At 68.9% G+C, this 115,343-nt stretch carries 91 protein-coding genes, 3 pseudogenes and 1 CRISPR repeat array; of the genes and pseudogenes, 50 read left to right on the forward strand and 44 right to left on the reverse strand.

The features are described from left to right. On the reverse strand, positions 1-446 hold a 446-nt coding region (locus ACZ7MG_RS00005), incomplete at its 3' end, for an aldehyde dehydrogenase family protein (RefSeq protein WP_471946098.1). Then, positions 443-1,750, reverse strand: coding sequence for an MFS transporter (locus ACZ7MG_RS00010; RefSeq protein WP_471387068.1), 1,308 nt, complete (start codon positions 1,748-1,750; stop codon positions 443-445). The genes ACZ7MG_RS00005 and ACZ7MG_RS00010, both read right to left, overlap by 4 nt. A 143-nt stretch (positions 1,751-1,893) precedes the next feature. Between ACZ7MG_RS00010 and ACZ7MG_RS00015 the strand changes: the two genes are divergently transcribed. After that, on the forward strand, positions 1,894-3,117 hold the full coding sequence (locus ACZ7MG_RS00015; RefSeq protein WP_471387071.1) for a PucR family transcriptional regulator: 1,224 nt from the start codon (positions 1,894-1,896) through the stop codon (positions 3,115-3,117). On the opposite strand, the gene ACZ7MG_RS00020 is transcribed toward ACZ7MG_RS00015, so the two are convergent. Continuing rightward, the gene (locus ACZ7MG_RS00020) at positions 3,107-4,978 is read right to left on the reverse strand and encodes an alkyl/aryl-sulfatase (RefSeq protein ID WP_471387399.1); all 1,872 of its coding nucleotides are present in this window, start codon (positions 4,976-4,978) and stop codon (positions 3,107-3,109) included. The two genes, ACZ7MG_RS00015 and ACZ7MG_RS00020, sit on opposite strands and share 11 nt — an antisense overlap. Before the next feature lie 59 nt (positions 4,979-5,037). On the opposite strand from ACZ7MG_RS00020, the gene ACZ7MG_RS00025 reads away from it, so the two are divergent. Further along, the gene (locus ACZ7MG_RS00025) at positions 5,038-5,205 is read left to right on the forward strand and encodes a hypothetical protein (protein ID WP_471387073.1); all 168 of its coding nucleotides are present in this window, start codon (positions 5,038-5,040) and stop codon (positions 5,203-5,205) included. Between the two features lie 114 nt (positions 5,206-5,319). Here ACZ7MG_RS00025 and ACZ7MG_RS00030 read toward each other — a convergent pair whose 3' ends face one another. The 3 genes from ACZ7MG_RS00030 to shiA all read right to left on the reverse strand — a co-directional run bounded on the left by ACZ7MG_RS00030 (position 5,320) and on the right by shiA (position 9,632). After that, the gene (locus tag ACZ7MG_RS00030) at positions 5,320-7,134 is read right to left on the reverse strand and encodes a bifunctional sugar phosphate isomerase/epimerase/4-hydroxyphenylpyruvate dioxygenase family protein (protein ID WP_471387076.1); all 1,815 of its coding nucleotides are present in this window, start codon (positions 7,132-7,134) and stop codon (positions 5,320-5,322) included. Beyond that, the gene (locus ACZ7MG_RS00035) at positions 7,127-8,107 is read right to left on the reverse strand and encodes a zinc-dependent alcohol dehydrogenase (RefSeq protein ID WP_471387079.1); all 981 of its coding nucleotides are present in this window, start codon (positions 8,105-8,107) and stop codon (positions 7,127-7,129) included. Before ACZ7MG_RS00035 ends, ACZ7MG_RS00030 begins: the two co-directional genes overlap by 8 nt. A gap of 154 nt (positions 8,108-8,261) precedes the next feature. Continuing rightward, positions 8,262-9,632: a shikimate transporter gene (shiA, locus tag ACZ7MG_RS00040; RefSeq protein ID WP_471387082.1), complete on the reverse strand. Its 1,371-nt coding sequence runs from the start codon at positions 9,630-9,632 to the stop codon at positions 8,262-8,264. 388 nt (positions 9,633-10,020) lie between these two features. On the opposite strand from shiA, the gene ACZ7MG_RS00045 reads away from it, so the two are divergent. From ACZ7MG_RS00045 to ACZ7MG_RS00070, 6 genes are all read left to right on the forward strand, one after another. Further along, entirely contained in the window at positions 10,021-10,818 is a 798-nt protein-coding gene (locus ACZ7MG_RS00045) for an IclR family transcriptional regulator (RefSeq protein ID WP_471387084.1), read from the forward strand. Between the two features lie 353 nt (positions 10,819-11,171). Next, positions 11,172-12,437, forward strand: coding sequence for an acyl-CoA dehydrogenase family protein (locus ACZ7MG_RS00050; RefSeq protein ID WP_471387087.1), 1,266 nt, complete (start codon positions 11,172-11,174; stop codon positions 12,435-12,437). Continuing rightward, a complete protein-coding gene (locus tag ACZ7MG_RS00055; protein ID WP_471387090.1) occupies positions 12,434-13,264 on the forward strand; it encodes an SDR family NAD(P)-dependent oxidoreductase in 831 nt (276 codons plus the stop codon). Before ACZ7MG_RS00050 ends, ACZ7MG_RS00055 begins: the two co-directional genes overlap by 4 nt. Then, positions 13,261-14,019 carry an SDR family oxidoreductase gene (locus ACZ7MG_RS00060; protein ID WP_471387093.1) on the forward strand — a complete coding sequence of 253 codons (759 nt, stop codon included), beginning with the start codon at positions 13,261-13,263 and terminating at the stop codon, positions 14,017-14,019. Before ACZ7MG_RS00055 ends, ACZ7MG_RS00060 begins: the two co-directional genes overlap by 4 nt. Beyond that, on the forward strand, positions 14,016-15,185 hold the full coding sequence (locus ACZ7MG_RS00065; RefSeq protein WP_471387096.1) for a phosphotransferase family protein: 1,170 nt from the start codon (positions 14,016-14,018) through the stop codon (positions 15,183-15,185). Before ACZ7MG_RS00060 ends, ACZ7MG_RS00065 begins: the two co-directional genes overlap by 4 nt. Continuing rightward, positions 15,182-16,177: an SMP-30/gluconolactonase/LRE family protein gene (locus ACZ7MG_RS00070; protein WP_471387099.1), complete on the forward strand. Its 996-nt coding sequence runs from the start codon at positions 15,182-15,184 to the stop codon at positions 16,175-16,177. Before ACZ7MG_RS00065 ends, ACZ7MG_RS00070 begins: the two co-directional genes overlap by 4 nt. Positions 16,178-16,181: 4 nt before the next feature. On the opposite strand, the gene ACZ7MG_RS00075 is transcribed toward ACZ7MG_RS00070, so the two are convergent. From ACZ7MG_RS00075 to ACZ7MG_RS00085, 3 genes are all read right to left on the reverse strand, one after another. After that, positions 16,182-17,198 (reverse strand): AraC family transcriptional regulator, encoded by a 1,017-nt coding sequence (locus ACZ7MG_RS00075; protein ID WP_471387102.1) that lies wholly within the window; start codon positions 17,196-17,198, stop codon positions 16,182-16,184. 31 nt (positions 17,199-17,229) lie between these two features. Next, positions 17,230-17,574: an IclR family transcriptional regulator domain-containing protein gene (locus tag ACZ7MG_RS00080; RefSeq protein ID WP_471387105.1), complete on the reverse strand. Its 345-nt coding sequence runs from the start codon at positions 17,572-17,574 to the stop codon at positions 17,230-17,232. Between the two features lie 292 nt (positions 17,575-17,866). After that, a complete protein-coding gene (locus ACZ7MG_RS00085) occupies positions 17,867-18,271 on the reverse strand; it encodes a cupin domain-containing protein (protein ID WP_471387107.1) in 405 nt (134 codons plus the stop codon). Between the two features lie 234 nt (positions 18,272-18,505). On the opposite strand from ACZ7MG_RS00085, the gene ACZ7MG_RS00090 reads away from it, so the two are divergent. From ACZ7MG_RS00090 to ACZ7MG_RS00145, 12 genes are all read left to right on the forward strand, one after another. After that, positions 18,506-19,063, forward strand: coding sequence for a carboxymuconolactone decarboxylase family protein (locus ACZ7MG_RS00090; RefSeq protein ID WP_471387110.1), 558 nt, complete (start codon positions 18,506-18,508; stop codon positions 19,061-19,063). 38 nt (positions 19,064-19,101) lie between these two features. Next, entirely contained in the window at positions 19,102-20,646 is a 1,545-nt protein-coding gene (locus tag ACZ7MG_RS00095; RefSeq protein ID WP_471387113.1) for a sugar ABC transporter ATP-binding protein, read from the forward strand. After that, positions 20,643-21,659, forward strand: coding sequence for an ABC transporter permease (locus ACZ7MG_RS00100; RefSeq protein ID WP_471387115.1), 1,017 nt, complete (start codon positions 20,643-20,645; stop codon positions 21,657-21,659). Before ACZ7MG_RS00095 ends, ACZ7MG_RS00100 begins: the two co-directional genes overlap by 4 nt. A gap of 94 nt (positions 21,660-21,753) precedes the next feature. Further along, complete coding sequence (locus ACZ7MG_RS00105; protein WP_471387118.1) at positions 21,754-22,716, forward strand: sugar ABC transporter substrate-binding protein; 963 nt, start codon at positions 21,754-21,756, stop codon at positions 22,714-22,716. 101 nt (positions 22,717-22,817) lie between these two features. Beyond that, complete coding sequence (locus ACZ7MG_RS00110) at positions 22,818-23,729, forward strand: LysR family transcriptional regulator (RefSeq protein WP_471387120.1); 912 nt, start codon at positions 22,818-22,820, stop codon at positions 23,727-23,729. 97 nt (positions 23,730-23,826) lie between these two features. Continuing rightward, a complete protein-coding gene (locus ACZ7MG_RS00115; protein ID WP_471387123.1) occupies positions 23,827-24,744 on the forward strand; it encodes a VOC family protein in 918 nt (305 codons plus the stop codon). Between the two features lie 21 nt (positions 24,745-24,765). Further along, positions 24,766-26,214 (forward strand): NAD-dependent succinate-semialdehyde dehydrogenase, encoded by a 1,449-nt coding sequence (locus tag ACZ7MG_RS00120; protein WP_471387126.1) that lies wholly within the window; start codon positions 24,766-24,768, stop codon positions 26,212-26,214. Further along, complete coding sequence (locus tag ACZ7MG_RS00125; RefSeq protein ID WP_471387129.1) at positions 26,211-26,981, forward strand: fumarylacetoacetate hydrolase family protein; 771 nt, start codon at positions 26,211-26,213, stop codon at positions 26,979-26,981. The genes ACZ7MG_RS00120 and ACZ7MG_RS00125 overlap by 4 nt, the downstream gene beginning before the upstream one ends. Beyond that, positions 26,978-27,349: a VOC family protein gene (locus ACZ7MG_RS00130; protein ID WP_471387132.1), complete on the forward strand. Its 372-nt coding sequence runs from the start codon at positions 26,978-26,980 to the stop codon at positions 27,347-27,349. Before ACZ7MG_RS00125 ends, ACZ7MG_RS00130 begins: the two co-directional genes overlap by 4 nt. A gap of 26 nt (positions 27,350-27,375) precedes the next feature. After that, on the forward strand, positions 27,376-28,161 hold the full coding sequence (locus ACZ7MG_RS00135) for an alpha/beta fold hydrolase (protein WP_471387135.1): 786 nt from the start codon (positions 27,376-27,378) through the stop codon (positions 28,159-28,161). Beyond that, a complete protein-coding gene (locus ACZ7MG_RS00140) occupies positions 28,158-28,631 on the forward strand; it encodes a GlcG/HbpS family heme-binding protein (RefSeq protein WP_471387138.1) in 474 nt (157 codons plus the stop codon). The genes ACZ7MG_RS00135 and ACZ7MG_RS00140 overlap by 4 nt, the downstream gene beginning before the upstream one ends. Positions 28,632-28,636: 5 nt before the next feature. After that, positions 28,637-29,665, forward strand: coding sequence for a uroporphyrinogen decarboxylase/cobalamine-independent methonine synthase family protein (locus ACZ7MG_RS00145; protein ID WP_471387141.1), 1,029 nt, complete (start codon positions 28,637-28,639; stop codon positions 29,663-29,665). A 72-nt stretch (positions 29,666-29,737) separates the two neighbouring features. Here ACZ7MG_RS00145 and ACZ7MG_RS00150 read toward each other — a convergent pair whose 3' ends face one another. Further along, the gene (locus ACZ7MG_RS00150) at positions 29,738-30,025 is read right to left on the reverse strand and encodes a putative quinol monooxygenase (protein WP_471387144.1); all 288 of its coding nucleotides are present in this window, start codon (positions 30,023-30,025) and stop codon (positions 29,738-29,740) included. A gap of 226 nt (positions 30,026-30,251) precedes the next feature. Here ACZ7MG_RS00150 and ACZ7MG_RS00155 point away from each other — a divergent pair, with 226 nt between their 5' ends. The 5 genes from ACZ7MG_RS00155 to ACZ7MG_RS00175 all read left to right on the forward strand — a co-directional run bounded on the left by ACZ7MG_RS00155 (position 30,252) and on the right by ACZ7MG_RS00175 (position 36,742). Then, entirely contained in the window at positions 30,252-31,742 is a 1,491-nt protein-coding gene (locus tag ACZ7MG_RS00155; protein ID WP_471387147.1) for an aldehyde dehydrogenase family protein, read from the forward strand. Beyond that, entirely contained in the window at positions 31,735-32,943 is a 1,209-nt protein-coding gene (gene lhgO / locus ACZ7MG_RS00160) for an L-2-hydroxyglutarate oxidase (RefSeq protein ID WP_471387149.1), read from the forward strand. Before ACZ7MG_RS00155 ends, lhgO begins: the two co-directional genes overlap by 8 nt. Before the next feature lie 122 nt (positions 32,944-33,065). Beyond that, entirely contained in the window at positions 33,066-33,926 is an 861-nt protein-coding gene (locus ACZ7MG_RS00165) for an amidohydrolase family protein (protein ID WP_471387152.1), read from the forward strand. Positions 33,927-33,939: 13 nt separating this feature from the next. Continuing rightward, on the forward strand, positions 33,940-35,652 hold the full coding sequence (locus ACZ7MG_RS00170) for a thiamine pyrophosphate-dependent enzyme (protein WP_471387154.1): 1,713 nt from the start codon (positions 33,940-33,942) through the stop codon (positions 35,650-35,652). A 19-nt stretch (positions 35,653-35,671) separates the two neighbouring features. Next, entirely contained in the window at positions 35,672-36,742 is a 1,071-nt protein-coding gene (locus ACZ7MG_RS00175; protein WP_471387156.1) for an Ldh family oxidoreductase, read from the forward strand. Between the two features lie 115 nt (positions 36,743-36,857). On the opposite strand, the gene ACZ7MG_RS00180 is transcribed toward ACZ7MG_RS00175, so the two are convergent. After that, positions 36,858-37,685 (reverse strand): siderophore-interacting protein, encoded by an 828-nt coding sequence (locus ACZ7MG_RS00180; protein WP_471387159.1) that lies wholly within the window; start codon positions 37,683-37,685, stop codon positions 36,858-36,860. A 306-nt stretch (positions 37,686-37,991) separates the two neighbouring features. Between ACZ7MG_RS00180 and ACZ7MG_RS00185 the strand changes: the two genes are divergently transcribed. Beyond that, entirely contained in the window at positions 37,992-39,713 is a 1,722-nt protein-coding gene (locus ACZ7MG_RS00185) for a subtype B tannase (RefSeq protein WP_471387162.1), read from the forward strand. Further along, positions 39,710-41,029: a hypothetical protein gene (locus ACZ7MG_RS00190; protein WP_471387165.1), complete on the forward strand. Its 1,320-nt coding sequence runs from the start codon at positions 39,710-39,712 to the stop codon at positions 41,027-41,029. Before ACZ7MG_RS00185 ends, ACZ7MG_RS00190 begins: the two co-directional genes overlap by 4 nt. A 93-nt stretch (positions 41,030-41,122) precedes the next feature. Here ACZ7MG_RS00190 and ACZ7MG_RS00195 read toward each other — a convergent pair whose 3' ends face one another. The 6 genes from ACZ7MG_RS00195 to ACZ7MG_RS00220 all read right to left on the reverse strand — a co-directional run bounded on the left by ACZ7MG_RS00195 (position 41,123) and on the right by ACZ7MG_RS00220 (position 49,452). After that, positions 41,123-42,601, reverse strand: coding sequence for an aldehyde dehydrogenase family protein (locus ACZ7MG_RS00195; protein WP_471387167.1), 1,479 nt, complete (start codon positions 42,599-42,601; stop codon positions 41,123-41,125). A 45-nt stretch (positions 42,602-42,646) separates the two neighbouring features. After that, complete coding sequence (locus tag ACZ7MG_RS00200) at positions 42,647-43,633, reverse strand: ABC transporter ATP-binding protein (protein WP_471387169.1); 987 nt, start codon at positions 43,631-43,633, stop codon at positions 42,647-42,649. After that, a complete protein-coding gene (locus ACZ7MG_RS00205; RefSeq protein ID WP_471387171.1) occupies positions 43,626-45,557 on the reverse strand; it encodes a dipeptide/oligopeptide/nickel ABC transporter permease/ATP-binding protein in 1,932 nt (643 codons plus the stop codon). The genes ACZ7MG_RS00200 and ACZ7MG_RS00205 overlap by 8 nt, the downstream gene beginning before the upstream one ends. Next, entirely contained in the window at positions 45,554-46,492 is a 939-nt protein-coding gene (locus ACZ7MG_RS00210) for an ABC transporter permease (protein WP_471387173.1), read from the reverse strand. Before ACZ7MG_RS00210 ends, ACZ7MG_RS00205 begins: the two co-directional genes overlap by 4 nt. Positions 46,493-46,551: 59 nt before the next feature. Continuing rightward, complete coding sequence (locus ACZ7MG_RS00215) at positions 46,552-48,165, reverse strand: ABC transporter substrate-binding protein (RefSeq protein ID WP_471946099.1); 1,614 nt, start codon at positions 48,163-48,165, stop codon at positions 46,552-46,554. Between the two features lie 492 nt (positions 48,166-48,657). After that, on the reverse strand, positions 48,658-49,452 hold the full coding sequence (locus tag ACZ7MG_RS00220; protein WP_471387178.1) for an IclR family transcriptional regulator: 795 nt from the start codon (positions 49,450-49,452) through the stop codon (positions 48,658-48,660). Positions 49,453-49,627: 175 nt separating this feature from the next. Between ACZ7MG_RS00220 and ACZ7MG_RS00225 the strand changes: the two genes are divergently transcribed. The 4 genes from ACZ7MG_RS00225 (at position 49,628) to ACZ7MG_RS00240 (ending at position 54,103) form a co-directional block, all read left to right on the forward strand. Next, on the forward strand, positions 49,628-50,494 hold the full coding sequence (locus tag ACZ7MG_RS00225; protein WP_471387181.1) for an alpha/beta hydrolase: 867 nt from the start codon (positions 49,628-49,630) through the stop codon (positions 50,492-50,494). 538 nt (positions 50,495-51,032) lie between these two features. Continuing rightward, positions 51,033-52,565 (forward strand): carboxylesterase/lipase family protein, encoded by a 1,533-nt coding sequence (locus ACZ7MG_RS00230; protein ID WP_471387184.1) that lies wholly within the window; start codon positions 51,033-51,035, stop codon positions 52,563-52,565. Positions 52,566-52,595: 30 nt separating this feature from the next. Next, positions 52,596-53,171: a carboxymuconolactone decarboxylase family protein gene (locus tag ACZ7MG_RS00235; RefSeq protein ID WP_471387187.1), complete on the forward strand. Its 576-nt coding sequence runs from the start codon at positions 52,596-52,598 to the stop codon at positions 53,169-53,171. Continuing rightward, the gene (locus ACZ7MG_RS00240; protein ID WP_471387190.1) at positions 53,171-54,103 is read left to right on the forward strand and encodes an aldo/keto reductase; all 933 of its coding nucleotides are present in this window, start codon (positions 53,171-53,173) and stop codon (positions 54,101-54,103) included. The genes ACZ7MG_RS00235 and ACZ7MG_RS00240 overlap by 1 nt, the downstream gene beginning before the upstream one ends. A gap of 197 nt (positions 54,104-54,300) precedes the next feature. Here ACZ7MG_RS00240 and ACZ7MG_RS00245 read toward each other — a convergent pair whose 3' ends face one another. Further along, positions 54,301-56,571, reverse strand: coding sequence for an MMPL family transporter (locus ACZ7MG_RS00245; protein WP_471387193.1), 2,271 nt, complete (start codon positions 56,569-56,571; stop codon positions 54,301-54,303). 175 nt (positions 56,572-56,746) lie between these two features. Here ACZ7MG_RS00245 and ACZ7MG_RS00250 point away from each other — a divergent pair, with 175 nt between their 5' ends. Further along, a complete protein-coding gene (locus ACZ7MG_RS00250) occupies positions 56,747-57,919 on the forward strand; it encodes a sensor histidine kinase (protein ID WP_471387196.1) in 1,173 nt (390 codons plus the stop codon). Continuing rightward, positions 57,894-58,556, forward strand: coding sequence for a response regulator (locus ACZ7MG_RS00255; protein WP_471387199.1), 663 nt, complete (start codon positions 57,894-57,896; stop codon positions 58,554-58,556). The genes ACZ7MG_RS00250 and ACZ7MG_RS00255 overlap by 26 nt, the downstream gene beginning before the upstream one ends. 133 nt (positions 58,557-58,689) lie before the next feature. On the opposite strand, the gene ACZ7MG_RS00260 is transcribed toward ACZ7MG_RS00255, so the two are convergent. Next, positions 58,690-58,905, reverse strand: a complete 216-nt coding sequence (locus ACZ7MG_RS00260; RefSeq protein ID WP_471387201.1) for a hypothetical protein — start codon at positions 58,903-58,905, stop codon at positions 58,690-58,692. Positions 58,906-59,328: 423 nt separating this feature from the next. On the opposite strand from ACZ7MG_RS00260, the gene ACZ7MG_RS00265 reads away from it, so the two are divergent. The 3 genes and pseudogenes from ACZ7MG_RS00265 (at position 59,329) to ACZ7MG_RS00275 (ending at position 64,185) form a co-directional block, all read left to right on the forward strand. Continuing rightward, positions 59,329-59,487: an integrase gene (locus tag ACZ7MG_RS00265; protein ID WP_471387402.1), complete on the forward strand. Its 159-nt coding sequence runs from the start codon at positions 59,329-59,331 to the stop codon at positions 59,485-59,487. 686 nt (positions 59,488-60,173) lie between these two features. Continuing rightward, positions 60,174-60,935: a CRISPR direct-repeat array (repeat unit 29 nt; unit sequence GGGACCACCCCCGCGGGTGCGGGGACCAC). Between the two features lie 430 nt (positions 60,936-61,365). Then, a pseudogene (locus ACZ7MG_RS00270) lies at positions 61,366-62,767 on the forward strand (IS701 family transposase). Positions 62,768-63,037: 270 nt separating this feature from the next. Continuing rightward, positions 63,038-64,185 (forward strand): annotated as a pseudogene (locus ACZ7MG_RS00275) (IS3 family transposase). Positions 64,186-64,249: 64 nt separating this feature from the next. Here ACZ7MG_RS00275 and ACZ7MG_RS00280 read toward each other — a convergent pair. Further along, a complete protein-coding gene (locus tag ACZ7MG_RS00280) occupies positions 64,250-67,960 on the reverse strand; it encodes an nSTAND1 domain-containing NTPase (RefSeq protein WP_471387204.1) in 3,711 nt (1,236 codons plus the stop codon). A gap of 149 nt (positions 67,961-68,109) precedes the next feature. Here ACZ7MG_RS00280 and ACZ7MG_RS00285 point away from each other — a divergent pair, with 149 nt between their 5' ends. Both ACZ7MG_RS00285 and ACZ7MG_RS00290 read left to right on the forward strand, forming a co-directional pair. Continuing rightward, positions 68,110-69,054: a hypothetical protein gene (locus tag ACZ7MG_RS00285; RefSeq protein ID WP_471387207.1), complete on the forward strand. Its 945-nt coding sequence runs from the start codon at positions 68,110-68,112 to the stop codon at positions 69,052-69,054. 598 nt (positions 69,055-69,652) lie between these two features. Then, a complete protein-coding gene (locus tag ACZ7MG_RS00290; protein WP_471387209.1) occupies positions 69,653-70,312 on the forward strand; it encodes a LuxR C-terminal-related transcriptional regulator in 660 nt (219 codons plus the stop codon). 12 nt (positions 70,313-70,324) lie between these two features. Here the strand turns inward: ACZ7MG_RS00290 and ACZ7MG_RS00295 are convergent, their stop codons facing one another. After that, positions 70,325-70,969 carry a helix-turn-helix transcriptional regulator gene (locus ACZ7MG_RS00295; RefSeq protein WP_471387212.1) on the reverse strand — a complete coding sequence of 215 codons (645 nt, stop codon included), beginning with the start codon at positions 70,967-70,969 and terminating at the stop codon, positions 70,325-70,327. A gap of 692 nt (positions 70,970-71,661) precedes the next feature. Here ACZ7MG_RS00295 and ACZ7MG_RS00300 point away from each other — a divergent pair. From ACZ7MG_RS00300 to ACZ7MG_RS00315, 4 genes are all read left to right on the forward strand, one after another. Next, positions 71,662-72,174: a signal peptide protein gene (locus tag ACZ7MG_RS00300; protein ID WP_471387214.1), complete on the forward strand. Its 513-nt coding sequence runs from the start codon at positions 71,662-71,664 to the stop codon at positions 72,172-72,174. A 111-nt stretch (positions 72,175-72,285) separates the two neighbouring features. Next, positions 72,286-73,284, forward strand: a complete 999-nt coding sequence (gene ilvC, locus ACZ7MG_RS00305) for a ketol-acid reductoisomerase (protein WP_471387216.1) — start codon at positions 72,286-72,288, stop codon at positions 73,282-73,284. 4 nt (positions 73,285-73,288) lie between these two features. Beyond that, positions 73,289-73,804, forward strand: coding sequence for an MEKHLA domain-containing protein (locus ACZ7MG_RS00310; protein WP_471387219.1), 516 nt, complete (start codon positions 73,289-73,291; stop codon positions 73,802-73,804). A gap of 73 nt (positions 73,805-73,877) precedes the next feature. After that, complete coding sequence (locus tag ACZ7MG_RS00315) at positions 73,878-76,079, forward strand: ATP-binding SpoIIE family protein phosphatase (protein ID WP_471387222.1); 2,202 nt, start codon at positions 73,878-73,880, stop codon at positions 76,077-76,079. Positions 76,080-76,473: 394 nt separating this feature from the next. Here the strand turns inward: ACZ7MG_RS00315 and ACZ7MG_RS00320 are convergent, their stop codons facing one another. The 7 genes from ACZ7MG_RS00320 to ACZ7MG_RS00350 form a co-directional block, all read right to left on the reverse strand. Beyond that, positions 76,474-77,301 carry an SDR family oxidoreductase gene (locus tag ACZ7MG_RS00320; RefSeq protein ID WP_471387225.1) on the reverse strand — a complete coding sequence of 276 codons (828 nt, stop codon included), beginning with the start codon at positions 77,299-77,301 and terminating at the stop codon, positions 76,474-76,476. A 123-nt stretch (positions 77,302-77,424) separates the two neighbouring features. Beyond that, on the reverse strand, positions 77,425-79,605 hold the full coding sequence (locus ACZ7MG_RS00325; RefSeq protein WP_471387227.1) for a 3-hydroxyacyl-CoA dehydrogenase NAD-binding domain-containing protein: 2,181 nt from the start codon (positions 79,603-79,605) through the stop codon (positions 77,425-77,427). A 32-nt stretch (positions 79,606-79,637) separates the two neighbouring features. Next, positions 79,638-80,849: an acetyl-CoA C-acetyltransferase gene (locus tag ACZ7MG_RS00330; RefSeq protein WP_471387230.1), complete on the reverse strand. Its 1,212-nt coding sequence runs from the start codon at positions 80,847-80,849 to the stop codon at positions 79,638-79,640. A gap of 72 nt (positions 80,850-80,921) precedes the next feature. Continuing rightward, positions 80,922-82,526 carry an AMP-binding protein gene (locus tag ACZ7MG_RS00335; RefSeq protein ID WP_471387233.1) on the reverse strand — a complete coding sequence of 535 codons (1,605 nt, stop codon included), beginning with the start codon at positions 82,524-82,526 and terminating at the stop codon, positions 80,922-80,924. Between the two features lie 403 nt (positions 82,527-82,929). Continuing rightward, positions 82,930-83,706: an SDR family oxidoreductase gene (locus tag ACZ7MG_RS00340; RefSeq protein WP_471387236.1), complete on the reverse strand. Its 777-nt coding sequence runs from the start codon at positions 83,704-83,706 to the stop codon at positions 82,930-82,932. Positions 83,707-83,759: 53 nt separating this feature from the next. Next, the gene (locus ACZ7MG_RS00345) at positions 83,760-84,977 is read right to left on the reverse strand and encodes an acyl-CoA dehydrogenase family protein (RefSeq protein WP_471387239.1); all 1,218 of its coding nucleotides are present in this window, start codon (positions 84,975-84,977) and stop codon (positions 83,760-83,762) included. Positions 84,978-85,023: 46 nt separating this feature from the next. Next, positions 85,024-85,824 (reverse strand): crotonase/enoyl-CoA hydratase family protein, encoded by an 801-nt coding sequence (locus tag ACZ7MG_RS00350; RefSeq protein ID WP_471387242.1) that lies wholly within the window; start codon positions 85,822-85,824, stop codon positions 85,024-85,026. A 100-nt stretch (positions 85,825-85,924) separates the two neighbouring features. Between ACZ7MG_RS00350 and ACZ7MG_RS00355 the strand changes: the two genes are divergently transcribed. Together ACZ7MG_RS00355 and ACZ7MG_RS00360 are read left to right on the forward strand one after the other, a co-directional pair. Beyond that, complete coding sequence (locus tag ACZ7MG_RS00355; protein WP_471387245.1) at positions 85,925-86,452, forward strand: winged helix-turn-helix transcriptional regulator; 528 nt, start codon at positions 85,925-85,927, stop codon at positions 86,450-86,452. A 107-nt stretch (positions 86,453-86,559) separates the two neighbouring features. Continuing rightward, the gene (locus ACZ7MG_RS00360; protein ID WP_471387247.1) at positions 86,560-88,860 is read left to right on the forward strand and encodes an FUSC family protein; all 2,301 of its coding nucleotides are present in this window, start codon (positions 86,560-86,562) and stop codon (positions 88,858-88,860) included. 18 nt (positions 88,861-88,878) lie between these two features. Here the strand turns inward: ACZ7MG_RS00360 and ACZ7MG_RS00365 are convergent, their stop codons facing one another. Beyond that, positions 88,879-89,868: an NAD(P)-dependent alcohol dehydrogenase gene (locus tag ACZ7MG_RS00365; protein WP_471387249.1), complete on the reverse strand. Its 990-nt coding sequence runs from the start codon at positions 89,866-89,868 to the stop codon at positions 88,879-88,881. 618 nt (positions 89,869-90,486) lie between these two features. On the opposite strand from ACZ7MG_RS00365, the gene ACZ7MG_RS00370 reads away from it, so the two are divergent. Beyond that, positions 90,487-91,386 (forward strand): helix-turn-helix transcriptional regulator, encoded by a 900-nt coding sequence (locus ACZ7MG_RS00370; protein WP_471387251.1) that lies wholly within the window; start codon positions 90,487-90,489, stop codon positions 91,384-91,386. A gap of 143 nt (positions 91,387-91,529) precedes the next feature. Here ACZ7MG_RS00370 and ACZ7MG_RS00375 read toward each other — a convergent pair whose 3' ends face one another. Next, on the reverse strand, positions 91,530-92,189 hold the full coding sequence (locus ACZ7MG_RS00375) for a S1 family peptidase (RefSeq protein WP_471387254.1): 660 nt from the start codon (positions 92,187-92,189) through the stop codon (positions 91,530-91,532). Positions 92,190-92,854: 665 nt separating this feature from the next. Between ACZ7MG_RS00375 and ACZ7MG_RS00380 the strand changes: the two genes are divergently transcribed. Next, complete coding sequence (locus ACZ7MG_RS00380) at positions 92,855-93,847, forward strand: aldo/keto reductase (protein ID WP_471387256.1); 993 nt, start codon at positions 92,855-92,857, stop codon at positions 93,845-93,847. A gap of 111 nt (positions 93,848-93,958) precedes the next feature. Here the strand turns inward: ACZ7MG_RS00380 and ACZ7MG_RS00385 are convergent. From ACZ7MG_RS00385 to ACZ7MG_RS00410, 6 genes and pseudogenes are all read right to left on the reverse strand, one after another. Continuing rightward, a pseudogene (locus tag ACZ7MG_RS00385) lies at positions 93,959-94,288 on the reverse strand (alpha/beta fold hydrolase); the annotation flags it as partial. Positions 94,289-94,483: 195 nt separating this feature from the next. Then, entirely contained in the window at positions 94,484-95,410 is a 927-nt protein-coding gene (locus ACZ7MG_RS00390) for a helix-turn-helix transcriptional regulator (RefSeq protein WP_471387259.1), read from the reverse strand. A gap of 170 nt (positions 95,411-95,580) precedes the next feature. Next, a complete protein-coding gene (locus ACZ7MG_RS00395; RefSeq protein ID WP_471387262.1) occupies positions 95,581-97,584 on the reverse strand; it encodes a ricin-type beta-trefoil lectin domain protein in 2,004 nt (667 codons plus the stop codon). A 363-nt stretch (positions 97,585-97,947) separates the two neighbouring features. Continuing rightward, positions 97,948-98,838, reverse strand: a complete 891-nt coding sequence (locus ACZ7MG_RS00400) for an aldo/keto reductase (RefSeq protein WP_471387265.1) — start codon at positions 98,836-98,838, stop codon at positions 97,948-97,950. Continuing rightward, complete coding sequence (locus ACZ7MG_RS00405; protein ID WP_471387267.1) at positions 98,838-100,280, reverse strand: MFS transporter; 1,443 nt, start codon at positions 100,278-100,280, stop codon at positions 98,838-98,840. Before ACZ7MG_RS00405 ends, ACZ7MG_RS00400 begins: the two co-directional genes overlap by 1 nt. 157 nt (positions 100,281-100,437) lie before the next feature. Next, positions 100,438-101,472 (reverse strand): zinc-dependent alcohol dehydrogenase family protein, encoded by a 1,035-nt coding sequence (locus ACZ7MG_RS00410; RefSeq protein ID WP_471387270.1) that lies wholly within the window; start codon positions 101,470-101,472, stop codon positions 100,438-100,440. A 296-nt stretch (positions 101,473-101,768) separates the two neighbouring features. Between ACZ7MG_RS00410 and ACZ7MG_RS00415 the strand changes: the two genes are divergently transcribed. Together ACZ7MG_RS00415 and ACZ7MG_RS00420 are read left to right on the forward strand one after the other, a co-directional pair. Continuing rightward, positions 101,769-102,665, forward strand: coding sequence for a helix-turn-helix transcriptional regulator (locus tag ACZ7MG_RS00415; RefSeq protein WP_471387273.1), 897 nt, complete (start codon positions 101,769-101,771; stop codon positions 102,663-102,665). A gap of 23 nt (positions 102,666-102,688) precedes the next feature. Continuing rightward, a complete protein-coding gene (locus ACZ7MG_RS00420) occupies positions 102,689-103,708 on the forward strand; it encodes an aldo/keto reductase (RefSeq protein WP_471387276.1) in 1,020 nt (339 codons plus the stop codon). 176 nt (positions 103,709-103,884) lie between these two features. On the opposite strand, the gene prpB is transcribed toward ACZ7MG_RS00420, so the two are convergent. From prpB to ACZ7MG_RS00440, 4 genes are all read right to left on the reverse strand, one after another. Then, positions 103,885-104,787 carry a methylisocitrate lyase gene (gene prpB, locus ACZ7MG_RS00425; RefSeq protein ID WP_471387279.1) on the reverse strand — a complete coding sequence of 301 codons (903 nt, stop codon included), beginning with the start codon at positions 104,785-104,787 and terminating at the stop codon, positions 103,885-103,887. Then, on the reverse strand, positions 104,788-106,299 hold the full coding sequence (locus ACZ7MG_RS00430; RefSeq protein WP_471387282.1) for an MmgE/PrpD family protein: 1,512 nt from the start codon (positions 106,297-106,299) through the stop codon (positions 104,788-104,790). A 142-nt stretch (positions 106,300-106,441) separates the two neighbouring features. Further along, a complete protein-coding gene (locus ACZ7MG_RS00435) occupies positions 106,442-107,122 on the reverse strand; it encodes a GntR family transcriptional regulator (protein ID WP_471387285.1) in 681 nt (226 codons plus the stop codon). 723 nt (positions 107,123-107,845) lie between these two features. Beyond that, a complete protein-coding gene (locus ACZ7MG_RS00440; RefSeq protein WP_471387288.1) occupies positions 107,846-108,748 on the reverse strand; it encodes an aldo/keto reductase in 903 nt (300 codons plus the stop codon). A gap of 229 nt (positions 108,749-108,977) precedes the next feature. Between ACZ7MG_RS00440 and ACZ7MG_RS00445 the strand changes: the two genes are divergently transcribed. Next, positions 108,978-110,186, forward strand: coding sequence for a low temperature requirement protein A (locus ACZ7MG_RS00445; protein ID WP_471387290.1), 1,209 nt, complete (start codon positions 108,978-108,980; stop codon positions 110,184-110,186). A 35-nt stretch (positions 110,187-110,221) separates the two neighbouring features. Here ACZ7MG_RS00445 and ACZ7MG_RS00450 read toward each other — a convergent pair whose 3' ends face one another. Continuing rightward, on the reverse strand, positions 110,222-110,881 hold the full coding sequence (locus ACZ7MG_RS00450) for a hypothetical protein (protein WP_471387292.1): 660 nt from the start codon (positions 110,879-110,881) through the stop codon (positions 110,222-110,224). A 45-nt stretch (positions 110,882-110,926) separates the two neighbouring features. Continuing rightward, positions 110,927-111,373 (reverse strand): hypothetical protein, encoded by a 447-nt coding sequence (locus tag ACZ7MG_RS00455; protein WP_471387295.1) that lies wholly within the window; start codon positions 111,371-111,373, stop codon positions 110,927-110,929. 211 nt (positions 111,374-111,584) lie between these two features. Here ACZ7MG_RS00455 and ACZ7MG_RS00460 point away from each other — a divergent pair, with 211 nt between their 5' ends. Further along, a complete protein-coding gene (locus tag ACZ7MG_RS00460) occupies positions 111,585-111,938 on the forward strand; it encodes a transposase (RefSeq protein ID WP_471387404.1) in 354 nt (117 codons plus the stop codon). A 77-nt stretch (positions 111,939-112,015) separates the two neighbouring features. Here ACZ7MG_RS00460 and ACZ7MG_RS00465 read toward each other — a convergent pair whose 3' ends face one another. Further along, positions 112,016-113,134: a DUF4062 domain-containing protein gene (locus ACZ7MG_RS00465; protein ID WP_471387297.1), complete on the reverse strand. Its 1,119-nt coding sequence runs from the start codon at positions 113,132-113,134 to the stop codon at positions 112,016-112,018. A gap of 782 nt (positions 113,135-113,916) precedes the next feature. After that, positions 113,917-115,008: a hypothetical protein gene (locus ACZ7MG_RS00470; protein ID WP_471387299.1), complete on the reverse strand. Its 1,092-nt coding sequence runs from the start codon at positions 115,006-115,008 to the stop codon at positions 113,917-113,919. Between the last annotated feature and the right edge of the window lie 335 nt (positions 115,009-115,343).

Below are 115,343 nucleotides of genomic sequence, written 5' to 3' on the forward strand. Positions count from 1 at the left end.
CCGGTGTGCCGCTTCGGCTTGAGGTAGAAGGGGGCCTTGCGGCCGTAGTGGCGGGCGGCGACCGCGACGGCCTGGACCTCCTCGTGGGCGTGCAGCCGGGCCTTGCCGGTCTCCAGCTGGATGAGGTCGAGAACCTCGGCCTGGCGCTCCAGGACCAGGTCGTGGAAGCGGAGCAGGACCGCGGCGCGCTCACGCACCGGACGCTGGGCCCAGACGGCCTGGGCGGCGCGGGCCCGCTCGTAGGCCTTCTCCACGTCCTCGGGCGTGGACTCCGGCAGGTCGGCCAGCTTCTCGCCGGTGAACGGCGTGTGGTTGGCGGTACGGCCGGTGCCGACGACACCCTTGGTGAGCTGGGCGACCAGCTCGGGGGTGACCACGTCGGCGGCAGTTCTGGCCCCTGCGGGGGCGAGCGGGTTCGTGCGGGTGCCTGTCGTGCTGCCGTTCATCGTGTCTTCCCTGATCCGCTCGTGGTTTCCGGAACCGCGGCGAGGACCGACGACGGCCGGTCCGCGTCGGGTTCCCCGCCCGTCAGCCGCTGTCCGTCCCGTTCCGGGCGCAGCCGCCATACGGCCAGCAGGCCGGTGACGGCGAGCAGCGCGGCCGTAAGGAGGAACGCGGCCCGGTACCCGGCTTCCACGGAGCCCGCGCTGTCGACGACCCGGCCGACGGTCAAGGGGGAGAGCACTCCGGCGAGGGCGTAGACGAAGGCCAGCGCGCCGAGCACGACGCCGCGCTGCGGGGCGGGTGTGATCCGGGCGCAGGCGGTCTGGGCCACGGTCATGATGACGTTCACGAGCGCCATGGGGCCGAGCATCAGCAGCACCTTGAGCCAGACGGCGTCGGTGACGGCGAACAGGGCCACCGCACCGGCGGCCAGGCACATCAGCGCTCCGGTGCCCGCGCCGAGCGGTGGCCGGCTCCTACGGCGGGAGAGCAAGCCGTGGCCCACGAGTACCACGCCGTTCGCCAGGGCCGCGAGGGTCACCACGGCACCTGCCTGGTGCAGGCTCAGCCCGGCGACCTCCTCCAGGTAATCCGGCATCCAGGTCAGACTGGCGCTGAGCATCCAGTACGCGGCGAACACGCCGAACGCCGCGCTGAGCCAGGTGCCGGACAGCAGGATGCGCCGGTAGGGGACGACGACCGAGTCCCCGCCCGTGTTCTCCTGCGCGTCCGGCGCGTACGGGCCCTCGGCGCCGCGCAGCGCCCAGTACCCGGCCCACACCAGGCTTGCCAGCCCCACGACTCCGAAGGCCCACCGCCAGCCGAAGCGGTCGATGACGAAGGTGAGCGTGGGCGCGGCGACGGCCACCCCGGCGGCGGCGCCGGTCAGCAGCACCGCGGTGGGCAGGGTGCGCTCGCGCTGCTCGAACCAGCCGTGCAGATGATGCGTGGCCACCGGCGTGGCCGGTCCCTCGGCGGCGCCGAGCAGCACGCGGGTGACCACCAACGTGCCGAAACCGGCCGCCGACCACAGCATCGGCAGCTGGGCGGCCGACCACAGCAGCGCCAGGGCCAGCAGCAGCACGGTCGTACGGACCTTCCGCGTCAGGTACGACACCGCCAGAGCGGACACGCTGAACAGGGCGAAGAAGGCCGCCGACGCCGTGCCGAATTCCTCGCGGGTCAGCCCGAGGTCGTCCATGATCGGCTGCGCTGCCAGGCCCATCACGGCCTTGTCGGCGAAGTTGACCAGCATGAAGCCGAGCAGCGCCCAGGTCGTGCGCCAGCCTGTGGTGTGCTGTGTCATAGATGGCATAGGGGTCCTTCGTGCATCGGCGTCACCGGCGTGGCGCCGATCCTCCAGGCAGGAGGCACAGGAGGACACCCGTCGGTGTCACAGTCGTACACGCCCGCTACTGTGACGGATCACAGTCCGTGGTGAGGGGATCCATGGCCCACGAGGAACACGGGGAACCGGCGTCAGGTAACAGCCGACCGGAGCTGTCCCCTGCTGCTGCGGCGCTCGCCGCCCGCTGCGAGACGCAGGTCAACGAACTCGCCCGGTACATGGCCCGAGGAGTGTTCGAGCAGCTGCGTGGCTATGCGGAGTTGCCGGGCGATGTGAAGGACCTGGAGATCGCCGCGACGGCTCGGTACGCCATACGCTTCTTTCTGCGCGGCGCCGCCGACGGATCTCGGTGGGAGTCGCTGGAGTACTTCCAGGAACGCGCCGCCCAGCGCGCCGAGGAGGGCATGCCCCTGCACGTGCTGCTGCGCACCTACACCCTGGGTGCGCGGGAGCTGTGGCGGGCGCTGCGGGAGGTGGCCGGTCCCGGTGAGCAGGAGGCGCTGGCCGAGCTGACCGAGGGGCTGTTCTTCGCGGCGGACCGGGTCGTGGGCGCTGTGGCGGAGAGCTACCTCGACGAGCAGGTCGCCCTCGCCGCCGAGCGGCACGAAGAGCGCCGGTCCCGTGCCCGAGCCCTGCTGGACGGCCGGCCTGCCGTGGGCGGCCCGGTGCCGGACGGGCCCGCGCTGGTGCTGTACCTGCGCTTCGGTGCTTCGGCCCTCGCCGGCGGGCGATCGCCGGTGACCGTACGGCGGCTGGTGCGGCGCGTTCAGGTGGCGCTGGACCGGGTCTTCGGCACGGAGGTGCTCGCCGTGCTCGGTGGTGACGGCGGGCACGTCGTGGTGCCCGGAGTGAGTGAACCACCCGCCCGGATCTGGGAGTTGCTGAGTGAGACGGCTGGAGCGGAGCTCCGTCTGGCGGCCACCGTCGCCACCGGGACGGGCGACGTCCCGCGGGCCGCACGACTGACCGCGGAAGTGGTCCGGGTGGCAGCCGCCTGCGGAGTGCCGCCCGGAGTGCACCGGCTCGACGATGTGCTGCTGGAGTACCACCTGTCCCGCCCGAGCGAGGGCAGCGGCCGTATCGTCGCCCTGCTCGACCCTCTGGCCGGCCGGCCAGATCTCGTCCGGACCCTGCGCACCCACTTGGAACAGCGTCAGGACCGCCGGGCCACCGCCCGCCTGCTCAACCTCCACCCCAACTCCGTGGACAACCGGCTCGCCCGGATCCAGGACCTGACCGGCCTGGACCTCGCCGACCCCCGGGACGTGGCCCTGGCTCTCGCGGCCCTGCTGCTGCGTGACGCCGACACCGGCGTCACGGAGTGACGATCGCGAAGTCCGGGTCGGGTGTTTCCAGCAGGGACCCGAACGTGATCAGGGCGTTGGCGTCGCCGTGGAGCACCACGGCGCCGCCCATGATCTCGTCGAGGAAGGTGGTCGCCCCGCCGAGAACCTCGTTCAGGGTGGTGCGGGCCAGCCGCAGCACCACAGAGGGCTTCTCGTCCCGTGGTGCGTCCCCGCGCATCGGGGTGAGCGCCCCGTTGGACAGCAGCAGCGTCCACACCTCGCCGGTGTCGGTGAACTCCCAGCGCAGCAGCAGGCGTCCGGCCTCGGCCGCGCGCTGACCGTCGACGCGTACGGCCATGGACTGGAAGACCTGCTCAGCTGTCAGGGCGGCCAGGACGTCCGGCGCCGTGGGCGTCGGCGTGCCCAGGATGCCGTCGCGCAGCTCGGTGGCGCCCATCAGGTAGAAGTTGCGCCAAGGGCCGGACTCGGAGCCATGGCCGAGCCGCTCGAAGGTGTCGGCCTGCAACGCGCGGGCCTCGGGGTGCCCGGGCTCGGCGAACAGGACGTGGCTGAGCACCTCCGCGACCCACCTCAGGTCCCCGGCCTCGTACGACGTGCGCGCCTTGGCGACCACGGCGTCGGCTCCGCCCATGAACTCCACGTACCGGACGGCGGCCTCGGTGGGCGGATGCTGCCACAGATGGGCGGGGTTGCCGTCGAACCAGCCCATGTAGCGCTGGTAGACGGCCTTGGCGTTGTGGCTGAGCGTGCCGTAGTAGCCGCGCGCGTGCCACGCACTGGCGAGCGCGGGCGGGAAGGTGAGCTGCTCGGCGATCTCGGCACCCGTGTATCCGGCGTTGATCATCCGGACCGACTGGTCGTGCAGATAGGCGTAGGCGTCGCGCTGCTCCTCCAGGAAGCGGATCGCGCGCTCCCGGCCCCAGGTGGGCCAGTGGTGGGAGGCGAAGACGACGTCGGTGTCGTCGGCGTACAGCCGGATCGTCTCCGTGAGATACCGCGCCCAGGCGCTGGGGTCGCGCACCAGGGCCCCGCGCAGGGTGAGCACGTTGTGCAGGGTGTGGCAGGCGTTCTCCGCGACGCACAGCACCCGCAGCTCGGGGAAGTGGAAGTTCATCTCCGACGGAGCCTCGGTCCCCGGCGTGAGCTGGAAGACCATCCGCACCCCGTCGACGATCTCCTCCTGCCCGGTGCGGCTGATGTCGACCGTCGGCGCGATCAGGCCCACGCTGCCGGTCGACGTCGTCTGCCCGAGCCCGCAGCCGATCTGCCCGGCCGGCCCCTTCGGCAGCGCGGCTCCGAACATGTAGCCCGACCGGCGGGCCATCGCCGTCCCGGTGAAGACATTCTCGGCGGCGGCGTGCTCCAGGAAGCCGGACGGGGCGAGGACCGGCACCCGCCCGGCCGCGACCTCGGCCGGATCGACGACGCCTCGGACGCCGCCGAAGTGGTCGACGTGCGAGTGGGTGTAGATCACGCCGGTCACGGGCCGTTCGCCGCGGTGCTCGCGGTACAGGGCGAGGGCGGCGGCGGCCACCTCGGCGCTGATCAGCGGGTCGATGACGACGACACCGCGCTCGCCTTCCACGAAGGTGATGTTCGACAGGTCCAGGCCTCGCACCTGGTAGATCCCCGGCACGACCTCGTACAGTCCCTGCCGCGCCACGAGCCGGCTCTGCCGCCACAGCGAAGGATGCGCGGTCGGCGGACAGTCGCCATCCAGGAAGCCGTACGCGTCCGCGTCCCACACCACCCGGCCGTCCGCGGCCCGCACCGCCCCAGGCTTCAGCCGGGCGATGAACCCCCGGTCCGCATCGGTGAAATCCCGATCGTCGTCCCAGGCCAGGCCGCTGTCCCTGGGCTCCCGCTCGCTGCCGGTCATGGTTGTCTCGCTGCTGGTCATGGTCGTCGATCCTCACACCCCCGGGCCCGGGACGCCTGATGACGCGTCACAGAGAAGCCGCTGACACGTCACAGCCGGCAGCGGCGCGGCAGGCGGCTCACACGCCCAGAAGCTCCCGGCTGCCGATGACCGAGCTGGGCGACCAGGAGCAGTCCGCGGCCGCCTTCGTCGAAGCTCCGGGCGCGGGCGAGGACATGACGCGGTAGCGCGAGGCCCGTGTCCACGTCCTGAGCGCGGTTTTCGACGAGGCCGTCGGAATCAGGGCGGCGAAGCCGATGGCCGATCGGTCCGGCGCCGAGTCCCATGGGTGACCGCAGTCGCTATCGCCGCTGTGCGGCGAGGCGGACGGAGGCGTTGGTGGCGCCGTAGCCGCGGTAACCGCCGGTGCGCTGGACGAGCTCGAAGAAGACTTGGCCCACGGTGGTCGTGTAGCAGTGGTGGAACTCGCCGCCGTGTTCGTCGCGCTCGTAGAGGATGCCCAGTTCGCGGTACGTGTCCAGCTCGCCGGGGGCGAATGCGTAGCGGGCGTCGAGGTCGTCGTGGTAGTTGGCGGGAATCGTCAGCAGTTCCGCGCCCGCATCGCGGACCCGGCGGGCGGCGGTCACGATGCGGTCGGTGGCGAGGGCGATGTGCTGGGTCCGGGTGCCGGCCTCTGCCGCCGGGCTGGGGGCCAGGTTGAGGACGAGTCGGAACGCGCCGGAGCCGTCGGACAGCGCGCGGCTGCGGAAGAGCCCGTAGGGGTCGGCCAGATCGATGCTTTCGTGCGGACGCAGGCCGAGGACGGTGCGGTGGAAGAGCATCGCTTCGTCGAAGTGGTGCCAGGGCTGGGTCAGGGCGATGTGGTCGACGCCGGTGATGCTGCCGGCCGGGGCGTCGGCCTGGCTCGCGGCGTCGGCTTGGCTCGCGGCGTCCGTGAAGTCGCTTGTCCAGTCGGGGAGTTCTGGGCGTCGGGTGGCGCAGAAGAACAGCTCGGTGCCGTCGGGGGCGGCGACCGCGTCCAGCGGGATGTCCTGGCTGCTACGGCGTCGGGGCAGGACGGGGGCGAGCAGGGACTCGGCACGGCGCGCGGCGGTGCGGGGGTCGGGGGTCTCCAGGCCGATGGCGGCGAGGGTGGTGCCGTCGCCGCGGGTGGCCGTGCCGTGGTTGAGCAGGATGCGGGCATCGCCCTGCTCCCACAGTTCCACCGGCTTTCCGGTGTGCCGTCCGGTGCGGCGGAAGCCGAGTGCGGCCAGCAGTTGTGTCGCGGGCTGCGGGTCGGCGGTGGAGAGTTCGGCGAAGGCGACGCCGGACGGTACGACCGCGGCGGGGAGCGAGGAGATGCCCGCGGCCTCCTCCAGGGCGATCAGCGAACGCAGCGCGTCGACGGCGGTGCTGCCCGCGTCCGCTTGGCGGAACACGTCGTTGAAGACCTCCAGGGAGAGCGGGCCCCGGTATCCGGCGTTCACGACGTGACGGACGAGGGAGGTCACGTCGAGGCCGCCCTGGCCGGGGAAGCAGCGGTAATGGCGGCTCCACTGCAGGACGTCCATGGCCATCAGCGGGGCGTCGGCGAGCTGGAGGAAGAAGATCTTCTCGCCGGGGATGTGCTCGATGCCTTCGAGGTCCCTGGGTTCCGAGCCGCGGGCGAGGATGTGGAAGCTGTCCAGGCAGAGGCCGAGCGCGGGATGACCGGCCGCCTCGACGATGCGCCACGCATGGTCGTACGTGCTGACGTGCCGCCCCCAGGCGAGCGCCTCGTAGGCGACCCGGATGCCGGAGTCCGCGGCGCGATCGGCGAGTCGGCGGAGCTGCCGGGCGGCCAGTGCGTCGTCGTCCACGGTGTGCGGGGAGACGTTGGAGCACACGAGGAGCGTGTCGGTGCCGAGCCTGCGCATGACGTCGAACTTGTGCTCCGCGCGGCGCAGATTCCGTACGAACTCCTCCTCGGGCACCGCCTCGACGTCCCGCATCGGCTGGTAGAGGTCGATCGTGAGCCCGAGGTCGGCGGCGCGGGCACGGATCTCCTCCGGAGACAGCGGGCCGGCGAGGAGGTCGTTCTCGAAGATCTCCACGCCGTCGAAGCCCGCGCGGGCGGCCGCGGTCAGCTTTTCGGTGAGGCTGCCGCTGAGGCTGACTGTGGCGATGGACTTACGCATCCTCGTCGCTCCCGATGCCGATCCAGGTCTTCCCGGCCCGCGCGGCGGCGCCGGCGAACGCCTGCTGCGCCTGGTCCAGCGGGAAGCGGGCCTCGATGACGGCTCCGGGCCGGGCTTCGGGCAGCTCGGCGATCGCGGTGGTGAAGTCGCCGGGGTGGTCGTAGATCATCGACCCGCGCAGCACCAGCTGGCGACGGACCACGTCGTCGGTGGTGAGCGGCAGTTGGTGGGGATTGAGGCCGATCAGTACGACCGTGGCACCGGGCGCGGCACGCTCCGCGACCGTGCCCAGGGCAGGCGCGTGGCCGGAGGTCTCGAAGATGTACGTGAACCCGGTGCGGCCGTCGTCGGGCACCGCCCCCAGGCGTTCGGCGCGGGCAAGCCGCCGCGGGTGCGGTTCGGTGACGACCGGTTCGATGCCGAGGCGGGTCAGGATGAGGCAGGTCAGCAGCCCCTGGGCGCCGGCGCCGACGACCAGGCAGCGGTCGTCGGTCCTGACACCGCTGCGCCGTACGGCGGCCCGGGCCACGGTGTACGGCTCGGTGGCGGCGAGATCGGCACCGGTGAGGCCGTCGGGCACCGGGTGGGCGAAGCCGGCGGGGAGGGCGACGCGTTCGGCGAGCACGCCCGGGCTGTTCAGGCCGACGATGGCTCGGTGCGGGCAGGCCGAGGTCAGGCCGGTGAGACAGTCCGCGCACTTCAGGCAGGCGTAGTTGGGTTCGATGACCACGCTCTGGCCCACCTGGCGGTCCCGTACCTCGTCACCGACGGCGGCGATCCGTCCGAAGCCCTCGTGACCCATGACCCACGGGATCGTGGGCGGGCGGCGCTTGCCGTGAAAGACATCGAGGTCGGTGCCGCACAGGCCCACGCCGTCCATCTCCACGACGACGTCGTGCGGACCGCAGACGGGCTCCGCCCAATCGTCGACGGTGTCTATCCGGCCCGGCTCGGTGAGGACGGCTGCTTTCACCAGAACTCCTATCGGTCCACCAAGTGGCCCACTGAGCGGAACAATCGATCCACTGTGCGGTCAGAGTAGTGCGCGACTGTCGCCCCTCACAAGACCGGGGGTGCCGCCGACGGACCAGAAGTCGGCGGCACCCCCAGGACGAGAGCGCGGGAACTCAGGCGATTCCGCCTTCCGTGGCCGCCTCGCGCGGCCGTACCGCCGTGGCCGCCCCAGCCGGCGCGTCGTCCCCCCGCATGCGCAGGGCGACCAGGAAGGAGACCACGCAGCCGAGGGCGATGTAGGCCGCGACCAGCGTCCAGCCGCCGTCCGCCCAGATCACCAGGGAGCCGGCGATGAACGGGGTGAAACCGCCGCCGATGGCGCTGGCGAGCTGGTAGCCGACGCCGGCGCCGCTGTAGCGGTACTCGGGGCCGAACATGTCGGTGAACAGGGACTGCTGGACGGAGACCGCCATGTCGTGCGCGACGTTCACCAGCAGGACCGCGCAGGCGATGATCAGCACCATGGAGCCCGTCTCCATGGCCCAGAAGTACGGCGCCGCACTCACGACGCCCACCAGTGCGCCCCAGCAGTACACCTTGCGCCGGCCGAAGCGGTCGGCGAGGTAGGCGAAGGCCGGGATGGTGAGAACGGCGAGTCCGCCGACGGCCAGGTTGACATTGAGCAGGCTGTCGCGGTTCAGGCCGAGTTCGTCGGTGCCGTAGGCGAGGCCGAAGGTGGTCACGCCGTAGAAGGTGAACAGCTCCACGAAACGCAGCCCGATGATGGCGAAGAACCCCTTGGGATTGGACTTCACCGCAGCGATCAGCGGCACGCGAGGCATCTTCTCCTCGCTCATCGCGGCGACCTTCTTGGTGAAGACCTCGGACTCCTCGACCTTGGCCCGCACGATCAGGCCGACGATCACCAGGAAGGCGCTGACCAGGAACGGAATCCGCCAGCCCCAGGCGCGGAAGGCCGCGTCCGAGGTGGCCCCCGACATGACCTTGGTGATCAGGGTGGCGAGTAGCAGACCGACCGAGGCGCCGACCTGGACGCCGCTGCTGTAGAGGGAACGCCACTTGCGCGGGGCGTTCTCCACCGCCATCAGCGCGGCGCCGCCCCACTCGCCGCCGACCGCGAAGCCCTGGGCGGCCCGCAGGACCACCAACAGGACCGGGGCCCAGATCCCGGCCTGCGCGTAGGTGGGCAGGACGCCTATCAGCGTGCTGGCCACGCCCATGACCAGCATGGTGAGGACGAGCATCCGCTTGCGGCCGAGCCGGTCTCCGAAGTGGCCGAACACGATGCCGCCCAACGGGCGGAAGAGGAAGCCGACGCCGAAGGTGGCCCAGGCCGCCAGAGTGCCCACGGCCGGGGAGGCGCCGGGGAAGAACAGGTCGCCGAAGAGGAGGCCGGCGACGATGCCGTAGAGGAAGAAGTCGTACCAGTCGACGACCGCTCCCATGAAGCTGGCGATCGCCGCCCTTCTCGCGACGCCGGGGGCTCCGGCACCGGTCGCGACCGGCTGCTGCGCACTGCTCATCTCACGTACTCCCTTGGATGCTGCGGCTCTCGCGACCCGGTCGCGCCGTGCGAGCGGTGCGCGGCACGTCGGATTCGGGACACGGATGGCTACGGTGGGGACAGTTGCCTGGGCGACGGCGGCACTCGGCGGGTGTGGAGCGGCGTCACCGGCAAACCGGGCCAGCGCCACAGCGTGCGGGCGGCGACCCTCAAGGCAAGGTCCATTGAGTGGACCGTTTGAACCAATTAGCGGAACCATATGGGGGCAAGGTTGCCGTCCTCAAGGGTTACGTCGAGATTGCTTTTGATTTACGGTTCCTGTGGTCCGCCTGGTGGACTAGCGTGGGTGAGTGCGTCGGCGAACGGCCGATGCCGCCGAGTGACGACCAGTACGGGGAGGGATCCGCGTGGCGGACAGAGACCCACAGGCCGATGCGGTCCGGGAACACAACGGCACCGGCGGCGTCCGCAGTGTGCGGCGTGCCCTGGACATCCTCAATCTGTTGAGCGAGGACCGGCCCGTCATCACCCTGCGCGAGATCACCGAAGCCACTGGTCTGGCCAAGACCACCGCCCTGCGGCTGGTCCAGACTCTGGAGGAGAGTGGCCTGCTGTGGACGCACCCGGGGGGCTACACCGCCGGTCCCGGCCTGTGGCGCTGGGCCTACCTGGCGCGCAGCCGGTGGGAGGCACCCCGCGAGACCCGCAGGGTCATGCGTGAACTCGCCGACCGGCTGGGCGAGACGGTCAACATCTTCATCGCCCGTGACGTGAGCCGCGTGTGCGTGGCCCACGAGGAGAGCCCGCACCCGCTTCGCCATGTCGTCGGCGTCGGCGACGAACAGCCCTTGTGGGCCGGTGCCTCGTCCAAGATTCTCTTGGGCGATGCCTCGGCGGCCCTGCTGCGCCGCGTGGCCGCGGCCTCCCCGCGCGGCGAGGCGTACGCGGACCAGCTGCGCGCCTGGTCGCAGGAGGCCGCGCAGCGCGGCTACGCCGTCAGCAGCAGCGAGTGGGACGAGGGTCTGACGGCGGTCGCCGTGCCGGTCACCGGCCGCTCCGGCGCGGTCCTCGCCTCACTCTCCCTCAGCGGGCCCAGCCAGCGCTTCCCCTATGAGGCCATCGAGCGCTTCGCCGCCGATCTCACGGTCGCGGCGAAGCTCCTCTCCGCACAGGGCTTCAGCCACCCGCTCAGCCACGTGCGCTGAGCTGGGGCCCGGCGGGCATTCCCGCTGGACGGTCCCGAGGGTGGCGGCGACGCGGAGTGCGGGCTTGATGGGCGATGGCGAGCTTGTCGGTGCGCGTGGAGAGGCCGCGCCACCAATGCTTGTGGCGATTACGCACCGCTCGACTGCGCCCCGTTTTGGGCCGGGAAGGGGGATCGCTGGCCAGGTGGATCTCGGTGCTCAGGCCGGCACGGGTGCGGCAGACGGGAATCCACCGAGGCGGTCCTCTGGACGCCGCGTCAGGGAGCTCGGACCCCTCTCAGCTGTCGCGTCCCATCAAATATCTGTCGCGCAGAGTCAAGAACCTGTGGTGACCTCTGCCTAGCGTGGTCGTCATGGACTTCAGCCCCTCTCCCCGCGCGGCCGAGCTCACCGAGGCCGTGCGGGGCTTCATCCAGGAAGAGATCGCCCCGGTCGAGCAGGAGCTCCACCGCCGACAGGGCGAGGTGCGCCGGACCGGCAGCGCGGCCGATCTGTGGCACGTGCCCGACGAGGTCCGCGAGCTGCAGCGCAAGGCCAGAGACCTGGGGCTGTGGAACCTGTTCCTGCCCGCCGGGCACGAAGGCCCGTACGCACAGCGGTACGGCACGCACGGCGGCACCGGGCTCACGAACGTCGACTACGCCCCGATCGCCGAGGCCACCGGCTGGTCCTTCCTGGCCCCGTACGTGTTCAACTGCAACGCCCCCGACACCGGCAACGCCGAAGTCCTGCTCCGCTACGGCTCCCAGGAGCAGAAGGACCGCTGGCTCGACCCGCTGCTGGACGGCCGGATCCGTTCGGGGTTCGCCATGACCGAGCCGGACGTGGCCTCCTCGGACGCGACCAACATGCGGCTCACGGCGGTGGTGGAGGGCGACGAGGTCGTCGTCAACGGCCGCAAGTGGTGGACGACCGGTATCGGGCACCCGGACTGCGAGGTCCTCATTGTCATGGGGCTCACCGCTCCGGACGGGCCCAGGTACGCCCAGCACTCCATGGTGTTGGTGCCCCGGGACGCCCCCGGCGTCAAGGTCGAGCGGATGCTGGACACGATGGGCTTCTTCGACGAGCCCTTCGGACACGGCGAAGTCTCCTTCACCGACGTCCGCGTTCCGGTGGCGAACATCGTCGCCGGTCCTGGGCGGGCCTTCGAGATCGCGCAGGGCCGCCTCGGCCCGGGCCGGGTGCACCACGCGATGCGCATGATCGGCCTCGCCGAACGCGCCCTGCACCTGGCCTGCGAGCGCGGTCTCGCACGCACCGCGTTCGGCAAGCCGCTGGCGAACCTCGGCGGCAACCGGGAGCGCATCGCCGAGGCACGCATCGCGATCGACTCCGCCCGGCTGCTCGTCCTGGACGCGGCCTGGAAGCTCGACACCCTGGGCATCCAGTTCGCGCTGAGCGAGGTCAGCGCCATCAAGGTGGCCGCGCCCAACGTCGCCCAGCGGGTCATCGACTTCGCCATGCAGATCCACGGCGGCGCGGGCCTGTCCAGCGACTTCCCGCTCTCCGGTGCCTGGACCGCGGCCCGTGCCGTACGACTGGCCGATGGTCCTGACGAGGTGCACAAGGGCGTCGTAGCGCGCGTCGAGCTAGGCAAGCACGGGGCGACCCGATGAGCCGCGACGGCAGCCCGCGCACCGTCCTCGTCACCGGGGGCGCCTCAGGGCTCGGAGCCGCCCTCGCGGCCGCCTACGCAAAGCGCGGCGACCGTGTCCTCGTCACCGACCGCGCCACCACGGCCGAGGTTCCGCCCGGCGCGCTCTACCAGCGGCTGGACATCACCTCGCCGACGGACTGGGCCGAGGCCCTGAAGCGCGTCCGCCGCGAGTTCGGCGGCCTCGACGTCCTGGTCAACAACGCGGGCATCGCCGCCGGCGGCCGCGTGGACCGTCTGGACGAGGCGCACTGGCGGCGGGTGCTGGAGGTCAACGTGCTCGGCGCCGTGACCGGCTGCCGCACCTTCGCGCCGCTGTTCAAGACGCAGGGCCACGGCCATCTCGTCAACGTCGCGTCCCTGGCGGGGCTGGTCCACCCGGCGGCGATGAGTTCGTACAGCGCGAGCAAGGCCGCCGTGGTCGCCCTCTCGGAGAGCCTGCGCCACGAACTCGGCCCGTGGGGCGTCGACGTGAGCGTGGTGTGCCCGTCGTTCTTCCGTACGAACCTGGCGACCTCGCTGGGCGGGGAGGACCCGCTGATGGAGGCGGTGGCGACCAAGCTGATCACCCGGGCGTCCCTGGGCGCCGACGAGGTCGCCGCCCGGGTGCTGCGAGGCGTCGACGCGCGCCGCTTCCTCGTCCTGCCCGACCGCTCCGCGCGCCTCGCGCACTGGACGAAGCGGCTGGCGCGTCCCCTCTACGACCGCCAGATGCTCGCCTCGGGAGCGAAGATCCACCGGGCCGAACTGCGTCAGGAACCGACCGGGACGATCGAGGAGCGCGCATGAGCGGTCGTAGCGGAAAGGGTGTCGTCCTGATCACCGGGGCGAGTTCGGGCCTGGGGGAGGAGATGGCCCGTCAGTTCGCCGCGCTGGGATACGACCTCGCCCTGTGCGCGCGCCGCACCGACCGGCTGGACGCCCTGGCCGTGGGGATTCGCACGGCGACCGGCCGACGGGTCGAGACCGCGGCCCTCGACGTCACCGACGGCGACGCGGTCGCGGCCGTGTTCCACGCGTTCGCCCAGTCCTTCGGGACGATCGGCCGGGTCGTCGTCAACGCCGGTATCGGCAACGGGGCTCCCCTTGGGACGGGGCGGGCGGACGCCAACCTGGCGACGGCCATGACGAACTTCGTCGGGGCGCTGGCCCAGGCGGAGGCCGCCCTGGAGATCTTCCGCCGCCAGGACCGTGGCCATCTCGTCCTCATCTCCTCCATGTCCGCCCTGCGCGGTATGCGCAAATCCATGACCACCTACGCGGCGACCAAGGCCGGCCTCGCCTCCCTCGCCGAGGGCCTGCGCTCCGAGCGGATCCGGGGCCTCGACGTCTCGGTCATCCATCCCGGCTACATCCGCTCGGAGATGAACGCCCACGTCGAGAAGAAGACCCGGTTCATGGTCGACACCGAGCCCGGGGTGCGCGCCATGGTCGAGGCCATCGAGAAGCGCCGGGTCAGGGCCTACGTCCCGGCGTGGCCGTGGGTGCCGATCGGGTTCGCCCTGAAGATCCTGCCCCTGAGTGTCGTACGGAGGCTCACGTGACGAAAAGCGACAGCAGCATGGCCGGTACGACGTCCTCGGAGCGCGTCTCCGGTGCGCGGGCGGTCCGCGACGAGGACGCCTTCGACGTCGATGCCGTGGCGGCCTGGCTCGCCCGGAACGCCACGCCGGGCAGCACCGGCATCGACCTGTCCGCGGTCCCCGAGGTGCAGCAGTTCTCCGGAGGCGTCTCCAACCTGACGTACCTGCTGCGCTACCCGGACGGCGACCTGATCCTGCGCCGGCCGCCCAAGGGCAGCCACCACAAGGGCGCCCACGACATGGGTCGCGAGCACCGCATCCAGACCCAGCTCGGACGGTTCCTGCCGTACGTGCCGCGCACGGTCGCCCTGTGCGAGGACCCGGCAGTGATCGGCACGCCGTTCTACGTCATGGAGCGGCTGGTCGGTCCGATCCCGCGCAAGGACCTGCCCCGTGGAGTGACGCTGGACCGCGACGGGGCCGCCGCCCTGTGCCGGAACGTCGTCGACCTGCTCGTGGACCTGCACGGCGTCGACCTCGCCGCCACCGGCCTCGCCGACCTCGGCAAGGGCGACGGCTATGTCCGCCGCCAGGTCGAGGGCTGGTCGGAGCGCTACCGCAGGGCCCGCACCTGGAACGTCGGCTCCTTCGAGCGGGTGATGCGGTGGCTGGCTGCCAACCAGCCCGCCGACCGCCCGCACACCCTCGTCCACAACGACTTCCGGTTCGACAACGTCGTACTCGACCCCGGGGACCCCACACGGCCGGTCGGGCTGCTCGACTGGGAGCTCGCCACCGTCGGCGACCCGCTGATGGACCTTGCCAACGGCCTCGGGTACTGGGTACAGGCCGACGACGGCCCGCACATGCAGGTCTTCCGCCGCCAGCCCACCCACCTGCCCGGGATGATGACCCGCGAGGAGATCGTGGCCCACTACTGCGCCCGCACCGGCACCCGTGTGACCCGCCGGGAATGGGCCTGGTACCAGGTCTTCGGCCTCTTCCGCGTCGCCGTCATCGCCCAGCAGGTCTACCAGCGGTATCTGAGCCGGCAGACCACGAACAAGCAGTTCCGGTTCTTCGGCGCCGTGGTCGTCGTGCTGGAGCTGCGCTGCCGACGCATCATCGCCGCGGCCGGACAGATGCCGGCCGAGGTCGCCGACGCACAGGTGGGGAACCGGTCATGAGCCTGAACCGTCGCCTCATCTCGCCCCGCCGCTGGGCGCCGCCCCCGGCCCCGGCCGACACTGGCTCCACCGCGGCCTTTGTCGTCGCCCGCCGGGTCGCGACCGGCGGCCACGGCCCGGAGGACGTGATCTTCGACAGGCAGGGGCGGCTGCTCGCCGGTCTCGGAGACGGCAGCGTCGTACGCATCGACCTGGCCACCGGAGCCCGTACGGTCGTGGGCCGCACCGGAGGCCGCCCGCTGGGGCTCGAACCGTCAGCCGACGGCAGCGTGTTGGTCTGCGACCACGATCGAGGACTGCTGCGTCTGTCCGCCGACGGATCGGTGCGGGTCCTCGTCGACACGGTCGCCGGACGGCCGCTCACCTTCGCCAGCAACGTCGTGGAAGGCCCGGAGGGCACGATCTGGTTCACGGTGTCCACCCGCCGCTGGGGCCTGGAGCACTACCTGGGCGACATCATCGAGCACTCCTGCACCGGAATGCTCGTCCGCCGTGACCCAGACGGCACGGTCACCGTCCTGCGCGACGACCTGAAGTTCGCCAACGGCCTCGTCCTCGCCCCGGACGGCACGCACCTGCTGGTGGCCGAGAGCGCCGGGTACCGGGTGAGCCGCTACTGGCTCACCGGCCCGAAGACCGGCACCTTCGAGCCCTTCGCCGCGAACCTCCCAGGCCTGCCGGACAACATGAGCCTGGGCAGCGACGGCCTGGTATGGGTGTCGATCGCCGCGCCCCGCAACACGCTGCTGGACGAGCTGCTTCCACTGCCGGGATTCCTCCGCGTCCTGCTGTGGAACCTGCCGGAGGCCGTACGCCCCAAGCCCACCCCGGTCGCCTGGGCGATGGCCTTCGACCTCGACGGCCGTCTCGTCCACGACCTTCGCACCGACGACGGCTCGTACGGCTTCGTGACCAGCGTGGCCGAACACCAGGGGACGGTCGTGGTCGGCAGCCTGCACGAGGACGACATCGCCGTGCTCGCCGTCCGCTGAGTGCTCAGCGCCCTGCCCGTGCCTCGCGGCGCAGGGCGCTCGGCGTCCGGCCCCACCACCGCCGGGCACAGCGGGTGAGCACGGCCTGCTCGGAGAAGCCGACGAGGTTGCTGATCTGGGCGAGCGGCATGTCCGTGGTCGTGAGATAGAGCCGCGCCCGAGCCCGTCGCACTCCGTCGAGGAGGGAGGCGTACGACTCCCCTTCCGCGGCGAGTTGTCGCTGCAGCGTCCGCGGGTGTACGGCCAGGACGCGGGCGATGTCGAGGAGTTCGGTGGAACCGGTCCCCAGGGACTGGTCCAGCACCGCCCGCACCCTCGCCGCCATCACCAGCTGCCCGGCCTCGGGGGAGTGGCGGTCCAGGAACGCCATGGCCAGGCGGCGCAAGGTCTCGTCGACGCCTTCGAGCGGCCGTGTCAGCAGGCTCGACGGCACTCTCAGCAGCGCCTGATCGCGGCCGAAGCGGACCCGGGCACCGAAGGCGTCCTCGTAGCGAGGCGGCGGAGCCACCGGCTGGTGGGGCAGGTCGACCGACCGCAGCCCGTAAGAGCCGCCCACCAGGAACATCACCGCGCGGTGCACGAACATCACGGTCATGTCCGTGGCCTGCGGCAGCGGTCGTACGCCGGTATCGAAGGCATACCGCAGGCCCACGACCCCACGGGTACCGTCCGGGTCGTCGACCAGCGAGACACTGAGATCGCGGGCGTGGACGAACAGATAGCGGGAGGTGCACTCCAGCGCGTCGGCGACCGAGGGGGAGTGCTGGATCGCCACCGACAGTGGGCCCAGCATCCGGAAGTCCTGCGCCTCGCCCACCCGCAGCCCCAGGTCCGGGCAGTCCAGGTCAGCTGCCGCATGCTCCAGCACGAGAGCCAGGGCATGGTCCTGCACCAGCAGTTCGTCGGTGTCGAGCGCCTCGACGGGCAGACCCGCCCGCAGGGCATACGACTCCGCGTCTCCCCCCAGAGTTTCGACACACTGCCGGAACTTCTGCAGACCTGCCGAGCGGACCAGTGACACGCGCACAGCATGGCGCTCATGTCGCCCACGATCAAGTCGTGGTTGCGTGGCTGGGCGCGCCGGCCCCGGTTGCTTGGTGGTCGCGCCTGCGTCTGTTGCCCGACGCGGCGATGACGCGTCCGTCGCCGTCGCCGTCGCGGACCGGGACTGCGGCGGAGCGGAGGCCGACGGCCAGTTCCTCGTCGGCGACGGCCCAGCCGCGGCGGACCTCACGCAGCACGGTGTCGAGGCGGTCGGCGTCGGGCTGGTGGCGAGGGGCCACTCCCCACCTGCTGGGCTGGGCGAGGACGTCGCGGAGTCGCTGTGACGGCAGGGCGGCGAGCAACACCTTGCCCTGTGAGGTGGCCGACGTCGGGAACGGTGTCCCGATGGTCACCGCCAGCGAGACGATACGGACCCTCCCCAGCCGCGGCTCTGCTTCTCCCGTCTGCGGATGCCGCCGACCGCGACGCCGGGCCCTGTGCACCAGGTCACCCGGTGTCGCGGTGTCTCCACGTGCGTCCGCGTGACTCCGGGACCCAGGCGCGACCGGTACTGGTACTGCGCGGTCACACCGAGCCGCCGAGGACACACCAGGCCGAGGACGCGTAGGCCGACCGGCCACCGGACCGGGCGTCCCGGCGCCAGCTGAAGTGCCGCATCGGGCCGCTCGCGAGCACCGGCTCACCTCAGCCCATCTGGTCCTCGGCGGAGAGGTGTTCCACGGTCTTGCCGGTCTCGGTGAACGTGCGGGTCACTTGGCCCGAGGAGTACACCCACAGGATGCGCAGCGGGCTGCTCCCGACGTTTCGGAAGAGGTGGGGAACGGGGGACGGGACGTAGGTCGTGTCGTACTGCTGAAGCCTCGTCACCTGGCCGTCGACCCAGACCTCTGCCTCGCCCTCAAGGACGGTCACATGCTCGTCGCAGTTGTGTGAGTGCAGCGGCGCCCCGGATCCGACCGGGTACACGCTCATCCCGCTGGTGATCTTGTTTTCTCCGTCGGCCGACGGCGTGGTGATCAGTGGTGTCGTGACGACCGCTCCGCCACGGTCGAGCAGCGGTACCGACGCGACCTTGATGATCGTGGTCATCCGGGAGTTCCTCCTGCGGTGCACGTTGACGGGTCGACTGACGTTAGGTCGCGCGCCCGCGCATGGGTGCCCTCCGGCGTGCAGCTTTACCTTGCGTTCCGGGAGGGATGCGGTTTTCTACCCCGGCTGTACCGTCGGCTCGCACCGCACGGCTTGTGATCCGTGTCGGAAACGCGCCGGAAAGAAAAGGCAGGTACTGGGCAGATGAGGCTCCCCGTTCTCAGCGAAGAGGAAATGGACCCGCGGCAGCTGGAGCTGGCCGCCCGCATCGCCGGGCGCCGCGGTGCGGTTCGCGGACCGTTCCGGGTCTGGCTGCACAGTCCGGAGATGTGCGAGCGCGCCGAGTCGCTGGGCGCGTTCGCCCGCTTCGACTGTGGCCTCCCCAAGCACCTGCGCGAGCTCGCCCTGCTGATGGCCGCCCGCAACTGGGACGCGCAGTACTCCTGGAACGCGCACGTGCACCAGGCGATCGAGGCCGGTGTCCCCGAGGCCGCGGTGAAGGCGGTTGCGGAGAAGCGGGAGGCCGTCTTCGGCAACGACGTGGACCAGGCCTTCTACCAGTTCTGCAGGGAGGTGCTGGAGGACCACTTCGTCACCGACGAGACCTTCGTCCGCGCCCTCGGACACTTCGGAGCCAAGGGCCTGGTGGACACCATCGGCGCGCTCGGCAACTTCACCATGCTCGGCATGTGCCTGAACACCTTCCAGGTGGACCTGCAGGCCGACAAGGAGCCTCCCTTTCCGGACATCCGCGGCTACGGGCGAGTGAGCGGCGACGGCGACCGGCCGTGAGCCCCCTCACGGATCCGCATGTGAAGGAGGGCACCGCTGTGACTCCCAGGACACCGGCCGGGTCTCTGCCCAACGGTGGTGCCGGGACGGCGGCCCGCGGCGCGGTACTTCGCGTCCGGGGCGTCACCAAGAGCTTCGGCGGGGCGGCCGCGCTGAAAGGCGTCGACCTCGACCTCCACCCGGGCGAGATCCATGCGCTGATGGGCATGAACGGAGCCGGCAAGTCGACCCTGGTGCAGATCCTCTCCGGAGTCCACCAGACCGACGGCGGCACCATCGAGGTCGGTGGGCAGGAGTACTCCGGGCTGACCGTGCGCAAGGCCCGCAAGCTCGGCATCGCCTGCGTGCCGCAGCGTCGCGAACTCGCGATGGGGCTGACCGTCGCCGAGAACGTCATGCTCGGCGACCTGCCCACCCGGAGCGGTGCCGTGCGCTGGCGGTCGGTGAAGGCCGAGGCCCGCGAGGCGCTGTCCGGCCTCGGCATCGACATCGACGTGGAACGCGTCGCGGGGACCCTCACCGTCGCCGAACAGACCATGGTCGAGGTGGCCCGTGAGGTCCGCCGCGGCGGGCGGATCCTGATACTCGACGAGCCGACCGCCTGCCTCAGCGCCAAGGACGCCGACCGGATCCGCGCTCTGGTGCGCACCCTGCGGGGCGATGGTGTCGCCGTCGTCTACATCTCGCACTACATCGACGAGGTCATGGCCGTCGCCGACCGCCTCACCGTCCTGCGCGACGGGAACGTGGTGACCACTGCCCCGGCCGCCGAGATGACTCCCGCCGCGCTGGTGCGCAGCATGGTCGGCCGTGATGTCGTCTCGCGGCGGCCCGAGCGGCCCGCCCCGAAGCACGAAAGCGGCCTGAACGTACGCCGCCTGAGCCACGGCCGGGTCGTCCAGGACTTCACCGTCGAGGTGCGCAAGGGCGAGATCGTCGCTGTATTCGGGCCCGCGGGCGACGCCCAGTCTCGGCTGTTCGACCTTCTCTCCGGGCGTCGGCGCCCCGACGCCGGCGAACTGCTCGTCGACGGCCGCGACGTGCCGTTCGGCCGGGTCCCGGCCTCGCTCGCCAGCGGTCTGCGCTGCGTCACCGGTGACCGCCGGACCCTGGGCCTGGTCCCCGGGATGACCCTGGACGAGAACCTGATGCTGGCCGGCGACCGCTTCGCCCGCCGCCGACTGCACCGCCGCGGTGAACTCGCCCGACGCGCCGCTCCGTTGCGCACCGGCTACGGGGTGGTCGCGCTCACCGGCAATCCGCCCGTGGGCGCGCTCTCCGGCGGTAACCAGCAGAAGGTGCTGCTGGGTAAATGGCTGGAGACCGAGCCGGTCGCCTGTTTCCTTGAGGACCCCACCAACGGGGTCGACGTGGCGGCCATGGCCGACATCCACACCCTCGTCGACGACCTCGCCTCGCGCGGCGTGGCCGTGCTGCTCGCCTCGTCCTCCGCCGAGGAGGTCATGCGCCTGGCCGACCGGGTCGTCGTCGTCAGCGCCGGGCGCACGGTCGCCGAACACGACATCACCGCCATCACCCGCGACGAGCTCGTCGCGACCGCACTCGGAGGTCAGCCGCAGTGAGCCTCAAGACCCCCTCCGCCGCTCCGGACGTCGCGGCCGACCCACCGGAGCGCACGGCATCCCGGCTGACACTCCAGGCTCTGCTGCACATCCCGCACGGCGGTCTGGTCGTGGTCCTCCTCCTGGTGGCGCTGTTCACCGCCGTCCAGGCCGACTCCTTCACCAGCTCGCAGAACCTGCTGAACGTGCTGCGGCAGATCAGCGTGACCGCCGTCATCGCCGCCGGGCTGACCCTGCTGATGACCGCGGGCGGCATGGACTTCTCCATGGGCAGCAACGCGGCCGTCACCGTCTCGGTGGGCGCGACCCTGCTGCACGACGGGCGGCCCACCGCCGTCACCGTGGTCGTCACCCTTGTCCTGGCCACTCTGACAGGCCTGGTCAACGGTCTGGTGGTGACCTTCACCAGGGTCGCGCCGTTCGTCGCCACCCTCGCCTCCGCGATGCTGCTGGACGGCGTCGCCCTGCTCGTCCTCAACGGCGAGTCCATCACCATCGGGCAGCGGATGTGGGCCCTCGGCAACGACAAGGTGCTCGGCATCCCCTACCTGTGCGTCGTCGCGATCCTCGTGCTCGCCGCGATCGGGCTGGCCATGCGGTTCACCACCTTCGGTCGGGACGCCTTCGCGATGGGTGGCAACGAGCACGTGGCCCGGCTCAGCGGCATCAACGTCTCCGGCCGCAAACTCGCCCTGTACGCCCTGGCCGGGGCCCTCGCCGGTCTGGCCGGACTGATGCTGCTCTCCCGGCTGGGCGCCGCCGCCCCCAACACCGGTGGACTGCAACTGCAGTTGACCGCCGTGGCCGCGGTCGTCATCGGCGGTACGTCCCTCGCGGGCGGCCACGGCACCGTGGTGGGAACCGTTCTCGGTGTGGTGCTGCTCGGCGTCGTCGCCAACGCGCTGAACCTGCTCCAGGTCAACAGCTACTACCAGTTCGTCGTGACCGGCGGGGTGCTGCTCGTCGCGGCGATCATCAACGAGTTCCAGCGCAAGACCACGCCGGGTCATTAGCGGGCTGTAAGCCGCGCCTGCCCGTTCTCCGCAGCCCCCAGTGCGGCCCCACCCTCCCCAACCTTCTCTTCAAAGACGCAGGAAAGGCCGACCCATGACGCCCACCACCCGATCCCGCCGCACCACCGCTGCTTCGCTCATCTGCACCGCCGCCCTGGTGCTCACCGGCTGCGGCTCAGCAACGGACAGCTCGGGCGCCGCCGGCGGTTCGGTCACCCTGGGGTTCGTCAACGGTGCCAACACCCACTTCCACCAGTGTCTGCTCAAGTCCGTCGAGCAGACGGCCGAGACGGAGAAGGCGACCCTCTACTCCGCCAACTCCAAGCAGGACGCCGGGACCGAGCTGTCCAACATCGAGGACATGATCGCGCGGAACGTGGACGCCCTGATCGTCCAGACCGTCAACGTCGACGCGCTCGAGGGCGACATTGCCAAAGCCAAGAGCGCCGGCATACCGATCTTCCTCACCTCCGTCGCCACCTCGGACACGTCGGACGTGCTGGGCGTGGCCAAGGTCGACCTGAAGAAGGTCGGCGCGCTGGACGCGGGCTGGATCGAGAAGGACGCCGCAGGCGAGGACGTGAAGGTAGGGATCGTCGCGGGTGCGCCGGGCGCGGCCTCCGACCTGCTGGTGGGCGGTTTCACGGAAGCGCTGCCGGCGAACGCGAAGGTGGTGGCGAATCAGCCCGGCATGTTCAATCCCGCCAAGGCCCAGGACGTCGCCGAGAACATGATCCAGGCCCAGCCGGACCTCGACTACGCCTTCGTAGCCAACGAGGAGATGGCCTTCGCCGTCCGCAAGGCCTTCGACGCGGCCGGAGCCGAGGACGTCAAGATCGTCACCGTCAACGGCACCGAGGACGGCCTCGCCGCCGTCGAGAGCGGGCAACTGTCCGCGACGGTGGCCAACTCGGCCATGACGATCGGCCGGACCGCGGTGCAGAACACGATCGGGCTTCTCAACAAGAAGCAGACTGTTGACAAGATTGCCAACATTCCTCTTGTCTTGGTCACCAAGGACAACGTGAGCGACGCACCCCAGTACTGCCCGAAGTAGAGGCCTTCGCCAGGAAGACGGTGTGCCCCACAGTCTCCGAGCCGCACTCGCTCCGCCCGCTCCCGACACATCCGTGAGCGGCGGGAGCATCCGGAGGAAACATGGATCGCCTGCTCCTCATGCACAGCTTCGTCACCGTCGCGCACGTCGGCAGCTTCAACGGAGCCGCCAAGAAGCTGGGCTCCTCCGGCTCGTTGGTGTCACGGCACGTCGCCGAACTGGAGCGACAGGTGGGTGTCCGCCTGGTCAATCGCACGGCCCGTTCCGTCAGCCTCACGGGACCGGGCCGGCGGTACGCCGAATTCGCCGCGCGCATTCTGGAGGAAATCGAGGCCGAGGACGCCGGCATAGCCCAGCTCCACGACCGCGCCGAAGGAACACTGAGCATCATCTGCCCCAAGTGGATAGGCAGCCTGGATCTCGGGGATGCCATCGCCGCGTTCTCCGCCGCGCATCCGAAAATCCAGGTCCGTTTCGAACTCGGCGGAATGTCCGACCGGACGTACGACTTTCTGGACAGCGGCTTCGACGTCGCCTTCCACACCAGGGATCTGAGGGACTCCAGCGTCCGCCTCAAGAAGATCTCGTCGCTGCCTTTCGTCCTGTGCGCCTCCAAGGACTACATCGACCGCCACGGCGGGCTCACCCACCCGAACGACCTCGCCCGGCACCAGTGCCTCGTACACGTGAACGACCCGGTCTGGCGCATCGGCCACGGACACGCGAGCACCCTGCACAAGATCCGTAACATCGCCTTCTCGTCCAACTCCTACATCGCCCTGCAGAAGGCGGCCGTCCACGGCCTGGGCCTCGCCCTGCTGCCGCAGCGTCCGGCCTACGACGACCTGATCGGCGGAGCACTCCAGGTGCTCCTGCCCGACCTGGCGGTGCCCGACCGTCCCCTGTACGCGATCTACGGCCCCGGACAGGACACCCCGCGCAAGATCAGTGTGTTCCTGGACTTTCTCGCCGAGTGGTTCTCGAAGAATCCGATGCCGGTGATCCGGCCGTAACCGCAAGAAACGATTGCGCATTGCGTGGAGCTCGGGACATTGAGGCCGCCGTACGCCGAAACCTACGCTCACGAGGCGACCCGGAAACGAGGAACCCATGGGAATCCAGAGAATCGAATCGGTCACCTACAGCGTCGACGACCTCGATGAATGCGTCCGGTTCTTCGACGACTTCGGGATCTTCCAGGTGGAGAACACCGACGACCACGCGGTCTTCGAGACACTGACCGGCCAGACGCTGCATCTCGATGCCCACCCGAGCCCACTGCTGCCGCCTCCGGTGGAGCCCGGCCCCACTCTCCGTGAGGTCGTATGGGGCGTCGACACCCGGGAGGAACTGGAGCGGTTGGTGGCCTCGGCCGGCAAGGACCGCGAGGTCCGCGAGAGCGCCGACGGAGTCCACCACACCGTGGACGAGACCGGCTTCGGCGTCGGACTCGCCCTGGCCCGGCCGAAACCGGCCCCCGTCACCCCGCGGCCCGCCAACGCGCTCGGCAGCGTCCCTCGCTGGAACACCGCCCTGGAGCCCATCGGACGGGTCCGTCCGCTGCGCATGTGCCATGTGGCCCTCAACATCCCCAAGCCGGGCAAGGACGAGGCGGTCGCCTTCTACACCGAGCGCCTCGGCTTCCGGCCCACCGACGTGGTCGAGCCCATGGGCGTCTTCATGCAGGCCCCGGGCGACGACGACCAGCACACCATGCTGCTGTGCCACCGCCCCGACAAGGCCGGGATCAACCACATCGCCTACGAGGTCCCCGGCTTCGACGACGTCGTCGAGGGCGGCAACCACATGATCGAGCACGGCTGGCGCGAGGCGCGAAAGCTCGGCCGCCACACCATCGGCTCCAACGTCTTCCGCTTCCTGCACGCCCCCTGCGGCGGCCGCGTGGAGTACGCCGCCGACATGGACCGGGTCGACGACACCTACGAGACCCGCGTCCACGAGACCACCCCGCCCCATCACCTCTGGGCCCTGCGCACCAACCGCGACCAGGAAACCCCCGCATCCTGACCCTTGAGAGGGCACCCACCCATGACCACCGACCACGGCTACCCCGCCGTCCGCATGTACATCGCGGGCGAGTGGTGCCAGGGCGGCACCGGCCAGACCGCCCCGATCGTGAACCCGGCCACCGCACAGGCGATCGGCGAGGTGCCGCTGGCCACCCCGGCCGACCTCGACCGCGCCCTCGCCGCCGCCGAGGAGGGCTTCCGCGTCTGGCGCGACACCCCCGTCGCCCGGCGCACCGAGATCCTGCACGCCGCCGCCGACCTGATCGCCGAGCGGGCCGTCGAGATCGGCCGGATCAGCACCCTGGAGCAGGGCAAGCCGCTCGCCGAGTCCACCGGCGAGGCCCGCCGCACCGCCGAGACCCTGCGCTGGCACGCCGACGACGCCCGCCGCGCCTACGGCCGCATCATCCCGTCCGCCCCCGGCACCGTCCTGACCGTGCGCCGTGAGCCGATCGGACCGGTCGCCGCATTCGTACCGTGGAACTTCCCGGTGGGCGGCCCCAACCGGAAGATCTCCTCGGCCCTCGCCGCCGGCTGCTCCCTGGTCATCAAGGCCTCGGAGGAGACCCCGGCCACCGCCGCCGCACTCGTCGCCTGCTACGCCGACGCGGGCCTCCCGGCCGGAGTTCTCAACCTGGTCTTCGGCGAGCCCGCCGAGGTCTCCGCCCACCTCATCGCCTCCCCGGTCACCCGCCTGGTCGCCTTCACCGGCTCGGTCCCCGTCGGCAAACTGCTCGCCGCCGAGGCGGGCAAGGTCATGAAGCCCTCCCTGATGGAGCTCGGCGGACACGCCCCGGTGATCGTGTGCGCGGACGCCGACCCCGTGCGGGCCGCCCGCAAGGCAGCACAGGCGAAGTTCGTCAACGCCGGGCAGGTGTGCACCTCGCCCAGCCGGTTCCTGGTCCACGAGAGCCTCGTCGAGGAGTTCACCGCCGAGTTCGTGAGGGCCGCCGAGGCGGTCGTCGTCGGCGACGGCCTGGTTGACGGCACGAAGATGGGCCCCCTCGCCAACGAACGCCGGCTCAAGGCCATGGAGCGGCTCGTCGCCGACGCTGTCGCCCGCGGCGCCAAGGTCCGCACCGGTGGCGAACGGCTCGACCGCGCGGGGTACTTCTTCGCACCGACCGTCCTGACGGACGTACCGGAGGACGCGGAGCTGCTGCACGAGGAGCCGTTCGGGCCGATCGCGCCGATCGTGCCCTTCGCCGATCTGGACGAGGCGCTCGCGACCGCGAACGCGCTGCCCTACGGCCTCGCCGCCTACGGTTTCACCCGCTCCGCCGCCACCGCCGAACGGCTCTCCGGCGAGCTGGAGGCCGGCATCCTCTCCCTCAACCACTGCGGCGGCTCGGTCCACGAGGCCCCCTCGGGCGGGGTGAAGGACAGCGGCTACGGCCGCGAGGGCGGCCCGGAAGCCCTGGACGCCTACCTGGTCACCAAGCGCGTCTCCCACCTGCTGGCGCCATGAGGTACGCGCGAGTCTCGGTCGACGGCCGGGCGGTGTGGGGTCAGGTGGGGGAGTCGGAGATCGAGCTGCTGTCCGATTCCCCGCTGGAGGGTGATCCGGACGTCATCGGGACGGTGCCCTCTGCGACGGCCGTGTGGCTGCCGCCCGTCGTACCGCCCGTCTTCTACGCGGTCGGCTACAACTACCCGCGCCACATCGCGCACGCCGGAGCCGTCACCCCCGAGCGCCCCGAAGTCGGTTACCGCGCCAACAACGCGCTCACCGGCCACGGTTCGCCCATCGTCAAGCCCGTCGAGGTCGAGGGCCGCTTCGAGGCCGAGCCCGAACTGGTCGCCGTCATCGGCCGTACGATCCGGCACGCCACGTACGAGGAGGCGCGGAAGTCCGTCTTCGGCTGGACCATCGGCAACGACGTCAGCGCCCGCGCCTGGCAGCACCGGGACCGCACCTTCTGGCGCAGCAAGAACAGCGACACCTTCAAGCCGATGGGCCCGTGGATCGAGACGGACGTGGACGCGCTCGCGCAGACGACCACGCTCAGGGTCAACGGCTCGGAGCGCGCGCGGTTCCCCACCGGCGACATGGTCCATGACCCCTTCGACCACATCGTCGCGATGACCCGCCACCTCACCCTGCACCCCGGTGACGTGCTGTGGATGGGCGCCGAGTCGACCTGCCAACTGGAGCCCGGCGACACCGTGGACATCGAGATCAGCGGTATCGGTGTGCTGTCCAACCCCGTACACCTCGAAGGGAATCGAGCATGAGCAAGGAACCCCGTTACATCCACCACGTCAACTTCCCCACGACCGACCCCGACCGCACGGCCGAGTGGTACACGAAGGTCTTCGGGATGAAGCGGATCATGCCCAAGTCCAACACCAAGGTGGTGTTGATGACCCGGGGCAACTTCGATCTCCACTTCACCCCGGTGGAGGAGATGGAGCGCATGGCGCCCTACCACTTCGCCGTCGAGGTCGACGACTGGGACGACTTCCTGGAGCACCTGGGGGAGCTGGGCATCCGGCACACCCGCCCGATCCAGCGCCCGGAGAACCAGTCGAAGTTCTGCTACATCCACGACCCCGACCACACCATGATCGAGCTGGTCTGGCACGGCAAGCGGCCCAACTGACTTAGTACGTACGGGAGTTCACCATCATGCCCATCGCCGACTCCGACGGCACCGCCATCTACTACGAGCGCCACGGCAGCGGCCCGGCGATCCTCTTCGTGCACGGCAGCGGCGGCCACCACGCCGCCTGGTGGCAGCAAGTGGCCGCACTGCGCCAGGAGTTCACGGTCATCACCGTGGACCTCCGCGGCTTCGGCAAATCCGACTCCTCCATGCCGGAGTTCGACGGCCAGGACTTCCCCGGCGACGTCGTCGCCGTCCTCGACGCCGAGGACCTCACCGACGTCATGCTGGTCGGCCAGTCCATCGGCTCCGTCGCCGCCCTGCGCGCCGGCCTGACGCGCCCCGAGCGGGTCTCCTGCGTCGTCCTCGGACACTCCCTCGGCGGCATCAGCCACCCCGAGCTGAAGGAACTGGCCGCCGCCGACCGCGCCGAAGCCGTCAAACTACCGGTCATCGACCGCCTGCTGACCAGACGCTTCCAGCAGCAGCGGCCGGACCTCACCTTCCTGTTCCAGCAGATGGGCACCTTCAACGTCGCCAGGATGCAGGACCTGCGCAACCTCGACACCAACGGCCCGACCCTGGAAGAAATCCAGGCCTCGGACGTCAAGGTCGCGTTCCTGGCCGGCGAGAAGGACGCCGTCCTCGGCGTGAAGACCGTCACCCGCGCCCACGGACTGCTGCCCGGATCGCATCTGGAGATCGTCCCCGGTGCCCCGCACTCCATGTACTGGGAGACACCGGAGCCGTACAACGCGGCGGTCGCCCGTCTGCGCCGCACCCTGACCGCACCGAAGGAAGCCGCATGAGCAACCTGACCCTGGACGCCGCCGAGGAGATCATCGCCGCCGCCCACACACGCGCCCGGGCGCTCGGAAAAGCGGTGAGCGTCGCCGTGGTGGACGCGGGAGGCTTTCCCATCGCCATCCACCGCGCGGACGGGGCACGCCCTCTCACCCCGGACATCGCCCGCGCCAAGGCCTACACCGCCGCCGTGATGCAGCGGCCCGGCACGATGCTGAAGAAGTGGCAGGAGAGCCAGCCCGTCTTCTTCTCCCAGCTCTCCCAACTCCCCGGCGCCGCCCTGCCGATCATGGCCACCGAGGGCAGCGTCACCATCAAGAGGGACGGCGAGATCATCGGCGGCCTCGGCATCGCCGGCGGCACGGCCGAGGAGGACCAGCGGATCGCCGACGAGGTCCTCGAATCCCTCGGCTACGAGCTGGAGTTCGCCGCCTGGGGTGTCGCGGGCACACCGGCTGCTCCCGGAAAGGACTGACGATCATGGCGGATACGTTCAACTACCGCATCGACCACCACGGCAGCCTGGTCCGCCCCCTCGAACTCGTCGCGGCCCGGGCGACGGGCGACCCCGAGGCGTTGAACGAGGCGGAACTCGCCGCAGTGAAGGATCTCGTGGCCTACCAGCGCAAGTTGCGCTCCACCGTCGTCACGGACGGCGACTTTCCCCGCGAGGACTTCCGCAGCGCGGTCCTCGACGGAGTGTCAGGATTCCGCCGTACCGAGGAAGTGGACTCCGACGGCTTGGTGCGCTGGGTCGCCGAGTCCCTCCCGAAGGCTGACGGACCGCTCCTCGCCCACTGGACCGCCCGACTCGCCGAGCTGACGGTGATCGCGCCGAAGGTGTCGCTGCCCTCCCCGGCGTACCTTGCCGCCACCACGTACCGGCCTGGCCTCGGCCCGTCCTCCGCTCGGGAACTCGGCGAAGCTCTCGCCGAGATCATCCGGACGGAGATCGAGCTGCTGGTCTCCCAGGGGGTGCGCCTGATTCAGCTCAACAACCCGTTGCTGCTGGGCCAGGTGGCCACCGACCCGGTTGACCCGGGCGCACTGTCCTTCGAGGACGCGCTCGCCGTCGACGGGCTCGCGGTACGGCTGGACGAGCGCCCCGAGGGCGTACGGATCGGCCTCGCGCCCGGCCGGACCGCCCCCGCCGCCCTTGACCGGGCCCGAGCCGAGACGCTCTACGGCACCATCGGCGCCGACCGTTGGATCCTGCCCTTCGACCAGGGCACCCCGGCCGAGCTCGACCTGGTCAAGGCGCTGCCGGACGACCGTGACTTCTGCCTGGGCGTGGTCGACGCGACCGTGCCCGAGCTGGAGGACATCGACACGGTGATGGAACGGATCGACGCGGTCGGCGAGTTCAAGGACCTGGAGGACGGGGCCGTGGCGCCCTCCCGCGGCTTCGCCGACGTGGCGAGCAGGCCGCTGCTGAGCGCCGAGGACCAGCGTGGGAAACTGGTCCTGGTGGAGACGATCGCCCGGTACTGCTGGGGCAACGAGTTCTGAGGGAACACGACGGGGCCGGGCAGCAACCGCCCGGCCCCGTCGGCTGATCGCACCGTGTTCACCGTGGCGCGCTCACAGCACCTCGGCGAATATCACCGCGCGATCCGTGAGCAGCGGCCACACCGTCTTCACGATCAGCTCCTCGAAGTGGTCGGCCGCCTTGTGCGCCTCGAAACCGGCTCGGTCGGCGTACTGCTCGTACAGCACGAAACTGCCCGGCCGGTCAGCCTCCAGGTGCACCTCGTACGCCAGGTTCGCGGGCTCGGCACGGGTGTGCTCACGCACCCGCAGCAGCGCGGCGCGCACCGTGGCCTCGTCGGCGGGTTCGCAGTGGTAGCGGGCGATGACGGCGTAGGCCATGTCTGTCTCTCCTCGGCGGATTCCGGTCCGGGGGCCACATCCACACCCTCCGGCCTGCTGATTCCAGCACGGATCATGCGTCCGCCCACCTGCGCGCGGCGCAAGCAAAGGCTGCCCGTGCGGTGCTGGTGGCCCACGCCCACATGGTGTGTTGTCGCATCCGGCCCGTACGGCCGTTCAAAAGCGCGGACCGCGTCATCGCGGCGGACGAAGGAAGTGATGCTCCATGCGTACTGTGGAAGCCCTCTCGGGCGGGGAGTGGGTGGCGACCGGCGACTGGATCGACGTCCACGACCCGGCGGACGTCCGCACGCCGGTCGCCCGCGTCCCCGCCCTCGCCGCCAAGGACGTCACCCGCGCCTACGACCACGCCGAACGTGCCTTCACCGCGTGGCGGCGCACCAGCCCCTTCGAGCGGTCCCGGATCATGACGGACGCGGCCCGGCTGATCCGCGAGCGGGCCGAGGAGATCGCCGCCGACGTCACCGCCGAGAACGGCAAGACCCTGACGGAGGCGACCGGCGAGACGCTCAAGGCCGCCGACTTCCTGGAGTACTACGCCGGTCTCGCCCGCCAGGGCTACGGCACCCTCCTGCACGACGTACGGCCGAACCACCGCACCCACACCCAGCGCGAGCCCATCGGCGTGATCCTCGTGATCAGCCCGTGGAACGACCCGCTGATCACCCCGGCCCGCAAGCTCGCCCCCCTGCTCGCGGCCGGCAACACGGCCGTGTGCAAGCCGGCTACCGAGACCCCGCTGTCCGGCCTGCACTTCGCCCGCGCCCTGCACGACGCGGGCCTGCCGGCCGGGGTGTTGAACGTCGTCACGGGCCGTACGGCCGAGATCGAGGAGGCGCTCCTCGACGACCCGCGGATCGTCGGCATCACGTTCACCGGCTCGAACGCCGTCGGAGGCCGCATCCGCCGCCGGCTCGCCGACCGCAACGTCCGCTTCCAGGGTGAACTCGGCGGCAAGAACGCCTCGGTCGTCCTCAGGGACGCCGACCTGCCGGCCGCGGCCAAGGCCGTCGTCGCCGCCTCCTTCGGCCAGGCCGGACAGCGCTGCACCGCCACCAGCCGGGTGATCGTCGAGCAGCCGGTTCACGAGGAGTTCACCCGGCTCCTGGTCGCCGAGGTCGAGACGCTGAAAGTCGGTCCGGGCAGCGCCCCGCAGACCACCCTGTGCCCCTTGTCCAGTCCGAAGCAGCGGGACTCCGTACTCGCCGACCTCGCACGGGCCGTCGAGCAGGGCGCCACCGTCCTCACCGGCGGCGAGGCCGACACCGACGGCGACCGCGCCCACGGCTGCTACGTCCAGCCGACCGTCCTCGCCGACGTCACCCCCGAGACGGCGGTCTGGCGCGAGGAGGTCTTCGGACCGGTCCTCGTGGTCCGCGCCGTCGAGGACTTCACGGAAGCCGTCGACGCGGTCAACGACTCCGACTTCGGCCTCGCCGCCGCCGTCTTCACCCGCGACCTCGCCACCGCCCACCGCTTCGCGGACGAGGCGGAGTGCGGCCAGGTCGCCGTCAACACCACGACCACCGGCTGGGACGTCCACCTGCCCTTCGGCGGCTTCCGGGACTCGGGCACGGCGTACAAGGAGCAGGGCGACGAGGTGCTCCGCTTCTCCACCCGCGTGAAGACGGTGGCGATCAACCTCGGAGCCCCGGAACAGAACCGTGGGCAGACCGGTGAGGAGACTCGTGGCTGACGAGACCGTCGGCATCGTCGGCGCGGGCATCGTGGGCCTCGCGACAGCCCGCGAGATCGCCCTGAGCCGCCCCGGCACCCGGGTCGTCGTCCTCGAGAAGGAACAGGAGGTATCGCTCCACCAGACGGGTCACAACTCGGGAGTCGTGCACGCCGGGATCTACTACAGGCCCGGCAGCCTGAAGGCGGACCTCACGGTCCGGGGCGTGGCCCTGCTGCGTGAGTACTGCCAGGAGCGCGAGCTGCCGTACCGCGAGATCGGCAAGCTGGTGACGGCCGTACGCGAGGACGAACTCGGCCGGATGAACGACCTCTACGACCGGGCCAGGCACAACCACGTGCCCGACCTCAGAAAGGTCTCCCGCGAGGAGATCAGGGAGATCGAGCCGAACGCCGGCGGCGTCGCCGCGCTGCACTCCCCGCGCACCGCGATCACCGACTACCCGGCCATCTCCCGGGCCTTCGCCAAGGACATCGTGGACTGCGGTGGTGAGGTACGGCTGGGCTTCCCGGTCACGTCGATCACCAGCGTGCCGGGCGGAGTGGAGGTCGCCTCGGGGCAGGAACGGGTCCGCACCGACCGGCTGATCCTGTGCGCCGGCCTTCAGTCCGACACGGTCGCCGGACTCGCCCAGGACAGGAAGGAGCCGCGGATCGTCCCCTTCCGGGGCGAGTACATGCTGCTCAGACCGGAGCGTGCCCACCTGGTCCGGGGCCTGATCTACCCCGTGCCCGACCCCCGCTACCCCTTCCTCGGCGTGCACTTCACCCCCCGCGTGGACGGCTCGGTGGAGGTCGGCCCCAACGCCGTCCTGGCGCTGGCCAGGGAGGGCTACACCCGCACGAGAGTCTCACCCAGGGACCTTCTGGGCCTCGCCGGCTACCCCGGCACCTGGAAGATGGCGGCCCAGCACTGGCGTACCGGAATCAGGGAGTACCGCGGCTCCTTCTCCGCCACGGCCTTCATGAAGGACGCCGGGCAGTACGTGCCCGGGGTCACGGTGAAGGACGTCGTACGGGGAGGGGCGGGCGTACGCGCGCAGGCCCTGGATCGCGACGGGACTCTCGTGGACGACTTCCGCATTCATCAGGTCGGCCGGGTCACCGCCGTGCGCAATGCGCCCTCGCCCGCCGCGACGGCGTCGATGGCCATCGCCGAGCACATCGTCGAGACCGTGTTCCGGAACCCGCCCGCAGGCTGAGAGTTCCCTGCGTACGGCGCACTTACTGGTTGCGCTCCCGGGGGCTCCGCAAGCGCTCACCACCCGCCTAGCGTTCCTTCCGCACCACCCCACCACCTCGCTCTACGGAAAGAGTTGAAGACATGTTCGTCGTCGACACCCAGATCCACATATGGCTGGAAGAGACCCCGGACCGCCCCTGGGTGCCGGGCGCCCGGGAGCGCATCCGTCTCAACGGCCACCGTGAGGACCCCTTCTCCTACGAGGAGGCCCTGGAGCTGATGGACGAGGCCGGCGTCAACCGTGCGCTGATCCTGCCGCCGTCGTGGGAGGGCGACCGCATCGACTACGCCCTGGAGGCCTGCGAGGCGCACCCGGACCGCTTCGGCATCATGGCCCGCATCCCGCAGAACAAGCCCGAAGAGGGCAAGGCGATGCTGAAGGACTTCGCACAGAACCCGCACGTCAAGGGCACCCGGCTCACCTTCCACCGGCCGATCGACCGCAACTGGATGATCGACGGCACCAATGACTGGTACTGGCCGCTCGCCGAGGAACTGCGCATCCCGATGATGGTCCACGCCCCCATCTGGAAGCGCGAGCTCGGCGAGATCGCCGCCAAGCACCCCGAGTTGAAGATCATCATCGATCACATGGGCATCATGGCCCGCTGCGTCGACGACGCCATCGGCTACTGGGTCCAGGAGACCGCCGACCTGGCCGTCCACCCGAACATCTACGTGAAGGTCTCGGCGCTCCCGGGCTACTCCACGCAGCCCTTCCCGAACAACAACATCCAGAAGTACGTCCGCGAGATGGTCGACAAGATGGGCCCGCAGCGCTGCTTCTACGGCACGGACATCACGCGGCTGCTGGGCCACGGCATCACCTACACCGACACGATCGAGCAGTTCACCAAGCACTGGGACTTCACGCCCGAGGAGCTTGAATGGATCATGGGTCGCGGTATCTCCGAGGTCCTGAACTGGCCGATCGAGGGCTGAGGAAGCACGAGAGATGACCGACACGACCCACTCCTCGGGCGCCGACGGCGGCGACGCTCTCGTCACCGCCTTCAACGCCGTCGGCGCCGACTACCTGTTCTGCTCCTCGGGCTCCGAGTGGGCCCCGGTGTGGGAGTCCCTGGCCCGCCGCCACCGGGACGGTCTGCCCGGCCCGGAGTACCTGGACCTGACCCACGAGACCGTGGCGGTCGGCATGGCCACGGGGTACGGGCTGGTGAAGCGCCGGCCGCAGGGCGTGCTGCTGCACGCGGCGCCCGGTCTGCTCCAGGGTTCGATGGCGGTGCACGGGGCGCTGCTGGCGGGTGTCCCGATGGTGGTCTCCTCGTCGGAGTCCACCACGTACGGCGACGGGCCCGGTCAGGACCCGGGCGGGCAGTGGTACCGCAACCTGTCCATCGTGGGCGGCCCGCACGGCGTCGCGGGTCCGTTCGCCAAGTGGGCCAACGAGGCCGCCAGCGTCCACACCCTGCCCACGATGATCACGCGGGCGGCGGAGCTGTCCTGGCGGGCCCCCGGGGGGCCGGCGTATCTGAACATCCCGCTGGAGATCCTGCTGGAGCAGTGGGACGGCCGTGAGGCCAAGCCGATCGTCCCGCCGGGGTCCACGCACAGTTCGCCCGAAGAGGCCGACACCGTCGCCGAGATGATGCGTGAGGCCGCCAACCCGGTGATCGTGACCGAGACGGCCGGCCGGGAGGCGGGCGGATTCGAGGCTCTGATCGGCTTCGCCGAGGCGTGGCAGATTCCGGTCGTCGAGCCGGACTCCGCCGTGTGCGGCAACTTCCCGCGCACCCACCCCCTGCACGCGGGCAGCGACATCGGCCCGTGGCTCGACGAGGCCGACCTGATCCTGCTCGTCAACTGCCGAGCTCCCTTCTACCCGCCCAGCCGGAAGCCCGCCCGGGCCAAGGTCGTGGTGATCGACGAGGTGCCACAGCGCCCGCACGTCGTGTACCAGGTCCTGTTCGCGGACCGGTACCTGGAGGGCAACGTCACCAACACGCTGCGTCAGCTCACCAAACGGGCCAAGGACCTCGACCGGACCGTGGTCACCACGAGGCGCGCGGCGCAGGACGACCGGCACGCCGACGAACTGGCCGCGATCGCCGCCGCCGAGGGGAGGGCCGCCTCGTCGGCCGACGGCATCGACCCGGTGCTCGTCGCCGCCACCCTGCGCAAGCTCCTGGACGGCCGGGACGCGATCGTCGTCGACGAGACCATCACCCACAGCCGCGTCGTCAAGCGCCATGTGCGGACCGACGCACCCGACTCGTACTTCTACGTCCAGGGCGGCCTCGGCCAGGGCATCGCCGTCGCGCTCGGCGTCAAACTCGCCGCCAGGGAACGCCCGGTGGTCCTCACCATCGGCGACGGCGCGTTCACGTACAACCCGGTGATCCCGTCGTACGACGCCTCGAAGGCATACGATCTGCCGCTGCTGATCGTGGTGTTCAACAACCGTGTCTACAAGTCGATGAACCTCAACCACCGCCGCTTCTACCCCGAGGGCGCCGCCGCCGAGACGGGGGAGTGGCTCGGTATCGACCTGCACCGGCTGCCCCGACTGGCGCGGTTCGCCGAGCCGTTCGACATGCACACCGAGACCGTCGACGCACCGGAGGCGCTCGCGCCCGCGTTGGAGCGCGCCCTCAAGGCCGTGACCGAGGGCATCACCGCCGTCGTGGACGTGCTCGTCACCCGATGACCCAGGAGGCACCGTCACCATGTCCACCCCACCGACGAAGGTCCGGGTTCCCGCCGACGACCTGCGCACCTTCTCCGCCTCACTTCTGGAGAAGGGAGGCCTGAGCGCCGAGCACGCCGCCACCACCGCCGACGTCTTCGTCTGGGCCGCGCTGCGCGGCGTCGACTCGCACGGCATCGCCCGCGTCCCCGCCTACCTGGAACTGCTCGCCAAGGGCGTGGCCAACGCGAAGCCCGACATCAGGATCGAGTCGACGACCCAGGCCGCCGCCGTCCTCGACGCCGACCGGGCCCCTGGTCCGGTGGCGCTGTCCGCCGCCGCCGACGAGGCCGTCATCCGGGCGCGGACCACCGGCATCGCCTCCGTCGGTGTGCGGGAGACCGTCCACACCGGAGCCATCGGCTACTACGTCTCGAAGATCGCGGACCAGGGCCTGGTCGGACTCGGCTTCGTCGCCGGCATGCCCAACATGGGTTACACCGGCGTCAGGGGCGCCGCCGTGGCCACCAGCCCGCTCGCCATCGCCGTACCCACGTCCGAGTCGTCGAGCCATGCCCCGCTGCTCCTCGACATGGCCACCGCCACCATCGCCCTCGGCAGGATCCGCCAGGCGAAGGCGAGCGGCACGCCCCTGCTCGAGGGAGCCGCCGCCACCGAGGACGGCACCCCCACGACCGACCCGGAGAAGGCGGTCATGCCGCTGCCGCTCGGTGGCGCCAAGGGATCCGGCATGTCCCTGGCGTTCGAGCTGCTGACCAGCGTGCTCGTCGGCGCACCGATCTTCTCCGCGTTCCACTCGGACGCCCCCCAGGGCCGCAAGCACCGCCAGAACGCGCTGCTCATCGCCCTCGACCCGGCGGCCTTCGGCGCAGCGGACGGCTTCACCGCCGCGGTCGATGCCACGCTGGGCACCTTGAAGGGCCTGCCGGTGGCGGACGGCGCGGACGGAGTGCACTACCCCGGTGAGCGCAGCGCCGTCGTGGCCGCGGAGCGACGCGAGAAGGGAGTGCCGGTGGCGCCGAAGCTGTGGAGTGAGCTGACGAAGTACGCCGAGGAACTGGGCGTCACGCCGCCGCATGCCGTGAGCTAGGTGATGGCGGCCCGGCCGCCATCCAGAAGGGCCGGGGGCCGTGTGTCGGCACCCCGGCCCTTTCCCGTATATGACCTGCCCTTGTGCCTGCCGTACGAGGGGCGACGCGTGCGCTTCAGGGGCGAGGGCCCACAGCGTCGGGGGCACGCGTCCCTTCGCGGCGCCCCAGTTCGGACTTCCACACGCGGAAGCCCTCCTCGGACCGGCCGCGGCGCCAGTAGCCGGAGACGGACACCTGTTCGCGGGGCAGCCGACGTTCGGCGAGAAGATGGGGCCGCAGCTCGTGCATGACCTCCTGGGCCTCGCCGTGCACGAACGCGTGCACTCGGCCCGGCAGCCACTCCATGTCCCGTACGGCGGCCAGGAGCAGGCTCGCCGATTCGGTTCCGTGCCGATGGACGTAGGTGATCCTGCCGTTCTTCGGGCTCGGAAGGGCATGCTCGTGCGCGGGGGAGTCGACCAGCGCCACGACTCGGACCACCGCAGTGTGCGGCAGTTCTGCCAGGGCGGCCGTGATCGCCGGCAGGGCTGACTCGTCGCCCACCAACAGATGCCAGTCGGCGGAGAGATCGGGGCGGTAGCCGCCGCCCGGACCGTTGGCCAGGAGCCGGTCCCCGGGAACCGCCCTCGCCGCCCAGGGGCCGGCTACTCCTTCGTCGCCGTGGAGAACGAAGTCGATGGCCATCGTGCCTGATACGACGTCAGGGAAGAGCGCTGTGTACGTGCGAACGGCGGGCAGATCCTCCGGTGGCAGCGTGCGACGCAGAACGCGCATGTCGAACGGCTCGGGGTAGCGGACCCCGTCCTTCGGGAACACGAGCTTGACGTAGCGGTCGGTGTACTCGCTTCCCGCGAAGGCCGAGAGATCCTCACTGCGAAACCAGATCCGGCGCAGGCTCGGTGTCAGCATCTCGGTGCGCGTCACGGTCAAATAGGTCGTCACACTTGCTCCTTCATTGATCGCAGCCCGGAGAACCGTCCCTGACTCAGCCGACGGAGAAGCCGCGGACGCACGGCAGACCGTGCGCGCGTGTACCGGACCGATGTGCCTGACGAGCGTCGCAGTCGTCGGGCGAACCGACAACGCGGTTGTGTGGCAGCAATGGTTGCGGTGCGGGAAACGTCACTCCGCACTGTCACCCCTAGGTGCACACAGAATCGCTGATTATATTGTTAACAATCTGCTAGCTGCGCCACGCCGTGTTGCCCGATGTGCCAGGCGGCCGCGGCTACGACGAAGGAGTCTTCCATGCAGTGGTTCCCGGTATCCCCCAGAAACGTCGCCGTTGCGGGCTCGCTCGCACTGATCCTCGCCGCCGCGCCCGCATCGGCGCTCGCGGCCCCTGCCGCCCGCACCGCCGACGCCGAGGACGCGGCGCTGGCCTTCGACGCGGCCGCCTACACGACGATCGCGGTCACCGTCGACGGCGAGCCGATGAACGTGCGCTGGTACAAGGAGATCTGCTACGTCGCGAACCCCGTCGCCGCGGCCGCGCAGCAGCCCACCCTCGGCGGCACCACCACCACGATCTCCAACACCGCGTGCGGCTACCAGAGCATGAACGTGTTCGTGCCTGAGAGCGCCTTCGACAACCAGCGGGCGCCGGTCTATTTCGCGGTGAACAACGGTGGCTGGTGGGCCAGTTACGTCAAGGCGAGCGTGACCGGCGGTGCCTCCTACAACAGTGCGACCAGCAACGTGGGTGCGGCCCTGAAGGCCGGCTACGTCTTCGCGGACATCGCCAGCCGCAGCCGCGGCATGGTCGGCGCCGACGGTTCGTCCCCCGGCAAGGCCCCGTCCGCGGTCGTCGACGCCAAGGCCGCGGTCCGCTACCTGCGCCTCAACGACCGCGCGATGCCCGGCAGCGCCGAGCGGATCGTCGTCAACGGAACCAGCGGTGGCGGCGCCCTCTCGTCGATCCTTGGCGCCTCCGGCAACAGTTCCGTGTACGACCCGTACCTCGCGCGGATCGGCGCCGCGGGCATCGGCTCCAAGGGCCGCAGCACCCTGCGCGACGACGTCTTCGCCGTCAACGCGTACTGCCCCATCACCGACCTCGGCAACGCGGACGTCGCCTACGAGTGGCTCTACAACATCCTCGGCACCCGCGACGAGACCGGCTCGAACGCCTCGGCCGACGCCGCCGCCGAGATCGCCGCCAAGTTCCCGGCGTACGAGCGGAGCCTCGGGCTGCGCAACCCCGACGGCACCAGGCTCACCGCCGCGACCATGCTGAACACCATCGAGCGGGAGGTCATCCGCTCCGCCGAGGCCTACATGAAGGCGAGCTCCGCCAACACCGTTCCGGCGCTCGGGGAGAACTTCGTCATCACGTCCGGCGGCATGGGCGGTGGCGGCACGACGACGAAGTCGTACGTCAACGACTGGATCGACGTCGACAACGACACCGACAAGGTGCTCTCGCTCGACATGGACAACTACCTCGCCTTCGTCGCCACCCAGGCCACCCTCAAGACCACGCCCGCCTTCGACGCCGTCGGCGTCTTCGGGAACACCACCGGCCGGACCGAGACCAACCTCTTCGGCCCGTACAGCCAGAAGTACATGAACTACACCGAGTACAGCTGGGACCACAACGACGTGGCCGGCGACGGCAGCGGTCTCGACGACACCGGCCTGACGTGGGCCGAGTACACCAAGAAGTCGAGCACGACCGTCGACGACCAGCTCCGCCTGATCAACCCGATGGAGTTCGTCGGCACGAAGGCCGACACCGCGCCGAACTGGTACGTGCGCAACGGCACCCGGGACCGGGACACCTCGTTCATCATCTCGATCAACCTCGACCGGGCGCTTGCGGCGGACAAGGACGTCAAGAACGTCGACTACCAACTCGCCTGGAACCAGCCGCACGCCGGCAACTACGACGTGCCCGAGGTCATGGCGTGGCTCGCGAAGGCGATCACCAAGGCCGGCGACCCGCTGGCCACCGGACCGGGAGCCTCATGAACCTGAAGAAGTCGCACAGTGGCGTTGTCGGCGTCGCGTTGGTCTCGACACTCGCCGTGTCCTTCGCATCGCTGCCGTCGGCCGCCTTCGCGGCGTCCGGCCGAGCGTCTCGGGTCACGACGGAGACGATCGACGCGGACGGAGTCACCGGCATCACCGCCGCGTCCTACGACAGCCTGTTCAGCGGCGGTGACGCCGAACAGGGCGTGGCGGCCTTGATCGCGGCGGGCGCGGTGAAGATCAATGACGTGCCGGTGCCCACCGTGAACGGTGAGGGCGCGTACAGCGCGGACCGCCTGGACATCAACGGCGGAAGCGGGTTGTGGAAGAACGCGGACGGGACCTGGTCGTACAACGTCCAGGCGCTGTTACAGGGTTCGAACGAGAGCTACGCGACCGCGGTCGTCCACTTCGTCAACGCCGTGACGCTGATGCGCGGAATCAGCTACCAGCTCACCCTCACCGGCGGCAAGGTGACCGCGATCGACGCGACCGTCAAGGATGTCGCCTTCGCGAACAGGGTGAGCAAGAAGCGGGGTTTCACGACCTTCACCATCGTGGCCAAGGGGGACGGCAGCACGGACAAACCGAATCCCTCGGGACTCAGGTTCCCGAACACCCATGTGCTCGGTCACCCGCAGAGTCAGAACATGGTGCTGTACTGGAAAGACGTCGACGGCTGGCACCTGGAGCGCGCGGCCGGCAGGGACGTGGTCCTCGGTGTGAGCGTCGATGCGGCGGGAAAGCTGACCGCTTCGGTCAACGGGGCGGCGTTCACGGACTCACGTCTGACGCTGCAGTATTCGGAGCCCTGGAACAGGCCCACCCAGCCGTTCAGGGCCCTGTACTGGATGGGCGAGAACAACGTGGCCGCCACCCAGTGGTTCGCCACTCCCGGTGTCACCGTCGGCTTCTCGCGCGGAGCGGCCGCGAGGTCCGAGCTCGCGGCCGCTGTCACGAAGGCGCGCGACGCGCTCGACACCGTGGTGGTCTCCGGCTCCGGTGACGGGTCCGACGTGGCCGGCGGCGAGATGTGGGTCACTCAGGCCTACCACGACATCTTCGCCAGGGCGGTCGCGGACGCGCAGGCCGAACTCGACGACGAGGACGCGACGAACAGCGAGTACGAAGGCGCGCTCTACCGTCTGGCCCAGGCCTACGGTGGCCGGACGGGGGACAGGTTCAGCCGGCTGGAGAACACCTACTTCGGCAGCGGTGACGACTACGGCTTCGGGGAGCCGTTCGACACCGGATACAACGGCACCGGGTTCTGGACCTTCGCCCAGGCACATCTCGGAACCGGCACGGGCGACTGAAACGCCCCGCAATGAACACAGCCTGGGGGCCAAGTGGGGGTTGACACCCACTTGGCCCTCAGGTCACGCGGAGCTCGGCTCGGGTGGCGCGGCTCAGGCGGAGTTGATGACGACGCACTTCACCTGCGTCCAGTCCTCCAGGTAGTCGGGACCCATGGAACGCCCGAAGCCGCTGTGCTTGTAGCCGCCGAAGGGCGCGCCGATCGCGCCGTTCGGGCCGCCGTCGCCGAGGGTGTTGACGGCGACCTGCCCGGCCTGGACTCGGCGGGCCAGTCGTACCGCGCGGCCGACGTCCCGCGTCCAGACGGTGGCGGTGAGGCCGTAGCGGGTGCCGTTGGCGATGGCGACGGCCTCTTCCTCGTCCTCGTAGGTGATGACGGAGAGTACGGGGCCGAAGATCTCCTCCTGAGCGATGCGCATGTCCGGAGTCACGCGGTCGAAGAGGGTCGGTTCGACGAAGTAGCCGTCGTCGTAGGGCGCACCGGTCAACTTGCCGCCACCGACGACCACTTCGGCGCCCGCTTCCCGGCCGATGGCCAGGTAGTCCAGAACTCGCTTCTCCTGCCGGGCGTTGATGAGCGGGCCCATGTCGACGGGCTGGTCCCACAGACCGACCCGTACGGCGCGGAAGGCGTCGGCGAGTTCGGCGACGAGCCGGTCGTGGAGCGAGGAGTGGACCAGGACACGGGAGCCGGCTGCGCAGACCTGGCCGCTGTTCATCACGATGCTGCGCACGATCGCCGGTACGGCCTTGGCCAGGTCGGCGTCCGGCAGCACGATCTGCGGGGACTTGCCGCCCAACTCCAGTTGCAGCGGTATGAGGTTGCGGGCGCAGGCTTCCATGACGGCGGTGCCGGTGGCGGGGGAGCCGGTGAAGCTCATCTTGCGGATGCCGGGATGGGCGGGCAGGGCGGCCCCGGCCTCGTCGCCGAAGCCGGTGACGACGTTCAGGACGCCGGGCGGGATACCCGCCTCCTGCGCCAGCTTGGCCAGGTACAGGGCGGTGAGCGGCGCGTCCTCCGCCGGCTTGAGAACGACCGTGTTGCCGGCTGCGATCGGGGCCGCGGTGTTGAAGACCGTCATGGGTCCGGGCGCGTTCCAGGGGATGATCGCGCCGATCACGCCGTACGGCTCGCGCAGCGTCAGGCCCAGGATGTCGGGGGAGCGGGTGGGCAGGGTGTCGCCGAAGACCTTGTCGGCCTTGCCCGCGAGGTAGGTCAGGCGCGCGGCGATGGGGGAGGGGCCGACCGGGCGGCCCACCTCGATCGCCTCCAGGCGGTTGATGTCGTCGTCGTGTTCGCGCACCAACTCGGCCCAGCGGTAGAGGAGTTCGCCGCGTGTGGCCGGGCTGGTGTCGCGCCACGCGGGCAGGGCGGCCTCGGCGGCGCGTACGGCGTCGTCGATGTCCTCGGCGGTGCCGCGCGGGACACGGGCCAGCACCGCCCCGGTGGCCGGGTCGACGACGTCGAGGGTGGTCTGGGAGCGGGCGGGGAGCCACTCGCCGCCGATGAGGTGGGTGCCGTCGGGCAGCAGGGCGGTGATGTCGAGCGGGGCGGGTGCGGTGGTGGTCATCGTGATCCTTGACGAGGAGGGGTGTACGGGGCCCGGGGTCCGCGGTTACGCGGCCTGGTCCATGACGTGGTCGTAGCGGTGGCAGGCGACGGCGACGCCGTCCCGGTCGGTCAGTTCGGGGCGGGTCGTCCGGCAGATCTCCTGGGCGAAGGGACAGCGAGCGGCGAAATCGCAGCCAGTGCCGGGACGTCCCGTTGTCACGGGGGTGGTGGCGACGGCGCGCAGCCGTTCGGTGCGGCGCGCGAGTTGGGCCACCGGGTCGGGGACCGGGGCCGCCGCCAGCAGGGCGCGGGTGTACGGGTGGGCGGGGGTGTCGGCGACGCGGGCCGCCGGGCCGTGCTCGACGACCCGGCCGGCGTAGAGGACGACGACGCTGTCGCTGAGGTAGCGCACGACCGCGAGGTCGTGGGAGATGAAGAGGTAGCTCAGGCCACGGGTGTCCTTGAGCCGGGCGAGCAGGTTGAGGACCTGTGCCTGCACGGACAGGTCCAGTGCGCTGACCGCCTCGTCGCACACGATGAAGTCGGGTTCCATCACCAATGCCCTTGCGATGGCGATGCGTTGGCGCTGGCCGCCGGAGAAGGCGGCCGGATAGCGGCGGGCGGCACCGGGCGGCAGCCCCACGTCGTCGAGGGCGCGCAGCACCCGCTTCTGGATCTCCTCGGCGGGCAGGGCCAGGTTGTACCGCAGCGATTCGGCGAGGGTGTCGCCCACGGTGTGCGCCGGGTTCATGGATCCGTAGGGGTCCTGGAAGACCACCTGCATCCGGCGGGCCAGCGATCGGCGGTCCGTGCGGGAGGCGCGGGTGATGTCCGTGCCGTCGAAGGCGATCGTGCCGTCGGCCGCGGGGACGAGCCCGAGGAGTGCGGAGCCGATGGTCGACTTGCCCGAGCCGGACTCGCCGACCAGTCCGACGGTCTCGCCGCGGCGCACGGTCAGGTCGACGCCGCGTACGGCGTTGAGCGGGCCGCCGCTGCGGCGTGGCCGGGGGTAGGTGACGCTCAGGTCGCGCACCTTCACCAGGTCAGTCACGAGGTGCGCCTCCGGTCAGTTCGAGGGGCTTCAGACATCGGGTCGAACGCTCCAGGGTCGCCAACTGGGAGATGACGACCGGCTTTTCACGGCAGGCGTCGGTCACCCGTGGGCAGCGGTTCTGGAAGTGGCAGCCGACCGGCCACTGGGGCGGAGGCGGCACGGCGCCCTCCACAGCGGGAAGCGGCTCGCCCGGCACCGCGTGGTGGGGGTCGGAGCGCAACAGGCCGGCCGTGTAGGGGTGGGCCGGCGTGGTGACCAGGGCGGTCACCTCGGCCTCCTCGACGACCTCGCCGGCGTACATCACCACAGCCCGGTCGCACAGGTCGGCCAGAACTCCCCAGTCGTGGGTGATGAGAATGACGGCGGTGCCGGAGGCCTGGAGTTCGCGCAGCAGGTCCAGGATCTCCGCCTGCACGGTCACGTCGAGCGCGGTGGTGGGTTCGTCGGCGATGACCAGGGCGGGATCACCCGCCAACGAGGCGGCGATGCCCACGCGTTGGGCCATGCCTCCGGACAGCTGGTGCGGGTAACTCGCGGCGACGCGGGCCGGGTCGGGCAGCCGTACCTTCTCGAAGAGCTCCAACACGCGCTGCCTGGCCTCCTTGCGGGTGCACCCGGTGTGCACCCGGACGGCCTCGGCGACCTGGGCTCCGGCCGTGAACGACGGGTCCAGGCTGGAGATCGGGTCCTGGGAGATCCAGCCGATACGGCGGCCCCGGATCCGCCGCAGCGACGCCGCGTCGGCGTGGGCGAGGTCGGCGCCCTCGAAGCGGATGGTGCCGGTGGTGATCTCGCCGCCCGCCGGCAGCATGCCCAGCAGCGAGGTCGCGGTGATGGTCTTGCCGCAGCCGGTCTCGCCGACGATCCCCAGGACCTCGCCGGCCGCCAGGTCGAAGGAGACGTCCCGGATCACCTCGGTCGCCTTGCCGTCCACCGGCAGCGCGACGGTCAGGCCGCGGACGGAGAGCAGAGCGTCGGCGGGCGGCTCTCCCACGGACTGGACCGACGGCCGCGGTGCCACAGCGGCGGCCGCGGCAGCCGCGCGGCGCCTACGGGACGGTGGCTTGTCGGCCGGGGGCGCGTACCGCTCGGCCAAGGTGTCACGCAGACCGTCGCTCAACAGGCCCAGGGCCAGGATGAAGCTGATGATCATCAAGCCGGAGGGCACCAGCAGCCAGGGATCGGTACCGACGTTCTTCGACGCCTCGGCGATCATGCTGCCCCAGCTGGCCTCGGTGGTACCCAGGCCGAGGAAGCCGAGCCCGGTCTCCAGCAGCACGGCATAGGCGCCGTACACGGAGGCCTGGACCAGGATGACACCGCTGACGCGCGGGGCGACGTGCCGGCGGATGATCACCCGGTCGCGGATGCCGCTCGCGACGGCGGCGCGGACGTACAACTCCTCCTTGACCCCCAGCGTGGCCGAGCGCACGACCCGGGCCAACAGGGGTGCGCCGAGCAGGCCGTTGGCGGCCATGGCCGCGCTCTCGTCGTTGGTGAAGACGGAGAGCACCACCAGGAGCACGATGATCACGGGTACGGCGGAGACGAGTTCCGCGCTCTTGAGGACGAGCCGGTCGAACCAGCCGCCCCGGTAGCCCGCGACCATGCCGGCCGGGACTCCGATCACCAGATACACGGAGAGGGTGATGACCACCCCGAGCAGGGTGATCTGCCCGCCGTGCATCAGCCGGCTCAGCACGTCCCGGCCCAACTCGCCTGTGCCCAGCCAGTGTTGGCCGCTGGGGCCTTGGAGCGCGGCGGTCAGGTCCTGCTCGTCGGGATCGTAGGGGGCGAGCCGGCCGGCGTTCAGGGTGACCAGGACGACGAGGAGGAGACAGCAGGCGGAGACGAAGGCCGCCCGCTTGCGCACGAAGCCCTTCACGAAGCCCTTCATGAGGCCGTCCACTGGGCTCTTCATGTCCGCACCTTCGGGTTGAGCATCGCGTACACCACTTCGATCAGCAGATTGATCAGCATCACGGCGATCGTGAAGACGAGAGCGACCCCCTGGACCATCGGGATGTCCTGCGTCTGCGCGGCCGTCACGGCCAGGCCGCCGAGGCCCGGCATCACGAACAGGGTTTCGGCCAGCACGGTGCCGCCGAACAGGGTCACCACGACGACACCGAGCACGGTGACGATCGGTGCGGCGGCGTTGCGCAGCACGTGCCGGAAGAGCACCGACCGCTCGGGGATGCCGCGCGCCCGCAGTACGCGGACGTAGTCGCGGTTCAGCTGGGTGAGCACACCGTCGCGGGTCTGCTTGGCCACCGGCGCGGTGGCCGGCACCCCCAGGGTCAGCACCGGCAGGACCAGCGACTCGAACCACTGGACCGGAGACTCGGTGAACGGTACGTACCCGGTGGCCGGGAACAGCGGCAGCCGCACGGCGAAGGCCGTCATCAGGACCAGCCCGAACCAGAAGTTGGGCACGGCGAGTCCGACGAGCGAGATGCCGTCCACCGTCCGTCCCAGCCAGCCTCCCTTCAGGGCGCTGAGCACCCCGAGTGCCACCCCGGCGACGGCGGCGACCAGGATCGCGCCGCCGATCAGCGAGAGTGTGACGCCCAGGCGGGAGCTGAGCTGGTCGCTCACCGGGACCCCGGAGGTGAGGGAGGCGCCGAGGTCGCCGTGCAGGGCGGAGGTCAGCCAGTCCCAGTAGCGGACCGGCAGCGGGTGGTCGAGGCCGAGCTGGGTGTTGAGCGCCTTCACCTGGGCGGGGCTCGCGTTCGCACCGAGGATGGTGCGCCCCGGGTCGCCCGGCACCAGACTGGTGAGGACGAACGTCAGGACCGAGACGCCGAACACGACGGGGATCGCGCCGAGCAGCCAGCGGAAGAGGATCCGGTGCATCTCACCTCTCTCCTTTCTCGAGCCGGGCGGCCCCCGGTCAGGCGGGGCCGCCCGGAGCGCTACTTGGTGGCGTAGAAGGCCAGCGGGCTGGCGAAGGGCGCTCCCGCGCTGACCTTCACGCCGCCGATGCCGGGGCGGACGTAGTAGTTGACCGGGGTGAAGGCGACCGGGGCGAACCAGGCGTTCTCCACCAGGTACTCCTGCATCTGCCGGTCGAGCTCGGTGCGTTCGGCCGGTTCGGCGGCGGCCGCCTTGTCGAAGAGCTCGGTCAGTTCAGGGGAGCTGGAGCCGAAACCGTTGAAGACCTTGGAGCCGGGCATGAACAGGTCCAGGCCCTCCAGGTACATCGGCTCCTCGGTGAACCCGCCGGAGACGGCCGGGTACTTCTTGTTGGTCTGGTTCTCCACGAAGGAGGTGATGCTGGAGACGGCGGTGACCTTGACCTTGATTCCGACCTTCTCCAACTGCCCGGCGATCGCCTCGGCCATGGTGTCGAAGCCGACGAACGTGGCGGCCAGGACCGGCAGTTCGAAGCCGTCGGCGTAACCGGCCTCCTTCAGCAGCTCCTTGGCCTTGGCCGGGTCGTACGGGTAGTGGTCGGCGAGGTCTTCCGAGTAGCCGCTCCCGCCCTTGATCACGGTCTGCACGGTGGGCGTGCCCTGGTCGCCGAGGAGTGCCTTGGTGACGGCCTCGCGGTCGATGGCGTAGTTGATGGCCTGCCGGACGCGGACGTCACCGAGCGGCTCGGAGACCTCCCCCTCGCGGTCGATGAGGCTGAGTCCTTGCATGATCACCGGCAGTCCGACGGTCGACATGCCGGCGGACTCGGCCGAGGCGGCGGAGGTGTAGTCGCCCTTGTAGACGTCGATCTGGCCGGTCTTCATGGCGTTGATCGCGGTCTGGCCGTTCTGGACGATCCGGATCACGATCTCCTTGTAGTGCTGCTTGGACTTGTCGTAGTAGTTCGGGTTGGCGGTGTACGTGTAGTGGTCGCCGGCGACGCTGTCGGAGGGCTCGTAGACGTACGGGCCCGCGCCCTGGCTGGTCTTCGTGGGCGTCAGACTCGCCGTGTTCTCCAGGCCCTTGGGGCTGATGATCTGCCCGATGCCGTACGACTGCGTCAGCAGCGTGGGCAGGATCGGGTTCGGCTCGGCCAGCTTGATGGTCAGCGTCAGCGGGCCGGGGGCCGTGATGGTGGCGTGGGTGAGGTAGTGGGCCTGGTTGCCCTGGGCCTTCTTCGCGTACTCCAGCGACGCCTTCACGGCGTCGGCGGTCACCGCCGTCCCGTCGGCGAACTTCACGCCGGAGCGCAGGGTGACGGACAGCTCCTTGTTGCCCGTGCCGACGTACTTCCAGGACTTCGCCAGGGCCGGTTCCACCTTGCCCGCGGGGGAGAGGTAGAACAGCGATTCGTACGACAGCATGGTGAAGTCGACGAAGCCGAGGTCGGCCGTGCCCGGGTTCAGGTGGGGCGGGGCCTGCTGTTCGGCGACGGTGAGGGTGTCGCCGGCGACGGGCTTGCCGGTGCTCTGGGCGCCCGTACCGGTGTCGGTCCCGCCGCCGCAGGCGGTCAGCGCGAGCGACAGCGCGGCGCACAGGGCGGGAAGGCCGTAGCGGGCGGAACGAAGTGTTCTCGACGCGGGCCGTGGCGGTGCGAGGTCGTGGGAAGACATGGCTCTCCTTGCTCGGTTGCTCTGGAGCTCGGCTGGGGCGCTGCCATGGATCGGGCGGGGCGCGCGGGTGCTGTGGGTGACGCGTCGGCGGGGCCGCCGGCCGCGGAGACGGGCGGAGGGCGCCGGCACGAGCGCGGTGCGCGGGTGCGGGCGACGATTCGGCCGACGGGCCGGGGAGTGGAGAAGGGTTTTTGCGTCGCGGAGGTCCGCCATGGCGACGGCCGGTCGAGGGCCGTACGGGATCGGCGGTACCGGGGATTGAGCGGCGACGAACCGGAGGTGCTCCCGCTGCTCGCGAGGAATAGTGCTCAGGCGTTCAACGCCGATGTCTCTGTCCCGTCCGGGGGCTGGCCGGACGGGACACGATCGGTCGAGTGCTGTAACCCTGCTGAAACGGTGCGTCGGTGTCCAGCCGCCGTACAAGGCGAATTGCCTGACGAATGCGCAATCTAAGAGTGCGGATCATGCACGGGTGGAGGTGCCGGCAGGGGGTCAGCCCAGCAGTCCGTGCAGCGCTTCGGCGGTCGTGAGCAGCAGATCCTTGCGGTCCAGGAGCGCTTCGCGGGACTCCAGGAAGGTGATCGTGGCGAGGCCGACACCGCCGACGACCCTGCCCCGGGCGTCGCGGACGGGAGCGGCGAGGCAGCGTACCCCGATCTCGTTCTCCTCCTCGTCGAGGGCGAAACCCTGCTCGCGCACCCTGGCGAGTTCGGTGCGCAGGGCGGCTAGGCCGGGGATCGAGTTCTCGGTGCGGGCCGTCAGTCCGGCACGCTCCACGAACGCCCTGACCTCGTCGTCGTCCATGGCGGCGAGCACGCACTTGCCGATGGCGGTGGTGTGCGGCGGCAGTTGCCGGCCCACCCGGGAGGACTCCTGCACCGGGTTCGGGCCGGCCACCTTGACCAGCAGCGTGATGCTGTCGCCGGTCCGCACGCCCATCTGCGCGGTGAGCCCGGTGCGCCGGCTGAGCACCTCCAGCTCGGCGCGCATCACCTGGTCCTCGGCGCAGCCCTGGGTGACGCGGGCCGCGAGGGCGCGCAGCCGGGGGCCGGGGCTGTAGCTGCCGGTGCCGTCGGTGGCGAGGTAGGAGGCGGCCACCAGGCTCTGCAGGATGCGGTGGGCGCTCGCCTTGGGGACGCCCGCGGCAGCGGCGATCTCCCCGAGCCGGTGGGGATAGCCGGGTGCCGCGGCGGCGTCCAGCAGGTTGAGGGCCTTGTCGGTGGCATTGCCCGCGATGGAACTGCGCCCGCCTCGGCCGCCTCCCTGTGAGTCCTCTGAAGTTTCCATCCCGGCCATTGACAGTCTCCCGTCGTGAGGTCTTCACTGATGAGCGTTCCGCTAGAGAATACGGCATTCCGCGTAATGGAACGCCAATCGGGGTTGGGTGGGCCGGAGGGCTGCCGCGTCCACCTCGGAGGACCCCGGAGCCCACAGCGACAGCTCACCCGAGAGGACTCACCCCGTGGCAGAGAAGGTCCACAAGGTACGCACCACCCTTGAGCAGATGGCAGAGATCGAACAGCAGTGGATCGACGAGGTCCAGGAGGACCAGGAACTCACCACTTTCGGTCTCTACCCGCAGCCCTCGCGCGGCAGCGCGGACGCCCAGGGCAGTTACCAGCTCTACCTCCCGCCCCAGTACGAGACCGAGCCCGACCGGCGCTTCCCCGTCATTTACTGGCTCCACGGCGGATTCGGCAATGCCCGCCAGGGTTCGGAAATGGTTGCGCGGATCGACAAGGCGATCCGGAACGAGGTGATTCCGCCGACGATCGTCGTCGTCCCGCAGATCCTGCCGATCGGCTGGTACGTCGACTCCAAGGACGGCGCCCGCCCGCTCGCCCAGATCACCGCCTTCGACCTCGTCCAGCACATGGACGACACCTACCGCACGATCCCCGAGGCCGCCGCCCGCACCGTCGAGGGCTTCTCCATGGGCGGCTTCGGCGCCCTCCACCTGGGCCTGAAGTACCCGAAGATCTTCGGCAAGGTGTCCGCGGTCGCCCCCGCCATCCTGCGCGACCTCAAGGACGAGCCCGAAGACCGGGTCAACAACACCTACTTCGGAGACCAGGAGTACTACGACCTCTGCCACCCCTGGAGCCTGGTCCTCGCCAACGCCCCCGAACTGCGCCGCACCAGCCAGGTCCGCCTGCTGTCCGGCCGCCTCGACGACCGCCTGGCGCCCACCATCCGTGACCTGGACGCCCGCTTCACCTCACTCGACGTGCCGCACGACTTCTTCGAGTACCCGGACGCCGACCACGAGTACCCCGACATCATGGACGGCTACGGCGACAAGTACTACGCATGGTGGCGCACCGCCTGACGAGGCTTCGCCCCGCCGCGTGGCGCTGACAGAGCTCCCAGGCACTGACGGCGCCCGCACGGGCTGCCGCCCATCGCCTCCCCACCTCAGCGGGCGGGCCGGCATGAACCGCCGACAGGACGGGCACGCCGCGGAGTACGAATGCCGATCGCGGTCGCCGGTGCCGTCCGCTACGGACGTCGGGACGTCGGCCCGCCCCGAGCCGCAGAGCGGCCGCCCGATCTCACCACCCGCCGCCCTGAGCGCGCGACCGCCACCGCGCTCCGAAGAGGTATCCGGAACGCTGGAACAGCGCGCGTGTCGGCGGCATCCCGGGGCCCCTGCGGGCCCGACATCCCCGACCGGCCACGTATCCCTGTCCCGTGGCCGGGCGAGAGCAGCCCGCCCCGCAACGCACGGCTCTCGCCTCACGGCGTCGTCCGCACCCCTCACACCGCAGGGCACGGGCTCTCGCGACGCACGCGGTGCCCCGCCCCTCCGGTCACCCCGGCCCGGCCGTGCCCGGAGCGCGGCCGACCCCTCCTGGAAGGAGACACCTATGACCTCTCCGTGCCCCACGGCGCGCACCGAGTACGGCCTGGTCTCCGGGACCCGGGCCCTGCTTCCTGGCGTCACGGTGTACAAGGGCGTGCCCTACGGGGCCGGTACCGGGGGACCGAACCGCTGGCGCCCCCCGATGCCACCCGCCACGTGGGACGGCACACGGCCCGCCGACACCTTCGGCCCTGTCTGTCCTCAGCCACCCTCCGGCCTCGCCGACCCGGCGCTCCCGCGCGGCGAGGACTGCCTCAACCTCACCATCTGGACCGCCGCCGTGCAGTCGGCCGAACGCCTCCCTGTCCTGGTCTGGCTGCACGGCGGTCGCTTTCTCTACGGCTCCGGGGCCGACCCGCAGTACGACGGCTCCGCCCTGGCCGCCCGGGGCCTGGTGGTCGTCACCGTCAACAGCCGCCTCGGCGTCCTGGGTTACCTCGCCACACCGGAACTCACCGACGAAGCGGCAGACGGGACCTCCGGCAACTACGGCCTGCTCGACCAGATCGCCGCACTGCAGTGGGTGCGGCGCAACATCGAGGCCTTCGGCGGTGACCCCGGACGGGTCACCGTCGCTGGGCAGTCGTCCGGCGCCGCGTCAGTGATGGACCTCGTCTACTCCCCGCTCGCGTCCGGCCTGTTCCACGCGGCCATCGCGGAGAGCGCCGTACTGCACCCCAAGGACCCGGCGACCGCCACACTCGCCCCCTCCCACCGCACCCTCGCGCAGGCGGAGCACGACGGGGCCGCCTACGCGCGCGAGCGCGGCGCCGCTACGCCGGAGCAACTGCGGGCCCTGCCGGTCGAAGCGCTGGTGAAGGGCAGCACGGCCGACGATCCCCGCATCCCCGGTACTCCGCCACCCCCGTTGTTCCGGCCGGTCGTCGACGGCCGGGTGCTGCCCGGCACCTACGGCGCGATCCTGGACGCCGGGGCCCAGAACGACGTACCGCTGCTCCTCGGGAACAACCGCGACGAGAGCGGAGCCGGACCGGGTGTCGTGCTGACCGTCGAGGAGTACGAACGCAGGGCGGCCGGCCGCTACGGCGACTTCGCGGCGGAGTTCCTGACCCTGTACCCGGCGACGACCGACACCGCGGCGAGTGCGCAACACGCCGCCGCCCGCGCCGACTCCGCGCGCACCAGCACCCACCTGTGGGCGCGTGAGTGGGCCAAGGGCGCCCGCAGTCCGGTCTTCACCCACTTCTGGACCCGCACCCCGCCCGGCCCCGAGGGAGCGGCGCGCGGCGCGTTCCACGGCTCCGAGATCCCCTATCTGCTCGGATCCCTGCACGCCCTGAGCCGGCCGTGGACCGAGGAGGACCGCCACACCGCCGCTCTCCTGACCGCGTACGTGGCCAACTTCGCGTCGGCCGGCGATCCGAACGGCCCGGACCTGCCCGTCTGGCCCGCGACCCGCTCCCACCTTCCCGAGGTCTTCGAGACCGGCCACGGCTGGGCCTCGATCCCGCTGGCCGACCCGGCGCGGACGGACTTCCACCGCCGCTTCCTCCAGGCACAGACCACCACCTGGTGACCCTGCCTCCCACCGAAAGGCACCCCGACCGTGCGACTGACCCCGCTCACGAGCCTCACCCCCGAGCAGACCGAACTCCTCGAAACCATCGTCGGCCCCGACGTCGAACCGCCGCCGCCGTTCCTCGCCTGGGCGCGCAACATGGAACTGGCCCACTGGGTCGAGAACCTCGGCGCCTACTGCCGTAACGAGTCCCGCTTCCCGCAGCGGCTGCGCGAACTGAGCGTGCTGATCGCGGGCCGCCACTTCGACAGCCAGTCCGCCTGGAACGCCCACATCCAGCAGGCCCTTGCCGAAGGCATCCCGGCCGAATGCCTGGAACGCCTCGCCCGCGGGGAGGACCCCGAGTTCAAGGCCGAGGACGAGCGCGTCTTCCACGCCTTCGCACACGAGATGCTCTACGACCACTTCGTCACGGACGACACCTACGCCGCCGCCCTGGCACTGTTCGGGGAAGAGGGCGTGCTGGACCTGATCGGCTGCATCGGCAGCTTCTCCATGTCCGCGATGATGCTCAACACCTTCCGCATCCCGCTGCGGCCCCACCTGCCCCGGCCGTTCGCCGACGTCGACGGCTTCGGCAAGGCCACCGGGGGCGATGCCTGATGCCGCAGTCGCCACGGCAGTCGCTCGACGGACTGCTCGACCAGGACGGCACGGACGGCGCGGCGCACCGCTTCGTCCTCGGCGGTCCCTTCGGCGCGGAGCCGGCCGAGACCTCCGCCGAGCGCCTGGCCCACTTCGCCGACGCCGGCGGCATGCTGATCGAGACCTCCCACAGCTACGCCGAGGGACAAGCCGAGACAGCGATCGGGCAGTGGCTGCGCCAGAACCCCGGCACCCTCGGCGTGGCCACCAAAGTCGGCCACGACACCACCGGCGCCGACATCCCGCTCAGCCGCGACACTGTCCACGAGCACGTACGGGCCGCACTGGAGAACCTGGGCGTCGAGACCATCGACGTCCTCCTCTACCACTGTGACGACCCCGCCCGGCCCGTCGCCGAACTCGCCGACACCCTGGTGAGCCTCCTCGAAGCCGGCTACGTCCGCCGCGTCGGCGCCTCCAACTGGCAGGCGCAACGCCTGTCCGCACTCGCCATCGAGCTGGCCGAGCGGGGCTACACCCCCGTCGCCAGCTACCAGTTCAGCCTCGCCGAACCCGACCCGGCGCTGCTGGGCGGCAGCCTGCACGCCGACACCGCCATCCTCGACGTGGTCCGCGCACACCGGCTGCCCCTGCTCGCCTGGTCCTCGCAGGCCCGCGGCTACTTCGCCCGCGACGAGGCGCGGGAAGTCAACGGCAGACCGGGCCCGTACGACACCGAGGACAACCGCGCCCGACGACACCGCTGCCAGGAACTGGCCGCCCGACTCGGCTCGCGGCCCGAGACGGTGGCCCTGGCCTGGACCCTTCAGCACCCCGCGGTGTGGCCGTCCATAGGCGCCAGGACGACCGACCAGATCGACCGCTCCCTCAAGGCCCGACGCCTCCCGTTGACCGACGCCCAAGTCCACTGGCTGCGGCACGGCCGGTGAGGCCCGCGGCAGCACCCACCGGCCGGGGGCCCTCCCCGCCACTCGGTCGCCGAGTCTCCACGAAGGCCGCGGTCTGCGTGGTGTTCATCGCCGCGAACTTCATGGCGATCATGGACACCACCATCGTCAACGAGCACCGTCGCAGTACCAGGCGACGCGCTGAGATGCCGGACGCCAAAGGGCGGGCAGGAGTTGAGTCAACGGCCGACCAGCCGTGAACGCGGAGCCTCACCCGTGGACTCCGGGTCGGTGTCGTCCGTGTCGACCGGGCCGCGGGGAAGTATCCGGTCCAGCCCCTTCGGCAGCCACCAGTTGGTCCGGCCGAGGAGTGTCATGGTCGCCGGGACCAGCACCATGCGTACGACCGTGGCGTCGATGAAGATCGCGGTGGCCAGGCCGAGCCCGAACATTTTGGTGGAGGGGTCGTCGGCGACGGCGAAGGACAGGAAGACCGCCACCATGATGAGGGCGGCCGAGGTGATGATCCGGGCCGTGCCCGAGACGCCCTCGACGATCGCCGTGCCGTTGTCGCCGGTGCGCAGGTACTCCTCGCGTACGCGGGAGAGCAGGAACACCTCGTAGTCCATCGACAGGCCGAACAGGATGGCGAAGAGGAACATCGGGATGAACGACACGATCGGAACCGTCGCTTCCAGCCCGATGAGTGCGCCTCCCCAGCCCCACTGGAAGACCGCGACCATGATGCCGTAGGCCGCGCCGATGCTCAGCAGATTCAGCAGCACCGCCTTGAGCGGTACGACGACCGAGCGGAAGACCAGCATCAGCAGCAGGAACGAGAGCGCCAGCACGGCGGCGACGAACAACGGCAGGCGTTCGCTGGTGCGTTGGCCCACATCGGACAGGCTCGCGGCGGCGCCGCCGACGTGGGCCCTGGCCGGGCCGTGCCCGATCGCCGTGGGCAGCACGTCGGTGCGCAGCCGGGCGATGGTGTCGGCCGTGGCCTTGTCCTGTGGGCTGGTGGTCGGGAACACCACGAGGGTCGCGATGCCGGTGGCCCGATCGATGTGCGTCGGCGCGACGGACGCGATGCCCGGATCCGCCGCGACCGCCCCGACGAGTCGGTCGAGCACTCCCGGATCACCGGCGGGGTCCGCGGCGATGACGAGGGGACCGTTGGTGCCCGGGCCGAACCCCTCGGCGACGAGGTCGTAGGCCCGGCGCTCGGTACGGCTGCGGGGCAGTGAGCCGTCGTCGGGCAGGCCGACGCGCAGGCCGAGCACGGGCAGCGTCGCGGTCAGCAGCAGCACCGCCGCCCCGATCGCGTACAGCGCCGGGTGCCGGCCGACGTGCCCGATCCAGCGCCGCCACCCGGCGGCGGGAGCGTTGCCCGCCGCCGTGTCCCGCCGCCGGCCCAGCCGGCCCGACCGCCCGGCCCGAAGTGCCCGGCCGATCCGGCCGACCCGGCCGAGCCGCGGGCCCGCCGCGCCGAGGAAGGCCGGCAGCAGCGTCACCGACGCGAGCACCATGATCAGGACGACGATCGAGACGGCGAGCCCGCCCACCGTCATGAACGGCACGTTCGCGACCGCCAGGCCGAGGATCGACACGACGACGACGCCGCCGGCGAAGACAACGGGCCTCCCCGCCGTGGCCACCGCGCGCCCCGCCGCCTCGTGCGGATCGAGCCCGCGCGCGAGGTACTCCCGGTGCCTGGCGAGCACGAACAGCGCGTAGTCGATGCCCACTCCGAGTCCGACCATGCTTCCCAGCACGGGGGCGAAGGTCGGCACGTCCGTCACCCCCGCCAACACCGTCATCGTGGCAACTCCTATGGTCAGTCCGAAGACCGCCATGCCGATCGGCAGCGCGGCGGCGACGAGCGAACCGAACGCGAGGAACAGGATCGCGGCCGCGGCGAGGAGGCCGATCAGCTCGCTCGCGCCGCCGTCGGGGTCGGAGAAGGCGTAGAAGAGGTTCCCGCCCATCTCGATGCGCAGGGGCAGTTCGGCGCGCAGCCGGTCGCCGAGACCGACGAGGGCGTCGAGGTCTTCGGCCGACAGCCGGCTCTGGTCGGGGTACTGCACCCGGACGACCGCGATCCGCCCGTCGGCCGAGACGAGACCGCCGCGCACGGCGGTGTCCCCGCCTGCGTCGAGTGCCCCCGCCGGGTCGCTCGTGCCGAGCACGTGCGGCAGCCGCTTCACCTCGGTCTGCAGCCGCGTGAGAGCGGTGCGCGCGCTGTCGTGGTCGAAGAACGTCGCAGCACCGTCCAGGGGGGTGACGACCACCTGGGCGGTCATCCCCTCCTGGCCGCTGCCGGCCCGCTCGATCAGTTCCGCGGCCCGCTGGGAGTCCAGCCCCGGAGCGGTCATCGAGTCCGCGGTCCGTCCGCCGAAGGCGACGGCGGCGAGGACGGCGAGCGTGGCGGCGACCAGCCATGCCGCGATCACCCGCCAGGGATGGCGGGCGGCGCCCCCGCCCAGGCGCAACAGGGCTTTCGACAGCATCGGGTCCTCCAACCACCTCGTCGGCCGTCCTTGTTCGGCCGCCGATGCCGAGGTTGGTCGCCACGGCGCTCCGCAGCATCGGCTCGCGGGCCGCGGATCCGTCGGCCCCAAGTCGGAGAGAGACCCCGTCCTTTCGGCCGATGCGCGGCACGGCGCCGCGCCTAGGCTGAGAACCGTGCTCCGAGACGACCTGCGCACCCTGTGGACCGAGCCCCGGCCGCCCGACGCGCCCGCCCGGGTGTGGCGGGACTGGGCGCTGCTCGCCGTGGGCCTGGGCGGTGTGGTGCTGGAGGCCACCCTGCGCGAGAACGTCGTGTGGCGGCCGGTGGCGGTGGTGTTCGCCCTATGGCTGTGCCTGCTGCCCCTGTGGCGCCGGACCCGCCCGCTGGCGATGGTCACGCTGGCGTTCGGCTCGGTGGTCCTGCTCCAGGTGGCCTCGCTCGTCGCCGCTCCGCGCGAGCCCGTCGGCCTGCACACCGGCGTGGTCGTGCTCGTGCTGGTGTACGCGCTGTCCCGGTGGGGATCGGGACGCGAGATCGTGCTGGGCGGCGCGGTGATCCTCGCGGTCGGCGCGGTGTGTTCCGTCACGGACGAGACCCCGGTCGGCGAGAACGTCGTAGGCCTCGTCTTCCTGCTGATGCCCGGCGTGGTCGGGGCCGCCGTGCGGTTCTGGGTGACCGGTCGCGAGCGGCAGTTGGAGCAGGTGCGTTCCCGCGAGCGCGAGCAGCTCGCCCGGGAACTGCACGACACGGTGGCCCACCACGTGTCGGCCATGGTGATCATCGCCCAGGCGGGCCGGGTGCTCGCGGGCACCGACCCGTCCGCCGCCGTCGAGGCGCTGGAGGAGGTCGAGGAGGAAGGGGCGCGCACGCTGGAGGAAATGCGCGCCATGGTCGCCGCGCTGCGTGACCGCGAGGTCGGCGCCGAGCTGGCGCCCCCTGCCGGCGTCGCGGATCTGGAGCGCCTGGTGCGCACCCCGGGTGGTCGCCTCAGGGTGGACCTGGGGCTCGACGGCGAGTTGGACGCGCTGCCCCCTGCCGTGGACGCGGCCGTCTACCGGATCGTGCAGGAGTCGGTGACCAACGCGATGCGCCATGCGGTCGACGCGACCGAGCTCGTCGTCCGGGTCGCAGCGGAGCGGCACATGGTGCGGGTGAGCGTGCGCGACAACGGCCAACGCACCGGCCGGGGTCGCGACGGATACGGACTCGCCGGACTGCGCGAGCGCGCGACCCTGCTCGGCGGCACACTACGAGCCGGCCCGGGTACCGACCGGGGCTGGCATGTCGACGCCGAACTGCCGAGAGCGAGGAGCGAGAGCGGTGTCCATTCGCGTCCTCGTCGCTGACGACCAGGCGATCATCCGCACCGGGCTGCGGATCATGCTGAACGCCCAGCCCGGCATCGAGGTGGTCGGCGAGGCCGCCGACGGACACGAAGCGGTACGTCTGGCCCGCGAACTGCGCCCCGACGTCTGCCTGTTCGACATCCGCATGCCCGTGCTCGACGGGCTCGAGGCCACCCGGCTGATCGCCGGCCCGGGCGTCGCCGACCCGCTGGTCGTGGTCGTCATCACCACGTTCGACCTCGACGAGTACGTCTACGGCGCGCTGCGCGCGGGCGCCCGCGGATTCCTCCTCAAGGACACGGGACCGGACCTTCTGGCGCAGGCCGTACGGTCGGCGTCCGACGGTGAGGCGCTCATCGCGCCCAGCGTCACCGTCCGTCTGCTCCAGGCGTTCGCGGACCTGCCCGCCGGCCGGCCCGCGGCCCAGCCGGTCTCCCCCGTCACCGCCCGCGAGGAGCAGGTGCTCCTCGCCGTCGCCCGCGGGCTGACCAACACCGAGATCGCCGACGCGCTGCACATCAGCCTCAGCACGGTGAAGACGCATCTGGCCAGCCTGATGGCCAAACTCGGCGCCCGCAACCGGGTCGAGATCGCCATGTGGGCCTACGAAACGCGCCGTATCCTCCCCGGAACCTGAGCCGGGTGCCGGGCCATGTCCCATGATTCTCCACCCGGACATCAGTGCACCGGTCGGTCGCCCCGGGTCTGGTTGGCTCTTGTGGAACATCCGCCCGATCAGCGGCCGGATCCGCGCGAGCGTCCAGCGCTCGTCAGGCCAGCCGTGTGCCACCGCCTCCCCGCCCCTTCGACATCAGTCCCGCCTCACCCCGCTCGCGCCACGTGCTTTCGGAAAGATGCGCGATGTACAGGGCACGATGGCCGCGGTCGGCGCGGCCGACGACGCGTTCGCCCACTCGAACCCGGCCGAGGATCCACTGTGGATGGCGTACTACGACGAGGCCCAGCACCACGGAGATACGGCTCACGCTCTGTGGGATCTCGCCATCTACGCCGACCAGGACCCGGGCCGGGCGGGCGCACGGTTCACCTCGGCGGTCGCCGGACACGGTGACGACTTCGCTCGCTCGCGTGGCAGGGCCGGCTTCCGCTCAGGAATTGGACACGGCGTTGCGCGTCCGCGAGGCCATCAGCCCGCGATACCGGACAGCCGTTGTGCTCGGCCTGGGCTGCGGGCCCCGTCAGGGCGAGGTCGACGGACTGAGCCCGGAGGACATCGACTACGCGACAGGCGTGGTTCACGTCCGCCGCCAAGTGCAGTCGCACAAGGGTCGGCTGTACTTCACGCTCCCGGAGTCATCCCGCCGCGCCCTCCGGGAGCGAAGCCATGGCAGTGGCAGGCGGCGCCGAGAGACGGCTTCCACGTACTGCGGCACACCTTCGCCTCGATGATGTCGGAGGCGGGGGAGTCCGTGGTGACCGTGGCCCGCTGCCTCGGGCACTCATCGCCGACAGTGACCCTCCGTTACTACGCCCACTTCATCCCGGAAGCAGGCAGGAAGGGACGCGCCGTCATCGATGGATGGCTGGGGAGTCCGACGGCCGATTGATTCTCCCCAGATTCTCCCCAGGCCCGATCGCGGTCGTATGTGAGGCGGTGTGCCGGGCGCGTGAGATGGCGCTGTCGCGAACGGGCCGCCGCTGCGGCGGCCCGTGGTCGCGGGGTGGGAAGGGGTTGCCTCGCCCGTGGCGGGTGAGGCGCCGACAGGGCTTCTGAGCTGCGATGGAGGGTGCGGAACGGCCGTCGTCCGGGTTGCGGCGGCGGTGGTGGTGTGGGTCTAGTCGGTGAGGTGGGCGTGGTGAAGCGCTGGCGGGCTCTGATCGTTCTCGGGACGGCGCAGTTCCTGATGGTTCTGGACACGTCCGTCATGAAGTTGTTTACCGGGCCCCTCTGACCTGGTCTTCTGCGATTCGAGGTGCCTCTGACCTGCACGGATGCTTCTTTCCGTGTCTTTCAGGTTCGCGAGGGGCTATGCGGTCGATTCTCCCCAGACGCTCCCCAGCGCAGCCGAAACTCCCCAGAGTCTCCCCAGGGCCACCCCGGTCGATCGCGGCAGCGTGCGAACCTTGCTCCGAAAGTTGAGCACGCTGAGTAGCGGCAATGCGGGCTCAGGGGGGGGCAGTTGCCACGCGTACTGTCGGTGCGACCTGACTCTCGTCTCGACGAGTACATGACCCGCATGTTCTCGTTCCGTGGGGACCACATTTCTGGCCGCGCTTCGGTCACCAGGAGGGCGGGACCACCCCCGCGGGTGCGGGGACCACCGCTACGTCCGCGCCCTCTGCCCCCAGCAGAAGGGACCACCCCCGCGGGTGCGGGGACCACAGCCCGGAGACCTGAACGTCGGTCCATACGTCGGGACCACCCCCGCGGGTGCGGGGACCACTTCGATGCGGGCGGAGCGCCGCAGAACGTGCAGGGACCACCCCCGCGGGTGCGGGGACCACGACGAGAGCGTGCTCGTCAGGCTGAGCCGCATGGGACCACCCCGGCGGGTGCGGGGACCACCAGTGCTTGATGACCAGGCCGATGATCGTCCAGGGACCACCCCCGCGGGTGCGGGGACCACTGGCGCCTCAGGTTGGAACCCGGCCCACGGCCGGGACCACCCCCGCGGGTGCGGGGACCACACGATGAACGCGCTCTCCGTCAACGGCACGTGGGGACCACCCCCGCGGGTGCGGGGACCACAGGGGGCCCTTACCGGTAGGTTCGGTAGTGAGCGGGACCACCCCCGCGGGTGCGGGGACCACTGCCAAAGCGACTGTCCGACGACGACCGCGCCGGGACCACCCCCGCGGGTGCGGGGACCACGTCCCAGGCGGCGGCCGTGGTGATCTCTCCGGGGGACCACCCCCGCGGGTGCGGGGACCACTGCCAAAGCGACTGTCCGACGACGACCGCGCCGGGACCACCCCCGCGGGTGCGGGGACCACGTCCCAGGCGGCGGCCGTGGTGATCTCTCCGGGGGACCACCCCCGCGGGTGCGGGGACCACACGAACCGACCTGCGGCGTTGTGCCGGCTGGGTATCGTTCGACGGCACTTTCGCCGGTTGGGTCATTTCGCCTAGAAGGATCCAAACCATCAGGAACTGGGTTACTTCTCGGACTGGCTGATCAGCCTACTTTGCTGGGCTTACCTGAGAGCGGTGGTGGTGCGGTTTCTGTGCGATGGGGTTCGGTTTCTGAAAGGGGGCATCGAGGGTTGTCTGACTGTATGTATCTGACATGGCGTCTGGTTCTCGACTGGGGCTCGGCTTTCGATCCGGTGCGGCTGGTGTGGGCGAAGCATGACGTGATGATGAAGCTGGTTGCTTGTGACGGCATAGCGGTAGTTCGTTAAATCCGGTCGTGGCATGGGTTGACGACAGGTCGGGTTGGCCGTAGGCCGGTGGTAGGAGTCAACTGGCTTGCTGGGGGCTGAAGATGACCGCTCGCCGTCCGTGTCCGCCCGCGCCGGGACCGTTGTAGGACTACGCGGCCCGGTTCGACGACATCTTCTTCACCCTGGCCCAGCGGAGCGGGGGTTTCGTGAGTATCTGACCGGGCTGCTGGCGCCGCGGGAGCGGAACAAGACGATCACCTGCCTGGCCGGGGCGGAGCCGGTGGCGGGTGCGGGCATGCCGGGGGTGCAGCGGCTGCAGTTCTTCCTGTCCGAGTCGCCCTGGGAGGCTGAACGGGTCAACGACCGGCGCCTTGAGCTGCTGCGCGAGGAGCCGGCGACGGCTCCGCACGATGGCGGGGTCATCGTGATCGACGACTCTGGGGACCGCAAGGACGGCACCGCGACCGCGAATGTGGGCCGCCAGTGGCTGGGCCGGCTGGGCAAGACGGACAACGGCATCGTCACGGTGACGACGGTGTGGACCGACGGCCGCGTGTACTACCCGCTGCACGCGCACCCCTACACCCCCGCCCACCACTTCGCCCGCGGCCGGTCCGATTTGGCCTTCCGCACGAAACCACAGCTGGCCGCAGCTCTCGCGACCCGCGGGAAGGAGGCGGGCTTCGCCTGCCGGGCCGTGGTCGCCGACTGCGCCTACTCCGTCAGCGACACCTGGTACCTCGCACTGCGTGAGGCAGGCCTGGCCTACGTCGTCGCGCTCAAGCCGCACCGCGGCACCTGGGCACCGGCCGACCAGCCACACACCCCGATCGAGGCGGCCCACGCCCTGACCTGGAAGGGTGCAAGGCGTCCCGGCGACTGGGCACCTGTGGAGCGTCACTTCCGCGACGGGCACACCGAGACCTGGTGGGCCGCCGACGCCCGCCTGGGCGGCTACGGCCCCGACTCACCCTGCCGCCTGGTCGTGGCCACCACCGACCCGGCCGGCCTGCCGGAGAAGGCCACCTGGTACCTGGCCACCAACCTGCCCCAACGCACCACATGCGACCAGCCCGCACCCGCCGGCCGACGTCGTCGAGATCGTCCGCCTCTACGGCCTGCGGCCGTGGATCGAGCAGAGCTACAAGCAGATCAAGGACGAACTGGGCTGGGCCGACTTCCAGGTCCGCTCCGACCGCGCCATCCGCCGCCACCAGACCCTGGTCAACTGTGCCTTCTCCTTCTGCTGGGACCAGTGGTTCGCTCCACCCGGACCCCTGGATGACACCGTGCCGGACCCGTGCCCCGAGGAGGGGCCAGAGAGGGGACCAGCCGAACACCACCGGCCCCAACAGCCCTGCTGGCCAAGGGCCTTACGAGCCATCCGCTCCTGGCTCATCCCCGCCTCACCCTCAACCGGTGGTGGCAGGCCTGGACGGACACGGACCCACCCCCCGACCTCCAGGCCCTGATCGACGCGGTCACCACAGGACACGGCATTGACCTCTACCGCCGGATTTAACGAACTACCGGTAGCAACTACCGTGCTCCGGCCGTACTCGAAATCCGGCTTTCAGCCATGCATGAAGAGCTTTTACATGTCTGCCAAGGTGACTTATCTGTAGTCCGTCATAGCTTGCGATCTCCGCCCCATTGAAGCCGCTGGTGTGTGGCTTGGGCCCGGGCGAAGTGAGAAGAGTCCGTGGTATGCCCCGGTTCAATTGGAGTCGGGTTGCTGGACAATTGACAATCCAGCAGCATTCGGAGGCCGTGATGCCCCGCAGCTATCCGCCCGAGTTCCGCCGTAAGGTTCTCGATCTCGTCGCATCCGGAAGGAAGATCGCCGAGGTTGCGCAACTCCTCGGCATCAGCGACCAGACGATCTACGTCTGGCGGCGTCAACACCTCATCGACACCGGACAATTGCCAGGCACGACCAGCAGCGATCTGTCTGAACTGGCTGCGGCCCGCAAGCGCATCGCCGAGCTGGAGGCCGAGTTGGCCATCCACCGGCGGGCCGCCGAACTGCTGGGTGAGGTAACGTCCCCAAAAGGCGGTTCGAAGCCATCCGCGTGATGGCCCGAGAACACCTCCCGGTGCAACTGGCCTGCCGAGTACTGCACGTCGCGGAGTCCGGTTACTACGCCTGGCGAGACCGTCCGCCGTCGAATCGCCTGGTCAAGCACGCCTGGCTGACCGAGGCCATCGTGGGCATCCACACCGCCTCCCGCGGCACCTACGGCTCCCGCCGGGTGCACGCCGAGCTCGGTCTGGGCCTGCACATTCATGTCAGCCACGGCACCGTGGAGCTGCTGATGCAGCGTGCCGGCCTGCACGGCCTACCCGGCAACCGACGACGCCCCCGCACCAAGCACGTGACGCCCTCGGCCGCCGACCTGGTGGAGCGGAACTTCACCCGTCACGCCCGGGACCAGCTATGGGTCACCGACATCACCGAGCACCCCACCTTTGAGGGCAAGGTGTACTGCGCGGTCGTCCTGGACACGTTCTCGCGACGGGTGGTGGGCTGGTCGATCGACGCCTCACCCACAGCGGCGCTGACCACCAACGCCCTGGCCATGGCCATCGGCAACCGCTCCCCACGGCCGGGCGGCACCATCATCCACTCCGATCACGGAGTGCAGTTCGGGTCCTGGGCATTCACCCAGCGCGCGAGGGCCTCCGGCCTGCTGCCCTCGATGGGCTCCATCGGGGACTGCGTGGACAACGCGATGATGGAGTCCTTCTGGGCCCGGGTCCAGGTCGAACTGCTCAACCGCAGACGGTGGCGGACCCGGCTGGAGCTGTCCACCGCGCTCTTCGAGTACCTGGAAATCTTCCACAACCGCCAGCGCAGACACTCCGCGCTGGGCATGCTCAGCCCGGTGGAGTACGAACTCCGCAACCCGCCAGTAGCCTGAAACCAAGCAAGCCGACTCCACCCAACTCGGGACAGTCCTGAGCCTCCATCAGACCCGGAGCGGTTCAGACACCGCAGAATTCGCGATATGGCGCGTCCGGGATGTAGGTACGCCACTGCTCCTTCGTCAGGTTCGCGTGGGCCGCTCGGGCGCAGACCTCCGTGGCGGCCCGCTCGGGGTCGACGGTGTACCGCTGGAGAGGCACGTGCGCGCCCGTCGCGTAGAGGGTGGCGCCATCGGGACTGAAGGCGAGGGAGCGGACGGGGTCACCGGGGGTGGTGAGCGGCCCGCCGAGGGGCTGCTGGGTGGACGTGTCCCAAAGCTGGAGGGTGCCGACATCGCCGCCCACGGCGAGCGTGTGGCCGTCGGGGCTGAAGGCGAGGGCGCCGACGCCCTCCGGGGTGTCGTCGGATGGGGTGGGGAAGACGTTGCGCAGCACGCCAGCGCGGTGCCTTACGCCCGCGTCCCACAGGCTGACCCGGCCGGCCAGGTCACCGGCCGCGAAGCGGGAGCCGTCGGGTGAGAAGGCGAGGGCACCGATGGACGCGCCCTGGACCAGTTCCTTCCGGGCGACGGGACCGGAGGGCAGACGGTCGAGGCGGTCGTCGCCGACGAGCAGTCGGCCGTCGGGGCGCACGGCCAGGTCGTTGCCGGTCACGCCCGGGAACAGAGCGGTCCGCTGGTGGCGGACTGTGTCCCACACCTCGTGGGCGTACTCACCGATCGAGGTCGCGCGGGTGATGTACAGGCTGCGGCCTTCGGGGCTGAGGGCCAGGGACTCCACCAACTCACCGGGGGTGAACGTCGGCAGTTCCAGTGTGCTCCGCTCGCGGCGGCGGGCCAGGTCCCAGAACGTGATCCGCTGCGATGCTGGGATCCCTCGGGAGACGGTAAGGCCGTAGGCGAGTGTGTTGCCATCCTGGCTGAAGGCCATCAAGAGCTGGACTTCGGGCACGGCGGGGGCCGACTCGGCCCGATCACGGGGAGCGGGTGGTGGCGGAGTGGGAAGGGTGCGGATCACGTGCCCGTCACCTGTGTTGCGGAGCTGGACGCGGTACGTGGCCCCAGTGCGCTCGGCGGTAGCGAGCGTACGCCCGTCAGGGCTGAGCAGGGTCTCCGTCGACGGATGGGGGGCCCAAGTTGAGGTGACGGCCGCGCCGAGGTCAAGGGTGTGGACCGTGCCGCCTTCGAGATAGCGCAGGCTGGGGCGGTCGGGGTCCCAGGCGAGCGTGCCGTAGGGGCTCTGGTTGTTCAGGGGGTACCGGAACACCGGCGCGGTGGGGGCGGCAAGCCGCCACACCTTGATATCGCCGCCCTGTACGGCCGCCAGGAAGGCGCCGTCCTTGCTGAGGGAGGGGTATTCCGCGCCAGGCGCGTCGAGGTCGGCGACGGAGTGTCCCGACGCGGTGTCCCAGACATGCGCCACGTCCTTGGCAAGAACGACGAATCGGCCCCCTTGACCGAAGACCAGGATCGAACGTTCGTCACAGAGGGCGCCCGCTCGCTCCCAGTCGCCGTGCAAGATGCGGTCGTTGGCGAGTTCCCGGACCTGCGGAGCCTTCCCGGCGGGGCAGACGGCCACCAATCGGCCGTCCGCGCTCGGGACCACTTCCGTCGGGCTGGGCACCGAGGTCTCGAACTGGGTGTGGCCGTCAGTGACAGAGCGCAGCCGCACCCGGTCGTCCCCTACATCGCTTTCCACGTAGAGGCTGCCACCGGCACCGAAGTCGATGACGTCTGCCGTCGACTTCGGTACGTCGACCCACCGCCCGGACACCCTTCCCCAGAGTCGTAGGTCCCCGTCGTCCTCGACGATGGCGAGCACTCGACCGTCGGGAGACGCAGAGGTGACCTGTCCGGCGGGCAGTCGTCCGGAAGAGGCAAGGCGATGGGTGGCCACGTTCCAGGTCCGCCAGACACGACCGTCGACGCTGAGCAGGGTGTGGCCGGAGTCGACGAGGAACCGCATGGGATCGTCCTCGGGGGCGGGGTCGGTGAAGGTATCGGTCTCGGGCTGCGCCAGCGCGCCGAACAGCGCCCGCCGGGACTCGGGCAGTGGGGAGATCCGCCAGGCGGCGACGCCGAGCAACATCGCGGTACGTGGGTCGGTGGTGCGCAGGCCGTCGGCGACGTCGGCGACCCGGCGGGCCGTGTCGTCGGTGCTGCGGCGCAGATTGTTGTCGTGCTGCTGCCAGGCGACGAGCCCGGCCACAAGCGCCACCGCCAGCATGGCCGAAACGGTGGTGACGAGGATCCGGGCCCGGCGTCTGACCCGGGCGCCGGCCCGGCCGTCCGCTTCCCGGGCCTCGAAGGCGGCAACGAGGAAGTCCCGTTCGGTCGCGGTGAGCGCGGCTTCACTCGCGTGGCCGGGGAAGAGTTCCTCGGCACGGGCCAGGCGGGCCCCCCGATACAGTGCTTCGGGGTCGTGGTCGTGCTCCAGCCATACCCGCGCGGCCTCGGTCAGCTGCCGGTGGTTCCGTAGCCGCTCCCGGCCCTCCTCGATCCAACTGTGCAACCGGGGCCAGCAGGTGATCAACGCCTCGTGGGCGAGGTGGACACCGTCGTCGTCCGCTGTCAGCAGCCGGGCCCGGGTCAGTCTCTCCACCACCACCCCCACGTCAGGGTCGGCCCAATCCGCCAGTTCATCGTTGCCGAGTGGCCGCCGGGTGTCCGGCGTGCCCTGACCCGGCTCGATCATCCTCATCAGCAATCGCCGTGCCGCCCGCTGCTGCGCCTCGGCCAGCCGCTCGTACGCCTCCTCCGCCGTCGTGGCGATCGCGCCCCGCACCCCGCCCGCCGCCTCGTACGCAGTCAGTGTCAGGACCCGGCTCCGGCGCCGCCGCCAGGTCTCCAGCAATGCGTGCGAGAGCATCGGCAGCCCACCGGGCTCGTCGAGCACCTCCTCGACGATCCGCGCGGTAAGCTCCCGCTCCACGATGAGTCCCGCCGTCTGTGCGGGCTTGACCACGATGTCGCGCAGTTCGTCCGTGGTCATCGGCCCGACCAGCATCGCCGCCCCGCGCAGCGCCTGCGCCAGCCCTCGGTGCTCACTGCAGCGGGCGTAGAAGTCGGCGCGTACGGAGACGAGCACCCTCAGTCGACTGTCCGGCTCACGGGCGGTGAGGAGGAGATCGAGGAATCGGTCCCGCTCGGCTTTGTCCCGGCAGAGAGTGAAGACCTCCTCGAACTGATCGACGACGACCCAGCTCTCCGGTTCGTCCTCGCCGGGGGCGAGCAGATGCCCGTACGTCCGAGCCGGCCGCGCCCCCGGCGTGAATACCCGCAGCGCCGCCGGCCGCCCCAGGCCCGTGATCTGCTCGCGCAGCCGAGGTATCAGGCCAGCCCGCAGCAACGACGACTTCCCGCTCCCGGACGCCCCGAACACCACCGCGAACCGGTGCGAACACACCAGCTCGCTCAGTTCACCCACCAGCCGGTCCCGCCCGAAGAACAGGGCACGGTCGTCCGGCTCGAAACGGGCGAGCCCTCGATACGGTGAGGCGGCGTCCTCATCCTCCCGCGGCTTGCCCGCGACCTCGGCCTCGGCTTCCTTCCACCGGATCTCCCATTCGGCCGCATCGCCCCCGCACGCCCGCACGTACCCGCGGAGCACGGCGAGTGACGGCAGTCGGGTGCCGTCCACCGCCCTCGACAGGGTGACCGCGGTGAACCCGGCGGTGTCCGCCATGCTCCGGTACGACGGATTCCCCGCCGCTCGCCGCAGCTCCCTCAGTGCACAGGCGAGCCGCTGGATCGGGCCGGCAGTCGGATCCACCGGCCTCTCCGGACGTCCCACGCGCCCACCTCCCTTCCGCTTGGATGTCGATGCCTTCCGATGGGATGTGCCATTGATGACGGGAAGAGAAGGGGCCGATGTATCAACGCGGGCCTCTTGCTTCCTTTGATTCATCTGGTCAGAAGGACGTGAGCATCAACTTCGGGGTTGCCAGTCTCGATCTCGTCAGGCCGGAATCCGGCAGACCGAACACTGGAGAACCTCCCATGACCTACTCACACGCCGTGGCGGTCGCCGAGTACGGCCGCACGACCGGCTCGCTCAGGCGACGCCGGATGCCGAAGCCGCTGCTCCGCGTCTTCCAGTTGCTGTTGGTGGTGATGGTCGCCACGACGTCGCTTGTGTCGGCCGGCGGTTCCGCCAGCGCGTCCAACGAGCCCAATGGCGCGCGACCGCAGGGCAGTCCGCCCCCCGTGGTGTACCGCGGTGACTCCCGGAGCCCGAACGACGTCTTCGCGAACGGATTCGTGTCCTGGGGAACGAACTACGACCTCACGAACCATCTCCAGGGCGACCGGCAACACAACTCCGGCTACATATCCACCTCGGGCAGAGTCGAGCTGGCGGAGACCTTCGCGCGGAGTCAGGGCATGCGCAATCTCGCCGCGGAAGCCGCCCAGCCGCGTTGCCAGGGAGCCGGGTGGTCGATCGGCCAATCCCTCCCCGTCATCGGATGGCTTATCACGTCCAGCTGCTACCACTCGGTGGTCACTGCCAGGAGTTTCGTGTACACGATCAGGCCGGAATTCGCGTCCGCCATGCTGCACATTCCCAACCAGGTCCAGAACACCGCCCTCTCTCGCTACGCGAGCCAGGACGAATGGGCCTTCATACGCCGGATTCCGAGCTGGGCGATCACCGGCGTGCGCATCTACGCCATGGAGGGGCGAGCGGTCGGCGACGTACTTCAGATGCAGAGCATCACCTTCCGACCCGAAGGCTGGGTGCCGAACCCCAACTACAACATCGACTACTTCCGTGACCACCGCTACAACCCGATCAACGACCCGGCCGCCGAATTCCAGCGGAACACGCGCCTGAACCTGCCCCCCTGCAACCGGGCGTGCCCCTAGCAACGGTGACGTAAGAGGCGCGCCGCGTCCGGGAAGCGATTCGGGGCGGCACCACCGATCTCTGCGGTGGTGCCGCCCCTCCCCGGTGGTACCTGCACTCGGCACCGCGGCCTCTGAGCTGACGAGACTCCGGCGGACGTTGGCCGCAAACACGCGTCGTTTGGTGGCTGCCGGCCCGTACGTACACCGGCGACTCCCCACCCATAGCCACCGACCCCACCCAGGTGACGGGGCGCAGAAGGCGGCCCGGCGATGAGGAGGCAGCACGCCGTGGGAATCATCCTCACCAAGCCGCTCACCCGAGCAGAGTTGTACAGGGCCTGTCGGAGTGTGCCACGCGCGGCGAACGTGGACCGCACCCGCCTGATGAGCGTGCGCCGGGCCCATGCGCCAGGGCGGGCGCTGCGTCGGCCCTGGCCATGCACCACCCTCTACACGGTTCGCGCCTGGTCTACGTGCACGGCTGCGGCTGCGGCCAAACCATCCACGGCCTGCCTGGCGCCCCCCTACGTAACCGACTGTTGCCGGTCCTGAAACCTTCAAGTAGATTCGCAGCAGCAACAGGAAGCGCTTGCTGCACGGCTTACACGGAGTCGTTGTGCCCCTCAATCCGGCCTCCTATCAATCCTGGACTTACCCGGCTGAAGTGAAAGTCGCACTGTTTAGTCGTTCTGCTGAACCACCAGAAATTCCGCGTGGAATCACTCGGCGCCTTCTGCTAGATCTGAGAGAGGTCGATAAGGGGGATACTGTCCTCCTCCTGCATGGGGAAGGAATGGGTAGGGAGCTGAAAAATATCCATGCCGGAAATTCAAATCGCTTGCTGGCTGCGGTAATTATCGCGCCAAAACTTGACTGGGATGATGTGGAAGCGGCGTTGGAGGGCGGCGCGCGAGGCTATCTGCTTGAGAGTCGCTACCGGGCCCTGCTGTCCCCGGCACTCACGGGCGCTGTGCAGGGTGGCTGCATCCTCGACCCAGTCATAGCCGCACGACACGTCAGGGATGCGGTCGAGGTCCGATCCCTGATAAGGCGGCGATCGGTGCTCACCGAGTCGGAGCAGCGCTTGATGACGTTGATCTCTTCGGGGGCGTCGGTCCGAGAGGTTTCAGGAGTTCTGGCGTTCAGTCAGAAGACCATTCGCAATCAACTGGGTCAGATCTACGGAAAACTCGGGGTTCGCACTCGATCGGAAGCCATTTTGAAATGGCTTGGCCGTCCGATTGTATCTCGTCCCGCAGGAGCAGAAGATTTCTGAGTGAAACCCTGATCAAGCCGCTTCTCGCTGTATCCATCGCAATATGGCCTGTGACCGTGAGTGGACTCCGAGCTTGCCATAGATGCGATTGAGATAGTTCTGAACGGTCTTCTCGCTCAAGGACATTTCTAATGCGACATCACGGACCGTGTAACCCCGGGACAGCAGGTTCATGGCCTCTTGCTCGCGCGGTGAAAGTGCGTTCGCCTGGACCGGCGTAGGCATCGCCTTCGGGCGTTCGACGGCGAGCCGGACATGCTTGGCGGTGATCATCGGGTCCAGGATGCTCGCGCCATGAAGAGCGCTCAGGAGAGCTGCGGGAAGCAGCCCAACATATTCGTTCTCAAGCAAGTACCCGAGAGCGCCCTCATCCAGAGCGGAGCAGACATCGGGCCAGTCGAGCTGTGACGCAAGGACCACAACGGGCGGCAGCGGATTCGAGCGTCGAGAGTTGAAGCGGATCAGCTCATCGGCCATACCGATGCCGTAGAAGAAAAGAACGTCGTCGTCGGGGCCAATATCGCTCGGGTCATGGACGAAATGAGTTCTCACCTCTGCGAGGCCGGCCGGAATGGTGTGATACTGGCTTACCAAAGCTATCGACAGCTCCCTTATCTGCTTGGATGGCTGCGCTTCCTCATCCCAACTCGCGTGCATCCCTGACCTGTGTCCCTCTTGCCGAGCTGTGCACCTTCCGCCGTTAACGGCCTGGGAAGGCGTGATCTGCGGAATCGCAGGTCACCTCGCCCGATTCTTGCTGAGGCTGCTTCCGGTCGGCAGGGCGTGGGGTTCATGGGAATGACAGGGCCCCCCAGGCTCTTGACTTCCCCGTCCTGGAACGCTTGGACACAGATCCGCCTCCTCGCCTGCCCCGCGGTTTCCCAGGCGCCCGGGAAAATGATGTAGGTGGCCGAGGCCACAGCAAAGCCCGATTCAAGCAACTCAGTTTCTTCCATGGGGAGTTCGCTCCACGCCTTCAGGCATGTAAGAGCTCTGCCGAACCAGCCCGGCCCACTGTCGTGGCACGCGGCAAGACGCTCTTTGAGTGCGGGACGTTTGCCTCTATCGGTCTGCTCTCCCCGCGAGGGAACCTTGATCCACGCCGAAGGTCGGACCAGAGTGCGGATCCGCAGCCTTGACCAAGTGGATCGGCCTTATAGGCCGGTAGTCCGCAGGCCGACCAGCCGCGCGGCGGCGGTGGTCCGGTAGCGCCACCTCGTGGAAACGAGTGTCGGCGACCCAGGCCTGGCGGCGAACACCCCCTGGTTCGCTGCCAGGCCTGGCCTACCTGGACATCCTGACGAAGGGGGAGAGGGAAGTATGTGTCACAGAGACAGAGGTGTTTACGGATGTCGCTGAAGAACTACCGTTTCGCCGTTGTGTCGTTGGGCGTGGCGGCCGGACTGCTCGCGGCTCCCGGGGCCGTCCCAGCTCTTGCCGGCCCGGCTCCCGACGTCTCTTCCGGGGCAGCCGCTGATACTACGCAAACCCCCTTGGCTCCGTTCGATTTCGTGAACCTACCCCGAAGGAACCTCCCCCTCTCCGGACATTCACACACGTTCACGGTGACCTATCGCAACAACTCGATGGTGGACGAAGTCGTGGCTCCGCAGATCCTCGTCGAGTCGCCGGATTCCGGCCCGTTTCTGCTGCCTGGGGACATTCGCGTCGAACGGCTGACGACTGGTGGATCCGCGAAGACTCTTTCACTGGAGAGCCAGACCGGAACGCTGTACACCGACCTCGTGGCCGCGCAAAGAACGCTCCGGCCGGGAGAAAGCCTGGTGGCCAGATTCCGGGTCAAGGCCATCGCCCTGGCGGCGGTCGGTTCGGTGCAACCTCGTGTCGCGCTCTACAGCTGATCTGCCTGCCAGACGGTTCCGACCAGCATCGAGCAGGGCCCTTTCAACCCTCTCCCCGCATGAGCGCTGCCGAAGGCAGCTTCCCCCACCATGACGAATAGGTGCTCTTCCATGGCCGAGCTGTTCTACGACGCCGATGCCGACCTGTCCATCATCCAGGGCCGCAAGGTCGCGGTCATCGGCTACGGCAGCCAGGGTCACGCCCACGCGCTGTCCCTGCGCGACTCGGGTGCCGACGTCCGCGTCGGTCTGCACGAGGGCTCCAAGTCCAAGGCGAAGGCCGAGGAGCAGGGCCTGCGCGTGGTGACCCCGTCGGAGGCCGCCGCCGAGGCCGACGTGATCATGATCCTCGTCCCGGACCCGATCCAGGCCCAGGTCTACGAGGAGTCCATCAAGGACAACCTCAACGACGGCGACGCGCTGTTCTTCGGTCACGGCCTGAACATCCGCTTCGGCTTCATCAAGCCCCCGGCCGGCGTCGACGTCTGCATGGTCGCCCCCAAGGGCCCGGGCCACCTGGTCCGCCGCCAGTACGAGGAGGGCCGCGGCGTTCCGTGTATCGCGGCCGTCGAGCAGGACGCCACCGGCAACGCCTTCGCGCTGGCGCTCTCGTACGCCAAGGGCATCGGCGGCACCCGCGCCGGTGTCATCAAGACGACCTTCACCGAGGAGACCGAGACCGACCTGTTCGGTGAGCAGGCCGTGCTCTGCGGTGGTACGGCCGCGCTGGTCAAGGCCGGTTTCGAGACGCTGACCGAGGCCGGCTACCAGCCGGAGATCGCGTACTTCGAGTGCCTGCACGAGCTGAAGCTGATCGTCGACCTCATGTACGAGGGCGGCCTGGAGAAGATGCGCTGGTCGATCTCCGAGACCGCCGAGTGGGGCGACTACGTCACCGGCCCGCGGATCATCACGGACGCCACCAAGGCCGAGATGAAGAAGGTCCTCGCCGAGATCCAGGACGGCACCTTCGCCCAGCAGTGGATGGACGAGTACCACGGCGGTCTGAAGAAGTACAACGAGTACAAGACCCAGGACTCCGAGCACCTGCTGGAGACCACGGGCAAGCAGCTGCGCAAGCTGATGAGCTGGGTCGACGAGGAAGCGTGAACTGATGCTGATCCATCCTGTCGGCCCCCTGCCCGCCGAGGCAGGAGCGGCCTTTGCCGAATTGCTGCTGAGGAGTCATCTCACCCTGACCGGCCGTCCCTTGTGCCCACCGCGATGGGGATCGGCGCAGGAAGCGGCGCGATGGCTCTACATTGATGCTCCTTTCGGACTGCTGGCCCATGACACGGATCCAGATCCGAAGTTCTGCTACGCCAACCTCACGGCTCAGGAATGTTTCGGCTACCGGTGGGACGAATTCACGGGCATGCCGTCGCGCCTGTCTGCCTCCTCCCGCCAGCAAGTAGACCGGGACACCTTCGTGCAAGCAGTGCGGGAGCGCGGGTTCGCTGACGGCTACGACGGGTTGCGGCGCAGGAAAGGCGGTGAGGAATTCTGGATCAAGGACGTGACGATGTGGAACCTCCTCGATTCCAAGGGGAATAAGCAAGGCCAGGCCGCCGTCTTCCGGAACTGGTCCCCAGCTCACCGAGCGGTGAAGATTTCACCGTTGATATCCTGATTTGGTAAATTACTGACAGCGGAGGCGGTTCTCCTCTCCGCAGAGTTGCCCGCGTCGGCGGGCAGGAGGTGCGGTGACAGCCGACTACCCCGGCTCCCGGAAAGATGCGCGGCAGCCCGAGCAGCCGTTCGGCTCCTTCCTGGCGCCCGGCGCGGACGCTTGGGGGATCGGAGCAGGTGGCGCGGAGACGCTCGACGTCGTGCTTCGGCAGGCGACGACGTGCCTGGGAGGACTGGGCGCGCTGGTGCACCGGCATGATCCTGCGGCCGATCGGCTGCACCTGATCGCGGCCATTGGGCTTTCCCAGGCGGAGGCCGGCCAGTGGGCCGAGCTGTCCGACAAGGGGGGTGCTGCGCCAGCGTGTGCCCTGCGACGCGGTGACTTCGTCTTCACTGCCGGAGACGACCTGAGCACCGGAGCGATCGGCGCGGTCGCAGTGCCTTTTCCGGGCGCTGATGGGCCTCTCGGCGTACTCACCGTGCTCACCGCAGAGCTTGGCGAGCCGGACGAAGCGCGTCGTTCCCTCGTCAGTGCGTTGGTGCGGTGGGCCGGAGCCCGCCTGGGCGGAGGACCAAGCACAGCCCCCAGCTCGGGACCGGTGGTCGGGCTCGGACGATCGGTCCTCATGGCTGAACTGACGGCGGCTCTGGCTGAGGCGATCACGTCCCGCGACGTCGTGACGGCTGTCGCCGAATTCGTCCTGCCTCCGTTCGGCGCGGACGGGCTGGTGGTCCAGCTGCTGGAACGTGGACGTCTTCGCGTCGTCGGTGCGGCCGGGTACCCAACGGACTTCCTCACCATGATCGACGGAGTTCCGCTCGCCGCCCACGCCACGTTCAATGGCGTGGTGCGCACTCGTACACCTCGGTTCATCGGCTCAAGGGTGGAGTTGCTGGCGCACTTTCCGACCCTGGGGCACGTGAACGACGCCACGCCGAAGAACGCCTGGGCCTTCCTGCCCATGATTGCCTCCGGACGGGTCATCGGCCTGTGCGTGGTGTCCTTCAGCGAACCGCACTCCTTCAACGACGACGAGCGCGCCCTGCTGACGGCGCTGAGCGGCCTGGTAGGCCAGTCGCTGGAAAGGGCGCGCTTGTACGACGTGGAACATGCCCGCGCCCAGGAACTGCAACGTGGTTTGCTGCCCAAGACTCTGCCCAGCCTGCCCGCCGCCAGCGCTGTGGCCCGATACTTGCCTGCTGGCCTCAGCGAGGAGGTGGGGGGCGACTGGTACGACCTGATCCCCCTGTCGGCTGACCGGGTCGCCATCGTCATAGGGGACGTCATGGGGCACGGCATCAAAGAGGCGGCCACGATGGGGCGGCTACGGACGGCCGTACGTACCCTCGCCGACCTGGAGATGCCCCCGGACGAGTTGTTCAGCCGTCTCAACGACCTGGTCTCCGACCTCGGCGAGGACTTCTACGCCACGTGCCTGTACGCGGTCTTCGACCCGGTCGCGCGCACATGCTCGTACTCCCTCGCCGGGCATCCTCCGCTGGTTCTCGTGCACCCCGACGGAACCGTCCACAGCCCCGAGGCCGCTCCCGATCCGCCGCTTGGTGCAGCCAGCCCACCCTTCGAGACCCACCAGTTGTGCCTGCCCGACGAGAGCCTTCTCGTCCTGTGCACCGACGGGCTCGTCGAATCGGCGACCCGGGACGCCGACCGGGGCATGGCCGAACTGCGGCAAGTCCTCGCCGACGGCGTGGCCGATCTTGCCTATTTCAATGCGGTCGACGAGGAGGACGGCATCCAACGCCTGGAGGAGCTGGGCGACAGAGTCGTGGCGGCGCTGCTGCCCGAACATGAGCAGACGAAGGACGACGCAGGGCTCCTCATCGCGAGTATCCGGTGCACCCCTGCTGGTGACGCCGTGGCCTGCAGCCTTCCGGACGACCCTCGTGCCGCAGGACAGGCCCGGCAGTTCGTTCGTGAGCGGCTCGCAACATGGGAGCTCGATGATCTCGTACTCAGTACTGAGCTACTGGTGAGCGAGCTGGTAGGTAACGTCATCCGGCACGGCAAGGGGCCGATGCGCCTTCGCCTTCTACGGAGTAGAACCCTGACCTGCGAGGTCTACGACGGCAGTTTGACCACTCCCCGTATCCGCCACGCCAGTCACACCGACGAAGGCGGGCGCGGCCTGCAGCTCGTGGCAGCCTTGTCCCGGCGCTGGGGCGCCCGATACCTCCACGACGGCAAATGCATCTGGACGGAACAGGACCTGCCCGCCGCATTGACCGCGGAGCAGGCCCGCGTCCCGCGCACTTGATGTTGATCGCGAAGAGTCGGCACGTCGCACGACCGGTATTCGACCCACGGCCGCCGTGCAGAGGAATGTCCGTGTTCCCTCATGGGCGGCGTCGTTCCGTAGTGCCTTCGGTCGAGTGGGATGGGTAGCATGAAACTGCTTGTCCCCCTCCGAGTTCAGGCCCGCACGGTCGACGTTGATCCACCGAGGCGGCACTGGTCGTTCCAAGCTGAAGGCACGTCAGGATCGTTGCTACAGCGGGCAGACCCCAGCGAATGCGGCGCCGCCGGTCCGCTGCCGGCGAGCGAGGGCGCTGTTGCTCGCGATGACCATCGTTTCATTCGAGTCACATATGGCTTTGGCGGCATTAGCGGACATTCTGTTCGCGGCCCCGGGCCGGGGCCCGTCCCGTGGGTCAGGAGGGGTCGATGAAGATGTCCAGCGCAAGGCTCCCGGCGAAACCGGCGGGACTGTAGGCGGACAGGTCCTCGATGCCTTCGGCGGCCAGGACCTCGTCATCGATGAACAGATTGCCGGTGCACGCGCGCGCGTCACGGGTTAGGACCGCGTACGCGGCATCCGCAACGATCTGCGGATTGCGGGCCCGGTCGGCGTCGCCGACGACATTGCGGACGGCGGCGGTGTTGATCAGAGTGCGGGGCCAGAGGGAGTTCGCGGCGATGCCGTCGGGTGCCAGTTCCTCGGCGAGACCGAGGGTACACAGGCTCATGCCGTACTTCGACAGCGTGTAACCGAGGTGCTTGCCCACCCAGTGGGGGGCGAGGTTCAACGGCGGTGACAGGGTGAGGATGTGCGGGTTCGCCGCTGCGCGCAGGTGCGGGATCGCGGTCTTGCTCATCAGGAACGTGCCGCGTGTGTTGATCTCCTGCATGAGGTCGTAGCGCTTCGTCTCCAACCGGTCCGTCGGCGACAGGTCGATGGCGCTCGCGTTGTTCACCACGATGTCGATCCCGCCGAAAGCGGCGACCGCCTGGTCGACGGCGGAACGCACAGCCTGCTCGTCGCGGACGTCACCGACGACCGCCAGCCCCTTGCCGCCTGCCTGCTCCACCTGTTCGACGGCCGTGTGTACGGTGCCCTCCAACTTGGGGTGGGGCACACCGGTCTTGGCGAGCATCACCACGTTCGCGCCGTCGTGGGCGGCTCGCAGCGCGATCGCGAGGCCGATACCGCGGCTGCCTCCCGACATCAGGATCGTCTTGCCGGCGAGTGTGCGTGCCATGGGTCAACCTCCATAAGGAAAGCCGGGCGGATCGGATGTGAACGGAGCCGGTCCAGCAGCGTGGTCGAGGGCTGGGAAGGTGCCCGGACTGCTTCCCAGCCCTCGACGCACAGCAGGAATCACTCAGGCGGGAAAGGCCTCGCCCTTGGCCGCCATGGTGCGGAGGTACTGGGTCGGACGGAGCTGCTCGCCGTACTTGTCGGCGAGTTCGTCGGCACGCTTGATGAATGCGTCGAGGCCGACGGACCCGTCGGCGGCTTCGTAGCCGGCCATGAACTGTGCGGCTCCGCCGGTGGCGGGCGGGAAGCCGATGCCGAAGATCGAGCCGATGTTGGCGTGTGCCGCCGAGGTGAGGACGCCCTCTTCGAAGCAGCGCGCGGTCTCGATCGCCTCGCGCACGAGCAGGCGGTCCTGGGCGTCCCGGAGCGGGATCTGGCTGTCGGCGACGGGGAACAGCTCGGACAGGCCCGGCCAGATCGAGCCGCGCTTGCCGTCGGTGTAGTCGTAGAAGCCGGCACCCTTGAGCTTGCCCGTGCGGCCGTTGGAGATCATGGGAGCGACGACGGTCTCGGTGATGGTGAGCTCCGCCCGGCCGACGGCTTCGCGGGTGGTGCTGGCGATCTTGTGCATGAAGTCCAGGCTGAGTTCGTCGGCGACCTGAAGAGTGCCGACCGGGTAGCCCGCCTGAGTCGCGGCGCGCTCCAGCGAGTACGGCGCCAGCCCCTCCTGGAGCAGTGCGAGTCCCTCCTCGATCCTCGTGCCGAAGACCCGAGAGGTGTAGAAGCCGCGGCTGTCGCTGACGACGATCGGCGTCTTCTTGATCTGCAGGACCACGTCGTAGGCCTTGGCCAGCGCGGTGTCGGAGGTCTCGGCGCCGCGGATGATCTCGACCAGCGGCATCTTGTCGACCGGGGAGAAGAAGTGCAGACCGATGAAGTCGGCCGGTCGTTCGACCCCCTTGGCGAGTTCGGTGATCGGCAGCGTGCTGGTGTTGGTGCACAGCAGCGCGTCGGCCTTGACGTACGGCAGGATCTCGGCGATGACCTGCTGCTTGAGCGCGACGTCCTCGAAGACCGCCTCGATGACCAGGTCGCAGCCGGCCAGATCGGCGGGGTCGGCGGTGGCGGTGATACGGCCGAGCAGTGCGGCGGCCTTCTCCTCGGTGAGCTTGCCCCGGCCAACGGCCTTGGCGTTGAGGCCCGCGGTGTAGGCCTTGCCCTTCTCGGCGTTCTCGGCCGACACGTCCTTGAGGACGACCTCCATGCCGGCCCGGGCGCAGGAGTAGGCGATGCCGGCGCCCATCATGCCGGCGCCGAGGACGCCGACCTTCATGGCCGTGTACTTCTCCACGGCCTTGGGACGCAGCGCACCCGTGTTGATCGACTCCAGGTCGAAGAAGAACGCCTGGATCATGTTCTTCGACTGACGGCCGGTGACCAGCGAGGTGAAGTAGCGCGACTCGATCCGGCTGGCGGTGTCGAAGTCGACCTGGGCTCCCTCGACGGCGGCCGCGAGGATCGCCTTGGGCGCGTGGTAGTCGACCTGCTTGATCTGCTTGCGCAACAGCGGCACGAACGCCGGCAGGAACGCGGCCAGACTGGGGTGCGACGGCATCCCGCCGGGCATCTTGTAGCCGGGCTTGTCCCAGGGCTGCGCGACCTCGTCCGGGTTGGCCTTGATCCACGCCTTCGCGGCGGGCAACAGTTCTTCGGCGGACTCGACGAGCTCGTCGACGAGTCCCTTCTCCTTGGCCTTGGCGGGCTTGAAGCGCGTGCCCTGGCCGAGAATGTCCGTGAGCGCGGTCATGAGGCCGAACATGCGGACGGTGCGGGTGACACCGCCGCCGCCGGGGAGCAGACCCAGCGTCACCTCGGGCAGCCCGATGTCGTACTTGCCCTCGACCGCGATGCGGTGGTTGGTCGCCAGGGCTATCTCCAGCCCCCCGCCCAGAGCGGCGCCGTTGATCGCTGCCACGACGGGCTTGGGGAAGGTCTCGAGTCGCCGCAGGGTCGCCTTGATGGCCTCCAGCGACGTGAACACGGTGTCCGTGTCGTCCTTCGTCGCGAGGATCATCCTCTTGAGGTCGCCGCCCGCGAAGAAGGTCTTCTTCGCCGAGGCGACGACCACGCCCGTGACCGTGTCGGCGTCGTCGTACAGCTTGTCGACGGCGGCCTTCATGGAAGCGGCGTAGAACTCGTTCATGGTGTTGGCACTCTGCCCCGGGTCGTCCAGGGTGAGGGTGACGATGCCGTCGGTGTCGATCGCGTACTGGACGGCGCTGGTTCGGGGCGTGTTGTCGGTCATGGTGTTGTGGCTCCTGTAGGTGCGCGCTGGTCTCAGACGATCTCGACGATGGTGGCGATGCCCATGCCGCCGGCGACGCAGAGCGTGGCCAGGCCACGCCGCTGGCCGCGGCGGATCAGTTCGTCGACGAGGGTGCCGAGGATCATGGCGCCTGTGGCTCCCATCGGGTGGCCCATCGCGATGGCTCCGCCGTTGACGTTGGTGATCTCGTGGCTGATGCCCATGTCCTTGACGAACCGCATCGCCACGGCCGCGAACGCCTCGTTGATCTCCCACAGGTCGATGTCGGAGACGTCGAGGCCGGCCAGCGTGAGGGCCTTGTGCGCGGCGGGGGCCGGACCGGTCAGCATGATCGTCGGATCGGCGCCCGAGACGGCCGCGGCCACGATGCGCGCCTTGGGCGTGAGGCCGAGGCGCGTGCCGATCTGCTCCGAGCCGATCAACGTGAGGGACGCTCCGTCGACGATGCCCGAGCTGTTGCCGGCGTGGTGAACGTGGTTGATCTTCTCCAGCCAGTGGTACTTCGCCAGGGCGATGTCGTCGAAACCGACGCCTTCGCCGTGTTCGACGAAGGAGGGCTTCAGGCGTGCGAGGGATTCCACGCTCGTGCCCGGTCGGATCGTCTCGTCACGGTCCAGGATGGTCTGGCCGAGCTGGTCGTGGACGGGGACGACGGCGTTGTCGAAGTAGCCGCCTGCCCACGCCTGGGCGGCCCGGCTGTGGGACTGGGCCGCGTAGGCGTCGACGTCGCTGCGGGTGTAGCCCTCCAGGGTGGCGATCAGGTCGGCGCCGATGCCCTGCGGGACGAACCCCGCGGCCAGGGAGGTGGCGGGGTCCATGGCGAGCGGGCCTCCGTCTGCGCCGAGCGGCACCCGGCTCATCGACTCCACGCCGCCGGCGAGGATCAGCTGCTCGAACCCGCCGCGTACACGGCTGGCGGCCTGGTTGACGGCTTCCAGCCCGGAGGCGCAGAACCGGTTGAGCTGGACGCCGGCGGTCGTGTCCGGAAGCCCGGCCACGATCGCGGCGGTCTTGGCGATGTCCATGCCCTGGTCGCCGATCGGGGCGACGACTCCGAGGACGACGTCGTCGATGCGCTCCGTGTCCAGCGTGGGGTTGCGCTTCTGCACCGCCTCCAACAGGCCGACCACCAGGTCGACGGGCTTGACCTCGTGCAGTGCTCCGGTCTTCTTGCCGCGTCCCCGTGGGGTGCGCAGGTGGTCGTAGATGAAGGCATCCGTCATGGCTGGACTTCGCTTCCTGGTGGGTTGGGCACAGGGATAGGGACGTGGCTTCAGTGCGTCGTGTGACTGACGTCAGATGTCCCTGAGTTCGCGGCGCAGGACCTTGCCGACATTGCTCTTGGGCAAGGCGTCGCGGAACTCGATGTGGCGGGGGCGCTTGTAGCCGGTGAGTCGGCTCTTGAGGTACTCGCGGAGTTCCGCTTCGGTCAGGCTCTTGTCGCGGGCGACGACGACGAGTTTGGGAGCCTCGCCCGACCTGGGATCGGGTACGCCGACGGCGCCCGCCTCGGCGACCTTGGGGTGGCTGGTCGCCGCCTCCTCGATCTCGTTCGGGTAGACGTTGAACCCGGAGACGATGATCATCTCCTTCTTCCGGTCGACGATCCACAGGAAGCCGTCGTCGTCCATGACGGCGATGTCGCCGGTCAGCAGCCATCCATCGTCGGTGAGCACTTCTGCGGATTCAGCGGGCTTGTTCCAGTAGCCGCTCATCACCTGAGGGCCCTTGACGGCTAGCTCGCCTCGCTCGCCTGCGGGCACCGGCTGACGGGCGTCGTCGAGAACGCGCACGTCGGTGGAGGGCAGCGGAATGCCGATGCTGCCGGTTCGGGGTTCCAGGTGAACGGGGTTCGCGCTGACGGCAGGTGAGGCTTCCGTCAAGCCATAGCCCTCGGTGATGGGCTGACCGGTGACTTCCTTCCAGCGGTCGGCGACCGCAGCATGAATGGCCGTGCCGCCGGCGAAGGCGATCTTGAGCTTGGAGAAGTCGACGGCGGAGAAGGAGGGATGGTCCAGCAGCGCTCGCGCAAGGGTGTTGACCAGCAGGATCGCGTCGGGACGCGTCTTCGCGAGCGTCTTGACCAGTCCGCCGATGTCGGTGGGATCGGTGATCAGAACGTTGTGGGCGCCGAACTGAAACAGTCCCAGGCCGTTCACGGTGAGCGCGAGCACGTGGTAGAGCGGCAGCGCCGCGATGGCGGTCGGCTGCTCGGCCCCGAACTTGATCTTCATCTGCCCGATGAACTGGTCCTGGTTGGCCAGCAGGTTCAAGTGTGTGAGGACGGCGGCCTTCGTGCCTCCCGTGGTGCCGCCGGTGTACTGGAGGAACGCGATGTCCTGCTGGGTGAGATCGGGCTCTGTGAGGCGATGACGACGGCCGTGCACGAGGGCGGTGCGGAAGTCGACCGCACCGGGGATGTCGTACCGGGGCACGAGTTTGCGGACCTTCGCCACCATCGTGTTGACCAGGACCCGCTTCGGCCCGGCGAAGAGGTCGCCGACCTGGGTGACGATCACGTGCTCGATACCTGAGCCCGGCAGGATCTCGGCGACCTTGTGGGCGAAGTTCGCCAGCACCACGATGGCGCGCGGTTGGGCATCGGAGAACACCTTGGCCATCTCGGCCGGGGTGTAGAGCGGATTGGCGTTGACCACGATCAGCCCGGCCTTCAGGGCCCCGAACAGCGCGATCGGATACTGAAGGAGGTTGGGCATCTGCAGCACGATCCGGTCGCCCTTGAGCAGGAACAACTCCTGCTGCAGGTAGGCGGCGAACTGGTCGCTCAGCTCGTCGATCTGAGCGAACGTCAGCCGAACTCCGAGGTGGGAGAACGCCGTTCTGTAGCCGAAGCGCCTTGCTGTAGTCCGGACCATGTCGGGAATCGACGTGTGCGTCACCGGGGCGATCTCCGGCTCGACACCAGGCGGGTAGAACCCGAACCAGGGGCGCTGAGCGGATTCCGAGCCAAGGGAGGGGCAAGGGCTCGGGGCCCGCCCGACCGGCGAGGCGGGTTGCGGCTCTGGTGGTGTGCTCGTGCTCATGGGTGTGGAAGTCCTTCGCTCTGAACGTCGTCGTCCAAGACCGAGTCGTGCCTCGACGCCGCTCAGCCGGTGTGCCCCACTTCGGGTGCTTCGGCTGTGGTCAGGGCTGGGGGTGGTGATGCCTGACCGGCGGTCCGGCGCGGGAATGGGGCGAACCCCAGCACCGCGCGCGGCGAGGTGGGCCGGTAGGGGTGGATCGGCGCCGTCCCAGCGCCGATCCACCGCATGAAACAGGCAGCGGTACGGCCACCTGCGAGGCTCAGCGGGTGGCGAGGACTCCGCCGTCGACCGGGATTACGGCTCCGGTGATGTAGCTGCTGGCCGGGCTCATGAGGAACAGGGCGATGCCCGCCATGTCGTCGGGTCGGCCGATGCGGCGCAGGGGGATCTGCTCGGCGATGGCGTCGGCACCGAAGCTGAGGATGCCGGCGGTCATCTTCGACTCGAACAGGCCGGGCGCGATGGCATTGACGAGGATGTCCGGCGCCAAGGTCCCTGCCAGTTGCTGCGTGAGCATGTGCACGGCGGCCTTGCTGGCGCTGTAGGAGAAGTTGTTGAAGCCGGGAGAGGGAGCGCGCAGGCCGTCGACGCTGCCGGTGTTGACGACCCGGGCGGGATCATCCGGCGTGGACGCCGCCTTCAGCAGCGGCAGAAAGGCCTGAGTGAGCGCGAAGACACCCTTGACGTTGACGGACAGCACCTTGTCCCACGCCGACTCGGGGAACTCCTCGAAGGAGGCGCCCCAGTTGGCGCCGGCGTTGTTGAACAGCGCGTGCACGCGGCTCTCGCGTTGCCAGACGTACGAGACCAGGGTCTCCACTCCCTCGGCCGTACCCAAATCGGCCGAGACGGCGTGGATCTCGCCGAGCGGGCTCAGCTCCTCGACCGCCGCCTTGAGATCGGCTTCCTTGCGGCTGGAGATGTAGACCTTCGCGCCGGCTTCGAGAAGTCCGCGCGTGATCATCTTGCCGATGCCGCGGCCGCCACCGGTGACGACGACGACCTTGCCCGCCACGGAGGGCGCTGTAGTGCTCATGTGAAGCTCCGGGGTGAAGTGAAGGGGCCTGCCTGCGTGATGGGGCGGCGGCGTTACTGAATGCGGCGGCCGGAGAGAGCGCGGCTGATGGCCAGGCGCTGGATCTCGCTGGTTCCTTCGTAGATGGTGAAGATTTTGGCGTCGCGGGCCCAGCGCTCGACGGGGTAGTCCCGGGTGTAGCCGTTGCCGCCGAGGATCTGCACGGCGCGCTCGGTGGTACGGACGGCGACCTCGCTGGCCTTGAGCTTGGCCATGCTGCCCTCGGCGCGGGTGAACGGCTTGCCGCGCATGAACATGTGGCTGGCACGCCAGACCAGGAGGCGGGAAGCGTCGATCTCCATGGCCATGTCGGCCAGGGTGAAGGCGATGGCCTGGTTGTCGATGATCGGCCTGCCGAACTGCTCGCGCACGCCTGCGTACTCCAGGGCGTACTCGTAGGCGGCGCGGGCGACACCGACGGCCATCGCGCCGATGGCCGGCCTGGTCATCTCGAAGGTGGCCATGGCGGCGGGCACCCGGACGCGGGTGCCTTCCCGGGCGATGGCCAGGCGCTGGTCGAGGGCTTCCTTGCCGCCGAGGACGAGGTCCGCGGGGATGCGCACGTCGTCGAGGACGACCTCGGCGGTGTGCGAGGCGCGCAGGCCGTGCTTGGAGAACTTCTGGCCCTGGCTGAGACCCGGGGTGCCCGGCGGGATGAGGAAGAGGGCGTGGCCGCGGGCTCCGAGGCTGGGGTCGGTGACCGCGTTGACGACGTGGATGCCGGCGATGCCGCCGTTGGTGGCCCAGGTCTTGGTGCCGTTGAGCACCCACTCCTTGGTGGCCTCGTCGTATCGGGCGGTGGTGCGGATGGCCGCGGCGTCGCTGCCGGCGTTCGGTTCGCTGGCGCACAGTGCGGCGACCCGGAGGTCACCGGGGGTTCCGAAGAACTCGGGCAGCCAGGTGTCGATCTGCTCCTTCGTGGCCGAGCCGAACAGCGCGGCGACGGGCAGGAAGGTCCCCATCAGCGCCTGTCCCATGCCGCCGTCGCCCCAGAAGATCTCCTCGGCGACCACGGGCTGCAGAAGGCCGGTGGAGTCGCCGAGCAGCTGCAGTGCGAAGTCCGGGGAGTACAGGCCGATCTTGGCGGCTTCCTCGATCACGGCCCAGGGCATCTCCTCGCGCTCGTCGTACTCGGCCGCCACCGGCCGTACGTACTTCTCGGCGAAGCCGTGGGCCCATGTGCGGGCCTCGGCGATCTCGGGCGGCAGGTCGAAGAGGTCCGGGGTGCTCACAGTGGGTCTCCTGATGGGGGTGGTGGTGCAGAGTGGGGCGGGGTGGTCAGCGGCCGGTGAAGACGGCGTCGCGGCGCTCGATGAAGGACGTCACGCCTTCGGCGCCGTCGGCGGTGCCGATGAGCCGGGCGATGTCGGGGCGCAGCTGGGCGATGGCCGCGGCGTCGCCCTCTTCGTGGGCCCGGTGGGCGGAGGCCAGTGCGGTGCGCACGCCCAGGGGCGCGGAGCGCTCGCTGATGACGCGCGCGATCTCCTTGGCCCGCTCGACCGCCGCGTCCCCGTCGGGAGCCACCTCCTGCACCAGTCCGATGCGGTGGGCCTCGGCGGCGTCGTACTCCTCGCCGGTCAGGATCCACCGCATGGCGTTGCCCCATCCCACCTCGCGGGGAAGCCGGAAGGTGGCGCCGCCGAAGGGGTAGATCCCGCGACGGATCTCGAACTGCTTGAAGCGGGCGTCCTGGGCGGCCACACGGATGTCGGCGGCCAGCAGCAGTTCGATGCCCAGGGTCATCACCCAGCCCTGTGCCGCCGCGACGACGGGCTTGGTCCACGTCCCGTCCAGCCGCCACGGATCGCGGCCGCCCTCGGGGAGGGCGAATCCGCCCGAGGCGAGTTCCTCACCGACGTCGAGCATGTCCAGGCCGCCGGTGAAGTGGTCACCGTGGGCGAACAGCACTCCGCACCACAGGTCGTCGTCGGACTCCAGCAGGCCGTAGGCCTGTGACAGTTCGCTGAGCATCTGCTTGGTGAAGGCGTTGCGCTTGGCCGGGCGGTTCAGGCCCATCAGCAGCACATGGCCGTCCCGCTCGACGGTGACCGCGGGTGCATCCACAGACGTGGAAGTCATCGCCTTCCTCCTAAGTTGAATGATGAGACTTACTGGACGGTAGCGAGCTGCATCCTCGAAGGCAAGCAGATCTCATGATGAGACTGATATCGTCAGAGGTATGAGACGGACCGCATTCGACAACTGGCCCTGCTCGATCGCCCGCACCGTGGACGTCATGGGCGACGGCTGGACGCTGCTGGTGCTGCGTGAGGTCTTCTACGGGGAATCACGCTTCGACGGGTTCATCGACGCCCTGGGCATCGCCCGCAACACCCTCACCGACCGGCTCCGCCGTCTGGAGAGCGCCGGCCTGCTGCGGCGGCAGGCCTATCAGAGCGACCCGGTCCGTCACGAATACCTGCTCACGGAGAAGGGCCGCGACTTCTTCGGCGTGCTCGCCGTGATCAACTCCTGGGGGGACCGGTGGCTGGCCACCGAGGACGGCATCCCGGTGGTCATGCACCACACGACGTGCGACCACGACGCCCAGCCGCAGGTCGTCTGCTCCTCCTGCGGCGATGAGCTGCGCCACGAGAACATCACCGTCCGCCCGGGCCCGGGCTACCCCGCCCGGTTGCTCGACAACCCGGACATCAGCCGGCGGTTCACCCCAGGTCATCAAGCTGAGGCTGCTTCCCGTGGGTGACGCCTGACCGCTTCGGTGACTTCGAGGTGGGATGCGCGGCCCGTTCCGTGTTCGCCTATGGGCGCGATGTGTTGTGGGCGCCATGCCCCCGCCGACGAGAGGTGCGCATGCAGATCCCGAGACGGATGCCGTCCGCAGCAGAGCTGGTGACGTGGTTGCGCGAGCGCGACCCGGATCTCGCGGCGACACGGCGGGCCGGGCGGACCGCGATCGTGATGCCGGCCCTGTTCGCGTTGTGCACGCAGGTGTTGCACTCGCCGACCATGGCGAGCTTCGCCGCGTTCGGGTCCTTCTCGATGCTGCTGATGGTCGACTTCAGCGGCCCGATGGTGGAGCGGCTGCGCGCGCAGGCGGCGCTCGCGGTGGCCTGGGCGGCTCTGATCTGCGTAGGAACGCTCGTGGCGCAGGCGACCTGGCTTGCCGTCGTCACGACGTTGCTGATCGCCTTCGTGGTCCTGTTCTCCGGCGTCGTCAGCTCTGTCCTGGCGGGCAGCGCGACCTCGCTTCTCCTGGCGTTCGTCCTGCCAGTCTCCACGCCGGTACCGATGTCCCTCCTGCCCGAGCGCCTCGCGGGCGCCGGTCTCGCGGCGGCAGCGGCGTTGCCGGCCGTGTGGCTGCTATGGCCGCGTCCTGTCGCCGACCCGCTCAACGAGCCGGCGACCCGGGTCTGCCGAGCCGCTGCGGCACATCTGCGCGCGGACGCCTCTGGCCTGGGCGATCACGCTACGGCGGCCGACTCCGCGCGGCGCCGGGCCGCCGCTGAGGACACCGCCGAGGCGAACACGGACCTGCGGAGCACCTTCGACACCACCCCATACCGCCCCACCGGCTTGTCCACCACGTCCCGCACCCTGGTCCGTCTCGTCGATGAGCTGAACTGGCTGAGCACCATCCTGGAAGACCGGCCCGCCTACACCGACGAGCCCCCTGCCTGCGACCCGGCCGCCCGTACGGTGCGCCTGATCGCCGCCGACGTCCTCGACCACACCGCCGAGCTGCTGACCGACATGCGCTTGGACGTCGGTCCGCTGCGTGCCGCCACGGCGCAGCTGCGGGAGGCCATGCAGACGATGGAGAAGACCTCCACCGTCCGGCTGCCCGCCGACCACCCGGTCGGCGACAGCCCGGAGGAGATCTACGGCTTCATCGCCACCCTCGATCTCTCCTTCCGCGCCCAGGAGCTGGGGTTCGCCGTCCTGCAGATCGCGGACAACGTCGCGACGGCCGCCACCGCTTCCCGACGACACTGGCTGGACCGCCTGCTGGTCCGGGAACCAGGTGCGCTGACCGAACCGCTGGCTCTGGCCCGCGAACGGGCCGCGGCCCATCTCGGCCTCGGGTCGGTGTGGCTCCGCAACAGCCTGCGCGGTGCCGTCGGTCTTGGCATCGCCGTACTGATCGCCAACCTGACCGGGGTGCAGCACTCCTTCTGGGTCCTGCTCGGCACCCTGTCCGTGCTGCGTTCCAACGCCCTCAACACCGGTCAGAACGCCCTGCGCGCCGTCCTCGGCACGGTGGTCGGCTCCATCATCGGCGCGGGCCTGCTGCAACTGATCGGGCACCACGGCACGGTCCTGTGGTTCCTGCTCCCGCTGGCGATTCTGGTGGCCGGCATCGTCCCCTCCGCGATCTCCTTCGCCGCGGGGCAGGCCGCCTTCACCGTCACACTCGTCGTGATGTTCAACCTCGGCCAGGACCCCGACTGGCACATCGTCCTGCTGCGCGTGCAGGACATCGCCCTCGGCTGCGCGGTCAGTCTCCTCGTCGCGCTGTTCTTCTGGCCCCGGGGCGCCGCGGCCGCCGTACACAAGGCACTGGCCGAGGCGTACGTCGACAGCGCCCGCTATCTCGCCGAGTCCGTGGACTACGCACTCCGCCCAGGCCGCCAGGCGGACCCTTCCCTGTCCCAGGGGAAGGCTGCGGAGCAGAACCGGGAGGCGGCGGCCTCTGCGCGTCGGCTGGACGACGCGTTCCGCACCTACCTCGACGAACGCGGCTCCAAGCCGCTCTCCCTGGCCGACATGACCGCGCTGGTGACCGGTGTGGCGGCCCTGCGGCTGGCCGCCGACGCGGTCGTCTCCCTGTGGCGGGGCGTGGGCCCTGAGCCGGAGATCGACGGCGGGACCGAAGCTCACCAGGCCATTCTCGGGGCCGCCTCCCGCGTCACGGAGTGGTACTACGGCTTCGCGGCCGGCCTGGGACGGGGAGCTCCCGTCCCAGAACCCGTCCAGCTTCATCCAGAGGCCGCGGCCCTGCTCGTGGAGTCCGTTCGCACCGACCTTGTCGACGCCCTGGGGCGGCCCGGAGGGACCGCCGTCCGCGTCATCTGGACCGGTGACCACGTCGACGTGGCCCGCCGTCTCCAGCCCGGCCTCGCCCTGGCGGCGAAAGGGAGCGCGACCCGCTGACCCTTCGAGGTGCGGCGATCAGGCCAGCGAAGAGACGTCCACCACGAACCGGTAGCGCACGTCGGAGGAGAGAACGCGGTCGAACGCCTCGTTGATCTTCTGCGCCGGGATGAGCTCGATCTCGGCACCGATGCCGTGCTCCGCGCAGAAGTCGAGCATCTCCTGGGTCTCGCGGATACCGCCGAACAGCGATCCGGCGTACGAGCGCCGGTTGGCGAAGAGGGAGGGCACGTTCACCGGCAGCGGCTCGCTGGGGGCACCGAGGTTGATCAGGGCGCCGTCGAGGGCGAGCAGGGAGAGATAGGCGTCGACGTCGATCTTCGCGCTGATCGTGTTGAGGACGATGTCGAAGCTTCCGGCTAGGTCCGCGAAGGTAGACGGGTCGCTGGTGGCGTAGTAGTGGTCAGCGCCCAGACGCAGACCGTCCTCCTGCTTCTTGAGCGACTGGGACAGGACGGTGACTTCTGCCCCCATCGCCTTGGCGATCTTTACGGCGAGGTGGCCCAGGCCGCCGAGGCCGACGACCGCGACCCGCTTGCCGGGGCCGGCGCCCCAGTGCCGCAGCGGCGAGTACGTGGTGATGCCGGCGCACAGCAGGGGCGCGGCGGCGTCGGGCTGCAGGCCGTCCGGGATCCGCAGAACGAAGTCCTCGGTCACCACGATGTGGGTGGAGTAGCCGCCCTGGGTGATCTGCCCGTCCCGGCCGACGCTGCCGAACACCAGGGTGTGACCCTTCAGGCAGTACTGCTCCTCGCCCTTCAGGCAGTTGGCGCACTCACGACAGGAGTCGGCCATGCAGCCGACGCCCACGCGGTCGCCGACCGCGTGCCTGGTGACGGAGGAGCCGACCTGGCGAACGGTGCCGACGATCTCGTGGCCGGGGACGAGGGGGTTGGGTATGTCCCCGAACTCGCCGCGAGCGAAGTGGATGTCGGAGTGGCAGATGCCGCAGTAGTCGATCTCGATCAGCACGTCATGCGGACCGACGTCGCGACGCTCGACGGTCATGGGGACGAGCGGTTCGGTCGTGGAAGTAGCGCCAAAGGCGTTGACGGTGAGCACGGTCTCTCCAATGGTGCTGAGCTGGCTGGGAAAGGAGGGAGCTGGTCGCAGGCTCGGCCTCGACGGCCCCTGCTGGGCACTGCGGGGCTCTGACCGCCCACGCTGTGTCACCGAGTTCCGGCTCCCTGCGCCGGGCGGGCTCTACGCGTCGTAGCAGCCGACCGCAGCGCTCACGTCCAGCCTGGCCGGACGCGCAGGCGTCTTCCAGGCCGTGACGGTCCAGGGAATGGTGTTCCGGGGTACGGCAGAACCCCCCACCGGAATATGCGCAGCTCACGCAAGCCACCCAAGTGGCTGCTCAAAGCGCGTGTCGTCGAGAGAACCTCCGGGACGCCGACGACGCTGCCGTATCCACGTTACGGAGCGTCCTTCCGGCCCGGGTGAAGGCGATACGCAAGCCCTCTCATCAGCGGTTCGTCGCAACACGAGGAGGGAGCCATGCGGGATCCGACGACCGGAAGCTTCATCGCAAAGCCACGGAGACGGTAACGGGAGCGCCAAGGGGCCACAATGCTTCCGTCCCAGCTCGTAGCCCCCTCCGCGCTGTGCTGCCACACTGGGCAAATGGCACGTGAGCGGCAGAACGACAACGGCGGCACGGAACTGGGAACCTTCCTCCGAGCTCACCGCGCCGCTGTCACCCCCGAGAGAGTCGGTCTGCCGACTGGGCCAGGAGTCCGGCGTACGCCTGGGCTGCGCAGGGAGGAGCTGGCCACCCTCGCCGGTGTCAGTGTCGACTACTACGTCCGTCTGGAGCGCGGCAAGGAAACCAAGCCCAGTCCCTCGGTGGTCGACGCTCTCGCACGGGCGCTTCTGCTGGACCCGGCAGAGCACGAGCACCTGCGCGTTCTCGTCGCCTGCGCCGCGGGTGCCGCCGCTCTGAAGCCCCCAGGCCAGGACACGGAGACGATCCTGCCCGGGATCGGCCTGCTGGTGGAGAACCTGAGACCATTCCCCGCGTACGTACTCACCCGCACCATGAACGTCCTCGCATGCAACCCGTCCGGACTGCGGCTGTTCCACGGGCTGGCAGAGTGGCCGGAGAACGAACGCAATGTGGTCCGCTACGTCTTCCTGCATCCAGCCGCTCCCAAGGTGTTCGATGACTGGCAGGACCAGATCCGCGCCGCGGTCGGACGACTGCGCTCCCTGCACAGCGTGGAGCCCGACGCCCCCGGCTTGGCCGAACTCGTCGATGAACTGCTCGACGCGAGCCCGGAGTTCAAGGACCTGTGGGAGCGTTACGACGTGCGGCTGCACACCCACGGCAGCAAGACCTTTCACCACCCGGATGTGGGCGACCTGACCCCCAGTTACCAGAAGCTCCTGATCGAGGGCACCCACACGCAGCGGCTTGTCATCTATTACGCCGAGCCCGGCACCCCCGATTACGACAAACTGGTGCTCCTCGACACGGCAGAGTTCCAGCAGCGCGCAGCACCTCACAAGCACGACGCGCGCTGAACCTTGGGAAGCCGTTCGGGATCACGAAAACTGCCGATCGGGTCAGCATCTCCTGGGCGGCGCGGAGGGCTTGGCCTGAGGGCGAGCGGCTTTCGAGACGCTCGCCCCCGATGCGGCACCGGAGTATTCCCCGAGTCGGGAGCTCAGGCCCCTGTGACGTGCCTGATCCATGCCCGGTGTGAGGCGATGCTGCTGTACTCCGTCGCCCCGAACAGAACACCCACCTGCTTGCCCTTGTAGAAGGCGGGGCCTCCGGAATCACCCGGCTCGCTGTCACCGCTGATCTTCTTGGTCCAGATCGCTCGGCCGATGATGTCGTCGTGCTTGATCGCGGTCACGCGGTTCGTCGCCTGCCGCAAAGGCTTCGGGTGCTTGCCCCAGCTGCCGTATCCGTAGATGCTGACGACGGCGCCCCTCGGCGGGTCGGTGTCCGCGAGCTTGATGTGCGGTGCCTTGACTGGCTTGGTGAGACGGAGCAGTGCCACGTCGTCGAGGCCATCTGTGTTCAGGTGCCGGATCTTCGCCACATCCGCCTTGACCCCGTGCCCTATTCGGACCGAGCCGACCCGCACGGACATCTTGCCCCGGTGGTCGTCATAACAGTGGTACGCGGTGAGCACCCACCGGTCGTTGAGCATTGTCCCCGTGCAGGTGAAGCGCCCCTTGACGTACACCTGCACCGCCCAGGGCGCGGAAGAGACGGCCTGGCCGCCGCTGATCGCGTGTGCGGACGAAAGTGGCAGGGTCATGGTGGCGGCAAGCCCGATTCCGGCGGCGATGGCGACTCGCTGGTGATATCGCACGGGGCGTCCTTCTCTGGTCGGCGGTCGATCTGGCTCAACGATCGCCGCGCACAGGGGACGTTCGCCTCGGCCGTTCGGCTGGAATGCACGAGAGCAAACGAGCTCTGCTCCGGACAGCATCGGCCTTTCGGCCAGGGAGGACGACGGAGCGCAATGCCTCCGGACCCACACAGCGTCAAGCCACAGGGGTGCGCAGGCGGTTCACGGGCAGTCACTGGCGGGAGATGCTCGAGCGGTTCGGCGTCTGGCAGGCGGTCTGCAACCACTTCACGTGGTGGCGTGATGCGAGTGTCTTCGAGGCCCTGCTGGAAGAGGCGATGTTGCGAGCACATGAGCGACATCGTCCGCGCCGGCGTGCACGAGTTCGTTGGGGGGAGTGATATTCCGGGGTGTGACAGGGCCCCCCACGCACCGCGCCAGTCCGGCCGATCTTGGCTATAAAGGACGAGAAGGCGCAATCGAGAAGTTGCCTGGGCCGAAATTCCGCAGGATTACAGACCTGAGACGGAGCCCCCAGTCGCGATGAGATCCGCTTTTTCGCCCACTGCATGAAGGTCGCTGGCTGGCGTGACCCAATGGGCTCCAGCGGCAAGGGCGCCGGGTCCGTCGCCAACGAAATGCACAGTCAAACGACGGCTGGCCCATCACACCGGAGAGCGAGCACGATGAAATACACGAAATTCGGCAACACCGGCATGGACGTATCCCGCATCTGCCTCGGCATGATGAGTTTCGGCAAGCCCGGAAGTGAGAACGGGCTTTTCCCGTGGGCGCGTGATTTCGATGACGCCAAGCCGATATTTGGCCGGGCTGTCGAGTTGGGCATCAACTATTTCGACACCGCGAACGTCTATCAGCTCGGCACGAGTGAGGAAGTCACCGGCCGCCTGATCAGGGAGTTCAACCTCGATCGCGACGAGATCGTCGTCGCCACCAAGGTGAGAATGGAGATGCGTGCCGGAAAGCCCAACGGTGGTGGACTTTCCCGGAAGGAGATCCTCAGCGAGATCGACAAGAGCCTGGCGCGACTGGGCCTCGACTACGTCGACCTGTACACCATCCACCGACTCGACCCGCTGACGCCGCCGGAAGAAATCATGGAAGCACTCCATGACGTGGTGAAGAGCGGCAAGGCGAGGTACATCGGAGCTTCGACGATGTACGCGTGGCAATTCGAGAGGCTCCAGACCATCGCCGAGAAGAACGGCTGGACCAAGTTCGTCTCGATGCAGAACCACTACAACTTGATCTATCGCGAGGAAGAGCGCGAGATGATTCCTCTTTGCGAGGATCGAAAAGTGGCAGTCACTCCGTGGAGCCCGCTGGCCGGCGGCCGAGCGGCGCACTCGTGGGGGACCGTGACGCCCCGCGTCGAGATCGATGAGGTTTCGAAGTGGGTATGGGACAGCACCAACGACCTGGACAAGGTCGTGGTCGACAACCTCGAACGCCTCGCGAAGGAGCGCGGCATCCCGATGGCCCAGATGTCGCTGGCCTGGATGCTGAGCAAGCCGTACATCACCGCCCCCATCGTCGGCACGACGGCCGTCCAGCACGTTGAGGACGCGGTCGCAGCCCTGGACGTGGAACTCTCGGACGACGAGATCCAGGAGCTGGAGAAGCCGTACGTCACCCACCCCGTGCTCGGCATGATGTGAGTACTGTCGGCCGAGAGCAGGCGTCCATCACGCCCATGCCCTGCCCACTCATCCGGAGACTGGCGCGACGGTCGCCGCAGGCAATCCCGGCCGTGTGGGAAAGCTAATCGGTCAGCGGCTGGCTTGCGAGGAGCCGTCAAGGACCACGTGCAGTCGATGCGCGAACTTGTACGGCTTCCCCGCATATCCGAACTCCCCGTCCATGAATCCGCCGTGATGGCTGGGGAACACGGTCGCCTGCTGTCCGAGCAGTTCAGCGGTCGCGACGGCGGTGCGTCCGGTCAGCACGTCCTTCGACTCCTCGCCCACAGCGATCACAACGCGGGTCGGCGCAGCGGCGATCGCGGCGGGATCCGGCCGGTAGCTGCTGACCGCCCATGACCGGTCGGACAGCAGCGGATCATCCCGTGAGCCGTCGTCCTGCGTGGGCATTGCGAACGCCCGGGCCATGCCGATAATCGGTCGGCTCTCCATCGCTGCCCCAGACCCCCACCGGCACACCAGGCACCAGGCACCAGGCACCAGGCAAAGTTGCCTCAGCCGGAACGATCACAGACTTCAGACATAGGCACTCTCATGGCTGCTCCGAAGCGGCTGCTCAGGCTTTTCCGCTTCACCCTCTGGCGCTGAAGCCCCTCAGGGAGACGGAGGCGCCGCGTTGGTTTCGTCGGTACGTGTTCCCTCGGCCTCGACCGGCTCGGTCCGGGCCGCCATGTCGAGCAGTACCAGGGCGTCGTGGTCCGGGGTGCCTTGCTCGGCGAAGTAGGCCAGCAGCCGGTGGCCCGGGGTTCCTTCCAGCTCCATCGTCTGGAAGTCCAGGGTCAGGACACCGACTTCCGGGTGATGGAACGTCTTGCGACCGTGCGAACGGACCCTTACTTCGTAGCGATCCCACATGCGGGCGAACTCCTTGCTCTTGAGGAGGAGTTCGCCGACCAGCCGAGCCAGATCGGGGGCGTCGGGGTCGGTACCGGCCAGGGCACGCAGTTGGGCGACGCCGCCTCGGATCTGGTTGTCGTAGTCGTCCGCGAAGAGACCGGGCGCGGCGGGATGGAGGAAGACGTAACGGGTGATGTTGCGCTCGCCGGCCGGCCACTCCTCGATACCCGGGAGAAGCCGCAGCCCGCTCGTGTTGGCGGCCAGCAGATCGTTGGTCCGGCTGACCACATAGGCGGGCCCTGGCCGCATGCTCTCGAGCAGGAGGTGGACACCCGGTCGCACAGCACGGGAAGGGGCGGGGTGGGGCTTGGCTGAGCTGCGCATGGCAGTCAGCACGAGGCTTCGCAGGTGCTCGTGTTCGTCGTGCTCCAGCTGAAGAGCCTGGGCCAGGGCATCGACCACAGCCGGGCTCGGCCGCGTCTCCCGGCCCTGCTCCAGCCGGGTGTAGTAATCGATGCTGATCCCGGCGAGGGTCGCCAGTTCCTCACGGCGCAGTCCAGGTGTGCGGCGCAGTCCGGTTCGCTCCGGGAGCCGCGTGTCGGCGGGATTGAGCCGAGCACGGCGGGCACGCAGGAAACGGCCCAGCTCCGTGCCCCCGTTCGTGGAGGCCTGGTCACGTCTCATGAAATCAGTGTGACTCTGTCCTGACCTGCGAGGGAGCCGTGAGGGGGGCCGTGTCACTCCCCGGAACGCGACTCCCCGGCACCGTGGGCGGCCGCAGGACCGACCGGTGCCTGTCAGGTGGAGGAGGGCAGCGCCTCCACCTGACAGGCGTCAACCTGCCGCGACGGCTGTCAGGTGAGAGACCACTTCTGGTTGTCCTGGCCGTTGCACGTCCACAGGATCAACTTGGTGCCGTTGACCGTCGCTGCGCCGGAGGCGTCGAGGCAGAGCCCGGAGAGGTTGTTGGTGACCGTTCCGTTCGCGTTGGCGGTCCATTTCTGGTTGGTGCCGTTGTTGCAGTCGTAGATGATCACCTTGGTGCCGTTGGAGGTGCCGTTGTTGTCGGCGTCGAGGCATTTGTTGCCGTAGACGACGAGTTCGCCGCGCGAGGTGCGGGTGAAGGTCTGGTTGCGACCACCGGTGCAGTCCCACAGGTCCGCTTGGGTGGCGTTGACGTAGGTGTTCTTCTGGATGTCCACGCAGCGGCCCGAGGCGGAGCCGACGAGGGCGGTTCCGTGGGTGCCGGGTATGCCCTGGACGCGGAGCGCGTCGATGTCGGGTGCGCTGCTGCCGGAGACGGCGGCGAACCTCGCCGTGTTGGCTCCCTTGCCCAGGTGCGCGAGGACGGACACGGTCCGGTAGGTGGTCGGTGACCCGGTCGGTGGGAAGGAGACGACGTACGGGTACTGACCGTTGACCTGCATGGTGGCCTTTGCGGCCGTGTTGCCACCATTGGCGTAGGTGATGTCCACCAGTTCGGTGCCTGCCGACGAGGCGGTGACCCCTGTGAAGCTCGGGGTGGTGGCGGCGCCGGTGTCCTCGTAGGTCGTGCCGGAGGCTTCGGTGCCGGAGACGGTCAGAAGTACCGCGTCGTTCGCGGGGACCGAGGTGGTGTAGCCGGTGGCGAAAGATCCGGCGTCGGTACGGGTCCACGCGTTGCGCACCGTCGCGGAGGCCTGGGTCAGGCCGAGGTCGGCCCAGCGGACGGTGATGTTCGCAGCGGACCCGGTGCGGTTGAACAGCATCACCGCGCGTTTGCCGGTACCGGAGAGCACCTTGCCGTACACCTGTAGGCCTGTCGTGTCCTCGGCGACCTTGACGCCCTGCAGACCTCGCGCGTCCTGATCGATGGCGAGGACCTCTGGATTGGTGAGGATGTCGCGGGTCTCCGCGGTCATCGTAGCAACGTTGTTGCCCGCCAGCAGCGGAGCGCCGGAGATCGACCACAGGCTCATGTGCAGCCGATTACGGGCGGCGGTCATGCCGTTCAGGCCGACCATCAGCATGTCGGGGTCGTTGTAGAAGCCCGTGTGCTGGGCCGCGGGCTGCAGGGCCTGATCGAAGTTGCGGTACATCTTCGTCAGACCCGGCGTCTCCTGATAGAAGAGGACGTCCTCGCTGGTGCGCCACAGGTCGCCGTAACCGGTCGCCCAGTTCCAGGGCAGTCCGCTGCCCCACTCGCAGAAGGACAGCACCAACTTGCGGCCTGTGGCCGCCGACGCTGCCTCGTTCGCTGTGGCGATCTGCTTGTACTGAGTCTCCTGGTCCAGACCCTCGACCCGGCCGCCGCACCAGTCGATCTTGACGTAGTCGAAGCCCCAGCGCTGGAAGGTCTCCAGGTCCTGCTGGTAGTGCCCCTCCATGCCGGTGTTGGGCGCCGCGGGGCGGGTGGTGGGGTAGTAGTAGCCGCAGCCCTGCTTGCCGGCGTCGGTGTAGATGCCTGCCTTCAGGCCCTTGCTGTGGATGTAGTCGGCGATCGCCTTCATGCCGCCGGGCCACAGGTTTTCGTCGACGACGATGTTGCCGTTCGCGTCGCGGGCGCCCTGCCACCAACCGTCGTCGAGGTTGACGTACTTGTAGCCGGCGGCGGCCATACCGGAGGAGACCAGGGCGTCGGCCTGCTGCTTGATGACGTTGTGGTCGATGCTGCTGAAGAAGCTGTTCCAGGACGCCCAACCCATCGGCGGTGGTGCGACATCTGCCTGATTGGTGCTCACGGCGGCGGGGGCGGCGGCCAAGGGCACCGACAGCTCCTGCCGGTTGAGGCCCGCCAGACCTGCCACGGCGAGTCCAGCGGTGAGGACCTGGGCGGTGATGCGCCCGGCCCATCTTCGTACAGCGGAGTGGGAGGTCATGCGGCTCTCCAGGAGTGGGGACGAGGAAACGAACGGGATGACCTCACGGTGCGCCGGCCGTCGCATGTCTTCGGCGAGGGCCACCGCGCTGAGGGCGCCGGCCGGCTGAGCGTCGGTTCCGCAATCAATCCGCTGTGGTGCCAACGGCCGCGGCATAAGGGGGCGTTCGCACGGAGCTTGTGCTCATCGGCACTCCAAAGCCACGAGCTTCGTCCGGGATATCGGACCGAGTTCGGAAGGTCGGTCAGAAGGTAGAGGTGATGTTGACCATAGGTCAATGACTCTTGCTGTTTTTCGTTGGCTTTTGTGGGTGAACGGGCGGCGACATCTCTCAGCCGCCGCCCACACGCGAGGAGGTTGAGCTCAGGCCTCGGGAATGGCGCGGCCGTAGGCGGCGAGTGTGACGGCCTCGGGCTCGGGGCCGCCGCGGCGACCGGTGTCGAGCGCGTCGAGGGCGGCGAGTTCGTCGGCGGTCAGTTCGAAGTCGAACACGTCGTTGTTCTCCGCGATCCGCTCGCGCTTGGTGGACTTCGGAATGACCGAGCGTCCGTGCTGAAGTCCCCAGCGGAGCAGCACCTGGGCCGGGCTCTTGCCGTGGGCCTGGGCGATGCCTGTCACGGTCGTGTCCTCCAGGACGCTCTTGCGGTCCTCGCCGTACCCCGGATAGAAGGTGATTCCTCCGATGGGCGACCAGGCCTGGTTGAGGATGCCGTGCTTGTCGTCGAAGTCGAGGACGAGGCGCTGCTGGAAGTAGGGGTGGATCTCCAGCTGGTTGACCGCGGGGACGACCGACGTCGCGTCCAGCAGCGTGGTCAGGTGCTCGACCATGAAGTTGCTGACGCCGATGGCTCGGACCTTGCCGTCCGCCAGAAGCTTCTCCAGGGCGCGGTAGGCCGCGAGAGTCCGCTCGAAGTCCGACGGCAGGGCCTGATGCAGGATCAGCAGGTCGATCTGGTCCACCCCGAGCTTCGCGGCGCTCTTGTCGAAGCCGTGCAGGGTCTCGTCGTAGCCGTAGTCGCTGATCCAGATCTTGGTCTCGATGAAGACCTCGTCGCGGGGTATCGCGGAGTCGCGGATGGCCTCGCCGACCTCGCGCTCGTTGCCGTAGGCCGCGGCGGTGTCGATGTGCCGGTAGCCGAGTTCGAGGGCGGCCGTCACGGCGGCCCTGGTCTCGTCGGGCGGGGTCTGGAAGACGCCGAGCCCGAGGGCAGGCATCTCGACACCGTTGTTGAGGGTGAAGGTCTGCACGGTCATCAGGACCTTTCGTTGTGGGTGGTACGTGACGGCAGGACGAATGCCAGCACGGTGAGGGTGGCGAGAGTGAGCAGGACGGCGGAGCCCATCAGCGCGGCACCGGAGCGGTCGGCGATGTCGGCGGCCGCGTGGCCCGTCGACACCGCCGCGGCCACAGCGGTGAGGATGCTGAGGCTCAGCGCGCTGCCGATCTGGTGGACGGTGTTGACCAGCCCGGAGGCGGCTCCGGCGTCAGATGGGTTGACGCCGGAGACACCGCTGGACGTGAGCGGGGCAAGGGCCAGGCCCTGGCCGGCGCCGATGACCACCATCGGCAGCGCGACTCCGGTGACGTACGGCGTATCGAATCCGAGGCGGCTCAGCCACACCATTCCGACTGCGGTGACGGCCACTCCCGCCACGAGGACGAGGGAACTCCTGAGCCTTTCGAGCAGCCGAGGCACCGTGACGGCGAAGGCGAAGTTGACCAGCGTCATCGGCAGGAAGGCAAGCCCGGCCTGTAGGGGCGTCCAGCCGTACACACGCTGTACGAACTGTGCGGTGAAAAAGAAGAACCCCATCATCCCGCCCATGTAGAGCATGCGGGCGACGTAGGCACCGCTGCGCTCTCGGCTGACGAACAGCCGCAGGGGCACGATCGGATGGGACGCGCGTCGCTCCACCAGGACGAACAGGCCCAGCATGAGCATGCCGGCCACGAGCGGCACCACGGTGAGCGGGGCGGTCCAACCGCGGTCGGTGGCGTCGACGATTCCCAGAACCAGCGCGGTCGAGCCGAGTGTGGCGAGCAATGCTCCCGCCACGTCGAAGCGGCCTGGTTGCCTGACGGTCTCCGGGAGGAACCGCACCGCCAGGACCATCATCACTATGCCGATCGGAATGTTGAGGAAGAACCCGGCCCGCCACGAGATCAGGTCCGCGGCCAGCCCTCCGACGACCAGACCGAGAGCGGCGCCGATGCCGGCCACGGCGCTGTAAGCCGCCATCGCACGGTTGCGGGCCCGGCCCTCGGCAAAGCTGCGGGTGAGCAGGGACAAGGCGGAGGGAGCGAGTACGGCGGCCCCGATGCCCTGCAGCGCTCGTGCGCCGATCAGCCACCACTGGGTCTGCGCGGCGCCGACCAGGAACGAGGTGACCGAGAAGACGACCAGGGAGAACAGGAACATCCGGCGGTGGCCGAAGAGGTCACCGGCCCGCGCGCCCAGAAGCAGGAGGCCGCCGAAGACCAGGACGTAGGCGTTGGTGATCCACGACAGGCCGGTCTCCGAGAACCCCATCGTCGACCGGATCTGCGGCAGTCCGGTGAAGACGATCGAGTTGTCGAGGATGACCATGAAGTAGCTGATGCAGATGATCGCGAGGATCAGTGTGGGCCGGGCCGGCCCGGCACCGTCCGAGTCTGCACCGGCGGGGGTCGTCCCGCGTGGCTCGGTGGTGGTCATCGTGGCATCCGCTCCATCGTCGTTTCCCGATCGTCGGGGCTGGTGAGCGCTGTGCTCAGCGGCTCAGCACCCGTCCGGACGAGCCGGTCGGCGTGCCGCAGGGCCGTGTCGATTCGCCTGCTGTCTCCGGCCCACCCGCGCGGCGGCGTCCAGGCGCTCATGGCCGCACCAGCACCTTCAGCGCCTCACGCGCGTCCATGGCCCGGTAACCCTCCGGGACGCCCGAGAGGTCCACGGTGCGATCGAAGACCCGGCCGGGCTCGATCCGGCCCTCAAGGATGTCGGGGAGGAGCTCCTCGATGTAGGCGCGGGCCGGGGCGGGGCCTCCGGTCAGGGTGATGTTCTGACCGAAGAGGCTGCCGAAGCCGATCGGCGCCTCCTCGTACTGAGGCACGCCCACGCGGCTGATGGTGCCGCCGGGGCGGACCACTCCGTACGCCTGCTCGTAGGCGGGCCGATACCCGACGGCTTCCAGGACGATCTCGCTGCCCCCGCCGGTGAGCTCGCGTACCTTCTCGATGCCTTCGGCACCGCGCTCGGCGACCACGTCGGTGGCCCCGAACTCGCGGCCGAGGTCGGTCCGGGCGGTGTGGCGACCCATGAGGACGATGTGCTCGGCCCCGAGCCGCTTCGAGGCCAGTACGGCGAGCAGGCCGACAGCCCCGTCGCCGATCACGGTGACGGTGCTGCCCTGCCTCACGCCGCCGCGGACGGCGGCATGGTGGCCGGTACCGAGCACGTCGGAAAGGGTGAGCAGGGAGGGGATGAGCGCGTCGTCGGCGCTGACCGGGAGCTTGACCAGGGTGCCGTCGGCCAGCGGTACCCGGGCCGCCTCTCCCTGGCCGCCGTCGATGCCGTTCCTCGCCCAGAAGCCACCGTGCACGCAGGAGGTCTGCAGTCCGGCCAGGCAGAACTCACAAGTGCCGTCCGAGTAGGCGAACGGCGCGACGACCAGGTCGCCCCGCTTGACCGTGCGGACCTCGCTCCCGGTCTCCTCGACGACCCCGATGAACTCATGGCCCATCCTGACCGGCCCGTCGGAGGGGGACATCGAGTGGTAGGGGTGCAGGTCGCTGCCGCAGACGCAGGCCGCGGTAATGCGCACCAGCGCGTCGGTGGGTTCCTTCAGGCTCGGGTCGGCGACATCCCCGACACGGACGTCGCCGGCCCCGTACATGAGTGCTGCGCGCACGATCTTCCTTTGGTTCGGGTTCAGACTCCTTGACTCTGTTCATGCAACCCGCACCCGTGCATGCGTGGGAGACCGTGCTGTTCCGGGTAATGACAGTGCCTCCCAGAGCGTCGTCGCCGGACCTACGGTGAAAAGGTCGGCGAGAGTTTTACGGCGAGCAGGAGGAACCACCCCGTGACCACGGACTCCCACCCGAGACCGGCCGCTGGGCTCATCGGGGACGCGTCGTTCTGCGCCGACCGGTCCAAGGCGATGTCTGCTGTCGACATGGCCGACAAGACACTCGGGAACTGAGCATGGCCAACACCGACAAGAAGAACGTCACCGCAGAGGTCCGCGAGTTCCTCAGCACTCGAAGGGCGAAGATCTCGCCCCAGCAGGCAGGCCTGCCCGCACACGGGGGCTACCGCCGGGTCGCAGGTCTGCGTCGGGAGGAGGTCGCTCTGCTCGCCGGGATGAGCGTGGACTACTACATCCGGCTCGAACGCGGAAACCTCAGCGGTGCCTCGGAATCCGTGCTCGATTCCCTGGCCCACGCGTTGCAGCTCAATGAGGCGGAACGCGTCCATCTCTACGATCTGGCCCGGGCCGCGACATCCTCCGGACAGCGGGCTGCGGTGACCACTTCCCGTGTGCGGCCGACGATCCTGCGGATGCTCGACTCGATGACCGATGTGCCGGCCTACGTGCGCAACGGACGCTTCGACATCCTGGCCGCCAACGCCCTCGGCAGGGCCCTGTACGCCCCGGTCTTCGACTCACCCCTGTTCGCTCAGCGCGGGCCGGTGAACACCGCCCGTTTCCTGTTCCTGGATCCGGCGGCCGAGGACTTCTGGGCTGACTGGGACAAGGGCGCCGACGACTCAGTGGCCTTTCTGCGCATCGAGACGGGACGGGCGCCTCACGACAAGGCCCTGACGAATCTGATCGGCGAACTGACCACCAAAAGCGACGAGTTCGCACGCCGATGGGCCCGCCACAATGTGAAGCTGCACCGCTCGGGCGTAAAGCACCTTCATCATCCCGTGGTCGGCGAACTCGCTCTGCCCTACGAGGCGATGGACCTGTCGGCCGATCCCGGCCTGCGCATCAACGTCTACGCCCCGGAACCGGGATCACGCGAGCAGGAGGCCCTCGGTCTCCTCGCCAGCTGGGCGGATACGGATTCCGCCACCCCCTCCCGGAACGAATGAGAACACGACGAGGAGAAGAGCTCATGCGCTACCGACCGCTCGGCCGCACCGGCGTCCAAGTGAGCCCCCTGTGTCTCGGAGCGATGATGTTCGGCCCATGGGGCAACCAGGATGAAGCCGATTCAGTTCGGATCATCCATCGAGCCCTCGACGCCGGCATCAACTTCGTCGACACGGCGGACGTGTACTCCGGTGGCGTCTCGGAAGAGATCGTCGGCAAGGCGCTCAAGGGCCGGCGTGAGGACGTCTTCCTGGCGACCAAGTTCTTCATGCCGATGAGTCAGGACGACCCCAACCACCGCGGTGGATCGCGGCGTTGGATCATCCGCGCGGTCGAGGATTCCCTTCGTCGGCTGGACACCGATTACATCGACCTCTACCAGGTGCACCGTCCCAGCCCGGACACCGACGTCTCCGAGACCCTCGGTGCCCTCTCCGACCTCGTACGGCAGGGCAAGGTGCGCTACCTCGGCTCCTCGTCGTACTCCGGTTCCCAGATCGTGGAGGCCCAGTGGGTCTCCCGCGAACGCCATCTGGAGCGGTTCGTCACCGAGCAGCCCCCGTACTCGATCCTCGTGCGCGGCATCGAGGAGGACGTGCTTCCCACGGTGCGTCGCCACGGCATGGGGACGCTGACCTACAGCCCGCTCAACGGCGGCTGGCTCTCGGGCCGTTACCGCAAGGGAGCCTCCACCGATCCGGCGTCGGCGGCGCGGCCCCCGGCCCGCTTCGACATGAGCACTCCGGCCAATCAGCGCAAGCTCGACGCTGTCGAACAGCTCACGCTCCTGGCCGACAAGGCCGGTATCACCTTGATCGAGCTGGCCGTCGCCTTCGTGATCAACCACCCCGGCATCACCTCGGCGATCATCGGGCCGCGCACCATGGAACAGCTCGAGGCGTTCCTGCCCGCAGCCGACATCACGCTCTCCACCGACGTGCTCGACCGCATCGACGAGATCGTCGCCCCCGGGGTGACCGTGAATCCTGTCGACAACAGCTACGGCGACTTCGAACTGCGGACGGATCAGCGGCGCCGGTGATCCGTGCCGGCATCGCTGCCAGGGACAGTTCGGAAACGACTATCGGTCAAGACCGATCTGTCCCTGGCACGCCGCGCGTCCATGCGGTTCGGGCAGCAGATTCACCGTGCGGCCAGACATCGGCAATCATCTCTACGGCACCGACGGGACAGCGGCGATGAACTGTCGACCAACCGTCAGGGCTCTTCATGCCGGAAGCCTGCGATCCGGGCATCGAAGGCGGCGTACTCGTCGTAGCCGAGCAGCTCATAGAGCCGAGTACGGGTCTGCATCTTCCCGACGACGCCCTGTTGGCTCCCCGTTCGACGGATTTCGGAGAGGCCGTCCTCGGCGGCTCCCATGGCCAGCCGCAGAAGGGTCACCGGGTAGATGACCACGTTCACTCCGAGTTCCGCGAGCTCGGTCGCGGTGAACAGCGGGGTCTTGCCGAACTCGGTCATGTTGGCAAGCAGCGGGACGTCGACAGCCTCGCGGAAGGCCGTGTACTCGGATTCCCTGGTGAGTGCCTCCACGAACAGCATGTCCGCGCCGGCGTCGACGTAGGCCTTCGCGCGTTCGATGGCTGCGTCGAGCCCTTCGACCGCGCGGGCGTCAGTTCGTGCGCACAGGACGAAGTCGGGGTACCGTCGGCCGCGGACGGCCGCCTGGATCCGGGTGATCATGTCTTCGGTCGACACCAGGGCCTTGCCCTCGAGGTGGCCGCAGCGCTTGGGGTCGACCTGGTCCTCAAGGTGGCAGCCGGAGAGCCCGGCATCCTCGAAGGTCTGAACGGTGCGGGCCACGTTGACCGGGCCCCCGAAGCCGGTGTCAGCATCGACGAGTGTCGGAAGCGGCGTGTTGCGGGCGATGGTCGCGGCACGCTGTGCGACCTCGGTCGCGGTGGTCATTCCCACATCCGGCAGACCGAGGTCCGCCGCGAGTACCGCACCGGACACGTACACCCCGTCGAAGCCCTGCTCGGCAATCAGCATGGCCGACAACGCGTTGAACGCACCGGGGAACTGCAGCAGTCGTCCGCTCGCGAGTGCAGCGCGGAAGGCCTTTCGGCGGTCGGACGCAGTGGTGGTGGTTCCCAGCACTCAGAACACCCCCCGCGCTGCAACCGTGTCCAACCAGGTCGGGACGACGGTCAGTTCCCCAAGCTCCTGAGCCGACAGTGCCGGCAACCGCAGCGCAGCGGCCAGGAAGCGCTCCTGCTCGGCCTCAGGCACCAGGTCCTCAGCCAGGCCCCGAAACTTGCCCAGGTACTGATCGCGGCCGAAGGGCCGGGCCCCGAGCGGGTGGGCGTCGGCAACGGCGATCTCGTCGCGGATCTCCGATCCTTCGTCCAGAGTGACAGTCACGGCCCCGCCAAATGCCTTCTCCGCCGGATCCGGCGAGTGATACCGCCGGGTCCACTCGGGATCCTCGACCGTAGAGATCGCCTGCCACAGGGCCACCAGCTCGTTGTCCATGCTGCGCTGCGGCGGGTAGGAGCGCTCGTGGTGGAAACCGCCATCGAGCAGCGCCACAGCGAAGATGTACGGGAGTGAATGGTCGAGTGTCTCTCGGCTGGCTTGGGGGTCGTACTTCTGCGGGTCGCCGGAGCCGGAGCCGATCACATAGTGGGTGTGGTGGCTGGTGCGGATCACGATGTCGCGCACGCGCTCACTGCCGCCGGCCTCGCGGATCCGCGGCCCCAGCCGGCGTGCAAGATCGATGAGTGCCTGGCTCTGGTACTCCGCTGAGTGCTCTTTGGTGTACGTCCGCAGGATCGCCCGGGGGGCTTCACCGCGGGCGGGCAGCGGAACGGTGTAGCTGGCGTCCGGGCCGTCGAGCAGCCAGGCGATCACGCCGTCCTCGCCCTCGTAGATCGGCGAGGGCGAGCCTTCGCCGAGCATCGCCCTGTCCACCGCCTCGATCGCGACCTTCCCGGCAAATGCGGGGGCGTATGCCTTCCAGGACGAGATCTCGCCCTTTCGCGATTGCCGAGTCGCGGTGGTCGTGTGCAGTGCTTGCTGCACTGCCTGGTAGATGACCTCGGTGGGAAGGTCCAATAGTGCCCCAAGGCCTGCGGCTACGGAGGGGCCCAGATGCGCAACGTGGTCGATCTTGTGGCTGTGCAGGCAGATGCCGGTCACGAGAGCCACCTGGACTTCGTAGGCGACGGCTATCGCGCGAGTCAGCGCGGCACCGTCGCGCCCCGTGTGTTGTGCCACGGCCAGCAGTGGAGGGATGTTGTCGCCGGGATGCGAGTAGTCCGCTGCGAGGAAGGTGTCGTGGTAGTCCAGCTCGCGGACGGCAACGCCGTTGGCCCAGGCCGCCCACTCCGGAGAGACCCTCTCTCGCGTGCCGAACACCACGGCACCGTCTCGATCCGCGGCAGCCGCATGCCGTAGAGCCTGGGCGCGGGCTGCCTTCACCGGCCCGCGGTTGAGCGAGGCCGTGGCGACCCCCGCATTGTCGATCACCCGGTTGACCACCATGTCGGCGACCTCGGCAGGCAGAGCAACATCGTCGGAAGCCATCTCGGCGATCTTCCAGGCCAGTTGGTCCGTCCGGGCGAGGTTGTCTTCGCTGCGGTGCACACGAACCTTGTGGTCAATGGTCATGCGGATTCCTCTCGGAAGCGGGGCTGGTCCCCACGGCACTGCTCGGCGCAAAGGCAGGCTGTGTCGTGTACCGGTACGCCGTAGCAAATGGGACATCGAACGGCACGAGGCCGGCAGGGGATCCCGGCCCGCGCCGTCACATTTAGTCGATCTCCAGCAGGAACTCGACGACTTCGAGCAGGTGAGCACGCATTGCCGTCTCCACCGCATCCGGATCCCTGCGGCGCAGCGCCGCAAGTACCTCGCGGTGGGCGGCAACTCGTTTGGCATGGACTTCAGGACGCTCGTGCATCTCCTTGAGTGAACGAGCACGCCGCTCCACACCGAACAGCGACACGCTGCCGATCAGTCCGTCCAGAACAGGGTTGTCCGCCGCGGCGGCGAGCACCTCGTCGAAGCGGTGCGCCGTGCGCTGCTGCTCGGCAGGATCATCGTCAGCCGGGCTCGCGAACTCCGCGACGATCTGCTCCAACTGGTCGAGCGCGGCCTCATCAAGCCGGTCGGTGGCGAACCTCGCCTGGGCAGCCCTCAACACGACCTCGGCGTACATGAGTTCACGCAGGCCGCGATCGGAGTGCTCGGCGACAGCCAGGCGTCTCGGCCCGAGACGGACGATGAGGCCCTCATGTTCCAGGCGCCGCAGAGCCTCGCGGATGGGTGTCGGTGACACCCCCAAGCGGGCGGCAAGACCCCGTTCGGTCACCCGCTCACCTGGCGCGAACAGTCCGGTACCGATGCCCTCCCGCAGGGCGTGGTACGCCTGCTCGGCGAGCGACTCGGCATGTTCGAGCTTCGGCAGCTCCTGTGGCGCGGGCTTGGTCACGCTGAGTCTCTCCCCGATGATGCTATCGAAAACTTGCTATAGCATACACCTACTGTGGAGGCCTCCACCCGGCGCCCTAGCCGCCAGGGGCATTTGCCTCTATCCGCTACCGCTTCAAGCTGGCGAAGATCGTTTGAGTCAGAGGCGCGACCGTCGCGGTCTCTGCACCACACGTGAACCGTGTGACAGCTGAAGCGGAAGGGAAGGACATGCATTCTCTGATTTCCAGGAGGCGAGGACCCATGGTCGTGGCTGCCGTAGTGTGCGCAGCACTGGGGGCCGTATTCGTGTCTCAGCCGCAGGCCCACGCCGGCGCGGTGACGCCGCCTCCGAGCTCCAGGTGCGATGACACAGCGCCGCGCTGCTAGTTGATGAGCTGTCGCTGACCGGCGAGCGTATCCGTAACGGGTGATCCGCTCGGTTGGCGATCCGCCGGCTCAGCGGCCAGGCTCCCTTTCATGCAGAACCTCTGCGTGAAAGGGAGCGAAGTCGCCTGACGTGGCCACGAGTTGGGTGCAGGTGTTGCGTTTCGCGTCGTGCCGGGGCCGAGTGCGCGCTCGCCGAACTCGGCGGGTCACCGCAAGCAGCCCCCTTGGGCCTGTGTCGTGGCCGCGCAAGTTGTAGCGAACCGCGGCGGCGCCGTTCAGGTCGACCCGGTGCTCGTGGAGCAGGTCGATCCGAACGGCGCCTAGCTGTTCAAGCGGCGGTCTTTGGCCGCCGGTCTCAGTTCTCGGGAATGACGACCTTGAACCGCTCAGGGCTCGTGACGTTCGGGTCCGGGCCGCCGCGGACGCCGGTGTCGAGCGCGTCGAGAGCGGCGAGTTCCTCAGCGCTGAGCTCGAAGTCGAAGACGTCGAAGTTCTCCGCGATCCGCGAAGGAGTGGTCGACTTCGGAATCGCGCTGCGGCCACGCTGCAGGTGCCAGCGCAGCAGGACCTGCGCGGACGTCTTGCCGTGCGTCTGCGCGATCGACTGTACGGTCGGATCCTTGAGCGTGCTGCGTCCGGTGCCGTCCTGGTCCCAGTAGAAGGTGATGCCGCCGATCGGGGACCACGCCTGGGTCAGGACGCCGTGCTCGGCGTTCGCCTTCTGGACGTCGGGCTGAGTGAAGTAGGGGTGCAGCTCGACCTGGTTGACGGCCGGGACGACGTCGGTGCGCTCCACCAGCTCCGAGAGGTGGTGCGGCATGAAGTTGCTGACGCCGATCGCACGGACCTTGCCGTCCGCGTAGAGCCGCTCGAGGGCCTTGTAGGCCGCCACGGTCGTGTCGAACCGCTCGGGTACCGGCTGGTGCAGGAGCAGGAGGTCGAGCTGGTCCACGCCGAGCTTGCGGGTGCTCTTCTCAAAGGCGTGCAGGGTCTCGTCGTAGCCGTAGTCCGAGACCCAGATCTTGGTCTCGATGAACACCTCGGACCGGTCCACGCCCGATCGGCGAAGGCCCTCGCCGACCTCTCGCTCGTTGAAGTAGGCGGCCGCCGTGTCGATGTGCCGGTAGCCGGTCTGCAGAGCCGTCTCCACCGCCGCAGCCGTCTCCTCGGCCGGGCTCTGGAAGACTCCCAGACCCAGCACCGGGATCGTGACGCCGTTGTTCAGAGTGAATGTGCTGTTCTGCTGCGGATCATTCATGTCTCCCAGTCTGTGACCCCTGTGACCTGCGTGCCAGCCAGGAGAGGGGCCCTGTCATACCCCTGAACGAGGCTCCTCGGCACGGCACGGCCTGTCATCCGGCGCGCGGGATCAGCAGGCTTGGGCCAGGCTGAAGAGCGACTTGTCCCGCGTGCGCCTCACCCGCGTCTGCGCGAGCGATGCCGGGCGGAACGGTGGTCGCGGCAGGTGTGAGGGAGAGAGACCGACTGTGGCAATACCGAGAGACCGGCAACAGCAGGAGGAACCGTCCGAGGTGGTGCACGCGTTGACCGCGGACCATCGAGTGACGACCTTCGAGCTGTTCTTCGACCTGGTCTACGTCTTCGCGCTCACCCAGGTCACGAAGTTCATGGCCCACGCACACGACGGTATGGGCATCGTGCAGGGCCTGTTGCTGCTCGCACTGCTGTGGTGGTCGTGGTCGGCGTACGCCTGGCTCGGCAACCAGGCGCGAGCCGACCTGGGGATCCTGCGGGTCGGTATGGGACTGGCCATGGTCGGGGTCTTCGCTGTGGCACTCGCCGTACCAGAGGCGTGGCACGACTTGCCCGGAGGGCTGAACGGTCCGCTGGTCCTGGCCGCGGCGTATCTGTTCGTGCGGTGCGTGCACTTGGTCGTCTACGGCCTGCTCGCCCGCGGAGACAGGGAGCTGGGCCGGCAGGTCGTCGTCTCATGGCCGCCAGTGCTGGCCGGCGCCGGCCTGCTGCTCGCGGGCGCCGCCATCGGCGGTGGAACACAGACCGTGCTGTTCGCCGCGGCGATCGCCGTGGACTGGGGCGTGGTGTATGCCACGTCCCGCAGGGGCAGTTGGCGCATTCACAGCGCCGAGTACTTCTCTGAGCGGTACGAGTTGTTCGTCATCATCGCCATCGGCGAATCGCTGACCGCATTGGGAGTGGGTGCCGCCGAGCTGCCGGTCAGTTGGCCGCTGCTGGGCGCGGCCGCTCTGGGCGTGGGAGCGGCCACGGCCCTGTGGTGGCTGTACTTCGACGTGGTGACCGTCGTGGCGCGCCGCCGGCTGCACCAGGCGGAGAGCGATACCCGGCTGGCCCTCGCGGCCGGCGCCTACGGCGTCGGGCACTTCCCCGTCATCGCCGGCATCGTGCTGACCGCGCTCGGCATCGAGGGGGTCGTCGGTCACGCGGAAAGTGCCCATGGACTGGGCTGGTTCTCCGCGCTCGCACTATGCGGAGGAACGGCCCTCTACTTGGCCGGGCTGCTGCTGTTCGGGCGGATGGCGGTCAACGTGTGGGGGCCTTTTCGTCTGGTGGCCCTGGTGGTGGTGGCCGCCTGGACGCCGGCGGCGGCCGCCGTTCCGCCGCTGGCCGGCTTGGCCGGCGTCGTGGTGATCCTCGCCGCCCTCGCCGCCGTCGAGACATGGTGGTTCGCGGAGATCCGCGACACGGCGCGCACTTAGGCGCTGCTTCTCGGAACGCACGTCGCTGACGGGGGTCATGACGAGGGGAGCTGGGCCAGACTCGACTGCTGGAGCGCGCTTAGGCTCTGATCGATCTCCTCCAGCTCGGCGTCGATCTGTACCACCCGATCGCGATCAGATTCATCCAGCTCGTACATCTCATGCTCAATCAGCAATCTCTCGCGCTCGGCCTCCAGCTCGGCCTTGCGATAGGCCAAGATCCGTTCCTCGGCAATCCGGCTGATATCCCGGTACTCGGGCGGCTCCGAACCACGGGCCAGCGCCACGAGCCACACCGCCATCTCGCCGAGGAAGAGCGTGGTGCGGATTCGGTAGGTCTCCCATACCTCTTGGCCATCCCAGGGCTGGACGCCTTCGAGGAGTTCAAAGACCCGGTTCCGGGTCACGCTCTGATCGTCCGGCAGCAGACCCAGGAGAGCGGTGAGGTTGGACTGGTGGGCCATCAGCTCCCGGCCCCAGCCCTCGCGGTCCTCGAATGTGCCATGACGCTGATACGTCTGGCGCTGAATGGTGATCGCGAGCGTTGTTGCCGCTTCCACTCCTCGCTGGGCTGTGGCCCGTGTCTGAGCCAAGTGAGCAGCCTTGTCACCGCTCTTCGACTGAAGAATGGTCCCCGCAAGCGTGAAGCCACCACCTACGAGCGCACCTATGAGTGCAATCCAGAAATCGTTCACGCCGATCATCATGCCGACGGGCTCAGTCCCGTGGGGCTGATCCCGTCAAGTCCTCGTTCGCCGACCCGGCTCCGCCGGCTTTGGTGCAGGGGCGTCCTGTCCGAACGGGTTGCCGCCCTGCGCCTGGACTCCGGCGGTGACTGCCGCCAGATACGCGGCGTACGTCTCCCGCTGGTTCCATGTGAAGAGGACGGTCCGCGAGTTGTTCGCAATGGCCTTCTGTGCCTCGGCGGTCGCGATCCGGAGCTGGCCGCGATCCTGCTCGGTGGCGAGCTGTACGTACCCGTTCACGAGGCGGGTGGGCTCCTTGGACTGCACCTTGATGACGTCCTTGAGCGGGATCACCGAGTCCCTGGCGCCGGACACCTTCCCCATGAGCTTGCGCTTGATCTCAGCACGATCCGCGTAGAGCGTCACCGTCGCGACGTAGCCCTTGAAGACCTGCGGTTCGGGCTGGATTGCAGGCGCACCCTTCGAAAAGTCGTATGCCATCGGATCAGTGTGCCGCCTTCTCATGCCGACGGGATCAGTTCGCAGGGGCTGATCCCGTCCGCTGTGATCATGTGGCTGTCGCCCCGCTGGATCGTTGGCGTGGTCGTGGGAAAGACTGTCGCGACCATGGATCGTCGCCAATGAACTGCGGTCGCTGATCGAGCCGTTGCTGCCCGGGCCGGATCCGAAGCAGGTCGAGGGCCGGCTGCGGGTGGCGGGCCGGCAGGCCCTGTGCGGGCTCTTGTTCGTGCCGCACACCGGCATCCAGTGGGAGCACCTGCCCCGGAAGCTCAGCCTCAGCTCGCTCATGGCGTGTTGGCGGCGCCTGGCGGTCTGGAACGAGGCCAGCGTATGGGACCAACTGCATGCACTCCTGCTGAAGAAGTTGAACCAGCTGGGCTGGTCGCGGGCGGTGATCGACTCCTCACATATCCGGGCCGCCCCAACATTGGGGTCCAAAAGCGGACCAGCCCGCTCGACCGCGCATGCCCGGGCAGCAAGCACCACTGTCCCCTCGGGGTGTTCACGATTGCCCCTGAGCGGCACCAATTGGGCAGCCAGATGATCGCTTACCACGTGGAGGTTGATCGCTTCCCGGCAGTTGTATCCGGTCACCACCAAAAGAGTGGCTGCGTTTTATCTCTAGCGAAGCTTGCCGACCGCTTCGATCAGAGCCCGCGCGAGGTGGCCAGCCACTTCAGGCGCGCCTGCATTCAAACCAGCCAGAGAAATAGACTCGTCCGGTTCAATCCTTACCGGTTCGTTCGCGTTCATGAGAATTTTGGAACTGGTCCGCGACCTGTTCTCATCAAAGGCCGCAACTGCCACTCCTTGAAGGCGAGGAATGCTCACACCGACCGCGACGCGCTCGGCTTCAATCAGGTTGAGAGCCCCTACCAGTTGAATCATCTGGGTCAACTGCACTGGGAGCTTCGCGCGGTCCAAGATTGATCCCATGTTGTCGGCGGGTAGCGACGACCGCACGAGCACTTGGCCAGAATTACTCAATCGGATTGCCGACAGCTCACCATTGCGGATTTCATTCCACCGTCGACTTGGCGCCGGAACATTCACCTCCACACTGGAATTTTGACTAACAGGGTTCAATGCAAGCCCGCTATCCACCATGCCAGTTCGTCGAATCCTATCGGCTAGCCCATCGCGCATCTGCGCCATAACTCGTGATGGGTAACCTGGATGCCTAATCGGCACAACATGGACCTCAACGACTGGAGACTGCTGACCTGCCCCAAACAGAGATCCGCTTTCAGGAGCGGTCCATTCAACAGATACCGGATCAACCAGCTGCTGGAACTCTAGCGGTCCGCTTTCAGATTCAAGCTCGCGAACCTTTTCTGCAATTTTCACCATAAGCTCTTCCGTAGAGGAGAAGCTTCCGCGGAACACGCCGCTGATGTAGTTACTGATTTCTTGCGTAAGCTGATGCTGCTCAGGCTCGAACTGGACACCATCCTTTCGATACACAATGCGCACTTTTCCAGCTGCTGTTGCAGCTGACCACTCCTCATGAGTAGGCGACTGCCCAGTGTCGGGGAAGCGATGCCCATATCGTGGCCCCAGGATCAACAAGTACACGTCAGCACTGTCGAGGCCAGCTAGGCATGCCTCTCGACTCGGGACGTTTTGTGCAGTGAAGTCCTCGAAGCGAACTGGGTCGTGCCCCATTGCTTTGATCAGCCCGTACACCGCCCCCCTCTCAGCCTCAAGCCCCTTAAGCACGCTACTGATGAAGATCCGCATAGCCATCTCCTTCTTCGACCGCGGAGCCGCACCACCCCACAGCCTGTAATCTACAATTTCGATCAGCTACGATACCCCTTAGCAGGAAGAACCGTCGCTGCCGCCTTCCAGAGGAGTGAGCAATCATGCAAAGCGCATCAGAGGAATCCATCCGCGCCTACTGGAAAGAGCACCGGGAGCAATTGAGGCAGTCGGAAACTCAGAGATCAGCGCTCACCAATACACTACTAGCCGTAACGGCGGCTTTGAGCGCCCTCGTGGTACAGCAGAAATTTTCGGCACGCACCATCCCCCTGTGCATTTTTATTGTGCTCATCGGGATCTACGGGGCCCTGGCCGTGGCAAAATACTATGAGAGAGCCTCATATCACTTATCTCAGGCTCGCGCACTTACTGAGACCCTTAGCTCAATGGAACTCCTCGGAGACAAAGTAGGTCTAGAAGAAAAACGGGTGGAGCACTATCGGAGGTTTCCGCACCTTCATCGAATTAGACTCCACCACCTCTGGGTGTTTCTCCACTCATCGATAGCGATTTACGGTGTTTCGCTTCTCACTACATGCCTTATCTTGCTGTGACTAACAGTATTACCGAAGCTCGGAAATCGCTAGGGGCCTGGACGCTGCATCACCCTAATGAGGGGAAATAGCCTGGATTGGCGGGCTGCCCCGACAACTCACCATTTCACGCGGGCCCAACTCCACGGGCCGGGTCCAAGGGTGCAGACAGGGGCTGTCCCTCGGTGGTGACGTGCGGACGCGGGGCGGGCGTCTGCGATCCGATTAGGGCGCGCTCCTCTTCAGGAGCAGCAGCAGTTCGTGAAGCACAGCGTTGAGGCGGAGGGGTGCCGGGATGTTGTCCATGGTGATGACGGGCACCCTCGGGCCGATGGGCCGGTGGAGCACATCGTCGCCGATCGGCCTGAAGGTCTCGAGGTTTTGTGCGTGGGCCTTGTCGGTCCGCCGTACGGTGAAGGAGTACCGGGCGGCCACCTGCTTGAAGTCCGGCTGCCCGTACACCGGCGGGATGTGGTCGAGGATGGCCCGGATCATCGCCGCGCAGACGTACGGGTTCCCTGCCTCGTAGGCGTCGTTAAGCCCCTGGCACAGGGCGATCAACTTATGCAGTCGCCACTGAGTGCTCGTCTGGGCGGCCTCCTCCAGGTCGTCCAGGAGAGCGGGGTCAACGTACGGTCCGCGCCCGTGCGCGATGGTCGGCGGCTGTTTCGCCTCGACGGGCGCGGGCGCGAGCTGGGCGGCATTCGCCGTGACGATCTCGGTCGTCTTCTCGATGTACTCCTCCACGCTGTTCACGTCACGGAACTGCCATACGCTGCGGGTAACCTCCCGCTCCCAGGACCCTTCGCCGATGCCGGCACCGCCGCCGGTGCTGATGGACGGCTCATGGGAGAGCAGGTCGGGTAGCACCTTGATCAACCACGGCTTGAGCTGGGGAAGCGCGGCCTCGAGCTCGCCCGAGCGCAGGATGAGAGGCGGGACCTCGTCGTCGGCCATCGACCGATTGCGGTATAGCTCGACCATGTGGCGCAGCGCCTGCACGAACGGCTCCCCGACCGTCATCCGCAGCCCGGTGACGGCCAGGCAGGCGGCCACGGTCAGCCGCACCCGGTCGCGCTGACCGAAGGCGGACGCCCGAGAGTGGTAAGTGAAGCCGTACTCGGCGGCGAATGGCCCCTCGACGCCCACCCGGGGCAGCGAGTCGTAGATGGCGGTGGCGTCCAGGTCACGCAGGTCGAAGTCGTGCTGCACATTGACCCACCGCGGCCACTCGCCGGTGTTGAGCCACGGCTGGGCGATGGCGGTGAGCAGGCTCCGCTGGTCCTGCGTGAGCGTCACGTCGAGGAGCGTGTTCAAGGGCAACCTCATGGTACGAGCGAGGGAGACGGGTGACCTTGGGTCCATCCGTGTCCGACAGAGCGTCAGGACGTTCATCCTACCGACCTCGCCCGTCATCACCCTCGTATAAACGCCTTCCCTCAGACGAGGCTGCTTGCGTGAGCTGCCCTGAAAGGGGAGTTACTCGACGGCTGTTACGGTGCCCACCGCCGACGACGTCCAGGCCGTGTATGCCTTCCTCTTTGCGCAGGCCGACGAGGAGTGGGAGGCCATCAACGGCGACGACACCTTAGGTCCCGATGCCGTAGCCCGCTTCTACCGCATCGCGAACTCCAACAAGCATGCGGTCACAA

It is taken from the genome of Streptomyces sp. NPDC107538, assembly GCF_055657445.1.

Excerpts from the sequence above, each read along its gene's own strand:
- ACZ7MG_RS00010 (WP_471387068.1), bottom strand. The coding sequence starts at position 1,750 with ATGACACAGCACACCACAGGCTGGCGCACGACCTGGGCGCTGCTCGGC.
- ACZ7MG_RS00015 (WP_471387071.1), top strand. The coding sequence starts at position 1,894 with ATGGCCCACGAGGAACACGGGGAACCGGCGTCAGGTAACAGCCGACCG.
- ACZ7MG_RS00020 (WP_471387399.1), bottom strand. The coding sequence starts at position 4,978 with ATGACCGGCAGCGAGCGGGAGCCCAGGGACAGCGGCCTGGCCTGGGAC.
- ACZ7MG_RS00025 (WP_471387073.1), top strand. The coding sequence starts at position 5,038 with ATGACGCGTCACAGAGAAGCCGCTGACACGTCACAGCCGGCAGCGGCG.
- ACZ7MG_RS00030 (WP_471387076.1), bottom strand. The coding sequence starts at position 7,134 with ATGCGTAAGTCCATCGCCACAGTCAGCCTCAGCGGCAGCCTCACCGAA.
- shiA (WP_471387082.1), bottom strand. The coding sequence starts at position 9,632 with ATGAGCAGTGCGCAGCAGCCGGTCGCGACCGGTGCCGGAGCCCCCGGC.
- ACZ7MG_RS00050 (WP_471387087.1), top strand. The coding sequence starts at position 11,172 with ATGGACTTCAGCCCCTCTCCCCGCGCGGCCGAGCTCACCGAGGCCGTG.
- ACZ7MG_RS00055 (WP_471387090.1), top strand. The coding sequence starts at position 12,434 with ATGAGCCGCGACGGCAGCCCGCGCACCGTCCTCGTCACCGGGGGCGCC.
- ACZ7MG_RS00060 (WP_471387093.1), top strand. The coding sequence starts at position 13,261 with ATGAGCGGTCGTAGCGGAAAGGGTGTCGTCCTGATCACCGGGGCGAGT.
- ACZ7MG_RS00070 (WP_471387099.1), top strand. The coding sequence starts at position 15,182 with ATGAGCCTGAACCGTCGCCTCATCTCGCCCCGCCGCTGGGCGCCGCCC.
- ACZ7MG_RS00085 (WP_471387107.1), bottom strand. The coding sequence starts at position 18,271 with ATGACCACGATCATCAAGGTCGCGTCGGTACCGCTGCTCGACCGTGGC.
- ACZ7MG_RS00090 (WP_471387110.1), top strand. The coding sequence starts at position 18,506 with ATGGACCCGCGGCAGCTGGAGCTGGCCGCCCGCATCGCCGGGCGCCGC.
- ACZ7MG_RS00105 (WP_471387118.1), top strand. The coding sequence starts at position 21,754 with ATGACGCCCACCACCCGATCCCGCCGCACCACCGCTGCTTCGCTCATC.
- ACZ7MG_RS00110 (WP_471387120.1), top strand. The coding sequence starts at position 22,818 with ATGGATCGCCTGCTCCTCATGCACAGCTTCGTCACCGTCGCGCACGTC.
- ACZ7MG_RS00115 (WP_471387123.1), top strand. The coding sequence starts at position 23,827 with ATGGGAATCCAGAGAATCGAATCGGTCACCTACAGCGTCGACGACCTC.
- ACZ7MG_RS00120 (WP_471387126.1), top strand. The coding sequence starts at position 24,766 with ATGACCACCGACCACGGCTACCCCGCCGTCCGCATGTACATCGCGGGC.
- ACZ7MG_RS00125 (WP_471387129.1), top strand. The coding sequence starts at position 26,211 with ATGAGGTACGCGCGAGTCTCGGTCGACGGCCGGGCGGTGTGGGGTCAG.
- ACZ7MG_RS00130 (WP_471387132.1), top strand. The coding sequence starts at position 26,978 with ATGAGCAAGGAACCCCGTTACATCCACCACGTCAACTTCCCCACGACC.
- ACZ7MG_RS00135 (WP_471387135.1), top strand. The coding sequence starts at position 27,376 with ATGCCCATCGCCGACTCCGACGGCACCGCCATCTACTACGAGCGCCAC.
- ACZ7MG_RS00140 (WP_471387138.1), top strand. The coding sequence starts at position 28,158 with ATGAGCAACCTGACCCTGGACGCCGCCGAGGAGATCATCGCCGCCGCC.
- ACZ7MG_RS00145 (WP_471387141.1), top strand. The coding sequence starts at position 28,637 with ATGGCGGATACGTTCAACTACCGCATCGACCACCACGGCAGCCTGGTC.
- ACZ7MG_RS00150 (WP_471387144.1), bottom strand. The coding sequence starts at position 30,025 with ATGGCCTACGCCGTCATCGCCCGCTACCACTGCGAACCCGCCGACGAG.
- ACZ7MG_RS00155 (WP_471387147.1), top strand. The coding sequence starts at position 30,252 with ATGCGTACTGTGGAAGCCCTCTCGGGCGGGGAGTGGGTGGCGACCGGC.
- ACZ7MG_RS00165 (WP_471387152.1), top strand. The coding sequence starts at position 33,066 with ATGTTCGTCGTCGACACCCAGATCCACATATGGCTGGAAGAGACCCCG.
- ACZ7MG_RS00170 (WP_471387154.1), top strand. The coding sequence starts at position 33,940 with ATGACCGACACGACCCACTCCTCGGGCGCCGACGGCGGCGACGCTCTC.
- ACZ7MG_RS00175 (WP_471387156.1), top strand. The coding sequence starts at position 35,672 with ATGTCCACCCCACCGACGAAGGTCCGGGTTCCCGCCGACGACCTGCGC.
- ACZ7MG_RS00185 (WP_471387162.1), top strand. The coding sequence starts at position 37,992 with ATGCAGTGGTTCCCGGTATCCCCCAGAAACGTCGCCGTTGCGGGCTCG.
- ACZ7MG_RS00190 (WP_471387165.1), top strand. The coding sequence starts at position 39,710 with ATGAACCTGAAGAAGTCGCACAGTGGCGTTGTCGGCGTCGCGTTGGTC.
- ACZ7MG_RS00195 (WP_471387167.1), bottom strand. The coding sequence starts at position 42,601 with ATGACCACCACCGCACCCGCCCCGCTCGACATCACCGCCCTGCTGCCC.
- ACZ7MG_RS00205 (WP_471387171.1), bottom strand. The coding sequence starts at position 45,557 with ATGAAGAGCCCAGTGGACGGCCTCATGAAGGGCTTCGTGAAGGGCTTC.
- ACZ7MG_RS00210 (WP_471387173.1), bottom strand. The coding sequence starts at position 46,492 with ATGCACCGGATCCTCTTCCGCTGGCTGCTCGGCGCGATCCCCGTCGTG.
- ACZ7MG_RS00215 (WP_471946099.1), bottom strand. The coding sequence starts at position 48,165 with ATGTCTTCCCACGACCTCGCACCGCCACGGCCCGCGTCGAGAACACTT.
- ACZ7MG_RS00220 (WP_471387178.1), bottom strand. The coding sequence starts at position 49,452 with ATGGAAACTTCAGAGGACTCACAGGGAGGCGGCCGAGGCGGGCGCAGT.
- ACZ7MG_RS00230 (WP_471387184.1), top strand. The coding sequence starts at position 51,033 with ATGACCTCTCCGTGCCCCACGGCGCGCACCGAGTACGGCCTGGTCTCC.
- ACZ7MG_RS00240 (WP_471387190.1), top strand. The coding sequence starts at position 53,171 with ATGCCGCAGTCGCCACGGCAGTCGCTCGACGGACTGCTCGACCAGGAC.
- ACZ7MG_RS00245 (WP_471387193.1), bottom strand. The coding sequence starts at position 56,571 with ATGCTGTCGAAAGCCCTGTTGCGCCTGGGCGGGGGCGCCGCCCGCCAT.
- ACZ7MG_RS00265 (WP_471387402.1), top strand. The coding sequence starts at position 59,329 with ATGTCGGAGGCGGGGGAGTCCGTGGTGACCGTGGCCCGCTGCCTCGGG.
- ACZ7MG_RS00295 (WP_471387212.1), bottom strand. The coding sequence starts at position 70,969 with ATGCACGCGAGTTGGGATGAGGAAGCGCAGCCATCCAAGCAGATAAGG.
- ACZ7MG_RS00300 (WP_471387214.1), top strand. The coding sequence starts at position 71,662 with ATGTCGCTGAAGAACTACCGTTTCGCCGTTGTGTCGTTGGGCGTGGCG.
- ilvC (WP_471387216.1), top strand. The coding sequence starts at position 72,286 with ATGGCCGAGCTGTTCTACGACGCCGATGCCGACCTGTCCATCATCCAG.
- ACZ7MG_RS00310 (WP_471387219.1), top strand. The coding sequence starts at position 73,289 with ATGCTGATCCATCCTGTCGGCCCCCTGCCCGCCGAGGCAGGAGCGGCC.
- ACZ7MG_RS00320 (WP_471387225.1), bottom strand. The coding sequence starts at position 77,301 with ATGGCACGCACACTCGCCGGCAAGACGATCCTGATGTCGGGAGGCAGC.
- ACZ7MG_RS00325 (WP_471387227.1), bottom strand. The coding sequence starts at position 79,605 with ATGACCGACAACACGCCCCGAACCAGCGCCGTCCAGTACGCGATCGAC.
- ACZ7MG_RS00330 (WP_471387230.1), bottom strand. The coding sequence starts at position 80,849 with ATGACGGATGCCTTCATCTACGACCACCTGCGCACCCCACGGGGACGC.
- ACZ7MG_RS00340 (WP_471387236.1), bottom strand. The coding sequence starts at position 83,706 with ATGAGCACTACAGCGCCCTCCGTGGCGGGCAAGGTCGTCGTCGTCACC.
- ACZ7MG_RS00350 (WP_471387242.1), bottom strand. The coding sequence starts at position 85,824 with ATGACTTCCACGTCTGTGGATGCACCCGCGGTCACCGTCGAGCGGGAC.
- ACZ7MG_RS00355 (WP_471387245.1), top strand. The coding sequence starts at position 85,925 with ATGAGACGGACCGCATTCGACAACTGGCCCTGCTCGATCGCCCGCACC.
- ACZ7MG_RS00360 (WP_471387247.1), top strand. The coding sequence starts at position 86,560 with ATGCAGATCCCGAGACGGATGCCGTCCGCAGCAGAGCTGGTGACGTGG.
- ACZ7MG_RS00365 (WP_471387249.1), bottom strand. The coding sequence starts at position 89,868 with ATGACCGTCGAGCGTCGCGACGTCGGTCCGCATGACGTGCTGATCGAG.
- ACZ7MG_RS00370 (WP_471387251.1), top strand. The coding sequence starts at position 90,487 with ATGGCACGTGAGCGGCAGAACGACAACGGCGGCACGGAACTGGGAACC.
- ACZ7MG_RS00380 (WP_471387256.1), top strand. The coding sequence starts at position 92,855 with ATGAAATACACGAAATTCGGCAACACCGGCATGGACGTATCCCGCATC.
- ACZ7MG_RS00390 (WP_471387259.1), bottom strand. The coding sequence starts at position 95,410 with ATGAGACGTGACCAGGCCTCCACGAACGGGGGCACGGAGCTGGGCCGT.
- ACZ7MG_RS00395 (WP_471387262.1), bottom strand. The coding sequence starts at position 97,584 with ATGACCTCCCACTCCGCTGTACGAAGATGGGCCGGGCGCATCACCGCC.
- ACZ7MG_RS00400 (WP_471387265.1), bottom strand. The coding sequence starts at position 98,838 with ATGACCGTGCAGACCTTCACCCTCAACAACGGTGTCGAGATGCCTGCC.
- ACZ7MG_RS00405 (WP_471387267.1), bottom strand. The coding sequence starts at position 100,280 with ATGACCACCACCGAGCCACGCGGGACGACCCCCGCCGGTGCAGACTCG.
- ACZ7MG_RS00415 (WP_471387273.1), top strand. The coding sequence starts at position 101,769 with ATGGCCAACACCGACAAGAAGAACGTCACCGCAGAGGTCCGCGAGTTC.
- ACZ7MG_RS00420 (WP_471387276.1), top strand. The coding sequence starts at position 102,689 with ATGCGCTACCGACCGCTCGGCCGCACCGGCGTCCAAGTGAGCCCCCTG.
- ACZ7MG_RS00430 (WP_471387282.1), bottom strand. The coding sequence starts at position 106,299 with ATGACCATTGACCACAAGGTTCGTGTGCACCGCAGCGAAGACAACCTC.
- ACZ7MG_RS00440 (WP_471387288.1), bottom strand. The coding sequence starts at position 108,748 with ATGAATGATCCGCAGCAGAACAGCACATTCACTCTGAACAACGGCGTC.
- ACZ7MG_RS00455 (WP_471387295.1), bottom strand. The coding sequence starts at position 111,373 with ATGGCATACGACTTTTCGAAGGGTGCGCCTGCAATCCAGCCCGAACCG.
- ACZ7MG_RS00465 (WP_471387297.1), bottom strand. The coding sequence starts at position 113,134 with ATGCGGATCTTCATCAGTAGCGTGCTTAAGGGGCTTGAGGCTGAGAGG.